Origin of the sequence: Streptomyces sp. SID13726, assembly GCF_010548375.1 — a bacterium.
GTDB lineage: Bacteria > Actinomycetota > Actinomycetes > Streptomycetales > Streptomycetaceae > Streptomyces.
Map to the genome: position 1 here is coordinate 57,672 of NZ_JAAGLY010000003.1, position 115,343 is coordinate 173,014.

General features: G+C 72.9%; 9 protein-coding genes and 1 pseudogene (2 of these 10 cut by a window edge). 3 read left to right on the plus strand and 7 right to left on the minus strand.

Going from position 1 to position 115,343, the window contains the following annotated elements; all coding sequences use genetic code 11:
• The 3 genes from G3I78_RS08205 to G3I78_RS08215 form a co-directional block, all read left to right on the plus strand.
• On the plus strand, positions 1–351 hold the 3' end of the coding sequence (locus G3I78_RS08205) for a cytochrome P450 (protein WP_164422186.1). 888 nt of this gene lie to the left of the window's left edge; 351 of the gene's 1,239 nt are visible here — the last part of the coding sequence; its start codon lies beyond the left edge, outside the window; the stop codon is at positions 349–351.
• Between the two features lie 81 nt (positions 352–432).
• Positions 433–3,492: a condensation domain-containing protein gene (locus G3I78_RS08210; protein WP_164422187.1), complete on the plus strand. Its 3,060-nt coding sequence runs from the start codon at positions 433–435 to the stop codon at positions 3,490–3,492.
• The gene (locus G3I78_RS08215) at positions 3,489–5,324 is read left to right on the plus strand and encodes a non-ribosomal peptide synthetase (RefSeq protein ID WP_164422188.1); all 1,836 of its coding nucleotides are present in this window, start codon (positions 3,489–3,491) and stop codon (positions 5,322–5,324) included. Before G3I78_RS08210 ends, G3I78_RS08215 begins: the two co-directional genes overlap by 4 nt.
• 72 nt (positions 5,325–5,396) lie before the next feature.
• Here G3I78_RS08215 and G3I78_RS08220 read toward each other — a convergent pair whose 3' ends face one another.
• From G3I78_RS08220 to G3I78_RS51810, 7 genes and pseudogenes are all read right to left on the minus strand, one after another.
• Complete coding sequence (locus tag G3I78_RS08220; protein WP_343243684.1) at positions 5,397–6,185, minus strand: alpha/beta fold hydrolase; 789 nt, start codon at positions 6,183–6,185, stop codon at positions 5,397–5,399.
• 43 nt (positions 6,186–6,228) lie between these two features.
• Positions 6,229–14,832: a type I polyketide synthase gene (locus G3I78_RS08225; RefSeq protein ID WP_164422190.1), complete on the minus strand. Its 8,604-nt coding sequence runs from the start codon at positions 14,830–14,832 to the stop codon at positions 6,229–6,231.
• A gap of 80 nt (positions 14,833–14,912) precedes the next feature.
• Positions 14,913–30,458 (minus strand): annotated as a pseudogene (locus G3I78_RS51080) (type I polyketide synthase); the annotation flags it as partial.
• 164 nt (positions 30,459–30,622) lie between these two features.
• Positions 30,623–40,126 (minus strand): type I polyketide synthase, encoded by a 9,504-nt coding sequence (locus G3I78_RS08255; RefSeq protein WP_164422191.1) that lies wholly within the window; start codon positions 40,124–40,126, stop codon positions 30,623–30,625.
• 68 nt (positions 40,127–40,194) lie between these two features.
• Entirely contained in the window at positions 40,195–76,161 is a 35,967-nt protein-coding gene (locus G3I78_RS08260) for a type I polyketide synthase (protein WP_164422147.1), read from the minus strand.
• A 69-nt stretch (positions 76,162–76,230) separates the two neighbouring features.
• A complete protein-coding gene (locus G3I78_RS51805) occupies positions 76,231–92,709 on the minus strand; it encodes a type I polyketide synthase (RefSeq protein ID WP_239157702.1) in 16,479 nt (5,492 codons plus the stop codon).
• Positions 92,710–92,945: 236 nt separating this feature from the next.
• On the minus strand, positions 92,946–115,343 hold the 3' portion of the coding sequence (locus G3I78_RS51810; protein WP_239157703.1) for a type I polyketide synthase. It continues 4,014 nt past the right edge of the window; 22,398 of the gene's 26,412 nt are visible here — the last part of the coding sequence; its start codon lies off the right edge, out of view; it ends in the stop codon at positions 92,946–92,948.

A 115,343-nucleotide genomic window follows, 5' to 3' on the forward strand; every position in this document is an offset into this window, starting at 1 on the left:
TCCCCCGCCCAACTGGCCACCCGGGTCGCCCACGAGGACGTGGAGCTGGCCGGCCATGCCGTACCCGCCGGGTCCGCGGTGGCGGTACTGCTCGGCGCCGCGAACCGGGACCCCGCGGTCTTCCCCGACCCGGACCGCTACGACATCACCCGTGCCTCCAGGACCGAGCATCTGTCGTTCTCCGGCGGTCCGCACTACTGCCTGGGCGCCCCCCTGGCCCGTATGGAGGCCGCCGTCGCGTTCCGCGCGATCGCCGCCCGGCTGCCCGATCTGCGGCAGACGGCACCGGTGGAGCGCTGGATGTCGGTGTCGGCCCGCGGCCTGAGGCGGTTCCCGGTGGCGACAGGGTGACCGGAACATCCATCAGGCGGGGTGGCCGTTCCTCGGTGACCGCCCCGCTCCCACGACCGAGCAGACGAGAGAGCGCAGTACATGGGATCGCCTGAGAGCACCGAGACCTCCCGCCACGGGTGGCCGCGAGGGGAGACACGCCCCGTCAGCCGCAAGGAGGAGGCGTTGTGGCTGCTCGAACGTCTGGTACCGGACGGCAGTGCCAACAACGTGCCCGGCGCGGCCATCCGGGTCGCCGGCCGACTGGCCCGGCAGCCGCTCGAGGACGCCGTGGTCGCCCTGCTGCGCCGTCATGAGGCACTGCGCACCGTGTTCCGCGTCGCGGACGGCGCCCTCGTGAAGGAACTGGTCCCGCAGCACGCCGTCACCTCGGTCGTGGAACGCCGCGAGGTCGGGGACCAGGACGAACTCCGTTCCGTACTGGCCGAGTTCGTGCTGCGGCCGTTCCCTCTGGACGGCGGTCCGCTGCTGCGTGTGGGGCACTTCACGGTCGGCGACGGGGACGTGCTCTGCCTCGCGGTGCACCATCTCGTCTTCGACGCGATGTCCACCTCGATCTTCCTGGAGGAGCTGGCCGTCGCCTACGGCGCCGCCGTGGGCGGTCACGATCTCACCACGGCGCCCGTGGACGTCGTACCCGCCTGGCCGGAACCGGAGACGGGCGAGGCGAGCCTGGCGTTCTGGCGCAAGCACCTGGACGGTTTCGACCCCTACGCGGCACGGCTGTGGGTCGGCGACCGGACCGCGGGCGGTGACTCGCTGGCCGGTTCGACCACCAGCCATCTGCTGTCGCCGGAGGCGGTGGCGGTGCTGCGCGACTGCCGGCGCCAACTGCGGGCACCGGACGCGGTGGTGCTGCTGGCCGCCTACTACCTGCTGCTGGCCCGGCACGGTGCCGGGCCGGACTTCGCGGTGGGCCTGCCGGTCAACATCCGCGGGCCGCTGACCCAGCGCACCATCGGCTACCACGTCAACATCCTGCCCCTGCGCAACCGGGTGGGCGGCGAGCGGACGGTCCGGGAGTTCGTGCGGGACACCCGGGACGTCTTCCTGGAGGCGATCGGCCACGCGGACGCGCCGGTGGACGTACTGATGCCCGAGGCGCCCCGGCTCGACTCCTCGTGGCGGTCCGCGCTGTTCCGGCATGTCTTCAACTACCTTCCGGGGCGCGGCACCTCGCCCATCCGCTTCGGTGACCTGCCGGGCCGGCTGGAGGTCGTGGAGACCGGAAGCAGCAAGTTCGACCTGGAGTTCGTCATCGCGACCGTCCCCGACGGCTACGAGGTGAAGGCCGTGTACTCCACGGCCGTGCACACCGAACGGAACGTGGAACTGCTGCTGCGCCGGTACGACGCGCTCCTCACCGAGTTGGGCCGGGACCCGGAGCAGCGGCTGGCCGAGGTCGGTGCCTGGTGCCCCGAGGACCTCGCCGCCGTGGACGCCGCGCACGCCCCGCATCCCTACGGCCCCCCGCGCACCCTGCCCGCCGTGGTCGCCGCCCGGGCCACGGCCACGCCGGACGCGGTCGCCGTGGAGGAGAACGGCCGCACCCTGACCTACGCGGCGTTGTGGCAGGCGTCACGGGCCACCGCCGCGCTGCTGCGCGAGCACGGGGTGACGCCGGGCGACCAGGTGAGCGTACGGACGACACCGGGCGCGGCCGGGCTGACGGCCCTGCTGGGTGTGTGGCTGGCGGGCGCGGTGTCGGAGCCGGTGGCGCCGGTCGGCTGCTGCCCGCCCGCGGCACCCGGAGCCGATGCCGGGACGAGCCGCATCGCGGCCGACGGCGGCCCGGTCGAACAGGCCGCGGCCGACGGTGAGACGTCCTGGGACGCTCCGGACGACGGCACGGCTCTGCTCGTCCCGGACGGCCGCGTGCTCCGTCCGGTGCCGGTGTCGAGCCGCCCGGGCGAGGACGACGAGGCCGGTGACAGCGTCGGTGCGTACGACCCGGACACCGTGGCCGCGCACGGGGCCGGCGGCGCGATCGGCCATGCCGACCTGGCCGCGCTGATGGGTGCCCTCGCCGAGGAACTCGCCGCCGAGCCGGGCGGCCCGGTGGACGCGGTGTGGCACGGCGCACCGGGCTGCGCCTCCCAACTGCCCGAGATGTGGCTCCCGTTGGCCACTGGGGGCCGGGTCGTCGCGGTGGGCGCCGGGGAGTCCCTGCCCACCGTGCTGGAACGGCATCCCGCGGCCCTGCTGCGCGCCGCGCCCGGCACCTGGTGGGACCTGCTGGCCGACGGCGTCCCGCTGTCCCGCCCCGCTCTGCTGACCGAGGCTCCGCCGCTGGGCCTGGCCCACCGGCTGGTCGGCGCGGGCGCCCGGCCGTATCAGCTGCGGGTCGACGGCGCGGGCGTGTGGGGTGTGCAGTCCTCGGCGGATCCGGGCGACCGGTGGCTGAACCGGGTGCGTCCGGTGCCGGGCGTCCGGATCGCCGTGACCGGGCCCGAGGGGCAGGAGCTGCCGCTCGGGGTGACCGGCGAGATCCGGGTCTCCCGGGGCAGCTGGGAGCCGGTGGGCGCGGGGCTGCTGGGCCGGTGGACCGACGACGGGCGGGTGGAGGTGCTCGGTTCGTCCGCGCGGCGCCTGTTCCGGCTCGGCGACTGGGTGGAGCCGGAGCGGATCGAGGCGGTGCTCGCGGAGCATCCGGCCGTCGCCCATGCCGCGGTGGTCGAGGTGTGCGCCGGGGACGCCACGCTGGTCGCCCTGGTACGGACCGTGCCGGGCCAGGAGCCGCCGGACCCGGTGTCGCTGCGCGCGCACACGGCCCGGCTGCTGCCCGGCGCGGCGGTGCCTTCGCACGTGGTGGTGGTCGACACCCTGCCCGCGACCGCCGACGGCGTCGTGGACCTGCTCGCGGTCGCCGAGCGGGCCGCCGCGGTCGCCAACACGGCTCCCGCGGCGGGCGGCGACTGGACGCCGCTGCTGGTGGGGTTCTGGAACACGCTCACCAACCGGCAGGACCTGGGCCCGCACGACAACTTCTTCTCCAGCGGCGGCCATTCGCTGATGGCCGCACAACTCGTGCAGCGGGTCGAGGAGGACACGGGGGTGCGCCTGCGGCTGGCAGATGTGTTCGAGAACCCCACCCCGGCGGGCCTGGCCGGACGGATGACCACGCTCCAGGAGGAGTCATGACCGGCACCGCGGCCGACCCGGGTGGTTCCCTGCCCGACCCGTCCTGGAATCCCCCTCCCGCGCCCGAGGCCCGGGCGCGGACCCTGCACGGACTCTTCGACTGGTGCGTGGCACGGTGGCCCGACGCCGTCGCCGTGGTGGACGGCACCCGTCGGATCACCTACGGCCAACTGGCCGCCGCGTCCGAGGACTTCGCCGCCGAACTGGCCGAGCGCGAGGTCAGGCCCGGCATGCTGGTGCCCGTGCTGATGCCCCGGTCGGCGGAGTTGCTGGCGATGCTCCTGGCCGTGGTGCGGCGGGGCGCGGCGTACGCGGCGCTGGACCCGCGCTGGCCGCGGGCGCGTATCGAGGCGCTGACGGAGCGGCTGGACGGCCCCCTGCTGGTGACGTCCGGCGACGAGCCGTGGCCCGGCTCCGTCTGGCGGGTCGGTCCGGCCGACTTCGCCGCCCTCGCGGCCACCGGGCGGCGGGCCCCCGAGGTGACCGTGCGCGGCGACGACGCGAACGCGGTGTTCTTCACCTCGGGCACCACCGGCACGCCCAAGGGGGTGCTGACCGCGCACCGGGGCCATGTCCGGCTCTTCGACGACTGGGCGTTCGCACCGGTGGGCGGCGGCGCGGTGATGCCGCAGTCGCTGGCGGCGACCTGGGACGCGTTCGGCCTGGACTCCTGGGCGGTGCTGCTGGGCGGCGGGACCCTGCGGATCATGACGGACACCGTCGAACTGGCGGGCCGTCTGAGGGAGTTGGTGGCCGAGGAGGGCGTGGACACGGTGTTCCTGCCCACGGCCGTGCTGCACATGGTGATCGACACCGACCTGGACGCCTTCACCGGGCTGCGGGTCGTCGGCACCGGTGGCGAGGCCCTCTCCCCCGCGCACGCCCGCCGTTTCCTGGACCGGCATCCGCAGATCCCGCTGCACAACATGTACGGCCCGGTCGAGTCCACCATCGCCGCCACCGGGCACGTGGTGCGGCGGCAGGACTGCGCAGACGACACGGGGATCCCACTGGGCCGCCCCTATCCGGGCACGGCCGCGTACGTCCTGGACGGCGACCGCGTGTGCGCGGTCGGGGAAAGCGGTGAGATCTGCCTCAGCGGCAGCGGCCTGGCGCTGGGCTACCTCGGCGATCCGGAGCTGACTGCCCGGAAGTTCGTCAAGGTGCCGGTGGGTCCGGACGGCGGCATGGTCACCGTGTACCGCACCGGGGACCTCGGCCACTGGTCGGCGGAGGGCCTCCTGCACTTCGACGGCCGCGCCGACCGGCAGGTCAAGATGCGCGGCTACCGGGTGGAACTGGACGACGTAGAGCTGGCCGCGCGGCGGCTGCCCGGGGTCGGCAGCTGTGCCGTGGTCCCGCTCCACGGGCCGGACGGCGCGTGCGAGGACCTGTGCCTGTTCTACGTGGGCACGGGCGCCGACGGCCCGACGGCGGACGAGGTGCGGGCCCTGCTCGGCGAACGCCTGCCGGCGTATCTGGTGCCGGCGCGGGTGCATCGGCTGGACGCCCTGCCGGTGCTGGAGGACCGCAAGGTGGACGGCCGGGCCCTGACCGCGCTGGCTGAGGAGTTGCGGGACGCGAGGGCCGCGGCCGGTTCGGCGCCCCGGGAGGGAGCGGAGCTGCGGATCGCGGCGGCGTTCACCGAGGTGCTGCACCTGGAGCGGGTGCCGCGGGACGCGTCCTTCTTCGCTCTGGGCGGCAACTCGCTGTACGCGGTGCAGCTGTGCCAGCTCGTGGAGCGGGACTTCGGGGTGAACCTGTCGCTCGCCCAGGTCTTTGACGCGCCCTCGGTGGCGGCGCTGGCGAAGGTGCTGGAGGCCGACGGCTGAACCTGCCCCCCCTGCACGAAGAGGGCCCGCCGCTCCTGGAGCGGCGGGCCCTCTTCGTGCGTTCCGGGCCGTTCAGGGGGCCACGGGCAGGCCGTGCGCGGCGAGCGTGTCGCGGATCGTGTCCAGTACGGCCGTCTGGTTGTGCTCCAGGTAGAAGTGGCCGCCCGGGTAGGTGTGGAACGCGGTGCCCGCGCTGGTGTGCAGATCCCAGGCGCGGGCCTGTTCCAGGGTGGTGCGCGGGTCGCTGTCGCCGACCAGGACGGACACCGGTGCGGAGATCCGGGTGCCGGTGTCGCACCGGTAGCGTTCGACGGCCCGGTAGTCGCTGCGCAGTGCGGGCAGCACCATCTCCAGCAGCTCGGGGTCGGACAGCACCCGGGAGTCGGTGCCGCCGAGGGCCCGCATCTCGCGCACCACACCGGCCTCGTCACGGCTGCTGATGTCGTCGTCCTGCGGGATGCCGGGCGCCCGCCGGCCGGAGGCGAACAGCACGAGGGGCCCGGCGCCCGTGTCGCGCTCCATCAGCCGGGCCACCTCGAAGGAGACGACGGCGCCCATGCTGTGCCCGAAGAGCGCGGTGGGCAGGGCGGGTTCCGCGGCGAGGGCCGGCCGCAGTTGTTCCCAGACGCGGGCGGCCAGGTCACCGAGGTCGTCGACGCACGGTTCGGTACGGCGGTCCTGGCGTCCCGGGTACTGGACGGCCGTGACCTCCACGGCGGGGGACAACGCGGCGGAGACCGGGTGGTAGTAGCTGGCCGATCCGCCGGCGTGCGGGAAGCAGACCAGGCGGACCCGGCTGCGGGGTGCCGCGTGGTACCGGCGCAGCCACAGGCTGGTGTCGGACGGGGTGTGGGTGGTCACGTCGTGGTTCCTCTGCGGTGTCGGGTGCATCGATGGCGGCCGGTCACGGCGTCGCGGTGGCCGGCGGGGGCGGGGCCGGAACGTCTCCGGGCCCGGAGGTGTGGTCGGACGGGTCTGCGGCCGGTTCCTGGTGGAACAGCCGCTCCACGAGATGGGCGGCGACGTCGGCCGGGCTGGGGAAGTCGTAGATCAGGGCGGCCGGCAGGTCCAGGCCGGTGGCGGCGGCCAGCCGGGTCCGCAGTTCCACGGCGGTGAGGGAGGCGAAGCCCTGGTCGAGGAAGTCACGGCCGGTGTCGAGGCCGTCGGGCGACGGGTGCCCGAGGACGCCGGCGGCCAGGGCGCGTACGGTCTCCAGGAGGTGGCCGTGGCGCAGCTCGTCGGGGAGGTCCGCGAGCCGTCGGCGCAGCAGTTCGGGTCCGGTGTCGTCGTGCGGGGTGCCCGCGGCGGGTGCCGCGCCGGTGTCGGGTGCGGGGCCCGCGGTCGCGCCGCGGGCGCGGCGTATCCAGGGACCCAGCAGCGGCAGCGCGGGGCGCAGGGCCTCGGCGACGGCGCCGTCGCCGAGGGCACGGGCCAGCGCCTCCGCGTCCTGGTTCTCGATCGCCTCCCAGATCCGGGCCTCGGGCGGCGGCGCGTCGTGCAGCCAGTAGGCGGTGCGCTGGAAGGCGTACGTCGGCAGGTCGACCCGCCGGGTTCCGGTGCCGTCGAGACAGGCGGCCCAGTCGACCCGTACCCCGTGGGTGAACAGGGCGGCCGACGCGGCGGCCAGGGACTGGCGTTCGGGGCGGTCCGCGCGCAGCAGCGGCAGTGCGGCGGGGCCGTCCGGGATGTCGGCCGCGAGGGCGCTGAGCACCGCGTCAGGACCCATCTCGACCAGGACGCGGGTCCCCGTCTCCCGCAGAGTGGTGAGGACGTCACCGAACCGCACGGCCGACCGGACGTGCCGAACCCAGTAGTCGGGGTCGGTGAGTTGGCCGGGCTGGGCGACCTCGCCGGTGATCCCGGAGACCACGGGCAGCCGGGGTTCGTGGTAGGTGAGGCTCTCGGCGACGAGCCGGAAGTCGTCCAGGATCGGGTCCATCAGCGGTGAGTGGAACGCGTGACTGACCGTCAGGCGCTTTACCTTCACGCCCTGTCGGCGCCACCGCGCCTCCAGTTCGGCGAGCGGGTCCGCCGCGCCGGACACGACGACGGCTCGGGGCCCGTTGACGGCGGCGATGTCGACGCGGCCCGCGCAGCCCTCGTGTCCGGCGAGGATCTCGCGGACGTCGGCCTCGCTCTCCTGCACGGCGAGCATCGTGCCGCCGGGCGGCAGCGCGCGCATCAGGCGGGCGCGGGCCGCGACCAGGGTGACGGCGTCGGGCAGCGACCAGACGCCCGCCACATGGGCGGCGGCCAGTTCTCCGATCGAGTGACCGGCGACGGCGTGAGCGGTGACGCCCCAGGACTCGACGAGCCGGTGGAGGGCGACTTCGAGTGCGAACAGGGCGGGCTGGGTGTTGCCGGTGTCGTCGACGAGGGCGGCCTCGGGGGTGCCGGGTGCGGCGAGCAGTACGTCTCTCAGGGGGCGGTCGAGATGGGTGTCGAAGGCGGCGCAGACTGAGTCGAGCGCCTCCCGGAACACCGCGTGGGAGTCGTACAACTCCCTTCCCGTTCCGGCTCGTTGGCTGCCCTGTCCGGAGAAGAGAAACGCGGTGGTGCTCGGGCCGGGGGTGCCGGTGAGGATCCCGGCGGCCGGGTCTCCGGCGGCGAAGGCGCGCAGGGTGCGGGCCAGGACCGCGGGGTCGTCGGCGGTGAGGGCGGCGCGGTGTTCCAGGGCGGCCCGGGAGGTGGCCAGGGAGCGGGCGATGTCGCCGAGGGTGTCGGTGCCGGTGTCGAGGTGGTCGGCGAGGCGGGCGGCCTGGGCGCGAAGGGCGGCGGCGCCACGGGCCGACAGCAGGACGGGAAACGGTCCGCGCGCCTCGTCGCCGGGGGGTGACTCCGGCCGTTCGGCGGGCGGTTGTTCCAGCACGACATGGGCGTTGGTGCCGCTGACGCCGAAGGAGGAGACGGCGGCGCGGCGGGGGCGCGCGGTCTCGGGCCAGGGCCGGGTGTCGGTGAGCAGTTCGACGTTGCCGGAGGACCAGTCGACGTGCGGCGTCGGCTCGTCCACGTGCAGGGTGCGCGGGGCGATGCCGTGGCGCAGCGCCATGACGGTCTTGATGACGCCGGCGACACCGGCGGCGGCCTGGGTGTGGCCGAGGTTGGACTTGACCGAGCCGAGCAGCCGAGGCCGGTCGGCCGGGCGGTCCTGGCCGTAGGTGGCGAGCAGCGCCTGAGCCTCGATGGGGTCGCCGAGGGTGGTGCCGGTGCCGTGCGCCTCGACGAGGTCGACCTGGTCGGGGGTGAGCCGGGCGGCGGCCAGCGCCTGGCGGATGACGCGTTGCTGGGCGGGGCCGTTGGGGGCGGTGAGGCCGTTGGAGGCACCGTCCTGGTTGACCGCCGAGCCGCGTACGACGGCCAGGACGGGGTGGCCGAGGCGGCGGGCGTCGCTGAGCCGTTCCAGCAGCAGCGTTCCGGCGCCCTCGCCCCAGCCGGTGCCGTCGGCCGCCGCGGCGAAGGGCTTGCACCGGCCGTCGGCGGCCATCCCGCGCTGGCGGCTGAAGTCGATGAAGACGCCGGGGGTGGCCAGCACGGTGACTCCGCCGGCCAGCGCCAGGTCGCACTCCCCCGCCCGCAGGGCCTGTGCCGCGAGGTGCAGCGCGACCAGGGAGGAGGAGCAGGCGGTGTCGACGGTGACCGCCGGACCGTGCAGGCCGAGGGTGTAGGCGACGCGGCCGGAGGCGACGCTCGCGGAGGCGCCGGTGCCGAGGAAGCCGTCGGCGTCCTCGGGCACCGAGCGCAGCCGGGTGGCGTAGTCGTGGTACATCACCCCGGCGAAGACTCCGGTGCTGCTGCCGCGTACCGACAGGGGGTCGATGCCGGCCCGTTCGAGGGCCTCCCAGGAGGTCTCCAGGAGCAGTCGCTGCTGGGGGTCCATGGCGACGGCCTCGCGCGGGGAGATCCCGAAGAAGCCGGCGTCGAACTCGGCCGCGTCGTGCAAGAACGCGCCGTGGCGGGCGTAACTGCGGCCGGGGCGGCCGGGTTCGGGGTCGTAGAGGGCGTCGAGATCCCAGCCTCGGTCGCCGGGGAGGTCACCGACGGCGTCCCGTTCGCCGAACACCAGGTCCCACAGCTGTTCGGGGCTGGTGACGCCGCCGGGGTAGCGGCAGGCCATGGCGACCACGGCGATGGGATCGGTGCCGGTGCCGCGTGGGGCGGGCGCGGCCGGGCGGGCGGGGGCGGTCCGGCCGAGGAGTTCCTCGGCCAAGCGGGCGGCCAGGGCCTCGGGGGTGGGGTGGTCGAAGACGAGGGTGACGGGCAGGCGCACACCGGTGGCGGCGGTGAGCCGGTTACGCAGGTCCACGGCGGTCAGCGAGTCGAAGCCGAGGTCCTTGAAGGCACGGGTCGCGTCGACGGCGTCGGGCGAGCCGTGGCCGAGGACGGCGGCGGCCTGGGGGCGGACGAGGGCGGTGAGTTCGCGGGCGCGGTCGGCTTCGGGAAGGGCGGCGAGCCGGTCGGCCCACGCGGTGTCCGGGACCGCGCCGGCACCGGCGGCGGTGCGCCGGGCCCGTACCGGGACGAGGGTGCGCCACAGCGGGGCCAGGCCGGTGGCGGCGGCCCGGGTGCGCAGCGCGGGCAGATCGAGGTGCGCGGGGACGAGGAGCGGGCCGTGGCCGTCGGCGCAGGCGGCGTCGAGGAGGCGCATGCCGTGCGCGTCGTCCAGGGGCAGGACGCCGCCGGAGGCCATGCGGCGCCGGTCGGTGTCGCCGAGGTGACCGGTCATGGCGCCCGCGCTGGCCCAGAGCCCCCAGGCCAGGGAGGTGCCGGGCAGCCCCGCGGCCCGGCGGTGTGCGGCGAGGGCGTCGAGGTAGGTGTTACCGGCCGCGTACCCGGCCTGGCCGGGGCTGCCGACGACCCCGGCGAGCGAGGAGAACAGCACGAACGCGGTGAGGTCGAGGCCGCGCGTGAGGTCGTGCAGGTTCCAGGCGGCGTCGGCCTTGGGCCGCAGCACGGTGTCGAGGCGCTCGGCGTCGAGCGCGGCGAGGGTGCCGTCGTCGAGGGCGCCCGCGAGATGCAGTACGGCGCGCAGCGGACGGTCGGCGGGGATGCCGGCCAGCAGCGCCTCCAGGGCGTCGCGGTCGGCGGCGTCGCAGGCGGCGAAGGTGACGTCGGCGCCCGACTCGGCCAGTTCCGCGGCGAGTTCGGCCGCGCCGGGCGCTTCGGCACCCTGCCGGGAGGTCAGCAGCAGGTGGCGTACGCCGTGGGCGGTGACGAGGTGCCGTGCGGTGAGCCGGCCCAGCGCTCCGGTACCGCCGGTGACGAGGACGGTGCCCTCGGGGTCCCAGGGTGCGGCGGGACCGATGGTCTCGGGGTGCGGCAGCCGGATCAGCCGGGGGGCGGTCACCGTGCCTGCGCGCAGGGCGAGTTGGGGTTCGTCACCGGCGAGCGCCGCGGGCAGCGCGGCCCAGGAACGCGGGTCGTCGTCGGTGTCGGCCAGCACGAGGCGCCCCGGGTACTCGGACTGGGCGGAGCGCGCCAGCCCCCATACGGCCGCGGCGGCCAGGTCGGTGACGTCCTCGCCGGGGTCGGCGGCGACGGCACGGGAGGTCAGTACGACCAGCCGGGCGTCCTCGCAGCGGGGGTCCGCGAGCCAGCCCTGCAAGGTGCCGAGCGCGTCGGCCGTGAGCTCACGGGCCTGGTGCGCCGCGGCGCCGTGCGCGGTCAGGTCCAGCAGGACGACGGGCGGCACCGGCCCGTCGGCGACGGGGGCGAGGGCGACCCCGGCGGCGGCGAGTGCGCCCGGTATCCCCGGGGAGGGCTCGATCAGCACGCCCCAGGACCGTTCTTCCCCGTCAGGATCGCCCAGGGGCACGGTGGTCCATTCGATGCCGTACAGCACCTCGGCGTCGGTCGGGCCGGCGATGAACGACTCGGCGGCCATGGGCCGCAGGACGAGTCCGCCGACGGTGGCGACGGGGGCGCCGACCGCGTCCGCCGCGTCGAGGGTCACAGTGTCGGGGCCGGTCCTGCGCAGGCGTACGCGCAGGCTGGTCGCGCCGTGGGCGTGCAGGGCGGTGTCGGTGAAGGAGAACGGCAGCCGGCCGGGGCCCCGCGGATCGTCGGCGAACAGGCCGGCGGCCATGATGGCGTGCAGTCCGGCGTCCAGGAGCGCGGGGTGCAGGGCGTACCGTGCGGCGTCCCGGTGCTGGCCGGCGGGGAGTTCGACGTCGGCGTACACGTCGTCGCCGTGCCGCCAGACGCGGCGCAGGCCCTGGAAGGCGGGGCCGTAGCCGTAGCCGACACCGGCGAGGGCGGGGTAGAGGTCTTCGGCGTCCAGGGGTTCGGCGTCGGCGGGCGGCCAGTCGGCGAGCGGTTCGCCGGGCGGCGGGGTGCCGGGGGTGAGGAAGCCGGTGGCGTGCCGGGTCCAGGACAGGTCGTCGCCGTCGGGGGCGGCGTGGATGGTGAGCGGCCTGCGGCCGGCCGGGTCGGGGGCGCCGACGCGGACCTGGACGCGTACGCCGCCGGTGGCGGGGAGCGCCAACGGGGTCTCGACGGTGAGTTCCTCGACGCTCTCGCAGCCGGCCTGGTCGGCGGCGCGCAGGGCGCACTCCAGGAACGCGGTGCCGGGCAGCAGTACGGTGCCGTGCACGGTGTGGTCCGCGAGCCAGGGGCGGCCGCGCAGGGCGAGGCGGCCGGTGAGCAGCAGTCCGTCGCCCTCGGCGAGGGTCAGGGCGGCGCCGAGCAGACCGTGGTCGACGCCCGCGAGGCCGAGCCCCGCCGGGTCGCCCGCGCCGGTCACCGGGACGGCCGGCCAGAAGCGGCGGTGCTGGAAGGCGTAGGTCGGCAGGTCGACGGGGCCGGTGGCCGGGCCGGGCAGCAGCGGGGTCCAGTCGACGTCGGCGCCCGCGCAGAACGCCTCCGCGACGGACTCCGCGAACCGGGCCGGGCCGCCCTGGTCGCGGCGGAGGGTGCCCAGTGCGGTGCCGCCGCCGTCCGTCTCGTCGAGGGTGCCCTGGACGGCCATCGCGAGCACGGGGTGCGGGCTGACCTCGACGTACACGCGGTGCCCGGCGTCGGCGAGAGCGGTGACGGCGTCCTGGAGGCGGACGGGGTTGCGCAGGTTGTCGTACCAGTAGCGGGCGTCGAGCGTGCCGCCCTCGACCCAGGTGCCGGTGCAGGTCGACAGCATGGGGACGGCGGGCGCCTTGGGGGTGACACCGGCGAGGGCGTCGGTGATCTCGGTGGCCAGCCGTTCGACCATCGGCGAGTGGGAGGCGTAGTCGACGGCGATCCGTCGGGCCTCCACCCCCGCTTCCGCGCAGGCGGCGAGGAAGGTGTCCAGGGCGTCGGTCTCGCCGGAGACCACGACCGCGCGGGGCCCGTTGACGGCTGCGATGCCGATGCCGTCGGTGAGGAGCGGCGCCACCCGGTCGGCGGGGGCGAACACCGAGACCATGCCGCCGGTCCCGGCCAGCCGCCGGATCGCCTTCGACCGCAGGGCCACGACTCGCGCGCCGTCTTCGAGGGAGAGGGCTCCCGCCACGCAGGCCGCCGCGATCTCACCCTGTGAATGACCCACCACCACGGCCGGTTCGACGCCCACCGACCGCCACAGCGCGGCCAGCGACACCATCACCGCCCACAACACCGGCTGTACGACGTCCACTTGGTCGATCTCGCCACTGGTGAGGACGTCGGTGAGCGACCAGTCGACGCAGGGGGCGAGCGCGGCCTCGCACTCGGCGACGGCCTCGGCGAACACCGGGCTCGCGGTGAGCAGTTCGCGTGCCATGCCGGTCCACTGGGCGCCTTGGCCCGGGAAGACGAACACGGCACCGCCCCGCCCCCGTGCCCGGCCGCGGACCAGGCTGCCCGGCTGCTCCTGCCCGTCCGCCAACGCGTGGGCCGCGGTGCGGAGTTCGTCGCCGGCCGCGCCGAGGAGTACGGCGCGTTCGGCGAGGACGGTACGCCCGCCGGCCAGGGCTCGGGCCACCGCGAGGGGTTCGGCGTCCAGTACGGCGAGCCGCTCCGCCTGCGCGGCCAGCGCCTGCGCGGTGTGGGCGGTGACGACCCAGGGCAGGACGGGGAGGCTGCCGTCGGTGAACGGCACGGGGACCGGCTCGGCCTCGATGTCGGCGTCAGGATCGGCCTCGATGTCGGCGGCCGGGGTTCCGGTCGGCCGCGGCGGGCCTTCGAGGATGGTGTGGGCGTTGGTGCCGCTGACGCCGAAGGAGGAGACCGCGGCGCGGCGGGGGCGGCCGGTGTCGGGCCAGTCGGTCGGCGAGGTGAGCAGCCGGACCGCGCCGGCGGTCCAGTCGACGTGCGGCGAGGGGTCGTCGACGTGCAGGGTGGGCGGCAGCATGCCGTGCCGCAGGGCCATGACCATCTTGATGACGCCGGCCACTCCGGCCGCCGCCTGGGTGTGCCCGATGTTCGACTTCACCGAGCCGACCCACAGCGGCAGTTCGGGGTCACGGCCCTGACCGTAGGTGGCCAGCAGGGCGCGCGCCTCGATGGGGTCGCCGAGGGTGGTGCCGGTGCCGTGCGCCTCGACGGCGTCCACGTCGCGGGCGCCGAGTCCGGCGCCCGCGAGGGCCTGCCGGATGACGCGGCGCTGGGAGGGGCCGTTGGGGGCGGTGAGGCCGTTGGAGGCGCCGTCCTGGTTGACGGCCGTACCCCGCACCACAGCCAGCACCCGGTGTCCCAGCCTCAGGGCGTCGGAGAGCCGCTCCACGAGGAGCACGCCGACGCCCTCGCCCCAGCCGGTGCCGTCGGCCGCCGCGGCGAAGGCCTTGCACCGGCCGTCCGCCGCGAGGCCGCGCTGCCGGCTGAAGTCGACGAAGACACCCGGTGTGGTCATCACGGTGACGCCACCGGCCAGGGCCATGGCGCACTCGCCCCGCCACAGCGCCTGCGCCGCGAGATGCAGGGCGACCAGCGAGGAGGAACAGGCCGTGTCGACCGTGACCGCCGGACCCTCCAGACCCAGCACGTACGAGAGGCGGCCGGACATCACGCTCGCCGCGTTGCCGGTGCCGATGTACCCCTCGACGCCCTCTTCCCGTGCACCCATCAACGGGGCGGTGTACTGCTGGCCGTTGGTGCCGACGAACACGCCGGTGCGTGAGCCGCGCAGCCCGGCGGGGTCCAGGCCGGCGCGCTCGATCGCCTCCCAGCCGGTCTCCAGCAGGAGCCGCTGCTGCGGGTCCATGGCGAGCGCCTCGCGCGGTGAGATCCCGAAGAACTCCGGGTCGAACTCGGCGGCCCCGTCCAGGAATCCGCCTTCCCGGACGTACGACGTCCCGGGGTGGTCCGGGTCGGGGTGGAACAGTGTCTCCAGGTCCCAGCCGCGGTCCTCGGGGAAACCGGACACGGCGTCCTTGCCGGAGGCCACCAGCTCCCACAACGCCTCCGGCGAGTCCACGCCACCCGGAAACCGACAGGCCATGCCGACGATCGCCACCGGCTCCTGACCGCCCGACTCCAGCTCCTTCACCCGCTGACGGGCCTGGTGCAGATCGGCCGTCACCCGCTTCAGGAAGTAGCGGAGCTTCTCCTCGTTCGCCATGTCGTGTCACACCTCGGGGTGGGGCCGGTGGTTCGTGGTCTGCGTCGGGGCGGCGGGGTCGAGCCCGGCCGGGCGGGGGTTCACGAGATCCCGAACTCCCGGCCGATGAAGTCGAAGACCTCGTCGTCGCTCGCCTCGTCCAGTTCGCCGGAGACGGTGTCGGTGCCCGGCGCGGCGCCGGTGGCGGACCAGACGGCGAGCAGCGCGCCGAGCCGGTCTCCGATCGCGGCCCGGGTGCCGGGATCGGTCTCCAGGGGGGACAGTCCGGCGAGCGCCGACTCCAGCGAGGCCAGTTGCCGCAGTCCGGCGTCCGCGCCCGCGGGCCCTCTGTCGGGCGTCAGCTGGGCGAGCAGTTCCTCGGCGAGCGCGGTGGGCGTGGGATGGTCGTAGACGAGCGTGGTCGGCAGCCGCAGGCCGGTGGCCTGGTCGAGCCGGTTGCGCAGTTCTACGGCGGTCAGCGAGTCGAAGCCCAGGTCGCGCAGGGCGCGTTGGGGATCGATGTCCTGGCCGGACCCGTGGCCGAGGACGAGCGCCACCTCCGCGCAGACCAACTCCAGCGCGAGACGGTCCCGTTCGGCGGGGGTCACCCCGGCCAGCCGGTCGCCCAGTGCGGGGGTCTCCCGCGCGGCGTCGCGGACAGTGTCCAGGACGGCTGCGGCCTGAGGGATGCCCGTCAGCAGCGGGCTGTGCCGTACGGCCGTGTAGGCGGCCGCGAACCGGGGCCAGTCGGCGTCCAGGAGGGTCAGGGCGGTGTCGCCCGCGGCCAGGGCTCGGCCCATCGCGGCCACGGCCTGGCCGGGCGCCAGCGCGCGCAGTCCCGCGCCGTCGCCGCGGCCTCGCGCGGTGGTGCTGTCGGCGGCCATGCCCGCGTCGGCCCACGGCCCCCAGGCGAGGGAGGTGGCGGGCAGCCCGAGTGCGTGCCGGTGCCGGGCGAGGGCGTCCAAGTGGGCGTTGGCGGCCGCGTAGTTGGCCTGCCCCGCGCCGGCGAGGGTTCCGGCGGCCGAGGAGAACAGCACGAAGGCGCTCAGGTCGAGGTCGCGGGTCAGCTCGTGCAGGGTGTGCGCGGCATGGGACTTCGCGGCGAACACGGCGGCGAACCGTTCGGGGGTGAGCCCGTCGAGGACACCGTCGTCGAGAACACCGGCCGCATGGAACACGGCGGTCAACGGCCGGTCGCCGGGTATCCCGCCGAGCAGTGCGGCGACTTGGGCGCGATCGGCGACGTCACAGGCCGCCAGGGTCACCGACTCGGCGCCCAGTTCGGTGAGTTCGGCGCGCAGCAGCTCGGCGCCGGGCGCGTCCGGGCCGCTGCGGCCGGCCAGCAGCAGGTGCCGGGCGCCCTGCCGGACCAGCCAGCGCGCGGTGTGCGCGCCGAGGGCACCGGTGCCTCCGGTGATCAGGACGCTGCCCGGACCCGGCTTCCAGCCGGTGTCGTCGACCGATGGTGCGGGGGCCGGTTCCAGGCGGGCGACCAGGGTGTGGTCGGGGCGCAGCGCGAGCTGGTCCTCGTTCGTCCCGTCCGTGGCGCTCTGGGCCAGGGCGGCTGCCAGGCGGGTGCCGACGGCCGGGGTGAGGTCGGCGGGCAGGTCGACCAGACCGCCCCAGCGCCCCGGGTGTTCCAGGGCGGCGGCCCGGCCGAGGCCCCACAGGGCGGCCCGGACGGGGTCCGCGAGGTCGTCCGACGGGGTCGTGGTGACCGCGTGCTGGGTGGCGCACCACAGGGGTGCCTCCACCCCCAGGTCGCCGAGGGCCTGGAGCAGTGCGGCCGTGGCGGGCAGGCCGGTGGGGACGGGGCCGTCGTCGGAGGTGTCGTGCCAGCCGAGCAGGGAGAGCACCCCGGCGACGGACTGTCCGTCCAGGACGGCCCGCAGCTCGTCGGCGACGACGGCACGGTCGTTCGCCCGCGGGGCGTCCAGAACGGCATGCACGACGGTGGCTCCGGCACCGGAAAGAGCGTCGGCGGCCTGGCGGGCGGTGGCTTCCGCGTCCGGGCCGGAGACCAGCAGCCAACTGCCGTGCAGAGCCGCTGCGGGCAAACTGACGGGATGCCAGACGAGTCGGTGCCGCCAGGCGTCGACGGCGGAGCGCTCACGGGTCCGGCGCCGCCAGGACGACAGCGCGGGCAGGGCGTCGGCTAGGGCGTCCAGACCCTGGTCGGCGAGGGCTGTGAAGTCCTCGTGCTCGACAGCTTCCCAGAAACGCCGGTCGGTCTCGTCGCCCACCGGCCCCTGTGCGTGCGGCGGGCGCACGCGGCCGTCGGGCCAGTACCGGGCGCGCTGGAAGGGGTAGGTGGGCAGGTCGATCCGGTGGGCCGTGGGGCGGGAGTAGTACGCCGCCCAGTCGACGGTCACGCCTCGCACGTGCAGCGCGGCCGACGCCCTGGCCACGGCGAGCTGCTCGGCGCGGTCCTTGCGCAGGACGGGGACACCGCTTCCGGCGGGTACCAGTGCCGACAGGACGGCGTCCGGACCGAGTTCGACGAACGTCGCCACACCCCGCCCGACCAGCGTCTCGACTCCGTCGGCAAAGCGCACGGTCTCCCGGACGTGCCGCACCCAGTACTCCGGCGAACACAACTCCTCGACGGCCGCCATCTCACCGGTCAGGTTCGAGACGACCGGGATACGCGGGACGCCGTACTCCAGCTTCTCCACCACAGCACGGAAGTCGTCCAGCATCGGCTCCATCAACGGCGAGTGGAACGCGTGACTGACCGTCAACCGCTTGACCCGCACGCCCTGTTCACGCCACCTGGCCTCCAGCTCGGTGACCGCGTCCGCGTTCCCGGAGACCACCACCGAGCCGGGGGCATTGACCGCGGCGACCGCCACTCGCCCGTCCAGCAACGGCAGGACATCCGCTTCCGCCGCCTCCACGGCGAGCATCGCGCCACCCTCCGGCAGCGCACCCATGAGCCGCCCCCTCGCGGCGACCAGCGCACACGCGTCGTCGAGGGACCAGACACCGGCGACGTACGCGGCCGTGACCTCCCCGATCGAATGACCGGCCACGAAGTCCGGGGTGACACCCCATGACTCCAGCAGCCGGAACAACGCCACCTCGATGGCGAACAGGGCGGGCTGGGTGTACTCGGTCCGGTCGAGCAGGACGTCTTGGTCCCCGAAGAGCACTTGACGCAGCGGGTGGTCGAGCAGCTGGTCGAACCTCAGGCACACCTCGTCCAGCGCGTCGGCGAACGCGGCGAAGGTGTCGTACACCTCCCGTCCCGCACCGCCGCGTTGGCTGCCCTGTCCGGAGAACAGGAAGGCCATCGGGCCCTCCACGGGCTCGCCCTTCACCAGGCCGGGGGCCGCGCGGCCCTGTGCGAGGGCGGCGAGGGCGGCGAGGCGCTCGTCGCGGTCGGCGCCGAGGACGACGGCTCGGTGGTCGAGGGAGGATCGGGTGGTGGCGAGGGCGTGGCCCAGGTCCCGGTCGTTCAGGTCGGGGGTGTCGCGCAGCACGGCCCGCAGGGCGGTGGCCCGCGCGTGGAGGGCGGTGCGGTCGCGGGCGCCGAGGAGCCACAGGGGCGGGACGTCGGGGCTGGCGGGGCCGGCGGGGGGCTGTGCCGACCGCGGGGTCGACAGGGATTCCGCGGACTCCAGGATGACGTGGGCGTTGGTGCCGCTGATGCCGAACGACGAGACGCCCGCCCGGCGCGGGGCCTCTCCTCGGGGCCACTCCTGCGGCTCGGTCAGCAGGCGGACCGTTCCGGCCGTCCAGTCGACGTGCGGAGTCGGAGTGTCCGCGTGCAAGGTCGGGGGCAGGACGCCGTGGCGCATGGCCATGACCATCTTGATGACACCGGCGACACCGGCGGCGGCCTGCGTGTGACCGATGTTGGACTTCACCGAGCCGAGCAGCAACGGTCGTTCGAGGGCACGGCCTTCACCGTAGGTGGCCAGGAGCGCCTCGGCCTCGATCGGGTCACCGAGGACCGTACCGGTGCCGTGGGCCTCCACGGCGTCGATCTCGGCGGGAGTCAGACGGGCGTTGGCGAGGGCCTGCCGGATGACCCGTTGTTGGGCAGGGCCGTTGGGGGCGGTGAGGCCGTTGGAGGCGCCGTCCTGGTTGACGGCCGAACCACGGACCACGGCGAGGATCTGGTGGCCGTTGCGGCGGGCGTCGGACAGCTTCTCGACGAGCAGCAGGCCGACGCCCTCGCCCCAGCCGGTGCCGTCCGCGTCGGCGGAGAACGCCTTGCAGCGGCCGTCGCCGGCCAGCCCGCGCTGCCGGGAGAACTCCACGAACGCGCCGGGCGTCGACATCACCGTCACCCCGCCCGCGAGCGCGATCTCGCACTCGCCCGACCGCAGCGCCTGCGCGGCCAGGTGCAGGGACACCAGGGACGCGGAGCACGCGGTGTCGACGGTGACGGCCGGGCCCTCGAACCCGAACGCGTACGCCAGCCGACCGGAGACCACGCTGGCCGCGTTGCCGGTCAGCAGGTGTCCGTCGAGTTCGGTACCGGACACCGCCAACAGGGCTGGATAGTCCTGCCCGTTGGAGCCGACGAACACGCCAACGGGGCGTCCACGCAGCCCCACCGGGTCGATCCCGGCGCGCTCGACGGCCTCCCAGGCGGTCTCCAGCAGGAGCCGCTGCTGCGGGTCCATGCCCAGTGCCTCACGCGGGGAGATTCCGAAGAAACCCGCGTCGAACTCGGCCGCGTCCCGCAGGAACGCGCCCCGTGCGGTGCTGGTGGCACCGGAGGCGAGCAGTTCGTCGGTGTCCCAGCCGCGGTCGGCCGGGAAGTCCCCGACGGCGTCGCGGCCGACGGCGAGCAGTTCCCAGAACTCCTCCGGCGAGGCGACCCCACCGGGGAACCGGCAGGCCATGCCCACGATGACGATCGGCTCGTCCGGATCACCCGGGGTCGCGCCGACGGTGGACAGAGCACCCGACGAGACCGTCTCGTCCGGCGCCGTCCGGATGCACAGATGGTCGGCGAGGGCGGCGGGCGTGGGGTGGTCGAAGACAAGTCCGGCGGGCAGTTTCAGCCCGGTGAGCCGGGTCAGCCGGTTCCGGAGCTCGACGGCGGTCAGCGAGTCGAAGCCCAGCTCGCGGAAGGTGCGGTGGGTGGGGAGCGCGTCCGTCGTTCCGTGGCCGAGCACAGCGGCGGCTTCGGCCCGTACGAGGACGACGGCCTGCTCCCGGCGCTCGGCCGGGGACAGCCCGGCCAGGCGCCGTCGAAACGCGCCGGAGTCACCGCCCTGCTGTCCGCCCGCCGGGGCGACCGGCGCCTCCGGAGCGAGGGAGGCGAGGAGAGGCGACGGTCGTACGGCGGTGAAGGACCCGGCGAAACGTGCCCAGTCCACGTCGGCGACGGTGACCGCCACCGCGGTGCCGTCGGTCGCGATGCGGCCGAGGAGCGCGACCGCGCTGTCCGGGTCCAGAGGGGTGAGACCGGAGCGGCGCAGGCGGGCCTCGGTGGTGTCGCCGTCGGCGGCCATGCCGGCGCCTGCCCAGGGTCCCCAGGCCAGCGAGCTGGCGGGGAGTCCGAGGTCGTGGCGGTGGTGGGCGAGGGCGTCCAAGTAGGCGTTGGCGGCTGCGTAGTTGGCCTGCCCGGCCGCGCCGATCGTGCCCGACACGGAGGAGAACAGGACGAACGCGCTCAGGTCGAGGTCGCGGGTCAACTCGTGCAGATGCCAGGCACCGACGGCCTTGGCCTGCCAGGCCTGTTCGAGCCGGGCCGGGGTGAGGGCGTCGAGAACGCCGTCGTCGAGGACACCGGCGGTGTGGACGACCGCCGTGAGGGGCCGTTCCGCCGGGATCCCGGCGATGACGTCGGCGAGGGCCGCCCGGTCGGTCACGTCACAGGCCGCGACGGTGACGTGAACTCCGTCCAGCTCCGCCACCAGTTCGGCGGCACCGGGCGTGTCCATTCCCCGGCGACCGATCAACACCAGGCCCTCAACACCGAGTTCGGCGAACCGGCGAGCGGCCTGGGCGCCGAGCCCTCCGAGACCACCGGTGACGAGGACCGTGCCGGTCGGGGTCCACTCGGCGCCGCTCGGCCGGGTGCGGGTGAGGCGGCGCGCCAGGATGCCGGAGGGGCGGATCGCGACCTGGTCCTCGGTGCGCTGGGAGAGCACGCGGAGCAGTCGGTCGGCGGCACGGTCGTCCAGGGTTTCCGGCAGGTCGACCAACCCGCCCCAACGGCCCGGGAGTTCGAGCGCCGCCGCCCGCCCCAGCCCCCACACCGCGGCCTGCGCCGGGGCGCTGAGCCGGTCCGAACGGCCCGCGGACACCGCGCCCCTGGTCAGGCACCACAAGGGCGCCTCGACCTCTGCGTCCTCCAGTGCTTGGACGAGGGTGAGCGTCGTATGCGGTGCGGTGGCTTCGGTGGTGGCGCCGAGGGCCAGGAGGGATATCACGCCCGCGGGCTCCGGGGTGTCCGCGAGGGCCGCGCGGAGCAGGTCGGCTACCTGGTGGCGGGGGGCGTCGGTGGGGACGGGGATGCGGAGGAGGACGACGCCGGTCGCCGTCAGAACTTCGCCCACGGCTTCCGTGAGCTCGGACTCAGGGCGCCTGTGCCGCACGTCGTCGGGTGCGGGCTCCAGGAGGATCCAGGGGCGGGACGGGTCTGCGGCGGCCGGAGTGTCGAGGGACACCGGTCGCCAGGATTCGCCGTAGCACCACCCGCTGGTCTCCTCGTGCTCGCGCTGCCGGGTACGCCAGGCGGAGAGGGCGGGGAGCAGGGCATCGACCGCTTCGGAGGACTCCAGCTTCAGCTGGTGGGTCAGGTAGTCGGCGTCGGCGCGCTCCACGGCCTGCCAGAAGCCGGTTTCGTCGGGAGTGGTGCCGGCTCGGTGGTGGTCGGCGAGCAGGTCGTTCAGTGAACCGGGTTGCAGCCAGTAGTGCTGGTGCTGGAAGGGGTAGGTGGGCAGGTCGAGGGGGCGGGGTGGAGTGGCGGTCTGTTCGGTGCGGGCGGTCAGGCATGCCGGCCAGTCGATGGCGATGCCATGGACGTGGAGGGTAGCGAGGGCGGAGAGGAGGGTTGTCTCCTCGGCTCGGTCGCGGCGGAGGGCCGGGACCAGAACGGCCTCCGTCTCAGCCGTGATGGTGTCCTGGGCCATGGCGGTCAGGACGGCGTCGGGGCCGAGTTCCAGGAAAAGGCGTACGCCTTCCTGGTGCAGGGTGCGGATGCCGTCGGCGAAACGCACGGCCTCGCGGACGTGGCGGACCCAGTAGTGCGGGGACCGGAGATCTGCGGTGGCGGCCAGGGTGCCGGTGAGGTGGGAGACGACCGGGATACGCGGGATCTGGTAGGTCAGGGACTCGGTGACCGTGCGGAACTCGTCCAGCATCGGGTTCATCAGCGGTGAGTGGAAGGCGTGACTGACCGTCAACCTCTTGACGCGGGTGCCCTGGTCACGCCAGCGGGTCTCCAGTTCTGCGACGGCTGCTGCGTCGCCTGAGACGACCACCGAGGAGGGGCCGTTGACCGCGGCGATCGACACCCGGCCGTCCAGCAGCTGCAGCACCTCAACTTCGGGGGCCTGGACGGCGAGCATCGCGCCGCCTTCCGGGAGTGCGCCCATCAGGCGGGACCGGGCCGCCACCAGCGTGCAGGCATCCTCCAGCGACCACACCCCGGCCACATAGGCGGCCGTGATCTCCCCGATGGAGTGACCGGCCACGAAGTCGGGGGCAAGACCCCACGACTCCAGCAACCGGAACAACGCCACCTCCAACGCGAACAACGCCGGCTGCGTGAACTCCGTACGGTCGATCAGGCCTGATGCGTCGTCGAACAGCACCTGCTTCAGCCCGTCGAAGCGGGCGCACACCTCGTCCAGCGCCTGCGCGAACACCGGGTAGGTAGCGACCAGTTCACGGCCCATGCCTGCGTACTGGGCGCCCTGACCGGTGAACAGCCACGCCGAACGGCCCGCGCCGGTGACAGTCGGGGTTCCGATCCGGAGTTGCGGTGCCTCCCTGCCTACTTGGAGTGCTTCCAGGCCTGCCAGGGCTTCGTCCCGGTCGGTGGCGACCACTACCGCTCGCTGCTCCAGGACCGCGCGCGTGCTCGCCAACGCGGCTGCCACATCAGTGAGTTGAAGGTCCGGTTCGTCCAGGAGCCGCTGCCGCAGACGGCCCGCGAGCGTCTGGAGCGCCTCCGAACTGCGCGCCGAGAGCGGCAGTGCCGTCGCACCCGATGAAGCTGACTCAGACGGCTCAAGGATCGAATCGCCCTGTTCGACGATCACGTGTGCGTTCGTCCCGCTCACACCGAACGACGAGATACCCGCCCGACGCGGACGGCCCGTCTGCGGCCACTCCCGCGCCTGCGACAACAACTCCACCCCGCCCGCCGACCAGTCGACGTGGGGGGACGGCTCGTCGATGTGCAGACTCTGCGGAAGCACTCCGTGGCGCATCGCCATGACCATCTTGATCACACCCGCCACACCCGCGGCGGACTGCGTGTGACCGATGTTCGACTTCACCGACCCCAACCACAACGGCCGCTCAGCCTCCCGGTCCTGGCCGTAGGCTGCCAGCACCGCCTGCGCCTCGATCGGGTCGCCGAGCGCCGTGCCCGTACCGTGCGCCTCCACCGCATCCACCTCGGACGGAGACAGGCTGGCGGCCGCCAACGCCTGACGGATCACCCGCTGCTGCGAAGGACCGTTCGGCGCCGTCAGACCATTCGACGCACCGTCCTGGTTCACCGCCGAACCACGGATCACCGCCAACACCCGGCGGCCATGACGGCGGGCCTCCGACAGACCGGCCACCACCAGGACGCCGGCACCTTCGGACCAGCCCGTCCCGTCCGCCGCCGCCGCAAACGCCTTGCACCGGCCGTCCACCGCAAGACCCCGCTGCCGCGAGAACTCGGTGAAAATACCCGGCATCGCCATCACCGTCACACCACCCACCAGTGCCATCTCGCACTCGCCCGCCCGCAGCGCCTGACCCGCCAGATGCAGAGCCACCAGCGACGACGAGCACGCGGTGTCGACCGTGACGGCGGGGCCTTCGAAGCCGAACGTGTAGGCCAGCCGCCCGGAGACCACGCTGGGGGTGTTGCCGGTCAGCAGATGCCCCTCAACACCCTCCGGGACCTGCAACAGGCCGGTCCCGTAACCGGAGGCAGCCGCGCCGATGAACACACCCGCCCGCGAACCACGCACCGCAGCCGGATCAATACCCGCCCTCTCCAACGCCTCCCACGACGCCTCCAGCATCAACCGCTGCTGCGGATCCATCGCAAGTGCTTCACGCGGCGAGATCCCGAAGAACCCCGCATCAAAACCGGCCGCATCCCCGACGAACCCGCCCCGGCTCACATACGACGACCCCGCACGCACCCCCTCCGCATCGAACAACCCCTCCAGATCCCAGCCTCGATCCGTGGGGAAATCACCGATCGCGTCCCCGCCCGCCACCAGCAGATCCCACAACGCCTCCGGCGAATCCACCCCACCCGGAAAACGGCACGCCATCCCCACAACCGCCAACGGCTCATCCACCGACATGGCAACAGGGCCCGGCAGAGCCGGAACCTCAACAGCCTCACCCGCGATTTCACCGGCAATGAACTCCGCCAGCACCAACGGCGTCGGGAAATCGAACACCAACGTCGCCGGCAACCTCAACCCCGTCACCGCATTCAAACGGTTCCGCAACTCCACCGCCGTCAACGAATCAAAACCCAGATCCTTGAACGCCCGCCCAGGATCCACCCCACCCACATCACCATGACCCAACACCACCGCCGCATGCTCCCGCACCACATCCACCACCACAGACCGCACCTCACCCAACCCCAAACCCACCAACCGCCCCGCCAACGACCCCACACCCACAGTCGAGGCAGCCGTGCGGCGCCCGGTCTCCCGGACCAGTGCGCGGTACGGCATCGGCAGCGCCCCCGTCGCCGCCTGTGCACGCAGAGCAGACATGTCCAGTCGCAGGGGTACGAGTTCGGCGTGAACGGACCGTGTGCCGAAGTCGAAGAGGCGGACACCCTGCTCAGCGGTGATGGGCTGTACACCGCTCCGTGCCATGCGCTGGATGTCGTTGTCGCTCAGCGTTCCGGTCATGCCACTCGTCTGCGCCCAAGGCCCCCAGGCCAGGGACGTGGCGGGCAGACCGCTGCTCCGCCGGTGGGCGGCGAGCGCGTCCAAGTAGGCGTTCGCTGCTGCGTAGTTGGCCTGGCCCGGCGCACCAAGCGTTCCTGATGCGGACGAGAACAGGGCGAAGATCGACAGATCCTGATGAGCAGTCAGTTCATGGAGATGCCGGGCCGCTTCGGCCTTCGGCGCCCATACGGTGTCCAGGCGCTCGGCAGTGAGCGACTCCACCAGGCCGTCGTCCAGGACACCGGCCGTGTGGACGACGGCGGTCAGCCGCTCACCCTCCACCAGAGCCGCCAGCGCGTCCCGGTCGGACACATCACACACCTCGACGCGGACCTCAGCGCCCGCTTCCACCAGCTCCTGGCTCAGTTCCTCAGCACCTGGCGCCGCCAGCCCTCTGCGGGAGAGCAGCAGGAACTTCCGCGCACCCTGTTCAGCGACCAGGTGACGGGCGACCACCGCACCCAAGCCACCCGTACCACCGGTGATCAGCACCGTCCCAGCAGGGTCGAGCGGCGTCGGAACCGTCAGCACGACCTTGCCCACATGCCGGGCCTGGCTCATGAACCGGAACGCATCCCGAGCCTGCCTGATATCCCACGCCCGCACCGGCAACAGAGACAGATCACCGGCAGCGAACAACTCCAACAGTTCCGAAAGGAGTTCAGCAATTCGATCCGGACCCGCCTCGCCGAGGTCGAAGGCCCGATAGTTCACATCGTTCAACTCGCGGATGTCGGTCTTGCCCATCTCCAGGAACCGGCCACCATCAGCCAGCACCCGCAGAGACGCATCCACGAACTCACCCGCAAGCGAATTCAGCACCACATCCATACCGGAGAACTTCTCCGCAAACGACGTATCCCGCGAAGAGGCGATGTGTTCGTCGTCCAGACCCAACCCACGCAGCACATCCCACTTTCCGGGGCTAGCCGTCGCATACACCTCAGCACCGAAATGGCGAGCAAGCTGGATGGCAGCCATACCGACACCGCCGGCACCCGCATGCACCAGCACCGACTGCCCCGCCCGCAGACCGGCCAAATCCCGCCACGCATACAACGCGGTGAGGAACACAATCGGCACCGACGCAGCCTCCGCGAACGACCACCCCTCCGGCACCCGAGCCACCAACCGCCGATCCGTCACCGTCACCGACCCCAGACCACCCGGCGCCATACCAAACACCCGGTCACCCACCACCAGATCAGTCACCCCAGGACCAACCTCCACCACCACACCAGCCGCCTCAGCACCCAGCGCGTTCGCAGGCCCCGGATACATCCCCAACGCACCCAACACATCACGGAAGTTCACCCCCGCAGCCCGCACCCCCACCCGCACCTGCCCCACACCCAGAACAGCAGCCCCCTCGGGGAACGCCAGCAACTCCAGGTCATCCAGACTCCCCCGCGCCACACTCTCCAGATGCCAGGCAGCACCAACCCCCTCCCCCGGCACCACCAACGCATCGTCAGCCCCGGCCCGCACCAGTCGCGGCACGGACACCTTTCCCTCGCGAAGGGACAGTTGAGGCTCGCCCGTGCTCAGCGCCGCCGGCAGCGCGGCCCACGACTGCGTCGTACCGTCCACGTCGACGAGTACGAAGCGGCCGGGGTTCTCTGCCTGCGCGGACCGCACCAACCCCCACACCGCACCAGCATCCAAATCCGACACCACATCACTGGCACCCGCAGCAACACCACCCCGCGTCACCACCACCAAACGCCCATCCACCAACCGCTCATCGGCCAACCACTCCCGCACCACACCCAGAACAACACCCACCGCACCCACACCACCGACCGGAAGCACACACGCCGCCCCGCCAGGCACCCCCGTCAGCGCAGAGCTGCCCTCGGCCGCCATGCCCGCCGTACGCAGCGCCTCGACCACCGCCGTGTCACCGCCGAGCACCGCCCAGCCACCGGGGGCACCACCCTCCACCGCCGGGTCAGGCAACGGCACCGGCGTCCATCCCACCCGCAGCAGCGCCTCGTCCGTGACAGGGTCCTGCTGTCGAAGCTGGTCGGCATGGGCGCGTCGTACGAGCAGTGAGCCAGCCTGGGCGACGACAGCGCCGGTCTGGTCGGCGACCAGGACCGCGACCGAGTCGGTGGCGGCAGGGGTCAGCCGGACCCTGAGGGCGGTGGCGCCGGTGGCGTGCAGTGAGACCGAAGTCCAGCAGAAGGGCAGCAGGCCGTCGTGACCGGCCGACGTGTCGTCGGCGACGAAGCTGCCGAGCATGATGGCGTGCAGGCCGGCGTCGAGCAGCGCGGGGTGGAGGCCGTAGCGCGCGGCGTCCTCGTGGGCGGTCTCCGGCAGGGCGACTTCGGCGAAGACCTGATCGCCGAGGCGCCAGGCCGTGTGCAGGCCCTGGAAGACGGGGCCGTAGGCGAAGCCCCCGGAGGTGGCCCAGGTGTCGTAGAAGGCGTCGAGCGGGACGGGTTCGGCGCCGGGCGGTGGCCAGGCGGTCAGGTCATCGGCGGTGGGGGCGACGGTCGGTGTGAGGAAGCCCTGGGCGTGCCGGGTCCACGGCACGTCGTCCGACCAGCCGTCGCCGTGCGGGCGGGCATGCACGCTGAAGGAGCGTCGACCGCTGTCGTCGGGGGCTCCGATGGACAGTTGGAGGTGGACGGGTTCGTCCTCGGGCAGGATCAGCGGGGTTTCGAGGGTGAGTTCCTCGACGGTGCCGCAGCCGACCTGGTCGCCTGCGCGGACCGCGAGTTCGAGGAACGCGGTGCCGGGCAGGAGGACAGCGCCCAGGATCCGGTGGTCGGCCAGCCATGGATGGCTGCGCAGGGAGAGACTGCCGGTGAGGAGCACACCTTCGGTGTCGGCGATCCGCACGGCGGCGTCCAGGAGCGGGTGGTCCACCGCCTGTCGGCCGGGGCCGCCGGGGTCGCCCAGGAAGGCGGGCGGCTCCAGCCAGTAGCGCTCCTGCTGGAAGGCGTACGTCGGCAGCTCCACCTGTCGGGCGCCGCTGCCCGTAAGGAACTTGGGCCAGTCCACGGCGCCACCGCGCGCATAGAGGCCAGCCAGTGCCGTCACGACCGTCCGCTTCTCGGCACGGTCACGGCGCAGGGTCGTCAGAAAGGCGGAGCCTTCGTCGGTGAGGGTCTGCTGAGCCAAGGCCGACAGCACGCCGTCGGGGCCGAGTTCGACGTACGTACGGACACCCTGACCGTGCAACGCCCGTACGCCATCGCCGAATCGGACCGCCTCACGGACATGACGAACCCAGTACTCCGGCGAGCACAACTCCTCGGCGGTCGCCATCTCGCCGGTGAGGTTGGAGACCACAGAGATGCGCGGGGCGTCGTACGACAACCCCTCAGCCACGGCGCGGAAGTCGTCCAGCATCGGGTCCATCAACGGCGAATGGAACGCGTGACTGACCGTCAACCGCTTGACGCGCAGGCCCTCTTCACGCCAGCGCGCCTCCAACCCGGCCACCGCAACCGCGTCCCCGGAGACGACCACCGACGACGGACCGTTCACCGCCGCCACAGAAACCCGCTCGTCCAGCAACGGCAGGACATCCGACTCCGCCGCCTCGACCGCCAGCATCGCCCCGCCCTCCGGCAACGCACCCATCAAACGACCCCGAGCTGCCACCAGAGCGCAGGCGCCCTCCAGCGACCACACCCCCGCCACATACGCCGCCGCGATCTCACCGATCGAATGACCCGCCACAAAGTCAGGGACCACACCCCACGACTCCAACAACCGGAACAGAGCCACTTCCAGAGCGAACAACACCGGCTGCGTGAACTCCGTCCGATCAATACGACCGGACTCATCGTCGAACAACACCTCCCGCAACCCGTCGAAGTGCGCACACACCCCATCCAACGCAGCCGCGAACACCGGGTACGTGTCGTACAACTCCCGCCCCGCACCCACCCGTTGACTCCCCTGCCCCGAGAACAGGAATGCCGTACGGCGCCCGTCGACCGCCCTGCCGCGTATCACGTCCGCCGTGTCGCGGCCGGAGGCGAGGGCGGCGAGGCCGGTGAGGAGTTCGGCGCGGTTGTCGCCGAGGATCACGGCACGCCGTTCGAAGGACGTGCGGGTCCGGGACAGGGAGAGGGCCACGTCCGCCGGGCGGGCCTCGGTGTCGGGGGTGGCTTCGAGGTGGGCGTGGAGGCGGGCGGCCTGGGCGGTGAGGGCCTGGTCGGTGTGGGCGGTGACCGGCCACACGGTCAGGGGCGGGTCGACCGCGGCCGGGGTGTCGGTGCCCGGGGCGGGGGCGGGGGCCTGTTCGAGGATGGTGTGGGCGTTGGTGCCGCTGACGCCGAAAGAGGAGATGCCCACGCGCCAGGGCCGGTCCACGGGCGGCAGCGGGGTGGGTTCGGTGGCCAGGCGCAGGCGGCCGGTGCTCCAGTCGATGTGCGGTGAGGGGGCGTCGACGTGCAGGGTGGGCGGAAGGGTGCCGTGCCGCAGGGCCATGACGGTCTTGATGATGCCGGCGACGCCCGCCGCTGCCTGGGTGTGCCCGATGTTCGACTTCACCGAGCCGAGCAGCAGGGGCCGGTCCTCGGGCCGGTTCTGCCCGTAGGTGGCGAGCAGCGCCTGGGCCTCGATGGGGTCGCCGAGGGTGGTGCCGGTGCCGTGCGCCTCGACGGCGTCGACCTGGTCGGGCGTCAGGCCGGCAGTGGCCAGTGCCTGGAGGATGACGCGGCGCTGGGAGGGGCCGTTGGGGGCGGTGAGGCCGTTGGAGGCGCCGTCCTGGTTGACGGCCGAGCCTCGGAGCACGGCCAGGACGGGGTGACCGTGGCGGCGGGCGTCGAAGAGTTTCTCCACGAGGAGCACGCCGACGCCCTCGCCCCAGCCGGTGCCGTCGGCCGCCGCGGCGAACGACTTGCAGCGCCCGTCCGCCGCGAGACCCCGCTGTCGGGAGAACTCCACGAAGGGGCCGGGAGTGGCCATGACGGTGACCCCGCCGGCCAGGGCCATGGTGCACTCGCCCCGCCACAGCGCCTGGGCGGCGAGATGCAGGGCGACCAGCGAGGAGGAACAGGCCGTGTCGACCGTGACCGCCGGACCCTCCAGACCCAGCACGTACGAGACCCGGCCGGACATCACGCTGGCGGCGGTGCCCGTGCCGCCGTATCCCTCGACGTCGCTCGGCGCGCCCATCAGCAGGGCGCCGTAGCTCTGGCCGTTGGAACCGACGAACACGCCGGTGCGGGAGCCGCGCAGCCCGGCCGGGTCCAGGCCGGCGCGCTCGATCGCCTCCCAGCCGGTCTCCAGCAGGAGCCGCTGCTGCGGGTCCATGGCGAGCGCCTCACGCGGTGAGATCCCGAAGAACTCGGGGTCGAAGTGGCCCGCCCGCTCCAGGAAGCCGCCTTCCCGGACGTAGCAGGTGCCCGGGCGGCCCGGGTCGGGGTCGTACAGGGCGTCGAGGTCCCAGCCGCGGTCCTCGGGGAAACCGGAGACGGCGTCCTTGCCGGAGGCCACCAGCTCCCACAACGCCTCCGGCGAGTCCACACCACCCGGAAAACGACAGGCCATGCCGACGATCGCCACCGGCTCCTGACCGCCCGACTCCAGCTCCTTCACCCGCTGACGGCTCTGGTGCAGATCGGCCGTCACCCGCTTGAGGTAGTCAAGCAGCTTCTGCTCGTCGGTCATGGCTACTGGCCCTTCTGGGTCTTACGTCGTCGGTTCGTGGCTCGGCGGGCGGCGGCGCGGCCGGTTCAGGAGTCGTCGGCCGTGAGCTGGCTGTCGATGAAGGCGAACACCTCGGCCGCGTCGGCGTCCTGGAGGCGTTCGGCGACGCCGCCGGAGCCTTCGTCGGGGTTCTGGGAGGCCGGGCCGCCGCCCGGGGCCAGGCGGCCCAGGACGTCGCCGAGCCGGACGGCGACCAGGGACCGGGTCTCGTCGTGTTCGGGCAGGGCGTCGAGGAGGTCCTGGAACCGGTCGAGCTGGCCGAGCAGCGCTTCCAGACCGCCGGGTGCGTCGCTGGACAGTTCGCTGCCGAGGTGGGTGGCCAGGGCCGTGGGGTTGGGGTGGTCGAAGACGAGGGTGGTGGGCAGGGTGAGGCCGGTGGCCGCGCCGAGCCGGTTGCGCAGTTCGACGGCGGTCAGCGAGTCGAAGCCGAGGTCCTTGAAGGCGCGGCCGGGCGGCACGCCGTCGGCCGAGCCGTGTCCGAGGACCAGGGCGGTCTGGCCGCGTACGAGGTCGAGCAGCGCGTCCTCGCGGGCCTTCGGGGGGAGTTCCGCGAACGCGGCGGCCGGTGCCGTCGCCAGGGCGCCCGGTGCGGCCGTCCGCTGGTCCGACAGGTGCCGGGCCTCGGGGAGCAGGTCGAACAGACGGCTGCGGCGGGTGGCGGTGAAACCGGGGGCGAAGCGCTGCCAGTCGATGTCGGCGACCACCAGCAGCGGCTCCTCGTCCCGCAGCGCGCTGTCCAGGGCCAGGACGGCGGGGCCGGGGTCCATCGGCGGCAGGCCGATCCGCCGGTTCCGTTCCGGGTCGGCGCCGCCCGTGGTCGCCATGCCGCCGTCGGCCCAGGGCCCCCAGGCGATCGCCGTGGCCGGGAGACCGAGGGAACGCCGGTGGCGGGCAAGGGCGTTGAGGAAGGCGTTGGCGGCGGCGTAGTTGCCCTGGCCCGCTCCCGCGAAGGTCCCGGCGATCGACGAGTAGAGGACGAACGCGGCGAGCGGCCGGTCCCGGGTCAGCTCGTGCAGGTGGAGCGCGGAGGTCGCCTTGGCCCGCAGCACGGTCTCCAGTCGGGCCGGTGTGAGGTGGTCGGCCACGCCGTCGTCGAGGATCCCGGCGGTGTGGACGACGGAGGTCAGCGGATACCCGTCGGGGATGTCGGCGAGCAGTCGGGAGAGCGCCTCGCGGTCGGTGACGTCGCAGCTCGCGACGGTCACCCGGCAGCCCTGGTCGGCGAGTTCAGCTCGCAGTTCCCCGGCGCCCGGTGCGTCCGGGCCCTGCCGGCTGACCAGCAGCAGGTGTTCGGCGCCGAGCCGGGCGAGTCTGCGGGCGGCGTGTGCGCCCAGCGCGCCGGTGCCGCCGGTGATGAGGCACGTGCCCGGGGGTACGGCGGCCGGTTCCCGGTCGGTTCGGCGGATCCGCTCCAGGCGCCGCACGTGGACACCGCTGTCGCGGACGGCGATCTGGTCCTCTCCGTCGGGACGCGCGAGCAGTCGGCACAGCCGGTCCATGGCCGCGTCACCCGGAGCCGCGGGCAGGTCGACGAGGCCGCCCCACAGGTCCGGTGACTCCAGCGCGACCGCCGTGCCGAGTCCCCACAAGGTGGCCTGGCCGGTTCCGGTGGCCCGGTCTTCCTCGGTCACGGCCATCGCGTCGCGGGTGGCGGACCACAGGGGCACGGCGTGCGTGCTGTCCCGCAGAGCGTGCAGGAGGGTGAGGCTCGCGGCCAGTCCGGACGGCACGGACGGGTGCTCGGGGTGCGGCTGTTCCGCCAGGGCCAACAGCGACAGAGCGCCCGCGAACCCGGCTGCGACTCCTGTGCGCGCGGTGTCGATCCGGCCGCCGTCGGAGCCGTTTCCGGCAGCTGCCAGGCGGGCGGCGAGCAGGTCGCGGTCGTGGCGCTCCGTCTCGTTCAGGGGCAGTTCGGTCACGGCGGCACCGGCCCGCCGCAGCGCGGCCCGGCAGGCCTCGACCAGCGGCTCGTCGGTGTGTTCGGCGGGCAGGACGAGCAACCAGTGACCGGTCAACGGGCGTTCGGCGGGCGGGTGTACGGGCTGCCAGGTCAGGCGGTAGTGCCAGGCGTCGGCGGCGGAGCGTTCGCGGTTCCGGCGCCGCCAGGACGACAGCGCGGGCAGGGCGTCGGCGAGAGCGTCCAGTCCCTCGTCGGCGAGCGAGGCCAGGTCCGCGCCCTCGACGGCCTCCCAGAACCGCCGGTCGACGTCGTCGCCCCGCCCGGCACCGGTCTCCACGGCCGGAGCCGTCTCGGGCCAGTAGCGAGTGTGCTCGAAGGGGTAGGTCGGCAGCTCGACCGGTGGCCCGCTCGTTCCCGCGAAGACCTCCGCCCAGTCCAAGGCCACGCCCCGCACGTACAGTTCGGCCTGCGCGCGGGCCGCGCTCGCCCCCTCGGCACGGTCCCGGCGCAGGACCGGTACCCCGGTACCGGCGGGCACGAGCGCCGACAGGACCGCGTCCGGGCCGAGTTCGACGAACGTCCCCACTCCCCGACCGGTCAACGTCTCGACACCATCGGCGAATCGGACGGTCTCCCGGACGTGGCGGACCCAGTAGGCAGGCGAGCGCAGGTCTTCGGCGGTGGCCATCCCACCGGTGAGGTTGGAGACGACCGGAATACGCGGAGCCGAGTACGTCAGGCCCTCGGCGATGGAACGGAACTCGTCCAGCATCGGGTCCATCAACGGCGAATGGAACGCATGACTGACCGTCAGCTGCTTGACCCGCACGCCCTGTTCACGCCAGTGCGCCTCAAGTTCGGCAACAGCAGCAGCCTCACCGGAGACCACCACCGACGACGGTCCGTTGACCGCCGCGACCGCCACCCGCTCGTTAAGCAACGGCAGGACATCCGCTTCGGGCGCCTCCACCGCCAGCATCGCGCCACCCTCCGGCAGCGCACCCATCAACCGACCACGAGCCGCCACCAACGCGCAGGCATCCTCCAGCGACCACACCCCCGCCACATACGCGGCCGTGACCTCACCGATCGAATGACCGGCAACGAAGTCAGGGACGACACCCCACGACTCCAGCAACCGGAACAACGCGACTTCCACAGCGAACAGAACCGGCTGCGTGAACTCCGTCCGGTCGATCAGACCGGCGCCATCCGCTTCCGCGAACAACACCTCCCGCACACCCTCGAAGTGCGCACACACCTCGTCCAACGCAGCCGCGAACACCGGATAGGCGCCGTACAACTCCCGCCCCGCACCCACCCGTTGACTCCCCTGCCCCGAGAACAGGAACGCGACGCCGCCGTCCTCGCGGGGCGGTGCGGTCACCAGGCCCGGCGCTTGACGTCCTTCGGTCAGGGCGGTGAGGGACTCGGTGAGTTCGGTGTGGTCGTGGGCGACGACGGCGGCCCGGGTCTCCAGTGCCGCGCGGGTGGTGGCCAGTGAGCGGGCGATGGCGGGCAGGTCGTGTTCGGGGTGCCGGTGCAGCAGGGCGAGGAGGGCGTGGGCCTGGTCGGCCAAGGCTTCGGGGGTGCGGGCGGAGAGCGGCCACGGGAGGTCGGTGCGGTGTCCGCCGGGTCGTTCCGCGGGTTCCTCCGTCGGCTGCGGGGACTCCAGGACGACGTGGGCGTTGGTGCCGCTCACACCGAACGACGACACTCCGGCCCGCCGGGGTCCGTCCCCGTCCGGCCATGGGCGGGGCTCGGTGAGCAGCCGTAGCGCGCCCGACGCCCAGTCGACGTGCGGGGAGGGCTCCGCCACGTGCAGGGTGCGGGGCAGGGTGCCGTGCCGCAGGGCGAGCACCATCTTGATCACACCGGCGACTCCGGCGGCGGCCTGTGTGTGGCCGATGTTGGACTTCACCGAGCCGAGCCACAGCGGCCGTTCGGTGTCGCGGTCCTGGCCGTAGGTCGCGAGCAGGGCTTCGGCCTCGATCGGGTCGCCGAGCACGGTTCCGGTGCCGTGCGCCTCGACCGCGTCCACGTCGGAGGCCGACAGGCCGGCGCTCGCCAACGCCTGCCGGATCACGCGCTGTTGGGAGGGGCCGTTGGGCGCGGTGAGCCCGTTGGAGGCGCCGTCCTGGTTCACCGCGGAACCCCGTACGACCGCCAGCACCCGGTGTCCGTTGCGGCGGGCGTCGCTCAACCGCTCCACCGCGAGCAGACCGGCACCTTCGCCCCAGCCCGTGCCGTCGGCCGCCGCCGAGAACGCCTTGCAGCGACCGTCGGTGGCGAGCCCCTGCTGTCGGGAGAAGTCGACGAAGGCACCCGGTGTGGACATCACGGTGACCCCGCCGGCCAGTGCCAGGTCGCACTCCCCCGCCCGCAGGGCCTGGGCGGCGAGGTGCAGGGTGACCAGGGAGGACGAGCAGGCCGTGTCGACGGTCACCGCCGGGCCCTCCAGTCCCAGGACGTAGGCCAGCCGGCCGGAGACGATGCTGGCCGCGTTGCCCGTGACCAGGTGTCCTTCGACGTCGGTGCCGGTGGCGGCGAGCAGGGCCGGGTAGTCCTGGCCGTTGGAGCCGACGAACACTCCGGTGCGCGAGCCGCGCAGCGAGTGCGGGTCGATGCCGGAGCGTTCGCACACCTCCCAGCCCGTCTCCAGGAGCAGCCGCTGCTGCGGGTCCATGGCGAGGGCCTCACGGGGCGAGATCCCGAAGAAGCCGGCGTCGAATCCGGCGGCGTCCCACAGGAACGCGCCGCGTCCGGTGGCCGAGGCTCCGGAGGTGAGCAGTGTCCCGGTGTCCCAGCCGCGGTCGGCCGGGAAGTCGGCCACGGCGTCCCGCTCCTCGGTGAGCAGCTCCCAGAACTGTTCCGGCGAGGTCACCCCGCCGGGGAACCGGCAGGCCATGCCCACGATCACGACGGGGTCGTCGGCGCGGACGACGAGCGGCCCTTCGGGGGTGACGGTCCGGCCGGTGAGGCGGTCGGCCAGGTGGCTGCCGAGTTGTCCGGGGGTGGGGTGGTCGAAGACGAGTCCGGCGGGCAGTTTGAGGCCGGTGAGCCGGGTCAGCCGGTTGCGGAGTTCTACGGCGGTCAGGGAGTCGAAGCCGAGTTCGCGGAACGTGCGGGTGGCGGGGAGCGCCTCGGACGAGGCGTGGCCGAGGACCAACGCTGCCTCGGTGCCGAGGAGTTGGGTGACGGTGGCGGCGAGGTCGCGTCCCGTCAGACCGGCGAGCCGTTGCCTCCAGGGCGTGTCGCCGGGTCCTGCCGCCGCGGGCTCGGTGGCGGACGGCGTGGGCAGCAGGTCGGTGAGCAGCGGGGAGGGGCGTACGGCGGCGAAGGAGGGGCCGAAGCGGGCCCAGTCGATGTCGGCGACGGTGACGGCCGCGCGGTCGCCGGTCGCCAGGCGGGCGAGGGCGAGCAGGCCGGCTTCGGTGGGCAGCGGGGTGAGGCCGCCGCGCCGTAGCCGCGCCGCCACCTTCTCGCCGTCGGCCGCGAGGCCGGCCTCGGCCCAGGGGCCCCAGGCGAGGGACACGGCGGGCAGTCCGAGGCCGTGCCGGTACTCGGCGAGTCCGTCCAGGTAGGAGTTGGCGGCGGCGTAGTTGGCCTGGCCGGAGGCGCCCACCGACCCGGCGATCGAGCCGAACAGCACGAAGGCCGACAGGTCCAGGCCGAGGGTCAGTTCGTGCAGGTGCCAGGCTCCGAGGGCCTTGGCCCGCCACGCCTCGTCGAACCGGGCCGGGGTGAGGGCTTCCAGGACGCCGTCGTCGAGCGCTCCCGCCGCGTGGACGACGGCGGTGAGCGGGCAGCTCTCGGGGATCGCGGCGATGACGTCCGCGAGGGCCGCGCGGTCGGCCACGTCACAGGCCGCGACGACGGTGGGGATGCCGAGGCCGGCGACGAGTTCGGCCGCGCCGGGCGTGTCGAGGCCCCGGCGGCCGAGCAGCACCAGCCGCTCCGCGCCGTTCTCGGCGAGCCGGCGGGCCACGGATGCCCCGAGTCCGCCGAGTCCGCCGGTCACCAGCACGGTGCCGGAGGGAGTCCACTCGGCTCCGTCGGCCCGCATACGTGCCAGGCGGCGGGCGAAGAGGCCCGACGGCCGTACGGCGATCTGGTCCTCGGCGCGCTGGTGCAGGGCCCCGTGGAGATGGGCGGCGCCACGGTCGTCGAGTTCCGTAGGAAGGTCGATGAGCCCGCCCCAGCGTTCCGGGCACTCCAGGGCCGCCACCCGGCCCAGCCCCCACAGCGCGCTCTGCGCCGGCTCCGTCAGCCGGTCCTCGCGCCCGGTCGACACCGCGCCGCGTGTCGCGCACCACAGCGGCGTCTCGATCCCGGCGTCGCCCAGCGCCTGGATCAGGGCGAGGCTGGCGAGCGGGCTCTCCGGCCCGGTCCGCGCTGCGTCCGGGGCCTCCGGGGCGATGGCGAGCAGCGAAAGGACGCCCTCCGGCGCCTGTTGCCCTTCGGTCTGCTGGGTGAGCGTGCGCGCGTACCGGTCGCGATCGGGGTCTCGCGGGTCGAGGCGTACGACGGCGACGCGGGCCGCGGTGCGCAGTGCGGTGAGGACGGGCGTCTCGTCCGGGGTTCCGGCCGGGACGACGACCAGCCAGTCGCCGAGCGTGCCGGGTGCGGCGGCGGGGTGCCGTACGGGCTGCCAACGGGCCCGCAGGCACTGGCTGTCCAGCGCTTCGACGGCCCGGCGCCGACGGCGCAGGGAGGCCAGCGCGGGCAGGACGCGGTCGGCGGGCTGGGTGCCGTCGAGGCCGAGCGGTCGCAGGAGGTCGTCGAGTCCGGTGTTCTCCACGGCCTCCCACAGCCTGTCACCGACGGGGTCGCCGCCGGGCAGGGGGGCGCCGGGGGTGGCGGTCATCCAGTAGCGCTGCCGTTGGAAGGGGTACGACGGCAGGGGGACGCGGGTCGGTGTGTGACCGTCGAAGCACGCGGCCCGGTCGACGGTGACTCCGTGCACGAACAGTTCGCCCAGTGCGGCGGCCAGGGCGCGGTGGTCGGGGCGGTCGGCGCGCAGCAGCGGAACGGTGACGAAGGGCGCCGTATGCGGGTCGTCGGGGGTGTCGGCCGCGAGGGCGGACAGCACGGCGTCCGGTCCGGCCTCGATGAGTACGCGGACGCCGCGTCCGCGCAGGGTGGCGAGCGCGTCGGCGAAGCGTACGGTCTCGCGGACGTGGCGTACCCAGTGGTCGGGGTCGGTGAGTTCGCCCGGCTGGGCGAGGCGGCCGGTGAGGGCGGAGACGACCGGGACGGTGGGCTCCGCGTAGGTCAGCCGGGCGGCGACCTGCCGGAAGTCCTCCAGCATCGGGTCCGTCAAGGGCGAGTGGAAGGCGTGCGAGACGCTCAGCCGCTTGACCTTGACGTCCTGGGCCCGCCAGTGCGCCGCGAGGGCGTCGACCGCTTCCGCCGCGCCCGAGATCACCACCGCGCGGGGGCCGTTGACGGCGGCGACTCCGACCTGTCCGCCGTCGGCCGCGTACTCCTGGAGCGTCTTGCGGACGGTGTCCTCGGTCTCCTGGACCGCCAGCATGGCCCCGCCGGGGGGCAGGGCGCGCATCAGGCGGGCGCGGGCGGCGACCAGGGTGGCCGCGTCCGGCAGGGACCACACTCCGGCCAGGTGTGCGGCGGTCAGTTCGCCGATGGAGTGGCCCGCCAGCGCGGTGGGGGTCACGCCCCATGACTCCAGCAGCCGGTACAGGCCGACTTCCAGGGCGAACAGGACGGGCTGGGTGTAGCCGGTGTCGTCGACGAGGGCGGCCTCGGGGGTGCCGGGTGCGGCGAGCAGTACCTCGCGCAGCGGGCGGTCGAGGAGTCCGTCGAAGGCCGCGCACACCTCGTCGACCGCCGCCCGGAACACCGGGCGGGTCCGGTACGTCTCGCGGGTGGCGCCGGCTCGCTGGCTGCCCTGGCCGGGGAAGACCACGGCGGTGCCGCCCTCGACGGGGGTGCCGGTGACGGCTCCGGGAGCCGGGTCCCCGGCCGCGAAGGCGCGCAGTGCGGTGGTCAGCGCCGTACGGTCCTCGGCGACGAAGGCGGCCCGGTCCTCCCAGGCGGCACGGGAGGTGGCCAGCGAGAACGCCACGTCGGTGAGACGATCGTCCCCCGCCGTGAGCCGGTCCGCGAGCCGACCGGCCTGGGCGCGCAGGGCGTCCGTCCCGCGGGCCGACAGCAGGAAAGGCACGGACAGGGGCGCGGCGTCCAGGGAACGGGGCGGCGAGGGGTCGGCGGGCAGCGGCTCGGCGAGGGCGTCCGGGGCGTCGGCCGCGGCCGTGCTGTCGGGGGCCTGTTCCAGAACGACGTGGGCGTTGGTGCCGCTGATGCCGAAGGAGGAGACGGCCGCGCGGCGGGGGCGGTCCGTGTCGGGCCAGGGGGTGGCGCGGGTCAGTACCTCGACGGCGCCCGTGGTCCAGTCGACGGCCTCGGTGGGCCGGTCGACGTGCAGGGTCCGGGGTGCGATGCCGTGCCGAAGCGCCATGACCGTCTTGATGACACCGACCACTCCGGCGGCGGCCTGGGTGTGGCCGATGTTGGACTTCACCGAGCCGAGCAGCACGGGGTGTTCGGGGTCGCGGCCCTGGCCGTAGGTGGCGAGCAGGGCCTGGGCCTCGATGGGGTCGCCGAGGGCCGTGCCCGTGCCGTGGGCCTCGACGACGTCGATCTGGTCGGGGGCGAGCCGCGCGTTGGCGAGCGCCTGGCGGATCACGCGTTCCTGGGAGGGGCCGTTGGGGGCGGTGAGGCCGTTGCTGGCGCCGTCCTGGTTGACGGCCGAGCCCCGGATCACGGCGAGGACGCGGTGGCCGAGCCGCTGGGCGTCGGACAGCCGCTCCAGGACGAGCATGCCGACGCCCTCCGAGCTGCCGAAGCCGTCGGCGGTGGTGGCGAAGGCCTTGCAGCGGCCGTCCGAGGCCAGGCCGCCCTGCTTGTTCAGCTCGGTGACGGTGCTGAGGCTGGTCATGACGGTCACACCGCCGGCCAGCGCCGTCCCGCACTCCTGGTCGCGCAGCGCCTGCACGGCCAGGTGCAGGGCGACGAGCGACGACGAGCAGGCCGTGTCCACGCTCACGGCGGGGCCTTCGAGACCGAAGGTGTAGGCGATGCGGCCGGAGGCCGCGGAGGTGACGTTGCCGGTGAGCAGATAGCCCTCGACGCCCTCGGGCAGGGGGTGGACGCCCGAGGGGTATCCGCTGTACGCCGCTCCGAGGAAGACGCCGGTGCGGCTGCCGCGCAGGGTGTGCGCGTCGATGCCGGCGTGTTCGAACGCCTCCCAGGACGTCTCCAGGACGAGCCGCTGCTGCGGGTCCATCGCGAGGGCCTCGCGCGGGGAGATGTTGAAGAAGCCGGCGTCGAACTCGCCCGCGTCGTGCACGAATCCGCCCGTGCCGTCCATCGCCTCGGCGGGCCAGCCGCGGTCGGTGGGGAACGGGCCCATGGCGTCCCGCTCGTCGACGACCAGCTGCCACAGCTCCTCGGGGCCGCCCACCCCGCCCGGGAGCCGGCAGGCCATGCCGACGACGGCGACGGGCTCGCTCGCGGCCTCCTCGACCTGGCGCAGCCGCTGCCGGCTGCGCCGCAGGTCGGCGGTGACCCGCTTGAGGTAGTCCCGGAGCTTGTCTTCGTTCTCCACGTGCTTCACCTATCGGGAGGTCGGGCCCGCGCGCCCGAGGAGTCGGGTGAGGGCGGTGGCGGGCGGATCTACGAGAGGCCGAACTCTTCGTCGATCAGGTGGAACAGGTCGTCGTCGCTGGCGGTCTCGATGGCCCGGTCGTCGGTGTCGGCCGCCGCGCTCTCCTGGCCGCGCAGGTCGCGCCAGCGGGACACCAGCGCCTCCAGGCGGGCGGTGACGGTGTCGTCGGCGGCGGATTCCCGGCCGAGGCCGGCGAGCGCGGCTTCCAGGGCGACGATCTCCTTCAGTACGGGGGCGGTGGGGTCGTCGTAGCCGTCGTCCTCGCCGGTCAGGCCGAGCGCGGTGCGCAGGTACGCGGCGAGCGCGACCGGTGTCGGATGGTCGAAGACGAGCGTGGCGGGCAGCCTGGTCCCGGCCGCGGCGGCCAGCCGGTTGCGCAGTTCGACGGCGGTCAGCGAGTCGAGGCCCAGGTCCTTGAAGGGCCGTTCGGGCTTGATCTCGTCGCCGGAGTCGTGTCCGAGGACCCGGGCGATGTGCTCGCGCACCAGGTCCAGCAGGTCCCGGTCGCGGTCGGCGGGGGCCAGTTCGGCGAGCCGCTCGGCGAGCGGGCGTTCGCCGTTGCCCGGCTCGTCGTGCCGGGCGGCCCGGCGCACCGGGGTGCGGACCAGGCCCCGCAGCAGCGGGGACAGCGTGCCGGCGGCCGCCTGGGCGTGCAGTGCGGCCGGGTCGAACGGCACCGGGACCAGCAGCGGTTCCGGCCTGCTGCGGGCGGTGTCGAACAGGGCCAGGCCCTCGTCGATGGCGAGGGTGAGGGTGCCGCCGCGGGCGACCCGGTCGCGGTCGGCGCGGCTGAGGCCGCCGGTCATGTCGCTGTCCTGTGCCCACAGGCCCCAGGCGAGCGAGGTGCCGGGCAGGCCGAGGGCTCGGCGGTACGCGGCCAGGCCGTCCAGGAAGGCGTTGGCGGCGGCGTAGTTGGCCTGTCCTGCGGCACCGAAGGTCGAGGCGGCCGAGGAGTACAGGACGAAGGAGGCGAGGTCCAGGTGCGCGGTGAGCTCGTGGAGGTGCCAGGCGGCGTCCGCCTTGGGCCGCAGCACGGCCGCGAGCCGGTCGCCGGTCAGGGAGCCGAGGACACCGTCGTCGAGGACACCGGCGGCGTGCACGACGGCGGTCAGCGGATGCCCGGCGGGTACGGCCGCGAGTGCCGCCGCGAGCTGGTCGCGGTCGGCGGTGTCGCAGGCGGTGACCGTCACCTCGGCGCCGAGTGCGGTGAGTTCGGTGCGCAGGTCGCTCATGCCGGGTGCGTCCGGGCCCCGGCGGCTGAGCAGCAGCAGCCTGCGGACGCCGTGTTCGGTGACGAGGTGCCGGGCGAGCAGCCCGCCGAGGGTGCCGCCGGCGCCGGTGATGAGCACCGTGCCGTCCGGGTCGGGAGCGGTGGGCAGGGTGAGGACGACCTTGCCGATGTGCCGGGCCTGGCTGATGTGCCGGAAGGCGTCGTGGGCCTGGCGGATGTCCCAGGTGCGCAGCGGCAGCGGACTGAGGCTGCCCTTGCGGAACAGGGTGAGCAGCTTGGTCAGTTGTTCGCGGTGGCGCTTGGGGCCGGCGTCCCGGAGGTCGAACGCCCGGTAGACGACGCCGGGGTGGTCCTGGGCGACGGTCTCGGGCTGCCGGATGTCGCTCTTGCCCATCTCCAGGAACCGTCCGCCGCGCGGCAGCAGGGTCAGGGAGGCGTCGACGAACTCGCGGGCCAGCGAGTTGAGGACGACGTCCATGCCGCGTCCGCCGCTGGTGGCGAGGAACTTGGCGGCGAAGCCGGTGTCGCGGGAGGAGGCGATGTGGTCGTCGTCCAGGCCGAGTTCCCGCAGCCGGTCCCACTTGGCCGGGCTCGCGGTGGCGTACACCTCGGCGCCCAGGTGGCGGGCGAGCTGGATGGCCGCCATGCCGACGCCGCCGGTTCCGGCGTGGACGAGGATCGCCTCGCCGGGCCGGAGCGCGGCCAGGTCGGTCAGTCCGTACAGGGCGGTGAGGAACACGATCGGCACCGAGGCCGCCTGGGCGTGGGTCCAGGCGTCGGGGACGGGGGCCAGCTGGCGGTGGTCGGCGACGGTGAGCGGTCCGAAGCCGCCCGCGACGACGCCGAACACCCGGTCGCCGGGGGCGAACCGGCGCACGCCTGGCCCGGTGGCCACGACCACGCCGGAGGCCTCGCCGCCCAGCGGGGTGGGCGGGCCGCTGGGCAGCCCCAGCGCCATGAGCACATCGCGGAAGTTGACACCCGCGGCGCGTACGGCGACGAGCACCTCACCGCGTCCCAGTGGGGCGTCGCCGTCCTCGACGGGCCGCAGGGCGAGGGACTCCAGGGTGTGGTCCGCGGCTGCGGTGAGCCGCCAGGCGGTGGTGTCCTCGGGTACGGCGAGGAGGTCACCGGACGTGGCGCGGGCGAGGCGGGGGGCGAGCAGTTCGCCTCCGCGCAGGGCGAGTTGGGGTTCGTCACCGTGCAGGGCGGCGAGCAGCGGCCCGATGTCGGCGGGCCTGGCCGGGTCGAGGTCGATCAGCCGCAGGCGCAGCGGGTTCTCCGACTGGGCGGAGCGGACCAGGCCCCACAGGGCGGCGGCAGTCGGGTCGGGAGCGGTGTCCCGCGGGCCGGTGGCGAGTGCCCCTGAGGTGAGCAGGACGAGCGTGGTGTCGGCGGTCCTGTCGTCGGACAGCCACTGCTGGAGGGTGTCCAGCAGTTCGCGCCCCGCCGTGTGGGCCCGGGTCGCGGGATCGGCCCCGGCCGGGCCGGTGGCCGGCTGGAGGACGACGATCCCGGCCGGGAGTGTGCCGTCGGCGCACAGGGCGTCCCGGTCGGTGTGGCAGGTGATGGCCGTGTCCGTGTCGGCCAGCAGGTCGGCGAGTCCGAGCGGGTCGGCGCCGAGCAGGCCGACGGCCGTGCCCGCCGGTGCCGTCTCGGCCGTCACGGGCGTCTCGATCGTCACGGGCGTCACGGCCGTCACGGGCGTCCACTCCGTGCGGTACAGCGAGCGGGCGGTGTCGTCCGGGCCGGACGCGGCGGTCAGGAGTTCGGGCGCGATCGGGCGCAGGATCAGTGACTCGGCGGTGGCGACGGGGGCGCCTGTGGTGTCGTACGCGTCGAGCGTGATGGTGTCCGGTCCGGCGGGGGTGAGCCGGACGCGCAGGGCGGTGGCGCCGGTCGCGAGCAGGGTCATGCCGGTCCAGGCGAAGGGAAGCAGGGCGCGGGGCCCGCCGGAGGGGTCGACGAGGCCGGTGCGCTCGTCGAGGCAGATGGTGTGCAGGGCCGCGTCGAGGAGCGCCGGGTGCAGTCCGTACGCGGTGGCCGCCTCGCGGTGCTCGTCGTCCAGGGCGACCTCGGCGAACACCTCCTGGCCGCGCCGCCAGACCGCTCGCAGTCCCTGGAACGACGGCCCGTAGCCGTAGCCCCGGCCGGCGAGTTCCTCGTAGAGGCCGGTGACGTCGACCGGTTCGGCCCCGGTGGGGGGCCAGGCGGTCTCGTCGAGGGCGGGCGGGGTGGCGGGCCTGGCGGGGGCCAGCGAGCCCGCGGCGTGCCGGGTCCACACGGTCCGGCCGTCCGGGTCGGTGGCGTCGGCGCGGGCGGAGTGCACCTCCAGGGTCCTGCGGCCGTCGGGGTCCGGGGCGCCGACGGAGATCTGGAGGCGTGCCGTGCCGCGGTCGGGCAGGACCAGCGGGGTCTGCAAGGTCAGTTCCTCGACGGTGCCGCAGTCCGCCCGGTGCCCGGCGTGGCCGGCCAGTTCGAGGAAGGCGGTGCCGGGCAGCAGCACCGAGCCCATGATCCGGTGGTCGGCGATCCAGGGGTGGCCGTCGGCGGTGAGGCGGGCGGTGAACAGGAGCCCTCCGTCGGGGAGTTCGACGGCGGCGCCGAGCATCGGGTGGTCCCCGGAGCCCAGTCCGGCCGCCGACATGTCGCCGCCGAGGACGACGGCGGACGGCCGCGGCCAGTAGCGCCTGCGCTGGAAGGCGTAGGTCGGCAGGTCGACGTGTCCGGCGGCTGCCGGGATCAGGGCCGTCCAGTCCGCCTCGGCGCCGTGCACGAAGGCCTGCGCGAGGGAGGCGAGGAACCGGTCGGGGCCGCCGTGGTCGCGGCGCAGGGTGCCGACGGCGACGGCTCCGGTGGTGACGGTGTCGAGGGTGTCCTGGACGGCGCCGATGAGCACCGGGTGCGGGCTGATCTCGACGAACACCTTGTGTCCGGCGTCGGCGAGACCTCGTACGGCGTCGTGCAGCAGCACCGGGTCACGCAGGTTGTCGTACCAGTAGGCGGCGTCGAGTTCCGTGCCGTCGATCCAGTCGCCGGTGTGCGTGGAGAGCATCGGTGTGTCGGCCGTGCTCGGCCGTACGGGGGCCAGCGCCGACAGGATGTCCTGGCGCAGCACCTCCACGCCGGCCGAGTGGGAGGCGTAGTCCACGGCGACCTTGCGGGCCTGGACGCCCTGCTCGGCGCAGTGGGCGAGGAAGTCCTCCAGGGCGCCGGTCTCGCCGGAGACGACGACGGACTCCGGTCCGTTGACGGCCGCGACACCCACGGCGGCGCCGAGGGCGTCCAGCAGTTCGCGTACGCGGGTCTCGGGAGCGGAGACGGAGGCCATGCCGCCGGTTCCGGCGAGCCGCAGGATCGCCCGGGCGCGCAGTGCGACGACACGGGCGCCGTCGTCGAGGGAGAGCGCGCCCGCCACGCAGGCGGCGGCGATCTCGCCCTGGGAGTGGCCCACCACGGCGGCCGGGCGGACGCCTGTCGCCCGCCACAGCGTGGCCAGCGCGACCATCACGGCCCACAGCACCGGCTGGACCACGTCCACCCGGGCCAGTTCGGCGCCGTCGCCGGTGAGGACGGCGGTCAGCGACCAGTCGACGTAAGGGGCCAGCGCCGCCTCGCACTCCGCGATCGACGCCGCGAACACCGGGCTGGAGACGAGCAGTTCGCGGGCCATCCCGGCCCACTGAGCGCCCTGACCGGGGAAGACGAACACCACTCCGGACCCGGTGGCACTGCCCGTCACACCCTGTGCGGGCTCGGCGCCCTCGGCCAACGCCCTTGTCACAGCGGTCAGTTCGGTGAGGTCACCGCCTAGGAGCACGGCACGCTCGGCGAACCGGGTCCGCCCTTCGGCGAGGGCGCGGGCCACGGCCCCCGGGCCGGTGTCGACGGCGGCGGTGAACTCGGTGAGCCTGGCGGCCTGTTCGAGGAGCGCCTCGCGGGTGCGGCCGGTGACGATCCACGGCAGCGGGGCGTGCCCGTCGGCGAACGGCGGCACGGAGTTCACCGCCGCGGGCCTGGCCGGGAGGTCGGGGGCCTGTTCGAGGATGGTGTGGGCGTTGGTGCCGCTGACGCCGAAGGACGACACCGCAGCGCGGCGCGGACGCTCCGTGCGCGGCCAGTCCCGTGCCTCGGTGAGCAGCTCCACGGCACCCGCCGTCCAGTCCACGTGCGGGGACGGCTCGTCGATGTGCAGGGTCCGCGGCAGCACCCCGTGCCGCATGGCCATCACCATCTTGATGACACCGGCGACACCGGCGGCGGCCTGCGTGTGACCGATGTTGGACTTCACCGAGCCGAGCAGCAGCGGCTGTTCGGCAGCACGGTCCCTGCCGTACGTGGCGAGCAGGGCCTGCGCCTCGATGGGGTCGCCCAGCGAGGTGCCGGTGCCGTGCGCCTCCACGGCGTCCACCTCGGCAGGGGACAGGTCGGCGTTGGCCAGCGCCTGCCGGATGACTCGCTGCTGCGAAGGGCCGTTGGGGGCGGTGAGGCCGTTGGACGCACCGTCCTGGTTGACCGCCGAACCGCGGACCACCGCCAGTACCTGGTGACCGTCGCGCAGGGCGTCGCTGAGCCGCTCCACGAGCAGCAGGCCGACGCCCTCGCCCCAGCCGGTGCCGTCGGCCGCGGCGGCGAAGGCCTTGCAGCGGCCGTCCGTCGCGAGCCCGCGCTGCCGGGAGAACTCCACGAAGGCACCGGGTGTCGACATGACGGTCACACCACCGGCCAGCGCCCGGTCGCACTCCCCCGCCCGCAGGGCCTGGGCGGCCAGGTGCAGGGCGACCAGCGAGGACGAGCAGGCGGTGTCGACCGTGACGGCCGGGCCCTCAAGTCCCAGCACGTACGACAGTCGGCCGGAGACGACACTGGCGGAGCTGCCGGTGCTGCCGTAGCCCTCGGCCAGTTCGGGCGAGCCCAGGAAAAGGCCCATGTAGTCCTGGCCGTTGGAGCCGACGAAGACGCCGGTGCGGGAGCCGCGCAGTCCGGTGGGGTCGAGCCCGGCGCGTTCCACGGCCTCCCACGCGGTCTCCAGCAGCAGTCGCTGCTGCGGGTCCATGGCGAGGGCCTCGCGCGGGGAGATCCCGAAGAAGTCGGCGTCGAAGAGGCCGGGTTCACTCAGGAAGCTGCCGGTACGGGCGTACGACGTGCCGCGCCGGTCGGGGTCCGGGTCGTACAGCGTCTCCAGGTCCCAGCCGCGGTCGGTCGGGAACTCGGTGACGGTGTCGCGACCGCCGAGCACCAGCTCCCACAGCTGTTCCGGCGTGCTGACACCGCCGGGGAAGCGGCAGGCCATGCCGACGATCGCGATGGGTTCGTCGTCCGCCGCGCGCACGGCGACCGGACGGCCGGCCGAGGCTCCGGTGGCGGCGCCGGATGCCACGCCGAGGAGTTCGGTGCCCAGGTGGGCGGCGAGGACGGTCGCGGTCGGGTAGTCGAAGACGAGGGTGGCGGGCAGGGCGAGGCCGGTGGCGGCGCCGAGCCGGTTGCGCAGTTCGACGGCGGTGAGCGAGTCGAAGCCCAGGTCCTTGAAGCTGCGCCCTGGTTCGACGGACTCGGGCGAGGCGTGGCCCAGCGCGACGGCCACCTGCGTCCGCACCAGGGTGAGCAGGGTGCGCTCGCGCTCGTCCGCGGTGAGGCCGGTCAGCTCGGCGCGCAGCGCGGTGGCCCGGTCGGCCTCGGCCGCGGCGGTGACGGCCAGCTGCTCCACGGCGGCACGGGCCTCCGGGATACGGCTGATCAGCCGGCTCGGCCGGGCGGAGACCTGGGCGGAGACCAGGCGTGCCCAGTCGATGTCGGCGACGGTGAGCACGGTGTCGCCGTGATCGAGCGCCCGGTGCAGGGCGGCGACGGCCGCCTCGGGCGCCATGCCGGACACCCCGCCACGCTCCCTGCGGGCGTCGGTCGCCGCGGGGCCGCTCGCCGCCATGCCGGCCCCGGCCCACGGGCCGAACGCGACGGCCGTGGCGGGCAGTCCGGCGGCCCTGCGGTGCTGGGCGAGGGCGTCGAGGCCGGCGTTGGCGGCGGCGTAGTTGCCCTGGCCCGCCGCGCCGAGGGTGCCCGCGATCGAGGAGAACAGCACGAACGCGGACAGGCCGAGGTCGCGGGTCAGCTCGTGCAGATGCCAGGCGGCCTCGGTCTTGGCCGCGCGGACCGTCTCCAGTCGCCGCGGTGTGAGGGCGTCGAGGACACCGTCGTCCAGCACACCGGCGGCGTGTACGACGGCGGTGAGCGGCCGGTCCGCCGGTATGCCGTCGAGCAGCGCGGCCAGCGCCGTGCGGTCCGCGGTGTCGCAGGCCACGACGACAGGCTCGGTGCCGTACGCGGTGAGTTCGGCGCACAGTTCCGCCGCGCCCGGGGCGGCCGGGCCGCTGCGGCTGGCCAGCATCACTCGGTCGGCGCCGTTCGCGGCCAGCCAGCGGGCGACGTGTCCGCCGAGAGCTCCGGTGCCGCCGGTGACGAGGACCGTGCCGGAGGGCTTCCAGGGTGCCGGGGCCTCGGCCGCGTCGATCGGCGCGCGCTCCAGGCGGGCGCCGTAGGCCGCCGAGGTGCGCAGAGCGACCTGGTCCTCCACTGCGTCACCGCCTGCGCCCTGGGCGAGCACGGCGCAGAGCCGGTCGAGGACCGTCTCGTCGGGCTCGGCGGGCAGGTCGACGAGGCCGCCCCAGCGTTCCGGGTGTTCGAGGGCCGCGACGCGGCCCAGGCCCCACAGTTCGGCCTGGCGCGGCCGGGCGGGCGCGGTCTCCGCACCGGCCGCCACCGCTCCTTCGGTGGCGCACCACAGCGGAGCGGTGACGCCGGCGTCGCCCAGCGCCTGGAGCAGGACGAGGGCAGCGGTGACCGTACCGCCACCCTCGCCCTCGGCCGCGTCGGCGCGTTGTGCCAGCACGCCGACGGGCAGTCCTTCCTCCGCAGTCCGGCGCAGCAGCTCGGCGAGGTCGCCCCGCTCGACACCGGGTGCGGTCTCGATGAGGCGTACGTCGGCCCCGTGGGCGGCCAGCGCGGCCGGCACGGCGTCCGGGGCGGAGGCTCCGGCCGGGGCGACGACCCACCAGGTGCCGCTGAGGGATGCGGAGGTGTTCAGGACGAGCGGCTGCCAGCGGACGCGGTAGCGCCAGTTGTCGGTGAGCTGCCGCTGCTTGCCGTCGCGCCGCCACGCGGTGAGCGCGGGAAGCACGTCCCCGAGCGCGGCGGTGCCGTCCAGGCGCAGGGTGGCCGCGACGGACTCCAGGTCCGCGCGTTCGACGGCCTCCCAGAACCGGGCGTCCACGGTGTCGGACTCAAGGATGGGGGCACCGAGCGGGCGTGCCTGCTCGGGCCAGTACCGCTCGCGCTGGAAGGCGTACGTCGGCAGCTCCACCCGGCGTGCGCCGGTCCCGGCGAACAGCGCCGCCCAGTCCACGGCCGTACCCCGTACGAAAGCCCCGGCGACAGCGGCCGCCAGCGACTCGGCCTCCGGCCGCCCCACCCGCAGCGAGGCCAGCCCGGACCCGACCGGCACCAGGGCGGACAGCACCGCGCCCGGCCCCACCTCGACGAAGGTCACCACCCGGTGGGCGGCCAGTGTCTCGATCCCGTCGGCGAAACGTACGGCCTCGCGGACATGGCGGACCCAGTACTCCGGCGAGCACAACTCCTCGGCGGTCGCCGTCTCACCGGTGAGGTTGGAGACGACGGGGATACGCGGGACGTCGTACGAAAGGCCCTCGACCACGGTGCGGAAGTCGTCCAGGATCGGGTCCATCAGCGGCGAGTGGAAGGCATGGCTGACGGTCAACCGCTTGACGCGCAGCCCCTGTTCACGCCACCGCGCCTCCAGCTCTCCTACGGCCTCGGCGTCCCCGGAGACGACCACCGACGACGGTCCGTTGACGGCGGCAACCGCGACGCGCTCGTCCAGCAGCGGCAGTACGTCGGACTCGGTCGACTCGACGGCGAGCATCGCGCCGCCCTCCGGCAGCGCGCCCATGAGTCGGCCGCGAGCCGCCACCAGCGTGCAGGCGTCCTCCAGTGACCACACCCCGGCCACATGCGCGGCAACGACCTCACCGATGGAATGACCGGCCACGAAGTCCGGGGTGACGCCCCACGACTCCAGCAGCCGGAACAACGCCACCTCAAGGGCGAACAGGGCGGGCTGGGTGTACTCGGTCCGGTCGATCAGACCTGGCTCGTCGGCGAACAGCACCTGCTTCAACGACCGCTCCAGCAGTCCGTCGAAGTGTGCGCAGACCTCGTCGAGGGCATCGGCGAAGACCGGGTGGGCGTCGTACAACTGGCGTCCCGCGCCGGGCCGTTGGCTGCCCTGTCCGGAGAAGAGGAACGCCGTGCGTCCCTCGACCTCTGTGCCGCGCACCACATCCGGTGCCTCACCGCCTTGCGCTACCGCTGCCAGACCGCGCTCCAGCGCGGCGCGGTCGGTGCCGATCACCACCGCCCGGTGATCGAACGTAGAGCGGCCGCGGGCGAGCGAGTACCCCACATCGACCGCAGTGGCCCCCGTATCCACCCCTATCCGTTCCGCGAGACGGGCGGCCTGGTCCCGGAGGGCCTGCGCTCCGCGCCCGGACACGATCCACGGCACCACACCGCTCGGCGTGATGGAGCCGGTGTCGTGGGTGTCCTCGGCGGAGGCGGCGGCCTGCTCGATGATCACGTGGGCGTTGGTGCCGCTGATACCGAACGCCGATACACCGGCCCGGCGCGGAGCCCCGCCCTCCGGCCACTGTTCGGTCTCGGTGAGCAGCCGGACCGCGCCCGTGGACCAGTCGACGTGGGAGGTGGGTTCGGACACGTGCAGGGTCTGCGGGAGCTGTCCGTGGCGCATGGCCATGACCATCTTGATCACACCGGCGACACCCGCGGCGGCCTGCGTGTGACCGATGTTGGACTTCACCGAGCCCAGCAGCAACGGGTGTTCACCGTCCCGCTCCTGACCGTAGGTCGCCAGCAGCGCCTGCGCCTCGATCGGGTCACCCAGCGCCGTACCCGTACCGTGCGCCTCCACCGCGTCCACCTCGGACGCCGACAGACCCGCACTCGCCAACGCCTGCCGAATCACCCGCTGTTGGGACGGACCATTGGGCGCGGTCAACCCGTTCGACGCACCGTCCTGGTTGACGGCCGAACCCCGTACCACGGCGAGGATCTCGTGGCCGTTGCGGCGGGCGTCGCTGAGCCGTTCGACGAGGAGCATGCCGACGCCCTCGCCCCAGCCGGTGCCGTCCGCGTCGGCGGAGAACGCCTTGCAGCGGCCGTCGACGGCCAGTCCGCGCTGCCGGGAGAACTCCACGAACGCACCCGGCGTCGACATCACCGTCACACCACCGGCCAGCGCCATGTCGCACTCGCCGGAGCGCAGGGCCTGCGCGGCCAGGTGGAGGGCCACGAGCGAGGAGGAGCAGGCGGTGTCGACGGTCAGGGTCGGGCCTTCGAGACCGAAGGTGTAGGCGAGCCGCCCGGAGACCACGCTGGCGGCGTTGCCGGTGCCGACGTGGCCCTCGCCGCTGGCTGCGCCGAGCAACAGGGCCGGATAGTCCTGGCCGTTGGTGCCGACGAACACACCGGTACGGCTGCCGCGCGCGGCGCGCGGGTCGACGCCGGCGCGCTCGAACGCCTCCCAGGTCGTCTCCAGCAGCAGTCGCTGCTGCGGGTCCATGGCCAGTGCCTCGCGCGGGGAGATCCCGAAGAAGCCCGCGTCGAAGCGGTCGGCGCCGGTGAGGAAGCCGCCGACCCGGACGTAGGAGGTGCCGGAGTGCTCGGGGTCGGGGTGGTAGAGGGCGTCGAGGTCCCAGCCACGGTCGTCGGGGAACGCGCCGAGCGCCTCACGGCCGTCGGCCAGCAGCAGCCACAGGTCCTCGGGGGAGGTGACACCCCCGGGGAAACGGCAGCCGATGCCGACGATCGCGACCGGCTCGTCCACCACCACGGCGGCCGGTGCGGAAGACCCCGTACGGACCGTCTCGGCCCCGGCTCCCCCCAGACGCTCGTACAGCCAGTCGGCCAGGACGAGCGGTGTCGGGTAGTCGTAGACGAGGGTGCTCGGCAGACCGAGCCCGGTGCGGGAACCGAGGCGGTTGCGCAGTTCCACGGCGGTCAACGAGTCCATACCGAGCTCGTTGAAGGGCCGTGCCTCGGGTACGTCCGACGCCGAGCTGTGCCCCAGGGCGAGTGCTGCCTGCTCACGGACCAGGTCCAGCAGCAGGGCGGTGCCTTCGGCGGCCGACAGCCCGGCGAGCCGCTCAGCGAGTGCGCCGCCTTCGGCCTCCGGACGCCGGTCCTGAGCATGGTGTACGGCGTCCAGGGCGCGGACGGCCGCCGGGATGCCGGTCAGCAGGGGCACCGGACGGGCGAGGGCCAGGCCGGGTGCGAAGCGGGCCCAGTCCACGTCGGCGACGACGGTCGCGGGGGCACCGCCGGACACGGCGAGCCGCAGTGCCTCGACGCCCGTCTCGGGAGTGAGCGGCGTGAGGCCGGAGCGGCGCAGGCGGACCCCGGTGGTGTCGTCCTCGGCCGCCATGCCGGCGCCTGCCCAGGGTCCCCAGGCCAGCGAGGTGGCGGGGAGTCCGAGGTCGTGGCGGTGGCGGGCGAGGGCGTCCAAGTAGGCGTTGGCGGCAGCGTAGTTGGCCTGCCCGGCACCGCCGACACTGCCGGAGAGGGAGGAGAACAGGACGAACGCCGACAGGTCGAGGTCGCGGGTCAGCTCGTGCAGATGCCAGGCACCGGCGGCCTTGGCCGCCATCACCTCCGCCAGGCGCTCGGGGGTGAGGGCGTCCAGGACGCCGTCGTCGAGGACACCGGCGGTGTGGATGACCGCGGTGAGGGGCCGTTCCGCCGGGATCCCGGCGATGACGTCGGCAAGGGCCGTCCGGTCTGTCACGTCACAGGCCGCGACGGTGACGTGAACTCCGTCCAGGTCCGCTGCCAGTTCGGCGGCACCGGGGGTGTCCATGCCTCGTCGGCCGAGCAGTACGAGCCCCTCCGCGCCGTTCTCGGCCAGCCAGCGGGCCACTCCGGCGCCGAGCCCTCCGAGACCGCCGGTGACCAGCACCGTGCCGGACGGCGTCCAGGGTGCCGATCCGGACCTGCTCAGCGGGGCGGGCCGCAGCCGCCGCACGAAGACGCCGGACGGCCGGACGGCGACCTGGTCCTCGGAACGCTGACCGAGCACCTGGGTGAGGCGGGCGGCGGCGCGGTCGTCCGGTGTCTCGGGCAGGTCGATCAGACCGCCCCAGCGCTCCGGGTGTTCGAGGGCCGCGACCCGGCCCAGCCCCCACACCGCGCTCTGGGCGGGGGCTGGCAGACGGTCGGCGCGGCCGACGGAGACGGCGCCACGCGTGGCGCACCACAGAGGTGCGGGGACATCCGCGTCGCCGAGCGCCTGGATGAGCGTCAACTCCCGGATGGTGGTGGGGTGTTCAGTGGACGCGTCGGCGCTGAGGAGGGACAGGACGCCAGTCACCTCATGGTCGGCGGCCTGCTGGTGGAGGCGGGCGGCGAGTGCGGCGCGGTCCTCCGCCGGGGTTATCTCGAAACGGATCGGTGTGATGCCGGTGGCGGCCAGAACGGTCAGCCAGGCGTCGGTCCAGTCGGCATTCCCGGCTTCCTCGGCTTCCTCGGCGTTGGAGGTCGAAGGCGCCGGGACGGCTACCAGCCAGGTGCCGGAGGTGGGTTCGGTGGCGGATTCGGTGGCGGATTCGGATGCCTCGGTCGTCTTCCAGGGCTTCCAGTGGTCCTCATAGCCACAGCTGTCCAGCAGCGCCGTCCGCCGGCGACGACGGCGCCAGGAGGTCAGGAGGGGCAGGGCGGACACCAAGGCCGTCGTCATGTCGTCGTCGGCGTCTTCGGGTGCGTCGAGCTGCAACTCGCCGGTGAGAGCGGGGAGATCACCGTTCTCCACGGCGGTCCAGAAGCGTGCGTCCTCCTGAGCCTCGGGGGTGGTCGCCGCATCGGCCGTGACTGCCGAGAGGGAGAGGGGTTCGAGCCAGTAGTGCTGGTGTTGGAAGGGGTAGGTGGGCAGGTCGAGGGGGTGGGGCTGAGTGGTGATCCGGTCGGTGCGGGCGGCGAGGCAGGGCGTCCAGTCCAGGGCGGGGCCGTGGACGTGGAGGCCGGCGAGGGCGGAGAGAAGGGTGGGCTCTTCGGCTCGGTCGCGGCGGAGGGCCGAGGTGAGGGTGGTCGGGGTCGGGCGTGCGGTGTCGGTGTCTTCGGCCGTGATGGTGTCCTGGGCCATGGCGGTCAGGACGGCATCGGGGCCGAGTTCCAGGAAGCGGCGTACGCCCTCGCGGTGCAGGGTGCGGATACCGTCCGCGAAACGCACCGCCTCACGGACATGGCGCACCCAGTACTCCGGGGACCGCAGATCAGCCGCAGCGGCCAGGGTGCCGGTGAGGTGGGAGACGACCGGAATACGCGGGACCTGATAGGTCAACGACTGGGCGACCGTGCGGAACTCCTCCAGCATCGGGTCCATCAACGGCGAATGGAACGCATGACTGACCGTCAGTTTCCTGACCCTGGTGCCCTGTTCACGCCAGCGGGCCTCCAGTGCGGCGATCGCGGTGGCATCCCCGGAGACGACCACCGAGGACGGGCCGTTGACCGCGGCGACCGAGACCCGGCCCTCCAGCAGCGGAAGCACCTCCGCCTCAGGCGCCTGCACGGCGAGCATCGCCCCGCCCTCCGGGAGCGCGCCCATCAGCCGGGACCGGGCCGCCACCAGCGTGCAGGCATCCTCCAGCGACCACACCCCCGCCACATACGCGGCCGCGACCTCACCGATCGAATGACCCGCCACGAAGTCCGGGGCAAGACCCCACGACTCCAGCAGCCGGAACAACGCCACCTCCAACGCGAACAACGCCGGCTGCGTGAACTCCGTACGGTCGATCAGGCCTGATGCGTCGTCGAACAGCACCTGCTTCAGTCCGTCGAAGCGGATGCACACCTCGTCCAGTGCCTGCGCGAACACCGGGTAGGCCGAGGCGAGTTCGCGGCCCATCCCTGCGTACTGGGCGCCCTGACCAGTGAACAGCCACGCCGAACGGCCCGCGCCTGTGACAGTCGGGGTTCCGACCCGCACTGTCGGGGTCTCCCTACCGGCTTGGAGCGCTTCCAGACCCGCCAGGGCTTCGCCCCGGTCCACGGCGACCACCACGGCCCGCTGCTCCAGGACCGCACGCGTGCCCACCAACGCAGCAGCCACACCGGCGAGTTGAAGGTCCGGGTCGTCGAGTATCCGCCTGCGGAGACGGCCTGCCATCGAGGCCAGCGCCTCCGGGCTCCGCGCCGACAGGGGCAGCACCATCGCACCCGACGTATCCGGGAGGGGAACGTCTGCGACAGGATCGCCTTGCTCGACGATCACGTGTGCGTTCGTTCCGCTCACACCGAACGACGAGACACCCGCCCGACGCGGACGACCCGTCCGCGGCCACTCCCGCGCCTGCGACAACAACTCCACCCCGCCCGCCGACCAGTCGACGTGGGGGGACGGCTCGTCGATGTGCAGGCTCTGCGGGAGCACTCCGTGGCGCATTGCCATGACCATCTTGATCACACCCGCCACACCCGCAGCGGACTGCGTGTGACCGATGTTCGACTTCACCGACCCCAACCACAGGGGCCGGTCCGCCTCCCGGCCCTGGCCATACGCGGCCAACAGAGCCTGCGCCTCGATCGGATCACCCAACGCCGTCCCGGTCCCGTGCGCCTCCACCGCATCCACCTCGGACGGAGACAGGTCCGCGGCCGACAGAGCCTGGCGGATCACCCGCTGCTGCGAAGGACCGTTCGGCGCCGTCAGACCATTCGACGCACCGTCCTGGTTCACGGCCGAGCCACGGATCACCGCCAGCACCCGGCGGCCATGACGGCGGGCCTCCGACAGACGCACCACCACCAGGACGCCGGCACCTTCGGACCAGCCCGTCCCGTCCGCCGCCGCCGCAAACGCCTTGCACCGGCCATCCGCAGAAAGACCCCGCTGCCGGGAGAACTCGGTGAAAATACCCGGCATCGCCATCACCGTCACACCACCCACCAACGCCATCGAGCACTCACCGGCCCGCAGCGCCTGACCCGCCAGATGCAGAGCCACCAGCGACGACGAGCACGCGGTGTCGACCGTGACGGCCGGGCCTTCGAAGCCGAACGTGTAGGCCAGCCGCCCGGAGACCACGCTGGGGGTGTTGCCGGTCAGCAGATGCCCCTCGACCCCCTCCGGGACCTGCAACAGGCCGGTCCCGTAACCGGAGGCAGCCGCGCCGATGAACACACCCGCCCGGGAGCCGCGCACCGCAGCCGGATCAATACCCGCCCTCTCCAACGCCTCCCACGACGCCTCCAGCATCAACCGCTGCTGCGGATCCATCGCAAGTGCTTCACGCGGCGAGATCCCGAAGAACCCCGCATCAAAACCGGCCGCATCCCCGACGAACCCGCCCCGGCTCACATACGACGACCCCGCACGCACCCCCTCCGCATCGAACAACCCCTCCAGATCCCAGCCTCGATCCGTGGGGAAATCACCGATCGCGTCCCCGCCCGCCACCAGCAGATCCCACAACGCCTCCGGCGAATCCACCCCACCCGGAAAACGGCACGCCATCCCCACAACCGCCAACGGCTCATCCACCGACATGGCAACAGGGCCCGGCAGAGCCGGAACCTCAACAGCCTCACCCGCGATTTCACCGGCAATGAACTCCGCCAGCACCAACGGCGTCGGGAAATCGAACACCAACGTCGCCGGCAACCTCAACCCCGTCACCGCATTCAAACGGTTCCGCAACTCCACCGCCGTCAACGAATCAAAACCCAGATCCTTGAACGCCCGCCCAGAATCCACCCCACCCACATCACCATGACCCAACACCACCGCCGCATGCTCCCGCACCAGATCCACCACAACCGACCGCACCTCACCCAACCCAAGACCCACCAACCGCCCCGCCAACGACCCGACACCCACAACAGAGGCGTCACGAGCCCTGCGCATCGGTGCCCGGACCAAGCCGCGCATGACGGGCGGCAACGCGCCCGCAGCGGCGTTGGTCCGCAGCGTGGTCAGCTCCATGCGTACGGCGATCAGCCGGGGTTCGGTCCCGTTCCAGGCAGCGTCGAACAGCTCCATGCCTTCCGTGGCCTCCAGCGGCACCAGGCCGCCACTGGCCATGCGGTGTACATCCGCCTCGGTGAGATCCCGCGTCATTCCGCTGACCTGCGACCAAGGTCCCCATCCGATGGAGGTCGCGGGCAGACCACTGGTCCGGCGGGAGGTAGCGAGCGCGTCCAAGTATGCGTTCGCTGCTGCGTAGTTGGCCTGGCCGGCGGCACCGAGGGTGCCTGCGACCGATGAGAAGAGCACGAAGGCGGACAGGTCTTGATCGGCCGTCAGTTCGTGGAGGTGGTGGGCGGCTTCGGCCTTCGGCGCCCATACGGTGTCCAGACGCTCGGCAGTCAACGACTCCACCAGACCGTCGTCCAAGACACCCGCCGTGTGGACTACGGCGGTCAGCCGCTCGCCCTCCAGCAGCGCGGCGAGGGCGTTCCGGTCGGACACATCGCACGCCTCGATACGGACCTCGGCACCAGCCTCCGTCAGGTCCCGGCACAACTCCTCGGCACCCGGCGCTTCCGGGCCCCGGCGGGAGAGCAACAGCAGACGTCGCGCCCCGTGTTCGGCCACCACATGCCGGGCCACCAGCGCACCCAAGCCACCCGTACCACCGGTGATCAGCACCGTCCCAGCGGGGTCGAGCGGCGTCGGAACCGTCAGCACCACCTTGCCGGTGTGACGGGCCTGGCTCATGAACCGGAACGCATTCCGCGCCTGCCGAATGTCCCACGCCCGCAAAGGCAGTAGGGCCAGATCACCGGCGGCGAACAACTCCATCAGCTCTTCGAGGAGTTCAGCGATCCGGTCCGGGCCCGCCTCGAACAGATCGAAGGCCGTGTAGTCCACACCCTCCAATTCGCGGATGTCGGTCTTGCCCATCTCCAGGAACCGGCCACCCTCCGCCAGCACCCGCAATGACGCGTCTATGAACTCACCCGCCAGAGAATTCAGCACCACATCAATACCGGAGAACTTCTCCGCAAACGACGTATCCCGCGAAGAAGCAATGTGATCGTCGTCCAGACCCAACCCACGCAGCACATCCCACTTTCCGGGGCTGGCCGTCGCATACACCTCAGCCCCGATATGCCGAGCGAGCTGGATGGCGGCCATACCGACACCGCCGGCACCCGCATGCACCAACACCGACTGACCCGCCCGCAACCCCGCCAAATCCCGCCACGCATACAACGCGGTAAGGAACACGATCGGAACGGACGCAGCCTCGGCGAACGACCACCCCTCCGGCACCCGAGCCACCAACCGCCGGTCCGTCACCGTCACCGACCCCAAACCACCCGGCGCCATACCAAACACCCGGTCACCCACCACCAGATCAGTCACCCCAGGACCCACCTCCACCACCACACCAGCCGCCTCAGCACCCAGCGCGTTCGCAGGCCCCGGATACATCCCCAACGCACCCAACACATCACGGAAGTTCACCCCCGCAGCCCGCACCCCCACCCGCACCTGCCCCACACCCAGAACAGCAGCCCCCTCGGGGAACGCCAGCAACTCCAGGTCATCCAGACTCCCCCGCGCCACACTCTCCAGATGCCAGGCAGCACCAACCCCCTCCCCCGGCACCACCAACGCATCACCCGAAGCAGACCTGTTGAGCCGAGGAACGCTCACCTCGCCCTGCCGTACGACCGCCTGGTCCTCGTTCCACGAGGCGAGCCGGGTCAGTGAGCGCCACGACTCGTCGGTGTCGTCCACGTCCACGATGCCGAGGCGGCCAGGGTTCTCCGCCTGCGCGGACCGCACCAACCCCCACACCGCACCAGCATCCAAATCCGACACCACATCACTGGCACCCGCAGCAACACCACCCCGCGTCACCACCACCAGACGCGCATCCACCAACCGCTCATCCGCCAACCACTCACGCACCACACCCAGAACAACACCCACCGCACCCACACCACCCACCGGAAGCACACACACCGCCCCACCAGGCACCTGATCCAGCCCCTCGCAGGCGAGGGCTTCCGCACCCGCTGCCAGCAGTGCCTCGACCACGGCCGTGTCACCGCCGAGCAGCGCCCAACGACCGGGCCGGCCGGTGTCCGAGTCGGTCGCCGGCATCGGCACCCAGTCCAAGCGGAGGAGTCCGTCGCTCGCTGACGTGCCCGGGGTCGGGCGGAGCTGGGACGCGGAGACCGGGCGCAGGACGAGGGACCCGATGGAGGCCACCGGTTCACCCGTGCCGTCAGCCACGTCGATGCGCACCGCGTCCGGGCCCGCCGGGGAGAGTCGGACCCTCAGGGCTCCGGCGCCGGTGGCGTGCAGGGTGACGTCCGACCAGGCGAAGGGGAGACGGCCCTGGCCTGCGGCGGCCTCCTCGGCGCTGACGTCGATGAAGGAGCCGAAGCCGATGGCGTGCAGGGTGGCGTCGAGGAGGGCGGGGTGCAGCCCGTATGCCCCGGCCGTTTCACGGACGGCCTCCGGGAGAGCGACCTCGGCGTACACCTCGTCACCACGGTGCCAGGCGGCGCGCAGGCCTTGGAAAACGGGGCCGTAGCCGTAGCCCTGGGCGGTGAGTGAGGCGTAGTGGTCCGTGACCTCGATGGCCGTTGCGTCCTTCGGCGGCCATTCCGTCAACGGCCGCGAGGCCTGTGGAGTGGTCGCGTCCGGCGCGGCGAGTTCGCCGGTGGCGTGGCAGGCCCAGTCGGCCTGCGCCGTGTCGTCGCTGGAGGCGCCGGGGAGGGCGGGCCGCGAGGACACGGTCGCTCGACGCCGTCCGGTCTCGTCCGGCGCGGACACCCTGACCTGCACCTGGACGGTGCCTTCCATCGGCATGACCAGCGGTTCCTGGACGGTCAGTTCCTCCAGGCGGCCGTAGCCCAGTTCGGCGGCGGCGTGCAGAACCATCTCCACGTAGGCGGTGCCCGGGAGCAGCACGGAGCCCAGGATGGCGTGGTCGGCCAGCCAGGGATGGGTGCGCAGGGACAGCCGGCCGGTGAGTACCAGGCCTTCGTCATGGGCGAGTCGGACAGCGGCGCCCAGCAGCGGATGTCCGGCCGTCTCCAGACCCAGTCCGGTCGCGTCTCCGAAGGTGGCGCCAGTGAGGTCGGGCCAGTAGCGGCTCTCCTGGAACGGATACGTAGGCAGTTCGACCCGTCGGGCCCCGCTGCCGGCGAAGTACGCCGTCCAGTCGACCACCGCTCCGGCCGCGTGCAGACCACCAAGGACACCGAGCACCGTACGGGCCTCGGCGCGCCCGCCGCGCAGGGCGGGCAAGAACGTGCAGTCCATGTCATCGGGCAGGCTCCGCTGAGCCAGGGCGGTCAGTACGGAGTCCGGGCCGAGTTCGACGAACGTACGGACACCCTGACCGTGCAACGCCCGTACGCCATCGCCGAATCGGACCGCCTCACGGACATGACGAACCCAGTACTCCGGCGAGCACAACTCCTCGGCGGTCGCCAGCTCACCGGTCAGATTCGACACCACCGGGATACGCGGAGCCGCATACGAAAGCCCCTCAGCAACCGCACGGAAGGCCTCCAGCATCGGCTCCATCAACGGCGAGTGGAAGGCGTGACTGACCGTCAACCGCTTGACCCGCACACCCTGTTCACGCCACCGCGCCTCAAGAGCAGCAAGAGCGTCGGCATCACCGGAGACCACGACCGACGACGGCCCGTTGACCGCCGCCACAGAAACCCGCCCGTCCAGCAACGGCAGGACATCCGACTCCGCCGCCTCCACCGCCAGCATCGCACCGCCCTCCGGCAGGGCACCCATCAACCGACCACGAGCCGCCACCAGAGCACACGCATCCTCCAGCGACCACACCCCCGCCACATACGCGGCCGTGACCTCACCGATCGAATGACCCGCCACGAAGTCCGGCGTGACACCCCACGACCCCAACAACCGGAACAGAGCGACTTCCAGAGCGAACAACACCGGCTGCGTGAACTCCGTCCGATCGATCAGACCGGCCCCATCGACGAACAACACCTCCCGCAACCCGTCAAAGTGCGCGCACACCTCATCCAGCGCTGCCGCGAACACCGGGTACGTGTCGTACAACTCCCGCCCCGCACCCACCCGTTGGCTCCCCTGCCCGGACATCAGCACGGCGACCAGGCGCCCCTGTCGGGCAGTCACCGCCTCCTCGGCGAGCGCATCAGGGTTGGCCAGGGCGGCGGTGAGTTCGACACGCGTCTGCGCGATCAGAACCTTGCGCTGCTCCAGGGCTGTACGGGTGACGGCGAGAGAGTAGGCGACGTCCTGCAACGGCAACTCGACGTCAGAGGAAAGGAGTTCACCTAGGCGGTGCGCCTGGTCGGCCAGGGCGTCCGGGCTCTGGCCCGACAGGAGGAAGGGCAACGGCCGTTCCGGCGCCGCAAGCTCAAGCGCCGTGGTCGAAGAGGTCTCCAGCGCCTGTTCGAGGACGACGTGGGCATTGGTGCCGCTGATGCCGAACGACGACACACCTGCCCGCCGGATCGTGTCATCCTGCGGCCATTCCTGGGCGTCGGTCAGCAGGCGTACCCCGCCCGCCGACCAGTCGACGTGCGGGGAGGGCTCATCCACATGCAAGGTCGGCGGCAGCACCCCGTGGCGCATCGCCATCACCATCTTGATCACACCGGCCACACCGGCAGCCGCCTGCGTATGACCGATGTTCGACTTCACCGAACCCAGCCACAACGGCCGCTCAGCGTCACGCCCCTGGCCGTACGTCGCCAGCAACGCCTCCGCCTCAATCGGATCACCGAGCGATGTGCCGGTGCCGTGCGCCTCGACCGCGTCCACCTCGGATGCCGTGAGTCCAGCGGCGGCCAACGCCTGCCGGATCACCCGCTGCTGAGACGGACCGTTGGGCGCGGTCAGACCATTGGACGCACCATCCTGGTTGACCGCCGAACCCCGCACCACGGCGAGCACCTGATGCCCGTTACGGCGAGCATCCGACAACCGCTCCACCAGCAGCAACCCGACACCCTCACCCCAGCCCGTACCGTCCGCCCCCGCAGCGAACGCCTTGCACCGGCCATCCGCAGCCAAACCCCGCTGCCGGGAGAACTCCACAAACGTCGCCGGTGTCGACATCACCGTCACACCACCAGCAAGCGCCAAATCACACTCACCCGCACGCAACGCCTGAGCCGCCAAATGCAACGCCACCAACGACGACGAACACGCCGTGTCCACCGTCACCGCCGGACCCTCAAGACCAAAGCTGTACGCCAACCGACCCGACACCACACTCGCCGCATTACCCGTACCCAGATGACCGCCCAACTCGGCATACGCCTCCGCCAGAAGCGCCGGATAGTCCTGGCCGTTGGTGCCGACGAACACACCGGTGCTGGAGCCACGCAGGCCGGAGGGGTCCAGGCCCGCGCGCTCCAGGGTCTCCCAGGCGGTCTCAAGGAGCAGCCGCTGCTGGGGGTCCATCGCGAGGGCCTCACGCGGCGAGATCCCGAACAGCCCCGCATCGAAACGGCCGGCCCCGTCCAGGAACCCACCGACACGAACGTACGTGGAATCGGGCCGTTCCCCGGACGCGTCGAACAGGGCCTCCAGGTCCCAGCCACGGTCTTCAGGGAACCCGGCGATCGCGTCCTGCCCCTCCGCCAGCAGCCGCCACAACGCCTCCGGCGAATCCACCCCACCCGGGAAACGGCACGCCATACCCACGATCACGATCGACTCATCCACCGACGCGGACACCGACACGGGCACAGGCGCCACCGGCACAACGGCGGCCTCCGCACCCACCAGCCGCTCCCGCAACCACCCCGCCAACACCACCGGCGTCGGATGATCGAACACCACACCACTCGGCAACCGCAGACCCGTGACAGCACCCAGACGGTTACGCAGTTCGACCGCCATCAGGGAGTCGAAGCCGAGATCGCGGAAGGCACGGTCCGGGGTGATGGCGTCGGCGGAGTCGTGGCCCAGTACGGAGGCCACGTGGTCGGCGACGAGTCGGCGCAGCTTGCGTTCCTGCTCGGCCGGGTTCAGTCCGGCCAGTTCTTCGGCGAGCCGGGGGGCCTGGGTGCTCGGGGTTGGATCAGGGGCCGGTGCCAGCGCCCGTACGTCGGGCAGGTCGGCGATGAGCGGGCTGCGGCGGGTGGAGGTGTACGCCAGGGCGAACCGTGTCCAGTCGATGTCGGCGACGACGCGCACGGCGTCGGCGGTCCGCGCGAGTTCGGTGGTCGCCTGTGCGGGGTCGAGGGGGATCATGCCGCCGCGCCTCATGCGGTCCTCGACGTCGCCGACGGCCATACCGCTGCCGCCCCAGGGGCCCCAGGCGAGGGAGGTGGCGGGCAGTCCGAGGGCGTGCCGGTGTTCGGCGAGGGCGTCGAGGTAGGCGTTGGCCGCCGCGTAGTTGCCCTGGCCGGCCGCGCCGAGCGTGCCTGACACGGAGGAGAAGAGGACGAACGCGTCGAGGTCGTACCGCCGGGTGAGATCGTGGAGCAGCCAGGCGCTCTCGGCCTTGGCCCGCACGACGGAGGTGACCTGTGCGGCGGAGAGGCCGTCGAGGACACCGTCGTCGAGGACGCCCGCCGTGTGGACCACGGCGGTCAGCGGGGTCTCGGCCGGTACGGCGGCGAGGACCGCGGCCAGCGCGTCCCGGTCGGCCGCGTCGCAGGCCGCGACGGTCACCGGCACGTCGAGGCCGGCCACCAGGTCGGCAACGCCAGGGGCGTCAGGGCCGCTGCGGCTGAGCAGTACGAGATGCTGGGCGCCCTGTTCCGCGAGCCGGCGGGCGACATGGGCGCCGAGGGCGCCGGTACCGCCGGTGATCAGGACGGTGCCGGTGGGTGTCCACTGTGCCGGGCTGCCGGTCGTGGCGCGGGCTCGCTCCAGACGTCGTACGAAGACGCCGGAGGGGCGGATCGCGAGTTCGTCCTCGGTGCGCTGGGCGAGGACGCGGGTCAGGCGGCTGGTGGAGGGCGCGTCGAGGGTGTCGGGCAGGTCGATCAACCCGCCCCAGCGGTCCGGCAGTTCCAGTGCCGCCACACGGCCGAGGCCCCACACGGCCGCCGCCGCGGGTGCGGTGAGGTGGTCGGTTCGGCCGACGGAGACCGCGCCGCGGGTGAGCATCCACAGGGGTGCGTCGAGTTCGGCGTCGCCGAGCGCCTGGACGAGGGTGAGGGTGGCCGTGATCGCGGTGGGGTCGGGCCGGTCGCCGGTGGCATCGAGAGCGAGGAGCGAGATCACGCCTGCGGCGGGTCCGGAAAGGGTGGCCGCCAGTTCTTCACGGGTGGCGCCGTCCACGTCGATCCGTACCGGCTCGGCTCCCGTCTGCGACAGCGCGGCGATCACCAGGTCCGCCGTCTCGTGCTGCCCAGCGGGAGTGACGACCAGCCAACGCCCTTGTGGTGTCGTGGAGTTGAGGTCGCTCAGCGGCTTCCAGCGGGAACGGTATCGACGTGCGTCGGCGGCCGAACGGGTACGGCGTCGGCTGCGCCAGGCGGCGAGTACGGGCAGGGCGGCGCTGACGGCAGCGAGTTCCGGCTCCGCGCCGGGGTCGTCCGCGTCCAGGTCCAGTGCGGCGGCGAGCGACTCGCTGTCCGCCCGCTCCACGGCCTCCCACAGCCGCTCCTCGTCCGGATCGGCCGTGCCGAACGCGGCGGAGGCCCTCAGAGTGGGCCAGTATCGGGTCTCCTCGAAGGCGTACGTCGGCAGATCCACCGGACGCGCGCCCGTTCCGGCGAAGTACGCCGCCCAGTCGACGCGGGCGCCTCGCACATGCAAGGTGGCGAGGGCGGTGTTGAGCGTGTCGCCCTCGGCGCGGTCGCGTCGCAGCACGGGTAGGGCGAGCACATCATCGCCGTCGTCGCCGGCCTGGCTGTCCTGAGCCGGCGCGGAGAGCACCGCGTCGGGGCCGAGCTCGACGAACGTACGGACACCTTGGCCGCGCAACGCCCGTACACCGTCCGCGAATCGGACCGTCCCGCGGACGTGCCTCACCCAGTAGTCCGGCGAGCACAGGTCTTCAGCCGTCGCGATGTCGCCGGTGAGGTTGGAGACGACGGGGATGCGCGGGGCGTCGTACGACAGGCCCTCCGCGACGATGCGGAAGGCGTCCAGCATCGGGTCCATCAGCGGCGAGTGGAAGGCGTGACTGACCGTCAGCTGCTTGACGCGCAGGCCCTGTTCACGCCAGCGTGCCTCCAACTCGCCGACAGTATCGGCGTCGCCGGAGACCACCACGGAGGTCGGACCGTTGACGGCCGCGACCGCCACCCGCTCGTCCAGCAGCGGGAGCACCTCGGACTCGGTCGCCTCGACGGCGAGCATCGCGCCGCCCTCCGGCAGTGCGCCCATCAGACGGCCACGGGCGGCCACCAGCGTGCAGGCGTCCTCCAGCGACCACACCCCCGCCACATACGCCGCCGTGATCTCACCGATGGAGTGCCCGGCGACGAAGTCCGGCTTGACGCCCCACGACTCCAGCAGCCGGAACAACGCCACCTCGACGGCGAACAACGCCGGCTGGGTCCACTCCGTCCGGTCGATCAGTCCGGACTCGTCAGCGAACAACACCGCCCGCAACCCATCGAAGCGCGCGCATACCTCATCCAGCACGGCAGCGAACACCGGATAGGCGTCGTACAACTCCCGGCCCGCACCCACCCGTTGGCTTCCTTGGCCGGAGAACAGGAATCCCACGCGGCCGAGCAGCCGGTCGCCTGCGGTGTCGGTGGCGCGGACCACCCGACCGGTGAGCCGGTTCTGGGCCAAGTCCCGGAGTCCGGAGAGCAGTTCGTCCGGTTCGCGGCCGATGACGGCCGCGCGGTGCTCGAAGGCGCTGCGGCTCGTGGCCAGTGAGTACGCGAGATCGGCCGGTTCGGGCGCAGGGGTGCTCGTGAGGTGGTCGGCGAGGCGGAGTGCCTGGGCTCGTAGTGCCGCCTCGGTGCGTGCGGACAGCAGGACCGGCACCGGCCTGTCGACCGGTTCCGGCCTTTCGGCGAGGGGAAGTTCGGGGGCCTGTTCCAGGATGGTGTGGGCGTTGGTGCCACTGACGCCGAAGGAGGAGACCGCGGCGCGGCGCAGGCGGCCGGTCTCCGGCCAGTCACGTGCCTCGGCGAGGACTTCGACCGCGCCCGTGGACCAGTCGACGTGTGGGGACACCTCGTCGACGTGCAGGGTCTGCGGGAGCTGTCCGTGGCGCATGGCCATGACCATCTTGATGACACCGGCGACACCCGCGGCGGCCTGCGTGTGACCGATGTTCGACTTCACCGAGCCCAGCAACAGCGGGTGGTCACCGTCCCGCTCCTGACCGTAGGTCGCCAGCAGCGCCTGCGCCTCGATCGGGTCACCCAGCGCCGTACCGGTGCCGTGCGCCTCCACCGCGTCCACCTCGGACGCCGACAGACCCGCACTCGCCAACGCCTGCCGAATCACCCGCTGTTGGGAGGGGCCGTTGGGCGCGGTCAGACCGTTGGAGGCGCCGTCCTGGTTCACCGCGGAACCCCGTACGACCGCCAGCACCCGGTGTCCGTTACGGCGGGCGTCGCTCAACCGCTCCACCAGGAGCAGGCCTGCGCCTTCGCCCCAGCCGGTACCGTCGGCCGCCGCCGAGAACGCCTTGCAGCGGCCGTCGGTGGCGAGGCCGCGCTGGCGGCTGAACTCGATGAAGGTGGCGGGTGTGCTCATGACCGTGGCGCCACCGGCCAGTGCCATGTCGCACTCGCCGGAGCGCAGGGCCTGGGCGGCCAGGTGGAGGGCGACCAAGGAGGAGGAGCAGGCGGTGTCGACCGTGAGGGTGGGACCTTCGAGGCCGAGGGTGTAGGCGATGCGGCCGGAGACGACGGCGGCGGCGTTGCCGGTACCGAGGTGGCCTTCCGCGGACTCCTCCGCGCCGAGCAGCAGGGCGGGGTAGTCCTGGCCGTTGGTGCCGACGAACACACCGGTGCGGCTGCCGCGGGCGGTGCGCGGGTCCATCCCGGCGCGTTCGAAGGCCTCCCACGCGGTCTGGAGGAGCAGGCGTTGCTGCGGGTCCATGGAGAGGGCCTCGCGGGGCGCGATGCCGAAGAAGCCCGCGTCGAAGCGGTCGGCGCCGGTGAGGAAGCCGCCCTCGCGGACGTACGCGGTGCCCTGGTGTTCGGGGTCGGGGTGGTAGAGGGCGTCCAGGTCCCAGCCGCGGTCGTCGGGGAACGCGCCGACGGCGTCCCCGCCCCCGGCCAGCAGCTCCCAGAGCGTCTCGGGCGAGTCGACGCCGCCGGGGAAACGGCAGCCGATGCCGACGATCGCGATCGGTTCGTCCGGGGAGACGGTGACGGCCGTACGGGCGGGCACCTGCGAGACCTGCGAGTGTCCCGGCCGGGCGTCCGTGAGCTGTGTGAGGAGCCAGTCGGCCAGTACGGCGGGCGACGGGTGGTCGAAGGCGAGTGACGTGGGCAGCGGCAGGGCGGTCTCGCGGACGAGACGGTTGCGCAGTTCGACGGCGGTCAGCGAGTCGAGGCCGAGTTCGCGGAAGGCGCGGTCGGGTTCGACGGCGTCGGCGGAGGCATGGCCGAGTACCGCGGCGACATGGCCGCGGACCGTGTCGAGGAGTAGACGGTTCCGTTCGGTCGGGTCGGTGAGGGTGCCGAGGCGTTCCGCCAGAGCGCTCACGGGGGTGTCGGCGGGGTCGGCTGCGACTGCCGGTTCCAGTTCCAGGACGCGCCGGGCCGCCGGCACGCCGAGCAGGAGAGGGCTGGGGCGAGTGCTGGTGAAGGCCGGTGCGAACCGTGCCCAGTCGACCGTGGCGACGGTCAGGGCGGGCACCTGCCCGGCGACGGCGGCGGACAGGGCGGTCAGCGCCAGGTCCGGGTCGAGTGCGGGCAGGCCGATCCGGGCGGCGCGGTCGGTCACCGCACCGGTGGCGGCCATGCCGGCACCCGCCCACAGGCCCCAGGCGACGGATGTGGCGGGCAGGCCGGCGGCTGTCCGGTGCTGGGCGAGGGCGTCCAAGTAGGCGTTGGCGGCGGCGTAGTTGCCCTGGCCGGCCGCGCCGAGCGTGCCGGACACGGAGGAGAACAGGACGAACGCCGACAGGTCGAGGTCGCGGGTCAGCTCGTGCAGATGCCAGGCACCGACGGCCTTGGCCGCCATCACCTCCGCCAGGCGCTCGGGGGCGAGGGTGTCCAGGACACCGTCGTCGAGGACTCCGGCGGCGTGCACGACCGCGGTCAGCGGGCAGTCGGCCGGAATGTCGTCGAGGACGGCACGCAGCGCTTCCCGGTCGGTCACGTCACAGGCCGCGACCGTGACGGGGACGCCGTCCAGGCGCGCCGACAGCTCCTGCGCACCGGGCGTGTCCGCGCCCCGGCGACCGAGCAGCACCAGGCGTTGGGCACCGCGCTCCACCAACCAGGCGGCCACCCGGGCACCGACTCCGCCGAGGCCACCGGTGACGAGGACGGTCCCGGACGGGGTCCAGTCATCCGCGTCGACCGGGACAGGTGCGGGGGCGAGACGTCGTACGAAGACTCCGGCGGGCCGGAGGGCCAGCTGGTCCTCGTCCTTCTGCCCCAGCGCACGCACGAGTTGGCGGGCCGTCCGCTCGTCGAGCATTTCGGGCAGATCGATCAGGCCGCCCCAGCGCTCCGGGTGTTCGAGAGCGGCGACCCGGCCCAGACCCCACAGCACGGCCTGTCCGGGCGCGACGAGCGAGTCGGCGCGTCCGACGGTGACGGCACCGCGCGTCACGCACCACAGCGGAGCGGCAACACCCGCGTCGCCGAGCGCCTGGAGCAGGGTCAGCAGCCCGGCCGCGGCATCGCCGTCCGGCGCGGCGGGAGCCGATGCGCCCAGTTCGGGTACGGCTGGTCCGGGTACGGCCGGTCCGGGTACGGCCGGTCCGGGTACGGCCAGTACGCCAGCCAGGTCGCCTAGGTCCGCCAGGTCCGCGAGCGCGTCCGCGACCATCTGGCGGGAACCACTCGCGGTGGTGTCGGGGAGGACGAAGGGCACGACGTCGGCCCCCGCCCCCGAAAGAGCAGCGCCGATGCGCTCGGCATCGGGGTGCGGGTCGTCAGTGGCGCTGGGCTGCACCAACAGCCAACGGCCGCTCAGCGCCATACCGGAGAACCCGCTGTCGCTCAGCGGCTGCCAGACGTTCTGGTAACGCCGGCCGTCCACGGAGTTCTCAGCACTGCCGGAGCCCCGCGACCACAGCGACTCCGGGATGTGCGGCCAGTAGCGCTCACGCTGGAAGGCGTACGTCGGCAGCTCCACCCGGCGCGCACCGGTGCCCGCGAGGAACGCCGTCCAGTCCACGGCGTGCCCCCGCACAGCCAGCCCGGCGACGGCAGAGGCGACCGCCGACAGCTCGGCGCGATCCCGGCGCAGCACGGGGAGAAGTCCGCTGTCCGTGTCGGCCGACAGGTTCTGCTGAGCCATGGCGGTGAGGACGGAGTCGGGGCCGAGTTCGACGAGCGTGCGGACACCCTGACCGTGCAACGCCCGTACACCGTCGGCGAATCGGACGGTCCCCCGGACATGGCGGACCCAGTACTCCGGCGAGCACAACTCCTCGGGGGTCGCGATCTCGCCGGTGAGGTTGGAGATGACGGGGATACGCGGGGCTTCGTACGACAGGCCCTCAGCCACGGCACGGAAGTCGTCCAGCATCGGGTCCATCAGCGGCGAATGGAATGCGTGACTAACCGTCAGTCGCTTGACGCGCAGGCCCTCTTCACGCCAGCGCGCCTCCAATTCGGCCACGGCATCCGCGTCACCGGAGACGACCACCGACGACGGACCGTTGACCGCAGCGACCGCCACCCGCTCGTCCAGCGACGGGAGTACCTCGGCCTCCGACGCCTCGACGGCGAGCATCGCGCCGCCCTCCGGCAGCGCACCCATCAGACGACCACGAGCCGCCACCAACGCGCAGGCGTCCTCCAGTGACCACACCCCCGCCACGTACGCGGCCGTGATCTCACCGATCGAATGCCCCGCCACGAAATCGGGCGTGACGCCCCACGACTCCAACAACCGGAACAACGCCACCTCGACCGCGAACAACGCCGCCTGGGTGAACTCCGTCCGGTTGATGCGGCCATTCGGGCTCTCCGTAAACAGCACCTCCCGCAGCGGCTTGTCCAGTACGGCGTCGAAGTGCGCGCACACCTCGTCCAGCGCGTCCGCGAACACCGGGAAGGCGTCGTACAACTCCGAGCCCGCGCCCACACGTTGGCTGCCCTGGCCCGAGAACAGGAACGCCGCGGGCACGTCCTCCCGCGCCGCACCGCGAACCACTCCGGCGTGCCCGGCGTCTCCCGCGGCGACGGCCGACACTCCGGCGAGCAACGAGTCCCGGTCCCCCGCGACCACGGCGGCGCGGTGGCCGAGTCCGGCCCGGCCCGTCGCCAACGACAACGCGACGTCAGCCGCGGTCACGTCACTCGGAGCCCGGAGGAACTCAGCGAGTCGCGTCGCCTGCGCCCGCAGTGCGGCCTCGTCCCGGCCGGACAACAGCCACGGAACCGGCCTGTCGGTCGGCTCCGGCCGCTCGGCGACCGGCAGTTCGGGTGCCTGTTCGAGGATGGTGTGGGCGTTGGTGCCGCTCACGCCGAAGGACGAGACGGCGGCTCGACGAGCGCTGCCGGTCTCCGGCCAGTCGCGCGCTTCGGTCAGCAATTCCACGGCGCCCGCCGACCAGTCGACGTGCGGGGAAGGGGCGTCGACGTGCAGGGTCCGCGGCAGCACCCCGTGCCGCATCGCCATCACCATCTTGATCACACCGGCGACACCCGAAGCAGCTTGTGTGTGACCGATGTTGGACTTCACCGAGCCGAGGAACAGGGGCCGCTCGGCGTCGTGGTCCTGGCCGTAGGTGGCCAGCAGGGCCTGTGCCTCGATCGGATCGCCCAGCGCGGTGCCGGTGCCGTGCGCCTCGACCGCGTCCACCTCGGACGCGGAGAGGCCCGCGCTCGCCAACGCCTGCCGGATCACCCGCTGTTGAGACGGACCATTGGGAGCAGTCAGACCGTTCGACGCGCCGTCCTGGTTCACCGCCGACCCGCGCACCACCGCCAGGACCGGATGGCCGAGGCGGCGGGCGTCCGACAGCCGCTCCACCAGCAGCAGACCGACACCCTCACCCCAACCCGTGCCGTCCGCACCGGCGGCGAACGCCTTGCACCGGCCGTCCGCCGCCAAACCCCGCTGCCGGGAGAACTCCACGAACGCACCCGGCGTCGACATCACCGTCACACCACCGGCAAGCGCCATCTCGCACTCACCCGCACGCAACGCCTGCACCGCCAAATGCAACGCCACCAACGACGACGAACACGCCGTGTCCACCGTCACCGCCGGACCCTCAAGACCAAAGCTGTACGCCAACCGACCCGACACCACGCTCGCGGCGCTGCTGGTGGCGAGGTAGCCCTCGCCGGTGGGGCCGTCGGTGGCGGCGAGGAGGGCGCCGTAGTCCTGGCCGTTGGAGCCGATGAAGACGCCGGTGCGGGTGCCGTGCAGGGCGGTGGGGGCGATGCCGGCGCGCTCCAGGGTCTCCCAGGCGGTCTCCAGGAGGAGTCGCTGCTGGGGGTCCATCATGAGTGCTTCGCGAGGCGAGATGCCGAAGAGCGCGGGGTCGAACCGCTCGGCGTCCCTCAGGAAGCCGCCCTCGGTGGCGTAGGTGGTGCCGGGGTGGTCGGGGTCGGGGTGGTAGAGGGCGGTGGCGTTCCAGCCGCGTTCGGCGGGGAAGCCGGTGACGGCGTCGACGTCGTCGGCGACCAGGCGCCACAGCTCCTCGGGGGACGACACGCCTCCCGGGTAGCGGCAGCCCATGGCGACGATGACGACCGGGTCGTTCTCGGTGGCGGGCAGGCTGGCGTGCGGGAGTGTGCCGGTCGGAGACAGGCCGGCGGTGGCCGTGTCGGCGAGCCGGGTGCGCAGGAAGGCGGCGAGGGCGGCCGGGGTCGGGTGGTCGAAGGCGACCGCGGTGGGGAGCTGAAGCCCCGTCAGCGTGCTGAGGCGGTTGCGGAGTTCGACGGCGATGAGCGAGTCGAAGCCCATCTCACGGAAGGCGCGGGCGCTGTCCACTCCGTCGGCGGAGCCGTGGCCGAGGACCGCCGCGACTTCTGCGCGCACCACGTCGAGGACCGCGCGGGTGCGCTCGGCGTCGGTGCGGCAGGCGGCGATGCGCCGGGCCAACTCCGTGCCCTCAGCGGGTCGTTCGGAGCGCTGCTCGGCAGTGAGGGCCGCGCGTGCCTCGGGGAGTGCGGAGAGCAGCGGGCTGGGGCGTACGGCGGTGAAGCCGGCCAGGAATCGGTCCCAGTGGACGTCGGCGAGGGTGAGGGCCGCGTCCGGTCCCTGGGCGGCGCCGGCGAGGGCGGCGGCGGCCCGTTCGGGGTCGAGGGCGGTGAGTCCGCGCCGCTGGAGGTGGTCGCGGGCGTCCTGGTCGGCGGCCATGCCCTCGCCGGCCCACGGACCCCAGGCCAGGGAGGTCGCGGTGAGGCCCAGGGCGCGCCGGTGTTGGGCGAGGGCGTCGAGGTGGGCGTTGGCGGCGGCGTACACTGCCTGGCCCGCGCTGCCCCAGACACCGGCGATGGAGGAGAACAGCACGAACGCGTCCAGCGGCCGGTCGGCGAGGAGTTCGTGCAGGTTGCGGGCGCCGGCGGTCTTGGCGTGGGCGACTTCGGCGGCCTCGGCGAGGGTGGTGTCGGCCAGGGCGCGGACCTCGCCGGTGCCGGCCGTGTGGACGACGGCGGTCAGTGGGGTGTCGTCCGGTATCGCCGCGAGGACGGCGGCGAGTTCGGCACGGTCGGTGACGTCGCAGGCGGTGACAGTGACGCGGCAGCCGCGGGCGGTGAGGTCGGCGGCCAGTTCGTGGGCGCCGGGTGCGTCGGGGCCGCGGCGGCTGGTGAGGACGAGGTGCTCGGCACCGTTGTCGGCCAGCCAGCGGGCCACATGACCGCCCAGCGCACCGGTCCCACCGGTGACCAGGATCGTGCCGTGGGGGCGCCAGCGAGGGTGGGACGGACGGGGGGCGTGTTCGAGGCGGCGGGCGAAGAGGCCGGAGGGGCGCAGGGCGACCTGGTCCTCGACACCGCCGGGCGAACCGGTGATCGGCTGCTCGCCACCGTGGGGCGAACCGGCGATCGGTCCCTCACCATGCGTTCCAGCGCTCGGCCCCTCACCATGCGTGCCGGACGCGGCGAGAAGGGCGCGCAGTCGGGTCGCGGCGCGGTCGTCCAGGATCTCGGGCAGGTCCACCAGGCCGCCCCAGCGGGCGGGCTGTTCCAGGGCGACGACCCGGCCCAGTCCCCACAGCATGGCCTGGTCGGGGTCGGCGGGGCCGTCGGCCGGTCCGACGGAGACCGCGCCACGCGTGAGGCACCACAGAGGGGCGTCGAGTTCGGCGTCGGCGAGGGGCTGGGCGAGCAGGAGGGTGGCGGCGAAGCCCGTGGTGAGCTCCGTGGCCGTGGGGTGCGGGGCGGTTTCGTCGGCGAGCAGTGACACGACACCGGACACAGCGGTGCCGTGCTCGGTGAGACGGGCGGCCAAGGTGGTCCGGTCGTCCTCGGGGTGCACGGCGAACGGGACGACGTCGGCGCCGGAGGCCGCGAGTGCGCGCAGGACGCTCTCGGTGCGGGCCGTCGTCTCCGAACCGGCGTGGACCAGCAGCCACTCGCCGGTGAGCGGGGCATCCGCGGCCGGTGCGGGGACCGGACGCCAGGTCACCCGGTAGCGCAGCCCGTCGAGGACGGCATCGGTCCGGCGGCGGCGCCTCCACGCGCTGAGCGCGGGCAGTACCGACTCGAACGCGGCGGCGGTGTCCTGGTCGTCGGTGCCGAGATCGAGGGCCTCGACGAGCGCGGTGGTGTCGGCCCGCTCCACGGCGTTCCAGAACGCCGTCTCCGCCTCGGACACCGCGCCGCTCCCGACGGACGCGACGGGTTCTCCGGTGAGCCAGTAGTGCTCGCGGCGGAAGGCGTACGTCGGCAGTTCGACCGTCTCAGCCCCGGTGCCGGTGCCGGTGAGGTAGTCGCGCCAATCGGCGGGCAGCGCGCCACGGACGTACGCGGCGGCGAGGGCGGCACCGAGGGCACGGGGTTCGGAGTGGTCGCGGCGCAGCAGGGGGATCGCGGAGCGGTCGTCGGCGTCGGCGGACGCGGCGAAGGTCTCCTGGGCCAGCGCGCTGAGGACCGCGTCCGGGCCGAGTTCCAGGAAGGTACGGACACCGCGTGCGTCGAGCGTGCGGATGCCGTCGGAGAAGCGGACCGCGTCGCGGACGTGGCGGACCCAGTACTCCGGCGAGCACAGCTCCTCGGCGGTCGCGACCTCGCCGGTCAGGTGGGAGACCACGGGGATGCGCGGGGCGTCGTACGACAAGCCCTCGGCGACGATGCGGAAGTCGTCCAGCATCGGGTCCATCAGGGGCGAGTGGAAGGCGTGACTGACCGTCAATTGCTTGACGCGAACGCCCTGTTCACGCCAGCTCGTTTCCAGCTCGGCGACCGCGTCGGCGGACCCGGAGACGACCACCGAGGACGGTCCGTTGACGGCCGCGATCGACACGCGCTCGTCCAGCAGCGGCAGGACGTCCGCCTCGGTCGCCTCGACCGCCAGCATCGCGCCGCCCTCAGGGAGCGCGCCCATCAGACGGCCACGGGCGGCCACCAGTGCGCAGGCATCCTCCAGCGACCACACCCCGGCGACGTACGCAGCAACGACCTCGCCGATGGAGTGACCGGCCACGAAATCGGGCCTGACACCCCACGACTCCAGCAGCCGGAACAGCGCCACCTCGATGGCGAACAACGCCGGCTGGGTGAACTCCGTCCGGTCAATACGACCGTCCCCGTCCCCGTCCGCCTCCGCGAACAGCACCTCCCGCAAGCCGTCGAACCTGGCGCACACCTCGTCCAGCGCGGCGGCGAACACCGGTTCGGCGCCGTACAGTTCGCGGCCCATGCCCGCCCGCTGGCTGCCCTGTCCGGTGAAGAGGAAGGCGAGTTTGCCCCGGGTGGCGCTGCCGCGTACGACGTCCTCGCTCGGGGTGCCGTCGGCAAGGGCGGTGAGTCCGTCGAGGAGGTGGGTGCGGTCGGTGCCGAGGACGACGGCGCGGTGGGGCCAGGCGGTGCGGGTGGTGGCCAGGGAACGGGCCACGTCCCACGGGTCCGTGGTCTCCGAGCGCAGCTGCTCCAGCAGGCGCGCGGCCTGGCCGGGCAGGGCGTCGGGGGTGGCGGCGGACAGGACCCAGGGCACGGTGTGCGGGTTCCGGGCCGGCGCGGGTGCGGGGTCGGAGTCGGAGTCGGGGGTCTCCGCCGCGGGTGCCTGTTCGACGATGACGTGGGCGTTGGTGCCGCTGATCCCGAAGGAGGAGACGCCCGCGCGGTGGGGGCGGCCGGTCTCGGGCCACGGGACCCGGTCGGTGAGGAGGCTGACGTCGCCGGCGGTCCAGTCGACGTGCGGTGTCGGCTCGGTGAGGTGGAGGGTGTGGGGCAGCAGTCCGTGGCGCAGGGCCATGACCATCTTGATGATGCCGGCCACACCGGAGGCCGACTGGGTGTGTCCGATGTTCGACTTCAGGGAGCCGAGCCACAGCGGGTGTCCCGCCTCGCGGTCCTGGCCGTACGTGGCCAGCAGCGCCTGGGCCTCGATCGGGTCGCCGAGGGCGGTGCCGGTGCCGTGCGCCTCGACGGCGTCGATCTGCTGCGGCGTGAGCCGGGCGTCGTCGAGGGCCTGGCGGATGACGCGCTGCTGGGAGGGGCCGTTGGGGGCGGTCAGGCCGCTGGAGGCGCCGTCCTGGTTGACGGCCGTGCCGCGGACCACGGCGAGCACGCGATGGCCGAGGCGGCGGGCGTCGCTGAGCCGTTCGACGAGGAGCATGCCGACGCCTTCGCCCCAGCCGGTGCCGTCCGCGTCGGCGGAGAACGCCTTGCAGCGCCCGTCGGCGGCCAGGCCGCCCTGCCGCTGGAACTCGACGAAGATGCTGGGCGTGCCCATGATCGTCACGCCGCCGGCGAGGGCCATCTCGCACTCGCCGGACCGCAGGGCGCGCACGGCGAGATGGAGGGCGACGAGGGAGGAGGAGCAAGCGGTGTCGACGGTGACGGCGGGGCCTTCGAGACCGAAGGTGTAGGCGAGGCGGCCGGAGACGACGCTGGTGGCGTTGCCGGTGAGCAGGTGTCCCTCGGCGCCGTCGGGGACGCCGTGCAGCGCACCGTACCCCTGTCCGGCGGCGCCGACGAAGACGCCGACCTGCCGGCCGCGTACGGCGGCGGGCACGATCCCGGCGCGTTCGAAGGCCTCCCAGCAGGTCTCCAGGAGGAGCCGCTGCTGGGGGTCCATGGCGACGGCCTCGCGCGGGGAGATCCCGAACGCGCCGGGGTCGAACTCGCCCGCGTCATAGACGAATCCGCCCTGCGGGGTGGGCACCGTGGCCAGTGCGTCGGCCTCGGCGGTGCCGTCGCCGGGGGCGGGCCAGCCGCGGTCGGCGGGGAACTCGGCGACCGCGTCCACACCGTCGGCGACCACGCGCCACAGGTCCTCGGGAGAGCGCACCCCGCCGGGCAGGCGGCAGCCGATGCCGACGATCGCCACGGGCTCGTGGCTCGCGTCCTCGACCTCGCGCAACCTTCGCCGGGCGTCCCGCAGATCGGCGGTGGCCCGCTTCAGGTAGTCGAGGTACTTCTCCTCATTCGCCATGGTGCGTGCGTCCCTCTGTACGGCTGCGTTTACGGCTGTACGGCTTGTGCGGCTGGCGCGGTGGGTGGGTCAGGACGTGCCGAGTTCGTTGTCGAGCAGGGTGAACAGGTCGTCGGCGGTGGCCGATTCGAGGTCGTCGGCGCCTTGGTCGTCCGTGCTCCGCAGGTCGTTCCAGGTGGAGAGCAGGCGGCGCAGCCGGGCGGTGATGTCCTCGTGTTCCGTGCCGCCGCTGTCGGCGGCCAGGGTCGCCAGCAGGGTTTCCAGGCGGTCTATCTCGGTGTGCACGGAGCTGCCCGACGCGCTTGCGGCGCCCGGCAGTTCGGCGTCCAGATGGCCGGCCAGGGCGGCGGGCGAGGGGTAGTCGAAGATCAGCGTGGCCGGCAGCCGGCGCCCGGCCAGGGCGCCGAGCCGGTTGCGGAGTTCGACGGCGGCCAGCGAGTCGACGCCCATCTCCAGGAAGCCGCGGTGCGGTTCGACGTTCTCCGGTGACCTGTGTCCGAGCACCGCCGCGGTCTGCGTCCGCACCAGTTCCAGCAGTTCGGTCTCGCGGTCCGCCGGGGGCAGGTTCGCCAGCCGTTCCAGGAACGCCGCCGACTCGGCCTGCCCGCTCGCCGCTCCCCCGGCCGCCGTGGTGACGGTCGTCGCACGGCGCGGTGTCGTGTGCGCCAACCCGGCGAGCAGTGCCGGGAGTTCTCCGGTCGCCGCCTGCCGGCGCAGTCCGCCGAGGTCCAGGTGGAGCGGCAGCAGCGCCCCGTCGGGGCGGTCGATTGCCTCGTCGAGCAGCGCCAGTCCGCGCTCCGTGTCCAGCGCGGCCACTCCGGCGCGGGCCATCCGGCTCAGGTCCGCCGCGTCGAGCCCGCCGGTCATGCCGCCGTCGTGCGCCCACAGCCCCCAGCCGAGCGAGACGGCCGGCAGGCCCTGGCTCCGGCGTTGCTGGGCGAGGGCGTCCAAGTAGGCGTTGGCGGCGGCGTAGTTGGCCTGTCCCGCACCGCCGAAGGTGGCGGAGGCGGAGGAGAACAGGACGAAGGCGGACAGGTCCTGGGTGGTGGTCAGCTCGTGGAGGTGACGGGCGGCGTCGGCCTTGGGGGACCAGACGGTGGCCAGGCGTTCGGGGGTGAGCGCGGTGACCAGTCCGTCGTCCAGGAGCCCGGCCGCGTGGACGACGGCGGTCAGGCGTTCGCCTGCCAGCAGGGCCGCCAGCGCGTCCCGGTCGGACACGTCGCAGGCTTCGACACGGACCTCGGCGCCTGCCGCGGTCAGCTCCTGCCGCAGCTCTTCGGCGCCGGGTGTCCGCGGCCCCCGTCGGGAAACCAACAGCAGTCGCCGCGCGCCCTGTTCGGTGACCAGGTGCCGGGCGACCAGGGCGCCCAGGCCGGTCGTGCCGCCGGTGATCAGTACCGTCGCGGAAGGGTCGAACGGCGTGGGTACCGTCAGCACCACCTTGCCCACGTGCCGGGCCTGGCTCATGAACCGGAAGGCGTCCCGCGCCCGCCGGACGTCCCAGGCCCGCAGCGGCAGCAGGGTCAGTTCGCCCGAGCCGAACAACTCCAGGAGTTCCGCGAGCAGTTCCGCGATCCGGTCCGGGCCGGCCTCGATGAGGTCGAAGGCGCGGTAGTCCACGTCCGCGATGTCGCGCACGTCGGTCTTGCCCATCTCCAGGAACCGGCCGCCTTCGGCCAGTACTCCCAGGGACGCGTCCACGAACTCACCGGCGAGCGAATTGAGTACGACGTCGATGCCGGAGAACTTCTTCCCGAAGCCGGTGTCCCGTGACGAGGCGATGTGGTCGTCGTCCAGCCCGAGCGCCCGCAGGGTGTCCCACTTGCCGGGCCCGGCCGTCGCGTACACCTCGGCGCCGAGACGGCGTGCCAGCTGGATGGCGGCCATGCCCACCCCGCCCGCGCCCGCGTGCACCAGCACCGACTGACCGGCCCGCAGTTCCGCCAGATCCCGCCAGGCGTACCACGCCGTCAGGAAGACCACCGGCACCGAAGCGGCCTGCGCGAACGTCCACTCCTCCGGCACCCGGGCCAGCAGTCTGCGGTCGGCCACCGCGACCGGCCCGAAGGAACCGGTCACCATGCCGAACACCCGGTCGCCGACGGCGAGTCCGGTCACGTCGGCGCCGAGTTCCAGCACCACACCGGCGGCCTCGCTGCCGAGCGGTCCGGCCGGTCCCGGGTACATGCCGAGCGCGTTGAGGACGTCGCGGAAGTTGAGGCCGGCGGCGCGCACCGCGATCCGTACCTCGCCCGCTCCCAGCGGTGCCCGGGCCTCCGGGAAGGCGGTCGGCACCAGCGCGTCCAGCGTGCCCCGTTCCGCGCTGTCCAGGTGCCAGGCGTCTGCGGGCACCGCGGGCCCGTCGGCGGGGCCGGCCGGGGCCAGGCGGGGCGTCAGGGCCGTGCCCTCCCGCAGGGCGAGCTGGGGTTCGCCGAGCCGGGTGGCCGCGGCGAGGGCGGCCCACGACCGCGCGGTGCCGTCCACGTCGATCAGCAGCAGCCGGCCGGGGTGCTCGGACTGGGCCGAGCGTACGAGGCCCCAGACCGCGGCGGCGTCCGGGTCGGGTACGGCGTCGGCGGTGCCGGTGGGCACGGCGTTGCGGGTGACGACGGTGAGCGGAAGGTCGGCGGGGGCCGGGATCTCGTCGGCCAGCCAGGCCCGAAGGGTGCCGAGGAGGGCGTCGGGCCCGCCGTCGGTGTGCATGCCGTCGGCGCAGAGCAGCGGGAGGCCGGTGGCGAGGTCGTCCTCCGTGAGCGCGGTGAGTTCGCCGGTCCTGACGTGCGCACCGGTGTCCCGCAGGGCCGTGGCAGCCCGGTCGGCCCCGGCGCCGAGGAGCAGGTGGACGAGGTCCGCGGAGGTGTCCTCGGGCAGGGCGGGGGCGGTCGGCCAGTCCAGCCGGTACAGCGAGCCGCCGTTCGTCGCGGGCCGGGCCGCGCGCAGTTGTCCGGCGTCGACGGGGCGCAGCACCAGGGCGTCCACGGTGGCCACCAACTCCCCCGCTCCGTCGGTCAGTTCGACGGACACGGCGTCGGTGCCCGCGCGGCTCAGCCGGACCCGCAGCGCGGCTGCCCCGGCGGCGTACAGGCGCACTCCGGACCAGGCGAACGGCAGGTGTCCCGTGGCGGCACCGTCCAGGAAGTCGCCGAGGCCGATGGCGTGCAGGGCCGCGTCGAGGAGGGCGGGGTGCAGGGCGTATCCGAGGGCGTCGTCCCGGAGGGTGTCGGGCAGGGCGACCTCGGCGAGGATCTCGTCCTCGTGGCGGCGGACCGAGCGCAGGCCCTGGAAGGCGGGGCCGTAGTCGTAGCCGCGCCCGGCGAGCGCCGGGTAGAAGTCGCGGACGTCCAGCGGCTGCGCGTCGGTGGGCCAGTCGGCCTTCGCGGCGGGGGCGAAGGGCGCGGCGGCGGGCGCCAGTTGGCCGCCGGCGTGACGGGTCCAGCCGGTCGGTGTGCCGGGGTCGCCGGTGTGCGTGGTCGAGTGGACGGTCAGCGGGCGGCGCCCGTCGGCGTCCGGGGCACCGACCCGCACCTGGAGCCGGACCGTGTCGCTCTCGGGGAGGACCAGCGGCGCTTCGAGCGTCAGGTCGTCCACGCCGGCGCAGCCCGTGCGTTCGGCTGCCTGGAGGGCGAGCTCCAGCAGGGCCGTGCCGGGTACGAGGACCGTGCCGAAGACCGTGTGGTCGGCGAGCCAGGGGGTGGTCCGGGCCGAGAGGGCGGCGGTGTAGAGCACACCGTCCTCGTCGGCCAGCGGGACGGCGGCACCCAGCAGCGGATGCCCGGCGGGCTGGACGCCCAGCGTGCCGGGGTCGGCGGTGGGCGAGGGCAGGTCGAGCCAGTAGCGCTCGCGCTGGAAGGCGTACGTCGGCAGGTCCACCCGGTGTGCGCCGATCCCGGCGAACAGCGCCGCCCAGTCCACGGCCGTACCCCGGACGAAGGCGCCGGCCACCCCGGCGACGACCGAGTCGGCCTCCGGACGGCCCGCCCGCAGCAGAGCCTTCCCGGTCCCTTCCGGAACCAGGGCCGAGAGCAGTGCTCCCGGGCCGACCTCTACGAACGTCACCACACCGCGCCCGCTCAGCGTCTTCACGCCGTCGGCGAACCGGACGGTGTCGCGGACGTGTCGGACCCAGTACTCCGGCGAGCACAGCTCCTCGGGGGTCGCGATCTCGCCGGTGAGGTTGGAGACGACGGGGATGCGCGGGGCGTCGTACGACAGGCCCTCGGCAACCGTGCGGAAGTCGTCCAGCATCGGGTCCATCAACGGCGAATGGAACGCATGACTGACCGTCAGCTGCTTGACTCGCAGGCCCTGTTCACGCCAGCGCGCCTCCAACTCGGCCACCGCAACCGCGTCACCGGAGACGACCACCGACGACGGACCATTCACCGCCGCGACCGCCACCCGCTCCTCCAGCAGCGGCAACACCTGGGCCTCGGACGCCTCCACGGCCAACATCGCGCCGCCCTCCGGCAGCGCACCCATCAACCGACCACGAGCCGCCACCAAAGCGCAGGCATCCTCCAGCGACCACACACCCGCCACATACGCGGCCGTGACCTCACCGATCGAATGACCGGCCACGACGTCGGGGCGCACACCCCACGACTCCAGCAGCCGGAACAACGCCACCTCGACCGCGAACAACGCTGGCTGGGTGAACTCCGTCCGGTTGATGCGGCCGTTCGGGCTCTCCGTGAACAGCACCTCTCGCAGCGGCTTGTCCAGTACGGCGTCGAAGTGCGCGCACACCTCGTCCAGCGCGTCCGCGAACACCGGGAAGGCGTCGTACAACTCCCTTCCGGCACCGGCCCGTTGGCTGCCCTGTCCCGAGAAGAGGAAGGCCGTGCCGCCGGGCAGCACCGCGCCCGTGACCACGCCGGGGGCCGTGTCGCCCCTGGCCAGCGTCTCCAGGCCGTGGCGGAGGGCTGCCGGATCGGTGCCGTAGACCACCGCACGGTGGTCGAAGACGTTCCGGCCCGCCGCGAGGGAGTGGCCGATGTCGGCGGGGTCGGTGGTGGGGTCCTTCTCGGTCCAGGCGGCCAGACGGGCCGCCTGGTCACGCAGGGCTGCCGCACCGCGTCCGGTCACGACCCAGGGGAGCACCGGAAGAGAGGCGCCGGTGGGCCCGTGGTCGGGGGCCTCGGCCGCGGGTGCCTCCTCCAGTACCAGGTGGGCGTTGGTGCCGCTGATGCCGAAGGACGAGACACCGGCGCGGCGCGGGTGGTCGGCGTGCCGGGGCCATTCGACCGGTTCGGTGAGCAGTCGTACGGCGCCGGAGGACCAGTCGACGTGGGGCGAGGGCCGGTCCGCGTGCAGGGTGCGGGGCAGGGTGCCGCTCCGGAGCGCCAGGACCATCTTCATGACGCCCGCGACACCCGCGGCGGCCTGGGTGTGGCCGATGTTGGACTTCACGGAGCCGAGCCACAGCGGCCGGTCGTCGGTGCGCTCCTGGCCGTAGGTGGCCAGCAGGGCCTGGGCCTCGATCGGGTCGCCGAGCGATGTGCCGGTGCCGTGCGCCTCGACCGCGTCCACCTCGGAGGCCGTGAGTCCGGCGGCGGCCAACGCCTGCCGGATCACCCGCTGCTGGGAAGGACCGTTGGGTGCGGTCAGGCCGTTGGACGCGCCGTCCTGGTTGACGGCCGAGCCGCGGACCACGGCGAGCACCTGGTGTCCGTTGCGGAGGGCGTCGCTCAGCCGCTCGACCAGGAGCATGCCGGCGCCCTCGGCCATGCCCATGCCGTCGGCATCGGCGGAGAAGGCCTTGCAGCGGCCGTCGGCGGCGACTCCGCGCTGGCGGCTGAAGGTCAGCAGGGCACTCGGGGTGGACATGATGGTGACGCCGCCGGCGAGGGCCAGTTCGCACTCCCCCGCCCGCAGGGCCTGGGCGGCCAGGTGCAGGGCGACCAGCGAGGACGAGCAGGCGGTGTCGACGGTGACCGCCGGGCCTTCCAGCCCGAGGGAGTAGGCGACCCGGCCCGAGACGACGCTGGCGGAGTTGCCGGTGGCGAGGTAGCCCTCGCCGCCCTTGGGGGCGCCGGCGAGGAACGCGGAGTAGTCGGAGCCGTTGGCGCCCGCGAAGACGCCGACCTGACGGCCGCGCAGGGCGGCGGGGTCGATGCCGGCGCGTTCGAGCGCTTCCCAGGAGGTCTCCAGCATGAGCCGCTGCTGGGGGTCCATGGCGAGGGCCTCGCGGGGCGAGATGCCGAAGAAGCCGGGGTCGAAGTGGCCCGCCTCGCTCAGGAAGCCGCCTTCGCGGGCGTAGCTGGTGCCGTCGTGGTCCGGGTCGGGGTGGTAGAGGGCGTCGAGGTCCCAGCCGCGGTCGGCGGGCAGGCCGGTCACGGCGTCCGTGCCGGTGTGCAGGAGCCGCCACAGGTCGTCCGGGGACTCGACGCCGCCGGGGTAGCGGCAGGCCATGCCGATGATGGCGATCGGCTCGTCGGCCGGGACGGGTGCGGTGGCGCGGTCCGCGGTGCCGTCGGGCCGGTCGCCGAGGAGTTCGCGGCGGATCAGGGCGGCCACCGCCAGGGCGTTCGGGTGGTCGAAGACGAGGGTGGTGGGCAGGCGCAGGCCGGTGGCCGCGCCGAGCCGGTTGCGCAGTTCGACGGCGGTGAGGGAGTCGAAGCCGCAGTCCTTGAAGGCGCGGCCCGGTTCGAGGGCGTCGGGGGATTCGTGTCCGAGGACGGCGCCGGCGTGGCCGCGGACCAGGTCGAGGAGGAGGGCGTTGCGTTCCGGGCCGGTGAGAGGAACGAGCCGGTCGCGGAGCGCGGTGGCCGGTCCGCCCGGTGTGTCGGCCGGGCCCGCGGCGCGGGCGGCTACCAGGGCCTGCCGGGCCTCGGGGATGGTGTCGAGGAGCGGGCGGGGGCGGGCCGAGGCGAAGGCCGGCGTGAAGCGGGCCCAGTCGACGTCGGCAACGGCGACGAACGTCTCGTCGTGGTCGAGGACGGTCCCCAGCGCGGTGAACGCGGCCTCGGGGTCGAGGAAGGGCAGGCCCTGGCGGCGCAGCCGTTCCGGGTCGACGCCCTCGGGTACGAGCCGGTCCGCCTCCCGGGTGTTGACGGCGGCCCAGACGCCCCAGGCGACCGAGGTGGCGGTCAGCCCCTGGGCGCGGCGGGACTCGGCGAGGGCGTCGAGGTAGGCGTTGCCGGCGGCGTAGGCGGCGTGGTCGCCGCTGCCCCAGACACCGGCGATGGAGGAGAACAGCAGGAAGGTGTCGAGGGGTTCGTCGCGGAAGACCTCGTGGAGGTTGGCGGCGCCCGCCACCTTTCCGGCCAGGTCCGCGGCCAGCTGCTCCGGGGTGAGCGTGTCGACGGGCAGCAGCTTGATGGACGCGGCGGCATGGACGACGGCGGTCACCGGGGTGCCCTCCGCCGCCAACCGGTCCTTGAGGGCGGCGAGTTGGGTACGGTCGCTGATGTCGCACGCCTCGACGGAGACCCGTACCCCCAAGGCCTCGGCGTCCGCGCGCAGTTGGTCGGCCCCGGGTGCCTCGGGGCCGCGGCGGCTGACCAGGACCAGGTGGTCGGCGCCGGTGCCGGCCAGCCAGCCGGCGATGTGCGGGGCGAGGGTGCCGGTGGCACCGGTGACCAGGACGGTGCCGCGGGCGGACCAGCGCGGTCCCGGGGGCGCGCTGTCGCCGAGCGAGGCACGTTCCAGACGGCGGACGAAGGTACCGGACGCGCGTACGGCGATCTGGTCCTCGTCACCGGGCAGTCCGGCGAGTGCGGCGCAGAGCCGGGCGGCGGCACGGTCGTCGAACTGCGGCGGCAGGTCGAGGAGTCCGCCCCACAGCTGCGGGTGTTCGAGCGCGACGACCCTGCCGAGACCCCACACCTGCGCGGTGACCGGATCCGGGGCACCGTCGGCGCGGCCGACCGAGACGGCACCGCGCGTGGCGAGCCACAGCAGAGCGTGCAGCCCGGTGTCGGCGAGGGCCTGGACAAGGGTGAGCGTGGCCGCCGTACCGTGCTCCGTGGACGGCAGCCCGAGCAGCGAGAGCACGCCGGCGACCGGCCGGTCACCGGGCAGCAGTCGCGCGTACGTCTCCCGGGAGGGGGCGCCAGCGGGGACGGCGACCGGGACAACCGTGGCGCCGTACCGGTCGAGGGCGGCGGCGCACGCGTCGACGACCGGACCGGCCGAGCCGTCGTCCGGGAGCACGAGCAGCCACTCGCCGGTGAGCGCGGGGGTGCCGGTGGGCTCGGTGACGGGCTTCCACACGACCCGGTAGCGCCACGCGTCCAGCTCGGCCGCCTGCCGGTGCGTGGTCCGCCAGTTGGTCAGGGCGGGCAGGACGGCACTCAGGGGTTCGTCGCCGCCGACACCCAGCGCGGTCGCGAGTTCCTGGAGGTCGCCGCGTTCCACGACATCCCAGAACCGGGAGTCGGCCGCGTCCGCCTGCCCCGTTCCGGAACCGTCCTGAGTCGCGTCGAGCCAGTAGCGGCGGCGCTGGAAGGCGTACGTGGGCAGGTCCACGTGGGCTGTCGCCCCGCCGGGGACAAGGGTCCGCCAGTCGACGGGCGCGCCATGGACGAAGGCTTCCGCCAGCGAGGTCAGCAACCGCTCGGGGCCGCCTTGGTCCCGGCGCAGGGTGCCGAGTGCGACACCACCGCCGCGTTCGTCGAAGCAGTCCTGGACGGCAGTGGTGAGTACGGGGTGCGGACTGACCTCGATGAACAACTCATGCTCAGCGGAGGCGAGTTCGGCGACGGCTTCGGCGAGGCGGACGCGGTGGCGGAGGTTGCCGTACCAGTACGCGCCGTCCAGATCGGCCGCCTTGACCCACTCACCGGTATAGGTGGACAGCATCGGCACGCCCGGGGCACGGGAGGTCACCCCGGCCAACGACTCGGTGATCTCCTCCTCCAACGCCTCGACCATCACCGAGTGCGAGGCGTAGTCGACGGCCACGCGACGGGCCTCGACTCCTGCTTGCGCGCAGGCCGCCATGAAGACGTCCAGGGCATCGGCTTCACCGGACACCACCACGGACTGGGGTCCGTTGACCGCTGCGATGCCCACGCCATCGACGAGCAGGGACTCGACGCGCTCGGCACCGGCGAACACCGACACCATCCCGCCGGTACCGGCCAACCGCCGGATCGCCCTCGACCGCAAGGCGACCACCCGCGCGCCCTCATCCAGCGACAGGGCACCCGCCACGCAGGCCGCAGCGATCTCACCCTGCGAATGACCCACCACAGCAGCAGGCTCGACACCCACCGACCGCCACAACGCGGCCAACGACACCATCACCGCCCACAACACCGGCTGCACCACGTCGACTTCGTCGAGGTCACCATCGGTGAGCACGGCCGTCAGCGACCAGTCGACATACCCAGCGAGAGCCGTCTCGCACTCCGCGATCGACGCCGCGAACACCGGGCTGGACGTGAGGAGTTCGCGCCCCATCCCCACCCACTGCGCACCCTGGCCCGGAAACACGAACACGACCCCGTCGCCCTCGACCGCACGGCCGTGCACCACGCCGGGCGTATCGGTACCGGTAGCCAGGGCTCGCAGGCCCGCGCGGTGCTGGTCCACCTCTCGGCCCAGTACGACGGCCCGGTGCTCGAAGACGGCCCTGCGGAACGCGAGTGCGGCGCCCACCTGTGCGGCGTCCGCCGTGGACTCCGTGTGTGCGGCGAGCCGTTCCGCCTGCCCCGCGAGTGCAGCGTCACCGCGCCCGGACACCACCCACGGCACGACGTCCTGTGCCACCAGCGGCGCGAGCTGCCCGGAGGGCCGTTGCTCGGCCGGGGGTTGGGCAGGAGGAGCCTGTTCGAGGACGGTGTGGGCGTTGGTGCCGCTGACGCCGAAGGACGACACCGCGACCCGGCGCGGACGGCCCGTCTCCGGCCAGTCCCGTGCCTCGGTCAGCAGTTCCACCGCACCCGCCGACCAGTCCACATGAGGGGACGGCTCGTCGACATGCAGCGTGCGGGGCAGCACGCCGTGGCGCATCGCCATGACCATCTTGATCACACCGGCAACACCTGAAGCGGCCTGCGTGTGACCGATGTTGGACTTCACCGAGCCCAGCCACAGCGGGGGCTGGTCGTCCCGGTCCTGGCCGTACGTGGCCAGGAGCGCCTGCGCCTCGATCGGGTCACCCAAGGTCGTGCCCGTGCCATGGGCCTCCACCGCGTCCACGTCGGCGGGCGTCAGGCCGGCACTCGCCAGGGCGTCGCGGATGACGCGCTGCTGGGAGGGGCCGTTGGGCGCGGTCAGGCCGTTGGAGGCGCCGTCCTGGTTGACGGCCGAGCCGCGGACCACCGCCAGCACGGGGTGCCCGTTGCGGCGGGCGTCGGACAGCCGCTCCACGAGGAGCATGCCCACGCCCTCCGCCCACCCGGTGCCGTCGGCCGCGCCCGCGAAGGGCTTGCAGCGGCCGTCGGCGGCCATGGCGCGCTGGCGGCTGAAGTCGACGAAGATGCCGGGGGTGGACAGGACGGTGACGCCACCCGCGAGAGCCAGGTCGCACTCGCCCGAGCGCAGGGCCTGGGCGGCCAGGTGCAGGGCGACCAGCGAGGACGAGCACGCCGTGTCCACGGTGACGGCCGGGCCCTGGAGGCCGAAGGTGTAGGAGACCCGGCCGGAGGCGACGCTGCCCGCGCTGCCGTTGCCGAGGTATCCCTCCAGTTCCTCCAGGTCCTCCGGGCGTCCGCCGAAGAGCCGGGAGGCGTAGTCGTGGTACATGAGCCCGGCGAACACTCCGGTGCGGGAGCCCTTCAGCGTCTGGGGGTCGATACCGGCGTGCTCGAAGGTCTCCCAGGAAGTTTCGAGGAGCAGTCGCTGCTGCGGGTCCATGGCGAGGGCCTCGCGCGGGGAGATGCCGAAGAATCCGGCGTCGAACTCGCCCGCGTCGTAAAGGAATCCGCCTTCGCGGGCATAACTGGTGCCGGGTCGTTCGCCGTGCGGGTCGTAGAGCTTGTCGTGGTCCCAGCCGCGGTCGCCGGGCCAGGGTCCGACGGCGTCGGCGCCGGCCGAGACCAGCCGCCACAGGTCCTCAGGTGACGCGACACCGCCGGGGTAGCGGCAGGCCATGCCGACGATGGCGATCGGCTCGTCCAGGGCGACGGCGGTGGGGGTGGCGGCCGGCCGGGGCGCGGTGAGGCCGCCGGCGAGACGGGTGAGCAGTTCGGTGGCCAGGGCGCGGGGCGTGGGGTGGTCGAAGACGAGGGTGGCGGGCAGGCGCACGCCGGTGACGGTGGCGAGCCGATTGCGCAGGCCCACCGCGGTGAGCGAGTCGAAGCCGAGTTCCTTGAAGGCACGGTCGGCGGCGACCTGGCGGGCCGAGTCGTGGCCGAGGACGCCGGCGGCCTCGGTGCGGACGAGGTCGAGCAGAAGTGACTCGCGTTCGGCGGTGCCGAGCCGGGCCAGCTGGGTGGTGAGGGTGGTGTCGTGGGGGTGCCGGGCGGCTATGGCTCGGCGGGCGGTGGGGCGGACCAACGCGCGGTAGAGCGGTGGGAGTTCACCGGGTGCGGTGGTGCGCAGGGCGGGCAGGTCGAGGCGAACGGGCACGAGAATCGCGTCGGTGGCGGTGCCGGTCAGGGCGGCGTCGAGGAGGGCGGTGCCCTGGTCGGCGGTGATCGGCAGGATGCCCTGACGGGCCATGCGGGCGCGGTCGTCGGGGGTGAGGTGGCCGGTCATGCCGGTGGCCTGGTCCCAGAAGCCCCAGGCCAGCGAGACGGCGGGCAGGCCCTGGGCGCGGCGGTGGGCGGCCAGCGCGTCGAGGAAGGCGTTGCCGGCCGCGTAGCCGCCCTGTCCTGGGCTGCCGGCGAGTCCGGCGAAGGCGGAGAAGAGGACGAACGCCGTGAGGTCCAGGTCGCGGGTCAGCTCGTGCAGCAGCCAGGCGCCGTCAGCCTTGGCGCGTAGCGGTACGGCGAGGCGTTCCGCGTCGAGGGACTCCAGGAGTCCGTCGTCGAGGGCACCGGCCAGGTCGACGACCCCGCGCAGCGGTGCCTCGGTGCCGATGCCGTCCAGGACCGAGGTCAGACTGTCCCGGTCAGCCACCTCGCAGACGACCGCCTGGGCGGAGGCGCCGAGTTCGGTCAGTTCGGCGAGCAGGGCGTCGACACCGGGGGTGGCCGCGCCCCGCCGTCCGGCCAGGACCAGGTGCCGTACGCCGTGCCGGGTCACCAGGTGCCGGGCGACGATTCCGCCGAGGACACCGGTGCCACCGGCCAGCAGCACGGTGCCGTCGGGGTCCCACACCGCGCCCTCGCCGTCGGCCGCAAGCCGCTCGGCGCGGGCCAGCCTGGGCACGTGGACCTCACCGGAGCGCAGGGCGACCTGGGGCTCGTCGGCACCGGCCACGGCGGGCAGCACGGCCCAGGAAGCACTGTCGTCGTCGATGTCCACCAGGGCGAAACGGCCGGGGTGTTCGGACATCGCCGTGCGTACGAGGCCCCACACCACGGCTGCGGCCGGATCGGGCACGTCATCGGCGGCTTCCGCCGCCACGGCGCCCCGGGTCAGGAACAGCAGCCGCGAGTCGGCGAACCGCTCCTCCGCGAGCCACTGTTGGACGGCGGACAGGGCGCGGGCGGCCAGCAGGTGGGCGGCGGCGGGAACGTCGGGCTCCCTGGGAGCCGACGCATCGGGTACGTCCGTTCCGGGCACGTCCGTTTCCGCGGTGGTCGGCGCTTCGAACCCGCCAGCCGCCGCGGCCCCGGTCATCGGGAGGACGACCACGTCGGGGGCGCGCTCGCCCCGATCGGCCAGGACGGCGAGGTCACGGTGGCGTTCGCCGGTGAGCGAGGCGGTCCAGGCCGTGGTCATCGTGCCGTCGTCGAGGAGCGCCCAGTTCGGCTGAGCCGAGGGCGCAAAGGTGGGCTGCGCGGGCCAGGTCAGTCGGAACAGGGAGTCGTCGGCGACATGCCGGGTCCCGGTGGGGAGGGGGCGCAGGGTGAGGGCGTCCAGGGTGGCGACGGTCGCCCCGGTGGGGTCGGCGAGGGTGACCGACACCGCGTCCCGTCCGGCGACCGGGACGATCCGCACCCGCAGCAGGGCGGCGCCCATGGCGTGCAGGGTCAGCCCTTCCCAGGCGAACGGCATCCGCGTGGCCCCGACCGTGTCGTGCGTGTGCGCCGTCAGGGCGGCGGCCTGGAGGGCGCCGTCGAGGAGCGCCGGGTGCAGCCCGTACGCCCCCGCCTCGGCCCCTTCCTCGTCCGTGAGGGCGACCTCCGCGTAGACGGTGTCACCGGTGCGCCAGGCGGCTCGCAGCCCCTGGAACGCGGGGCCGTAGCGGTAACCGGCGGTGTCGAGCGCGTCGTAGAAGGCGCCGGTGTCCAGTGGTTCGGCGCCGGGCGGCGGCCAGCTGCCCAGGTCTCCGTCCGGCTGCGCCGCTGTGCCGGGGGCGAGTTGTCCGGTGGCGTGCCGGACCCACGGTGTGTCGGGAGAGGCGGGGTCCGGGTCCGGCTCCAACTGCCGGGCGTGCACGGTCAACGACCGCCGTCCGGCCTCGTCGGGAGCGCCGACGCCCACCTGGACGGCGACGGCGGCCGTGCCCTCGAACGTCAACGGAGTGTGTAGCGTCAGCTCGTCGAGCCGGTCGCAACCCACCTGCCCGCCGGCGTGCAGAGCCAGTTCGACGAAGGCGGTGCCGGGCAGCACCACGGTGTCGCCCACGGCGTGGTCGGCGAGCCAGGGGTGGGAGCGGGTCGACAGACGGCCGGTGAACAGCATCCCGTCGCCGTCCCCCAGGGCGACGGCCGCCCCGAGGAGGGGGTGCCCGGCCGTGCCGAGACCGTAGGCTCCGGCGTCGCCCGCCCGGCGCGAGTGGTCCAACCGGGGCCAGTAGCGCTGCCGTTGGAAGGCGTACGTCGGCAGGTCGACCTGGGCGGACTCGCCGGTCGGCAGCAGCGTCGGCCACTCCACCCGGGCGCCGTGGCAGAACGCTTCCGCCACCGCCATGACGAACTGATCGGCGCTGCCCTGGTCCCTGCGCAGGGTGCCGAGTGCGTGTGCCGGGGCGGCGAGGGTGTCCTGAAGAGCGGGAGTCAGCACGGGGTGCGGGCTCACCTCGACGTACAACCGGTGTCCTGCGGAAGAGAGTTCGGCGACGGCGTCGGTGAGACGGACGCGGTGGCGGAGGTTGGAGTACCAGTAACCGGCGTCCAGATCGCCCGCCTTGACCCACTCACCGGTGTAGGTGGACAGCATCGGCACGTCCGGGGCACGGGAGGTCACACCGGCGAGCGCCTGGGTGATCTCCTCCTCCAGCGCCTCGACCATCACCGAGTGCGAGGCGTAGTCGACAGCCACGCGACGGGCCTCCACACCCGCTTCCGCACAGGCCGCCATGAAGACGTCCAGCGCATCGGCCACACCGGACACCACCACCGAGGCGGGCCCGTTCACGGCCGCGATGCCCACTCCCTCGACGAGCAGCGGCTCCGCCTGCTCGACCGACGCGAACACGGAGACCATCCCGCCGGTACCGGCCAACCGCCGGATCGCCTTCGACCGCAGGGCCACGACTCGGGCGCCGTCTTCCAGCGACAGGGCACCCGCGACACACGCAGCGGCAATCTCACCCTGCGAATGGCCCACCACAGCAGCCGGTTCGACACCGACCGACCGCCACAACGCAGCCAACGACACCATCACCGCCCACAACACCGGCTGCACCACGTCGACTTCGTCGAGGTCGCCATCGGTGAGCACGGCCGTCAGCGACCAGTCGACATATGGCGCGAGGGCCGTCTCGCACTCCGCGATCGACGCCGCGAACACCGGGCTGGACGTGAGGAGTTCACGCCCCATCCCCACCCACTGCGCACCCTGACCCGGAAACACGAACACCACGTCCGAGCCCGTCTCCGCACCGGAGACAACCCGGGGGTGCCCCGCGCCATCAGCCAACGCCCTTGCGCCAGAGCCGAGTTCGGCCGCGTCCCGGCCCAGGACTACCGCGCGGTCCGCGAACAGCGCCCGTGTCGACAGCGCGTGTGCCACCGCGACGGGGTCGACGGTGTCGGAGGCCGCGAGTTCCGCCAGCCGTGCCACCTGGCCGACCAGCGCGTCGGTGCCACGACCGGACACGATCCAGGGCAGGGGCACGGCGCTGTCGGAGGCGAACGGCCGTATTCCCCCGTCCACTTGACCGTCGGTCTCGGTGCCCGGCTCTCGCGTCGGCGTCTCGTCACTCTCGGTCTCCTGCGCGGGCTCCTCTTCGAGTACGAGGTGGGCGTTGGTGCCGCTCATGCCGAAGGAGGACACACCGGCGCGGCGCGGTCGACCGGTCTCCGGCCACTCCCGTGCCTCGGTCAGCAGTTCCACCGCGCCCGCCGACCAGTCCACGTGCGGGGAGGGGGCGTCGACGTGCAGGGTGCGCGGCAGCAGACCGTGCCGCATCGCCATGACCATCTTGATCACACCGGCGACACCCGAAGCGGCCTGCGTGTGACCGATGTTGGACTTCACCGAACCCAGGAGCAGAGGCCGGTCGTCGGCGCGCTCCTTGCCGTACGTCGCCAGCAGCGCCTGCGCCTCGATCGGGTCGCCCAGTGTGGTACCCGTACCGTGCGCCTCCACCGCGTCCACGTCGGCGGGGGTCAGACCGGCACCGGCCAGGGCCTCCAGGATGACGCGCTGCTGGGAGGGGCCGTTGGGCGCGGTCAGGCCGTTGGACGCACCGTCCTGGTTGACCGCCGAACTCCGTACGACCGCCAGCACGTGGTGTCCGTTGCGGCGGGCGTCGCTCAGCCGCTCCACGAGGAGCATGCCGGCGCCCTCGCCCCAGGCCGTTCCGTCGGCCGCCGCCGCGAATGCCTTGCACCGGCCGTCCGCTGCGAGTCCACGCTGTCGGGAGAACTCCACGAAGGCGCCCGGGGTGGACATGATCGTCACTCCGCCGGCCAGTGCGAGGTCGCACTCGCGTCGGCGCAGCGACTGGACGGCCAGGTGCAGGGCGACCAGGGAGGACGAACAGGCGGTGTCGACCGTGACGGCCGGGCCCTCCAGGCCGAAGGTGTAGGCGACACGGCCGGAGACGACGCTGGCGGCGGTGCCGGTGACGAGATGGCCCTGGAGGTTCTCGCTGCTGGATTCGGTGAACAGGGAGGTGTAGTCCTGGCCGTTGGAACCGACGAACACACCGGTCCGGGAACCCTTGAGGGTGTGGGGGTCCAGGCCCGCGCGTTCGAAGGCTTCCCAGGAGGTCTCCAGGAGCACTCGCTGCTGGGGGTCCATGGCCAGGGCCTCGCGCGGGCTGATCTCGAAGAAGGCGGGATCGAAGAGGTCGGCGTCGGCGAGGAAGCCACCGTCACGGGTGTAACTGGCGCCGGGGTGGTCGGGGTCGGGGTGGAAAAGGACATCGAGGTCCCAGCCACGATTGCCGGGGAAAGGCGTCACCGCGTCGGTGCCGTCGGCGACGAGCCGCCACAGCGCCTCGGGGGTGTCGACGCCTCCCGGGTAGCGGCAGCTCATCGCGACGACGGCGATCGGCTCCTGCTCGCCCGCCTCCAGTTCCCGCAGCCGCTGCCGGGTCTGGTGCAGGTCTGCCGTAACCCATTTGAGGTAGTCACGGAGCGTGTTGTCACTCACCATCGCAGGCAACCTCTTCGGGAGAATTCCAAACGGCAGCACGGCTACCGCCGGGCCGAATGCCAGGCGGTGGCATTAATCAGGTCAGAAAGAAGCTCGACGAAAACAGGAAAGGTAAATGGGGGGATTACTCAGAATGGAGAGACAGGGGGGTTGAATTCCGATTGCGACATTAGGCGGCCGCGCAACCGGGCAACAACCCCTACCTGGTCCCCTACTGCTGCACCCCGGTACCCCGGTCAGGGACGTCCGAGGTTGCGGTTGATGAAGTCGAGCAGTTCCTCGTCGGAGGCGTCCTGAAGGGTGTCGGCCACCGATGGACCGGATTCCTGCTCGGGCCCGGTCCACTTGGCGAGGAGGCTCTGCAGCCGCACCGTCACCTTGGTGCGCAGCAGGTTGTCCGCCTCGCCGACCGCCACCGTGGCCTCCAGCCGGTCCAGTTCGGCCAGCAGCGCGTCGGTGGGTGAGCCGCCGTCCGGGAGCAGTTCGCCGCGCAGGTGCCGGACCAGGGCCGTGGGGGTGGGATGGTCGAAGACCACTGTGGCGGCGAGGGTCAGGCTGGTCGCGGTCGACAGGCGGGTACGGAAGTCGACGGCGGTCAGCGAGTCGAAGCCCATCGCGTTGAAGGACCGGTCGGGTTCGACCGCCCGGTCCGAGGTGAACCCGAGGGCGGCCGCCGCGTGTTCGCGGACGAGCGCGAGGAGTGCCTCGTCGCGCTCGTCGTCCGGCAGTGCCGCGATCCGGTCGCGCAGCGCGTCACCGCCGCCGTCCGTGCCCGGTGTCCGGCCGACGGGTGCCGACGTGGGGCGGGCGGCTTCGGCGGCCTCGGGGACCCCGTCGAGCAGGGCCGAGGGACGGGCGGACGTGAACAGCGGTACGAAGGTGGCCCAGTCGACGTCGGCGACGGTCACGTTCGTCTCGGCGGAGTCCAGCGCCTGGCCGAGGGCGGTGAGCGCCGCCGCCGGGTCCATCGCGGTCAGTCCGCGGCGCCGCAGGTGCTCGGCCCGGTCCCGGTCGGCGGCCATCCCACCACCGGCCCACGGCCCCCAGGCCACGGAGGTGGCGGGCACGCCCCTGGCACGCCGGGCGGCGGCCAGGGCGTCGAGGTGGGCGTTGCCGCAGGAGTAGGCGGCCTGACCGCCGCTGCCCCAGACGCCGGCGATGGAGGAGAACAGCACGAAGGCATCCAGCTCCCGCCCGTCCAGCAGGGCGTCCAGATACCTGGCGCCCTCCGTCTTGGCGGCGACGACCGAGGCGAACTCGGCGACGCCCGTGGCGGCGAGCGGCACCGAGGCGCTGGCCCCGGCCGCGTGCACCACAGTGCGTACGGGTGTCTCGGCGTCTTCCAACCGGGCCAGCACGTCGGCCAGTTGAGCGCTGTCGGTGATGTCGCAGGCCACCGCCTCCGCGGACACCCCGCTCTCGGCGAGCTCGGCGACGAGGTCGGCGGCGCCGGGCGCGTCCGGTCCGCTGCGGCTGACGAGCACCAGCCGCTCGGCACCACGTCCAGCCAGCCAGCGGGCGACATGCCCGCCGAGCGCTCCGGTGCCGCCGGTGACGAGCGCGGTCCCGGAGGTGCGCCAGCCCTGCTCCGGCGCCTCCGCGAGCGGCGCCCGGGCGAGCCGCCGTACGAACACGCCCGCGGGCCGTACGGCGAGCTGGTCGTCGCCGGTGGGCCGGGTCGCCGGGTCGGCGGTGAGCACGGCGTGCAGCCGGGCCCGGGCGGGCCGGTCCAGGGTGGCCGGCAGATCGATGACCCCGCCCCAGCGGTCGGGGTACTCCAGACCGATCACCCGGCCGAGCGCGGCGATTGCGGTCTGTTGGGGGTCCGGGGCGGTTGCGGTGGGGGCGTTGTCGGGGGTCTGTGGGTCCGGTGCCGCACCCGCCCGGCCACGAAGGGCGGCGTGGCGGTCGAGGTTGGCGGTCTGCCGGTCGAGGTTGGCGGTCTGCCGGTCGAGATTGGCGGCCTGCCGGTCGAGGTCGACGGTCTGCCGGGTCACGCACCACAGAGGCGCGGTGACACCGGCCTCGGCGAGGGCGCGCGGCAGCGGCACGGTCAGGGCCAGGCCTGTGCCCAGGGCCGGATGCCCGGGGTGGGGGCGGGTGTCGAGGGCGAGCAGCGAGAGCACACCGGTGGGCGGCGCGTCCGCGACCGCGGTCCGGATCCGTGCCGCCAGCGCCGAGTCGTCGGGACCGTCGGAGTCGGCGGAGCCATCAGATCCGGCGGAGCCATCGGGGCCGACTTCCAGTCGTACGACGTCCACACCGTGCTCGGTGAGCGCGGTCAACGCGTCGGCGGCGAGGGGTAGTTCGGCGAGTGTGCCGGCCGGTACGAGCACCAGCCAGCGGCCGGTCGGCGCGGGGGCCGGCGTCCACCGGGCGGGTTCCCAGCGCACCTGGTAGCGCCAGCTCTCCAGGCGGGCCCGTTCACGACGGCTCCGGTGCCAGGAGGACAGCGCGGGCAGTACCTCGCTGAGCGGCTGGGAGGCGTCCAGTTCCAGCCCCGCGCCGAGCGCGCCCAGGTCCTGGCGCTCCACGGCCTCCCAGAACCGGCTGTCCGACTCCGGCATCGGGGCGGCGGCCGGGGTCACCGCAGTCGGAGCGCTGCGCAGCCAGTAGCTGTCCCGCTGGAAGGGGTAGGTGGGCAGGTCGACACAGGGAGTGCCGGTGTCGGAGTAGTAGGCGGCCCAGTCGAGGCCGCCGGCGTGCACCGCGAGCCCGGCGACGGCCAGGGCGAGGGTGTGGACCTCGTCGCGCTCCCGGCGCAACACCGGCAGGCCGGTGGCGCCTTGTGGTACCAGCGCCGACAGCACGGCGTCCGGGCCCACTTCGAGAAACGTCGCCACGCCGCGCTCGCGCAGCGTCCGCATCCCGTCGGCGAAGCGCACCGCCTCGCGGACATGGCGGACCCAGTAGTCGGGGGTGCACAGGTCCGCCGCGGCGGCGACTTCGCCGGTCAGGTTCGACACGACGGGGATGCGCGGATCGTCGTACGTCAACTTCTCGGCGACCGTACGGAAGTCGTCCAGCATCGGCTCCATCAGCGGTGAGTGGAACGCGTGACTGACCGTCAACCGCTTGACACGCAGGCCCTGTTCACGCCAGGCGGCCTCCAGTTCGGCGACGGCCTCCGCCGCCCCTGACACCACGACCGACGACGGGCCGTTGACGGCCGCGATCGCCACCCGCTCGTCCAACCGGGGCACCACGTCGGCCTCCGACGCCTCCACCGCGAGCATCGCACCGCCCTCCGGCAGCGCACCCATGAGACGGCCACGCGCCGCGACCAGTGCGCAGGCGTCCGGCAGCGACCACACACCCGCCACGAAGGCCGCCGTGAGTTCGCCGATCGAGTGTCCGGTGACGTAGTCCGGGTGCACGCCCCACGACTCCAGCAACCTGAACAGGGCCACCTCCAGGGCGAACAGCGCGGGCTGGGTGTACTCGGTCCGGTCGATCAGGGCCGAGCCGTCGTCGAACAGCACCTCCCTCAACGGGACTTCCAGCAGTCCGTCGAAGTGTCCGCACACTTCGTCCAGCGCCTCCGCGAACACGGGGCAGGTGTCGTACAACTCCCGTCCCGCGCCAACCCGTTGGCTGCCCTGCCCGGAGAAGAGGACAGCGCTCGCACCGCCGTTGGTGCCTTCCGCGGCCCGCCCGCGCACGGTGGTCGGAACGGCCCGTCCTTCGGCCAGGGCAGTCAGCGAGGCGAGCAGGTCGTCGCGGTCGGTGCCGGTCAGGACGGCCCGGTGCTCGAAGGCCGTACGGGAGACGGCCAGGGCGCGGGCGACTTCGAGCGGCTGGGCTTCGGGGTGGGCGAGGAGGTGGGTGCGCAGTTCGCGGGCCCGGGCACGCAGGGCGTCGTCGGAGCGGGCCGACAGCGGCCACAGCAGGGGCCTGTCACCTTCCACGCCGGGGCCTGTCGCGGGCCGGGGACCGGGTTCCCCGTCGGGTTCCTCGATGATGGTGCCGGGTTCCTCGATGATGGTGTGGACGTTCGTCCCGCTGATCCCGAACGCCGAGATACCGGCGCGTCGGGGGTGCCCGGCGCGCTCCCACGGCCGGGCGTCGGTCAGCAGGCGCACGGCACCCGTCTCCCAGTCGACCTGCCCGGTCGGCCGGTCGACGTGCAGGGTGCGGGGCAGCATTCCGTGCCGCATGGCCAGCACCATCTTCATCAGTCCGCCGATTCCGGCGGCGGCCTGCGCGTGGCCGATGTTGGACTTCAGCGAACCGAGCCACAGCGGCCGGTCCTCCGGCCGCTCCCGCCCGTAGGTGGCGAGGAGCGCCTGGGCCTCGATGGGGTCGCCCAACGGGGTTCCGGTGCCGTGGGCCTCGACGGCGTCCACGTCACCCGGCGCGAGGCCGGCATCAGCCAACGCGGCCCGGATGACACGCTGTTGGGAAGGGCCGTTGGGAGCGGTCAGCCCGTTGGAGGCACCGTCCTGGTTGACGGCCGAGCCGCGGACCACCGCCAGGACCGGGTGGCCCAGCCGCCGGGCCTCGGAGAGCGGCTCGACGATGACCATGCCGACGCCCTCCGCCCAGCCGGTGCCGTCGGCCGCTTCCGCGAACGACTTGCACCGGCCGTCGGCGGCCAGCCCGCGCTGCCTGCTGAACTCGGTGAACATACCGGGCGTGGCCATCACCGCCGCGCCGCCGACCAGCGCCATCGTGCACTCGCCCCGCCGCAGCGACTGACCGGCCAGATGCAGCGCGACCAGCGAGGAGGAGCACGCCGTGTCCACCGTCACCGCGGGCCCCTCGGTGCCGAACGTGTAGGCCAGCCGCCCGGACACGACGCTTCCGGTGTTGCCGGTCAGCAGGTGTCCCTCCACACCGTCCTGTCCCGCCGCGCCGTCGGCACCGGTGTGCATGCCGTACCCGGAGGGCGCGGCACCCACGAACACACCGGCCCGGCTGCCGCGCACCGAACGGGGATCGATCCCGGCGCGTTCGAAGGCCTCCCACGCCGTCTCCAGCAGCAGTCGCTGCTGCGGGTCCATGGCGAGCGCCTCGCGCGGCGAGATCCCGAAGAAGGCCGGGTCGAAAGAGGCCACGTCGTACAGGAATCCGCCCTCATTGACGTACGACGTCCCGGTGCGCGCCGGATCCGGGTCGAACAGCCCGGTCAGATCCCAGCCCCGGTCGGCGGGGAAGCCTCCGACCGCGTCCGTCCCGTCGGCCACCAGCTGCCAGAGGTCCTCCGGCGAGCGCACCCCGCCCGGGAAGCGGCAGGCCATACCGATGACGGCGATGGGCTCGTCCCCGCCGCCCGGAGCGACGGACGGCGCCTCGACGGGTTCGGCCTGTGCGGGGGCACCTGGCAGTTCACCGCCGCAGAAGGCGGCCAGCGCCCGTACGGTCGGATGGTCGAAGACCAGGGTCGCGGGCAGCTTGAGCCCGGTCGCGGTGGCGAGCCGGTTCCGCAGCTCCACGGAGGTCAGCGAGTCGAACCCCAGGTCCTTGAAGGGCTGTTCGACGTCGATGGCCGCCGGGTTGCCGTGTCCGAGGACCGCCGCGACCTGGCCGCGTACGACGTCGAGCAGCAACTGCTCGCGCTCCCGCCCGCTCCGGCCGACCAGCCTCTCGGCCAGCCCACCGGGCACGGTGCCGGCCAGTGCGCCCTGATGCGCCAGAGCCCGGCGCGTTCCCTTGCCTCGGCGCACCAGCCCGCCGAGCAGCTCCGGCACGGCCTGTCCACGGCGCAAGGCCGCCAGATCCAGCCGCACCGCGACAGGGCGCGGATCGGCGCTCGCCCAGGCCGCGTCCAACAGCGCCAGCCCATCAGCGGGTTCGAGCGGCAGGACGCCACCTTCCGCCATCCGCCGGAGATCCGCATCGGTGAGATCCCTTGTCATCCCACTTTCCCGGGACCACGGTCCCCAGGCGATCGAAGTCGCGGGCAACCCGCTGATCCGGCGGTGGGCGGCGAGGGCGTCCAAGTAGGCGTTCGCGGCAGCGTAGTTGGCCTGGCCAGCGCCGCCGAAGAGGGCCGATGCGGAGGAGAACAGGGCGAATATCGACAGGTCTTGATGAGCTGTCAGTTCGTGGAGGTGGTGGGCGGCTTCGGCCTTGGGCGTCCATACGGTGTCCAGGCGCTCGGGAGTCAGGGCCGTGACCAGGCTGTCGTCCAGGACACCGGCCGTGTGGATGACGGCGGTCAGCCGCTCACCCTCCAGCAACGCGGCGAGTGCGTCCCGGTCGGACACATCACACGCCTCGATACGGACCTCGGCACCAGCCTCCGTCAGCTCCCGGCACAACGCCTCGGCACCCGGCGCATCCAGGCCCCGACGAGAGAGCAACAGCAGGCGCCGTGCCCCGTGTTCGGTCACCACATGCCGGGCCACCAGCGCACCCAGACCACCCGTACCACCGGTGATCAGCACCGTCCCAGCAGGGTCGAGCGGGGCGGGGACCGTCAGCACCACCTTGCCGGTGTGACGGGCCTGGCTCATGAACCGGAACGCATCCCGCGCCTGCCGAATGTCCCACGCCCGCAACGGCAGTAGGGCCAGATCACCGGCGGCGAACAACCCCAGCAGCTCTGCAAGGAGTTCAGCGATCCGGTCCGGACCCGCCTCGAACAGATCGAAGGCCGTGTAGTCCACGCCCGCCATCTCGCGGATGTCGGTCTTGCCCATCTCCAGGAACCGGCCACCATCAGCCAACACCCGCACCGACGCGTCCACGAACTCACCCGCAAGCGAATTCAGCACCACATCCATACCGGAGAACTTCTCCGCAAAGCCAATGTCCCGCGAGGAAGCAATGTGGTCGTCGTCCAACCCCAAGGCTCGCAGGGTGTCCCACTTACCAGGGCTGGCCGTCGCATACACCTCCGCACCCATGTGCTGAGCCAGCTGGATGGCGGCCATACCGACACCGCCGGCACCCGCATGCACCAACACCGACTGCCCCGCCCGCAACCCCGCCAAGTCCCGCCACGCGTACAGAGCGGTGAGGAACACGATCGGAACGGACGCAGCCTGGGCGAACGACCACCCCGCCGGCACCCGAGCCACCAACCGCCGATCCGACACCACGACGTTCCCCATGGCACCCGGCACCATCCCGAACACCCGGTCACCGACCGCCAGGTCCGTGACCCCCGGACCGACTTCGGTCACCACACCAGCCGCCTCGATCCCCAACGGCACCACCTCCGGATACATCCCCAACGCATTGAGAACATCCCGGAAGTTCACCCCCGCAGCCCGCACCGCAACCCGCACCTGACCCTCGACCAAGGCAGCCGTCGCCGTGAGCGCGGGTGCGATCTCCAAGCCGTCGAGCGACCCGCGTGCCACACTGTCCAGACGCCAGGGCTCGGATCCGACCGGGAGGGTCAGTTCATCGGAACGTTCCTCTCGCACCACCCTCGGCACCGAGACAACGCCGTTCCGCACCACCGCCTGGTCAGGGGTTGAGGCGAGTGCGGCCCAGGACTCCGCCGTACCGTCCACGTCGACCAGCACGAAACGGCCCGGATTCTCCGTCTGCGCCGACCTCACCAGACCCCACACCGCGGCGGCGTCCAAGCCGTCCCCGTCATCCCCGTCGATCGCGCCCCGCGTCAGCACGGTCAGCCGTCGACCGGCGAACCGCTCGTCGGTCAGCCACTCCTGGACCACCCCGAGCGCCCTCGCGGTCGCCCCCGTACCGGAGCAGGGCAGCACGACCATGCCGTCACCGTCCGGTACGTCGGCCAGACTCGCGCGGCTGACGCCGTTCAGGGCCTCTGCCGCGCCGAGAGCGTCTCCGAGGACGGTGACCGGGCTGTCGTCAGCGTCCTCGCTGGTCGCCGCTTCGTCCGTCCACTCCGCCCAGTCGAGCCGGTGCAGAGGTGTACGGCGGCTCAGGGGCTCGTCGGACACCTCGCGCAACGCGAGCGATCCCACCGTGATGACAGGGGTGCCAGCGGGGTCGACAGCGAGAAGCGAGACGGCCTCCGGTCCGCTGCGGGTCAGGCGGACGCGCAGTACGGAGGCGTCGGCGGCCAGGACCGCAACGTCCGACCAGGCGAACGGCAGCCGCCCGCGCCCACCCTCGGGGGCGGGCAGCAGTCCGCCCAGGGCGATGGCGTGGAGTGCGGTGTCGAGGAGGGCGGGGTGCACGCCGAAGCCCGTGCGGTCGGTGGCCTTGTCGGGCAGCACCACCTCGGCGAAGACCTCGTCGTCGCGGGTCCAGGCCGCTGTCAGCCCGCGGAAGACCGGCCCGTATCGCAGGCCCGTTCCGGCGAGACCGTCGTAGAGGCCGTCCAGGGCGACGGGTTCCGCGCCTTCAGGCGGCCAGACACCCAGGTCCTGGACGACGGGAGCGTCCGACCGGGTGGCGAGGGCTCCGCTCGCGTGCCTGGTCCAGTCGGCGTCCGATCCGTCGTCACCGCTCGGACGGGAGTACACGGCGATGTCGAACCTGCCGTGCGCGTCGGCCGGTTCGACGGTCACCTGCACGTCGATTCCGCCGGTCTCCGGGAGGGTCATCGGTGCGCCGAGCATGAGTTCCTCGACCCGGTCGCAGCCGAACCGGTCACCGGCGGCGACCGCGAGTTCGAGCAGCGCCGTGCCGGGCACGACCACCGTGTCCAGCACTCGATGGTCGGCCAGCCAGGGGTGGCTGCGCAGCGACAACGCGCCCGTGATGACGGCACCTTCGCCGTCGGCGCGATGCACCACCGCGCCCAGCAGCGGGTGTTCGGCGACGCGGATGCCAAGTCCTGCCGCGTTGCCGCCGCCACGTCCGGTCATCGGCTTCGGCCAGTACCGTTCGCGCTGGAACGCGTACGTCGGCAACGTCACCGGACGTCCACGCCGCCCCGAACCCGGCGCCACCGCCGTCCAGTTCACCTGGACACCACGTACGTGGAGCCGGGCGGCGGCTCGCGTGAGCGACTCCGGTTCGGTCCGTCCGCCGCCGCCACGCAGAACGGCGACGACCTCCGCGCCCGACGACCCGTCCTCGGCATCCAGCACATCCTGCGCCATCGCGGTGAGCACCCCGCCGGGACCCACTTCCACGTAGTTGCGTACGCCTTGGGCACTCAGGGTGCGGATGCCGTCGGCGAAGCGGACCGCCTCTCGGACGTGGCGGACCCAGTACTCCGGCGAGCGCAACTCCTCGGCGGTGGCGGCTTCGCCGGTGAGGTTGGAGACGACGGGAATGCGCGGAGCCTCGTACGTCAGCCCCTCGGCCACTGCGCGGAAGTCGGCCGACATCGGGTCCATCAACGGCGAGTGGAACGCATGACTGACCGTCAGAATCCTCACTCGGCGTCCCTTCGCGCGCCACTTCGCCTCCAACGAGGCGATCACCTGCGCGTCCCCGGAAACCACCACTGACAAGGGGCCGTTGACGGCGGCTATCGCGACACGGTCGTCCAACTCCGCCCGTACGTCGGACTCGGACGCCTCGACCGCCAGCATCGCCCCGCCCTCCGGCAGCGCGCCCATCAGACGACCGCGGGCTGCGACCAGCGTGCAGGCGTCCTCCAGCGACCACACGCCCGCCACGTACGCGGCAGTGATCTCACCGATGGAGTGCCCGGCCACATGGTCGGGGCTCACACCCCAGGACTCCAGCAGCCGGAACAATGCGACCTCAAGGGCGAACAGGGCGGGCTGGGTGTACTCGGTCCGGTCGATCAGGCCCGACTCGTCGGCGAACAGGACCTCTCGGAGTCCCTCGAAGTGGCCGCAGATCTCGTCCAGGGCATCCGCGAACACGGGGTAAGCGTCATACAACTCCCCTCCCGCACCGGCCCGTTGGCTGCCCTGCCCCGAGAAGAGGAACGCGGTACGGCCCCGGACCGCACTGCCCTGCACGACGTTGAGCGGAAGGTCGCCGCCGTCCGCCGAAGCCAACCCGGCGAGTCCCGAGAACAGGTCGGTGGAGTCGGCGCCCAGCACTACAGCCCGGTGGGGCAGAAGCGCGCGGGTTTCGGTGAGCGCGCGGGTCACTTCGGCCGGCGGCAGCTGTCGTAGGGACGAGTCCTCGGCAAGTCGGGCCGCCTGTGCCGCGAGCGCGGCCGGGCTGTGCGCGGAGAGTGGCCAGGCGACGGGAAGAGGGCTGTCGTCCTCTGTATCCGGCTCATGAGGGATGAGGGAGTCCTCCGACGGGGCCTGTTCGAGTACGGCGTGCGCGTTGGTGCCGCTGATGCCGAACGCCGAGACGGCTGCCCGGCGTGGGTGACCGTTCTCCGGCCATTCCTGGGCGTCGGTCAGGAGGCGTACCCCGCCTGAAGACCAGTCGACGTGCGGGGAGGGGGCGTCGACGTGCAGGGTCGGCGGCAGCACCCCGTGCCGCATCGCCATCACCATCTTGATCACACCCGCGACACCGGCAGCCGCCTGCGTATGACCGATGTTCGACTTCACCGAACCCAGCCACAACGGCCGCTCAGCGTCACGCCCCTGGCCGTACGTCGCCAGCAACGCCTCCGCCTCGATCGGGTCGCCGAGCGATGTGCCGGTGCCGTGCGCCTCGACCGCGTCCACCTCGGATGCCGTGAGTCCAGCGGCGGCCAACGCCTGCCGGATCACCCGCTGCTGAGACGGACCGTTGGGCGCAGTCAGACCATTGGACGCACCGTCCTGGTTGACGGCCGAACCACGCACCACGGCGAGCACCTGATGCCCGTTACGGCGGGCATCCGACAACCGCTCCACCAGCAACAACCCGACACCCTCACCCCAACCCGTACCGTCCGCCCCCGCAGCGAACGCCTTGCACCGGCCATCCGCCGCCAAACCCCGCTGCCGCGAGAACTCCACAAACGTCGCCGGCGTCGACATCACCGTCACACCACCAGCCAACGCCAAATCACACTCACCCGCACGCAACGCCTGAGCAGCCAAATGCAACGCCACCAACGACGACGAACACGCCGTGTCCACCGTCACCGCCGGACCCTCAAGACCAAAGCTGTACGCCAACCGACCCGACACCACACTCGCCGCATTACCCGTACCCAGATGACCGCCCAACTCGGCATACGCCTCCGCCAGAAGCGCCGGATAGTCCTGGCCGTTGGTGCCGACGAACACACCGGTGCTGGAGCCACGCAGGCCGGAGGGGTCCAGGCCCGCGCGCTCCAGGGTCTCCCAGGCGGTCTCAAGGAGCAGCCGCTGCTGGGGGTCCATCGCGAGGGCCTCACGCGGCGAGATCCCGAACAGCCCCGCATCGAAACGGCCGGCCCCGTCCAGGAACCCACCGACACGAACGTACGTGGAATCGGGCCGTTCCCCGGACGCGTCGAACAGGGACTCCAGGTCCCAGCCACGGTCTTCAGGGAACCCTGCGATCGCGTCACCTCCCTCGGACAGCAGCCGCCACAACGCCTCCGGAGAATCCACCCCACCCGGGAAACGGCACGCCATACCCACGATCACGATCGGCTCATCCACCGACGCCGACACAGACACGGGCACAGCTGGCGCCTCCGCACCCACCAGCCGCTCCCGCAACCACCCCGCCAACACCACCGGCGTCGGATGATCGAACACCACACCACTCGGCAACCGCAGACCGGTTGCCGCAGCGAGATGATTGCGCAACTCCACGGCCATCAGAGAGTCGAAGCCGAGGTCTCGGAAGGCGGCGTCGGCCTCCACGTCCGCGCCGGAACCGTAGCCGAGCACACTCGCGGCTTCCGCGCAGACCGTGTCCACCAGGTGCGAGAGCTGCTCGGCGACGGACAGGTCGGCGAGTCGCAGGACCAGTTGCGGTACGGCGATCTCGGAGCTGTCGCCGACGGTGGTGTCGAGGGCGTGGCGGGCCGCGGGTATCTCGTCGAAGAACGTCGAAGCCCGCACAGACGTGAACGCCGGAGCAAACCGCTCCCACTCCACATCCGCCACCACAACCGACGCCTCACCCACACCCGCCAGCAGCCCCACCGCAACATCCGGATCCAGCGGCCTCAGCCCACGCCGAGCCAACTCCCGACCCGCCACACCACCGGCCGCCATACCCGAACCAGCCCACGGCCCCCACCCCACCGCACACCCCACCAACCCCCGCGCCCGCCGAGCCACCACCAAACCGTCGAGATAAGCATTCCCCGCCGAATAGGCAGCCTGGCCGCCACTCCCCCACACCCCGGCAATCGACGAGAACACCACGAACGCATCCAACGACCGCTCACCCAGCACCGCATCCAGATGGGCCGCACCGAGCACCTTCGCCCGCATCACCCGGGCCAACTCCTCGCCCGAGGTCTCCAACAGGGCTCCGGAGTCGTCCACTCCGGCGGCATGGACGACGGCGGTCAACGGAATGTCGTCACTCAGGGAGTCGATCACCTGCGCGAGAGCATGGCGGTCGGTGACGTCGCAGGCCTCGACCAGCACCTGTGCCCCGAGCCCCTCCAACTCCGCCACCACACCCGCGGCACCCGGCGACCGCAGCCCACGACGACCGAGCAGAACCACGCGCTCAGCACCCCGCTCCACCACCCACCGGGCCGCCCGCACACCCAGACCACCAAGCCCACCCGTCACCAACACCGTCCCCGACGGGGACCAACCAGTGACCCCTGCACCAGCAGACTCGCCCGGAACCAGCCGCCGTACGAAGACTCCCGACGACCGCACCGCGACCTGATCCTCACTCCGCCGCCCGAGGACCCCACACAGCCGACCCCCCACACGCCCGTCCAAAACCTCCGGCAGATCCACCAACCCACCCCACAGAGCAGGCAGTTCAAGACCCACCACCCGCCCCAGACCCCACACCGCAGCCAACTCCGGCCGCACCACACCACCAGCACCAGACGTAGACACCGCACCACGCGTCACACACCACACAGGGGCGTGTGCACCGATCTTCTGCAAAGCCTGGAGGGTCGTGAGGAGCCGTTCGGTGGCGTCCGTCTCGGACGCCTCGCCGGTAACGGGTCCCGAGATGACGATCACCCCGGTCACGTCGGTCCAGTCAGCCAGACCTCCAAGCGCCTCGGCACGACCGGCCGCGCTGCGGGGCAACGACAGAGTCTCGGCCTCGGCACCGGCGTCACGCAGCGCGGCGGCGAGCCACCCGTGCAGCGCGGTGTCGGCGGTGTCCGCCTCAGCAAGGACGACCCATCGGCCGCTGAGGAACGCATCGGACACCCGGTCGGCCAGCTCACGCCATTCGACCCGGTACCGCAGAAGGTCCGTGGTCGACGGCGCGGTCGAGGCCGCGTTCCGCCTGTTCCCGGCCGACAGCCAGTAGCGGTCCCGTTGGAAGGCGTACGTCGGCAACTCGACCTGCCGGACGCCCGCACCGGCGAAGTACCGCGTCCAGTCGGGCCGCACCGCCCCACGAACCCAGGCTCCCGCCAGCGCGGCCATCACGGACCGCTGCTCCGGACGTCCCCGGCGCAGGGTGGGCAGACAGGTCGCCTCATCGTCCAACGACTGCTGGGCCATGGCGGACAGCACGCCGTCGGGGCCCAACTCCATGAACGTACGGACACCTTGGCCCTGGAGAGCACCGATGCCGTCGGCGAATCGGACGGTCCCCCGGACGTGGCGGACCCAGTACTCCGGCGAGCACAACTCCTCGGGGGTCGCGATCTCGCCGGTGAGGTTGGAGACGACGGGGATGCGCGGGGCGTCGTACGACAGGCCCTCGGCAACCGTGCGGAAGTCGTCCAGCATCGGGTCCATCAACGGCGAATGGAACGCATGACTGACCGTCAGCCGCTTGACCCGCAGACCCTGTTCACGCCAGCGCGCCTCCAACTCGGCCACCGAATCCGCGTCCCCGGAGACGACCACCGACGACGGACCGTTCACCGCCGCCACAGAAACCCGCTCGTCCAGCAGCGGGAGCACCTCGGACTCGGACGCCTCGACCGCAAGCATCGCGCCGCCCTCCGGCAACGCACCCATCAACCGGCCACGAGCCGCAACCAGAGCGCAGGCATCCTCCAGCGACCACACCCCCGCCACATACGCGGCCGTGATCTCACCGATGGAGTGTCCGGCGACGAAGTCCGGCTTGACGCCCCACGACTCCAGCAGCCGGAACAACGCCACCTCGATGGCGAACAACGCAGGCTGGGTCCACTCCGTCCGGTCAATCAACCCGGACTCGTCAGCGAACAACACCTCCGGCAACCCATCGAAGTGCGCACACACCTCTTCCAGAACGGCGGCGAACACCGGATAGGCGCCGTACAACTCACGCCCCGCACCCACCCGTTGGCTCCCTTGCCCCGAGAACAAGAACGCCAGCGCTCCCCCCGTCCCGCTGGCTCCCGTCATGGCGGCAGATGGCGTACGGCCGTCTGCCACGGCGGCCAGGGCGGTCGTGAGTTCGGCGTGGTCGGCGCCGACCACGGCGGCCCTGTGGTCCCACACCGCTCGGCCGGTGGTGAGGGTGAGGGCGATGTCCTGGGGGCGGGCGTCGGGGTGGGCGCGCAGGTGGGTGGCGAGGCGCGCGGCCTGGGCCGCCAGGGCGTGGGGATCGCGTGCGGAGAGCAGCAGCGGGACGTCGGCGGGCGAGGGCAGGTCGGTCTCGGCGTGGTCGGGGGCCGGTTCCGGTGTCGGGGGTTCCTCGATGATGACGTGGGCGTTGGTGCCGCTGATGCCGAAGGACGAGACGCCCGCGCGGCGTGGTCGTTCGCCGGGCTGCCAGGCGACGGGCTCGGTGAGGAGGCGTACCGATCCGGCCGTCCAGTCGACCTCTCCGGTGGGCCGGTCGATGTGCAGGGTGCGGGGCAGTTCACCGGCGCGCATCGCCATGACCATCTTGATGACGCCGCCGACGCCTGCCGCGGCCTGGGTGTGGCCGATGTTCGACTTGATGGAGCCCAGCCACAACGGCCGGTCCTCGGGGCGCCGTTGTCCGTAGGTGGCGAGCACGGCCTGTGCCTCGATGGGGTCACCGAGCCGGGTGCCGGTGCCGTGGGCCTCCACGGCATCCACATCGGCCGGTGCCAGGCCGGCCGCGGTCAGGGCGTCGCGGATCACGCGCTGCTGGGACGGGCCGTTGGGAGCGGTCAGACCGTTGGACGCACCGTCCTGGTTGACCGCCGAGCCACGCACCACGGCGAGCACACGGTGGCCGAGACGACGGGCGTCGCTCAGACGCACCATGAGCAGCATGCCGACGCCCTCGGACCAGCCGGTGCCGTCGGCGGTGTCCGCGAAGGACTTGCAGCGGCCGTCGGCGGCCAGCCCGCGCTGTCGGCTGAACTGTACGAACATCGTGGGCGACGACATGACCGCCGCTCCACCGGCGAGGGCCATGTCGCATTCGCCGGACCGCAGCGACTGCGCGGCCATGTGCAGGGCGACGAGGGAGGACGAGCAGGCGGTGTCGATGGTGACCGCCGGGCCTTCCAGGCCGAAGGTGTAGGCGAGCCGTCCGGAGACCACACTGCCCGCGTTGCCGGTCAGCAGATGTGCCTCCACCTCCTGCGGTGCCTCGCCGGGCGGCGGACCGTAGCCCTGGAAGGCGGCGCCGACGAACACGCCGGTCCGACTGCCGCGTGCCGTACGGGGATCGACGCCGGCGTGCTCGAAGACCTCCCACGAGGTCTCCAGCAGGAGCCGCTGTTGCGGGTCCATGGCGAGTGCCTCGCGCGGCGAGATACCGAAGAACCTCGGATCGAACTGGTCCGCGTCGTGCAGGAAGCCTCCCGCGCGGGTGTAGCTGGTGCCGGGGTGGTCCGGGTCCGGGTGGAAGAGCCCTTCGAGGTCCCAGCCCCGGTTCGTGGGCATCGCGGTGATGGCATCGGCGCCGTCGGCGACCAAGTGCCACAGCGTGTCCGGTGAGTCGACGCCTCCGGGGTAGCGGCAGGCCATGCCGACGATGACCACCGGGTCGTCGTCACCGTCCCGAGCCGTACGTGTGGGGCGGGCGACGGCCGGGGCGGGTTCCTCACCGACCAGCGACAGCAGCAGGTGGTCGATGAGGGCGTACGGCGTCGGATGGTCGAAGATCAGTGTGGCGGGCAGGCGCAGCCCGGTCGCGGCGTTCAGGCGGTTGCGCAGTTCCACGGCGGTCAACGAGTCGAAGCCCAGATCCTTGAACGACTGCTGCCGGTCCACGGCCGCCGAGCTCCCATGCCCGAGTACGGCGCCGATGTGCGAGAGCGTCAACTCGGCGAGCCGCGCATGACGTTCGGCCGGTTCCAGCACCCGCAGACGCTCGGCGAGCGAATCACCGGCCGCCTCCGCACCGCCCGTGCGCCGCGCCGCCAGGGCACGCCGGGGCGCGGATCCGGCCGCCACCAGAGCGCGCAGCAACGGCGGAACGGTCTCCGGTGCCGCGTCTGCGCCCCGCAGCCTCGTCAGCTCCAGCCGCGCGGGCACCACGGCCGCATCAGCCCCGGCCCACGCCTGATCCAGCAGCGCCAGCCCCAGCTCGGCGTCGAGCGCCCCGAGCCCGGCACGGCTCATGCGCTGGATATCGGCCTCGTCCAGAGCACCGGTCATGCCCGTCGCCGTGGCCCACGGCCCCCACGCGAGGGACGTCGCGGGAAGTCCCTGGCGTGCACGGCGCTGGGCCAATGCGTCCAAGTAGGCGTTCGCGGCGGAGTAGTTGGCTTGTCCAGCTGAGCCGAGAACGGCCGCGAGCGAGGAGAAGAGAACGAAGGCGGACAGGTCTTGATCGGCCGTGAGTTCGTGGAGGTGGCGGGCGGCTTCGGCCTTCGGCGCCCATACGGTGTCCAGGCGCTCGGCAGTCAGCGACTCCAGCAGGCCGTCGTCCAGGACACCCGCCGTGTGCACTACGGCGGTCAGCCGCTCACCCTCCAGCAGCGCGGCGAGTGCGTCCCGGTCGGACACATCACACGCCTCGATACGGACCTCGGCACCAGCCTCCGTCAGCTCCCGCCACAACTCCTCGGCACCCGGCGCATCCAGGCCCCGGCGGGAGAGCAACAGCAGGCGTCGCGCCCCGTGTTCGGCCACCACATGCCGGGCCACCAGCGCACCCAGACCACCCGTACCACCGGTGATCAGCACCGTCCCAGCAGGGTCGAGCGGGGCCGGGACCGTCAGCACCACCTTGCCGGTGTGGCGGGCCTGGCTCATGAACCGGAACGCATCCCGCGCCTGCCGAATGTCCCACGCCCGCAGAGGCAGCACAGACAGATCACCGGCGGCGAACAACTCCAGCAACTCTTCGAGGAGTTCAGCGATCCGGTCCGGACCCGCCTCGAACAGATCGAAGGCCGTGTAGTCCACGCCCGACATCTCGCGGATGTCGGTCTTGCCCATTTCCAGGAACCGGCCATCCTCCGCCAGCACCCGCAGAGATGCGTCTATGAACTCACCGGTCAGCGAGTTCAGCACCACATCAATGCCGGAGAATTTCTCCGCAAATGATGTATCCCGCGAAGAGGCGATGTGGTCGTCGTCCAATCCCAGGGCCCGCAGGGTGTCCAACTTACCGGGACTGGCCGTCGCATACACCTCAGCACCCATGTACCGAGCCAGCTGAATCGCGGCCATACCCACACCGCCCGCACCCGCATGCACCAGCACCGACTGACCCGCCCGCAACCCCGCCAAATCCCGCCACGCGTACAGAGCGGTGAGGAACACGATCGGAACGGACGCAGCCTCCGCGAACGACCACCCCTCCGGCACCCGAGCCACCAACCGCCGATCCGACACGGTCACCGACCCCAGACCGCCCGGCACCATCCCGAACACCCGGTCACCGACCGCCAGATCCGTGACCCCCGGACCGACTTCGGTCACCACACCAGCCGCCTCGATCCCCAGCGGCACCACCTCCGGATACATCCCCAACGCACCCAACACATCACGGAAGTTGAGCCCAGCCGCTCGCACCCCGATCCGCACCTGGCCCTCAGCCAATCCGGCTGCGGCCTCCGGATACGCCACCAACTCCAGCGCGTCCAGACTCCCCCGCTCCGCACTCTGCAGACGCCAGGCCTCCGTACCGGCCGGCACCGGCAGCGTTTCGTCACCGCCGACCCGCGCCAAACGGGGCAGCGAAACGGCGCCGTGACGCAGCGCCACCTGCTCTTCGGGGCCGCCGAGGACGTTCGCGAGGGCGGCCCAGGACTCCGCCGTACCGTCCACGTCGACCAGCACGAAACGGCCCGGATTCTCCGACTGCGCCGACCGCACCAGACCCCACACCGCGGCGGCACCCAAGCCGTCCCCGTCGTCCCCGTCATCTCCGTCGATCGCGCCCCGCGTCACGACAGCGAGTCGCGCCTCTGCGAACCGGTCGTCGTCGAGCCATCCCTGTAGGACGCCCAGGAGGCCGTCGAGGGCGGGTTCACCGGTCCAGGTGAGTACCCCGACGCCGGGCAGGCGGTCGGCGAACGAGAGGGACGCGAGGTCCGCGACCCGGCGGGCGGAGAGCGCGCTGGCGCAGTCCAACGGGTCAGGGCCGAGGACAGCGAGGTCGACGGGCCGCTCCGGCGTGATGGCCGCCTGCGTCCACTGGACCCGGTACAGCGGCTCGGTGCGCCGAACCAGTGCACCGGTCGCCTCCCGCAGGGTGAGTGACTCGACGACGGCGACAGTGCGGCCGTCGGTGTCAGCCAGGGTGACGTCCACGGTGTCCGGGCCAATCGCCCGGAGCCGCCCGCGCAGCACGGACGCGCCACCGGCCGGAACCGACACGCCCGACCAGGCGAACGGCAGCCGGCCACGCCCACCGTCGGTCTCGGGCAGCAGCGTGCCGAGGCCGATTCCGTGCAGGACGGCGTCCAGCAGCGCCGGGTGCACGGCGAAGGCGCTTCCGTCGGCCTCGTTCTGCTCGGGCAGGGCCACCTCGACATACGTCTCGTCGTCGCGCCGCCAGGCTGCCGTCAGTGCCCGGAATGTGCTCCCGTACCGGTAACCGGCCTCCTCAAGCCCGGCGTACAGCGCCTCGGGGGACATCTCGACGGGCTCGGCTCCGGCGGGCGGCCAGGAGGTGAAGTCGGCGTCGGACGCGACCTGTTCGGACAGGGCGAGGGTGCCGAAGGCATGCCTGGTCCAGGCCTCGCCGTCCGTGTCGAGAGCGTCGCCGGTCCGCGAGTAGATGCCCACGGGACGCCGACCGTGTTCGTCGGCGGGGTCGACCCGGACCTGGAGTTGCACCGTGCCCGTGTTCGGCAGGATCAGGGGGTCGGTCAGGGTCAGTTCCTCGACACGGTCGCAGCCCGTCTCCTCTCCGGCGCACAGCGCGAGTTCCATGAAGGCCGTGGCCGGGAGCAGTACGGCGCCCATCACCTGGTGGTCGGCCAGCCAGGGGTGGGTGCGCAGCGACAGCGCACCGGTCAGCAGAAGCGACCCTTGATCAGCCAGCAGCAGACGGCCGCCGACCAGGGGATGCCGTACGCCCGCGATGCCGTAGGCCCCCGCGTCGCCGCTGGCACCCACCCCGGGACGCGGCCAGAAGCGCTCACCCTGGAAGGCGTACGTCGGCAGCTCGACCCGGCGCGCCCCGCTGCCGTCGAAGTACCTGGCCCAGTCCACGGTGCCGCCACGCACATGCCACCCCGCGAGCATGGCGTTCACGGAACCGCTCTCGGCGCGCTCCTTGCGCAGCACGGGCAGGCAGACGGATTCGTCGTCCGCGTCGGGCAGGCAGTGCTGGGCCATCGAGGTGAGGACGGCGTCAGGGCCGAGCTCGATGAACGTACGGACGCCCTCACCGTGCAACACCCGTATACCGTCGGCGAATCGGACGGCCTCCCGGACGTGGCGGACCCAGTACTCCGGCGAGCACAGCTCCTCGGGGGTCGCGATCTCGCCGGTGAGGTTGGAGACGACGGGGATGCGTGGAGCCTCGTACGTCAGCCCCTCGGCAACCGTACGGAAGTCGTCCAGCATCGGGTCCATCAGTGGCGAGTGAAAGGCATGACTGACCGTCAGCTGCTTGACGCGCAGGCCCTCTTCACGCCAGCGAGCCTCCAACTCGGCCACCGCGTCCGCGTAACCGGAGACGACCACCGACGACGGACCGTTGACGGCGGCGACCGTCACCCGCTCGTCCAGCGACAGGAGTACCTCGGCCTCCGAAGCCCCGACGGCGAGCATCGCGCCGCCCTCTGGCAGCGCGCCCATCAGACGGCCACGGGCAGCCACCAGCGCGCAGGCGTCTTCAAGGGACCACACGCCCGCCACGTAGGCGGCCGTGATCTCACCGATCGAATGTCCCGCCACGAAGTCCGGACGCACCCCCCAGGACTCCAGCAGGCGGAACAACGCGACTTCCAGAGCGAACAGGGCCGGCTGCGTGTACTCGGTCCTGTCGATCAGACCGGCACCGTCCGCCTCCGCGAACAGCACCTCCCGCAGCCCGTCGAAGCGTGCGCACACCTCGTCCAGCGCGTCCGCGAACGCCGGATGCGCGTCATACAACTCCCGCCCGGCACCTGGCCGTTGGCTGCCCTGTCCCGAGAACAGGAACGCGGCGAGCGCATCCTCGCGCGCCGTTCCGGACACGACACCCGTACTCCCGGCGTCCCCCGCCGCCAGGGCCGCCAGTCCCTCCAGGAGGCCCTGCCGGTCACCGGCAACGACCGCCGCCCGGTGCGACAGAGCGGCCCGTCCCGTCGCCAAGGACAGCGCGATGTCATGCGCGTCCCAGTCGTCGCGGTCGCGGACGGACTCAGTGAGCCGCGCCGCCTGCGCCCACAGCGCGGCCTCGGTCTGGCCGGACAACAGCCACGGCACGGGCCTGCCGACCGGCTCCGCCCGCTCGGTGACCGGCGGCTCCGGGGCCTGTTCGATGACCATGTGGGCGTTGGTGCCGCTCATCCCGAAGGAGGAGACGGCGGCTCGACGGACACGGCCGGTCTCCGGCCACGCCCGCTCCTCGGTCAGCAGTTCCACCGCGCCCGCCGACCAGTCGACGTGCGGTGAAGGGGCGTCGACGTGCAAGGTACGCGGCAGCAGACCGTGCCGCATCGCCATCACCATCTTGATCACACCGGCCACACCCGAAGCAGCCTGCGTATGACCGATGTTCGACTTCACCGAGCTCAACCACAGGGGCGTTTCCCGGTCCTGGCCGTAGGTGGCCAGCAGGGCCTGTGCCTCGATCGGGTCGCCGAGCGATGTGCCGGTGCCGTGCGCCTCGACCGCGTCCACCTCAGATGCCGTGAGTCCGGCGGCGGCCAACGCCTGCCGGATAACGCGCTGTTGGGAGGGACCGTTGGGTGCGGTCAGGCCGTTGGAGGCGCCGTCCTGGTTGACGGCCGAGCCGCGGACCACGGCGAGCACCTGGTGTCCGTTGCGGCGGGCGTCGCTGAGCCGTTCGACCAGCAGCAGACCGACACCCTCACCCCACCCCGTGCCGTCCGCACCGGCGGCAAACGCCTTGCACCGGCCATCCACAGCCAAACCCCGCTGCCTGCTGAACTCCACGAACGCACCCGGCGTCGACATCACCGTCACACCACCAGCAAGCGCCAGATCACACTCACCCGCACGCAACGCCTGCACCGCCAAATGCAACGCCACCAACGACGACGAACACGCCGTGTCCACCGTCACCGCCGGACCCTCAAGCCCAAAGCTGTACGCCAACCGACCCGACACCACACTCGCGGCGTTCCCCGTGCCCAGGTGACCGCCCAGTTCCTCCTGGGCGTGGGTGAGGAGGGCGGCGTAGTCCTGGCCGTTGGTGCCGACGAACACGCCGGTACGGGAGCCACGTAGGCCGGTCGGGTCCAGGCCCGCACGCTCCAGGGTCTCCCAGGCGGTCTCAAGGAGCAGGCGTTGCTGGGGGTCCATCGCGAGGGCCTCACGCGGCGAGATCCCGAACAGCCCGGCGTCGAAGGTGGCGGGGTGGTCGAGGAAGGCGCCGAAGCGGGTGTAGCTCTGGCCGGAGCGGCCGGGCTCAGGGTCGTAGAGCGTCTCGATGTCCCAGCCGCGGTCGTCCGGGAACGGACCCACCGCGTCCCGGGCGTCCTTGACGAAGTTCCACAGCTCTTCCGGGGAGCCGATACCGCCGGGGTAGCGGCAGGCCATGGCGACGACGGCGATCGGTTCGTCGTCGGTACGGACAGTGACCAACGACCTTTCACCGGTGGGCTGTTCGGGGAGATCGGTCAGCAGGGTGCGCAAGTGGCGGGCGAGTGCAGTGGGGGTGGGGAAGTCGAAGACCGCAGTGGCGGGCAGCCGTACGCCCGTGTCGTCGGCGAGGCGGTTGCGGAGTTCGACGGCGGTGAGGGAGTCGAACCCCATGTCCTTGAAGGCACGGCTCGATTCGACGTCGTCCGCGGCGGCATGGCCGAGAACGGCGGCTACGGCGCCGCGCACGGTCTCCAGGAGGTGCCGGCCGCGCTCGGTCTCGGGCAGTGCCGCCAACCGCGCGGTGAACGACGCGTCGTCGCCGACGGTGGTGTCGAGGGCGTGACGGGCCGCGGGTATCTCGTCGAAGAACGTCGAAGCCCGCACAGACGTGAACGCCGGAGCAAACCGCTCCCACTCCACATCCGCCACCACAACCGACGCCTCACCCACACCCGCCAGCAGCCCCACCGCAACATCCGGATCCAGCGGCCTCAGCCCACGCCGAGCCAACTCCCGACCCGCCACACCACCGGCCGCCATACCGGATTCAGCCCACGGCCCCCACGCCAGCGCGCCCCCCACCAACCCCCGCGCCCGCCGCGCCACCACCAAGCCGTCCGCATAGGCATTGGCCGCCGAGTAGGCCGC

Coding starts and splice junctions, on each gene's coding strand:
- G3I78_RS08210 (WP_164422187.1), top strand. CDS start 433: ATGGGATCGCCTGAGAGCACCGAGACCTCCCGCCACGGGTGGCCGCGA.
- G3I78_RS51805 (WP_239157702.1), bottom strand. CDS start 92,709: ATGGTGAGTGACAACACGCTCCGTGACTACCTCAAATGGGTTACGGCA.
- G3I78_RS08225 (WP_164422190.1), bottom strand. CDS start 14,832: ATGGCGAACGAGGAGAAGCTCCGCTACTTCCTGAAGCGGGTGACGGCC.
- G3I78_RS08260 (WP_164422147.1), bottom strand. CDS start 76,161: ATGGCGAATGAGGAGAAGTACCTCGACTACCTGAAGCGGGCCACCGCC.
- G3I78_RS08215 (WP_164422188.1), top strand. CDS start 3,489: ATGACCGGCACCGCGGCCGACCCGGGTGGTTCCCTGCCCGACCCGTCC.